The sequence below is a fragment of the Pontivivens ytuae genome (assembly GCF_015679265.1).
GTDB lineage: Bacteria > Pseudomonadota > Alphaproteobacteria > Rhodobacterales > Rhodobacteraceae > Pontivivens > Pontivivens ytuae.
The window spans coordinates 3,670,358-3,778,388 of the sequence record NZ_CP064942.1 but is presented as its reverse complement, the minus strand read 5'-3'; the positions used below and the strand labels follow the sequence as shown (position 1 = coordinate 3,778,388).

At 67.8% G+C, this 108,031-nt stretch carries 123 protein-coding genes (2 of these 123 cut by a window edge); 70 read left to right on the top strand and 53 right to left on the bottom strand.

The window, feature by feature from the left end; all coding sequences use genetic code 11:
* The 8 genes from purL to I0K15_RS18780 all read left to right on the top strand — a co-directional run.
* Positions 1-1,890 carry the 3' portion of a phosphoribosylformylglycinamidine synthase subunit PurL gene (purL, locus tag I0K15_RS18815; protein WP_196105531.1) on the top strand. It extends 285 nt beyond the left edge of the window, so only the last 1,890 of its 2,175 coding nucleotides appear in the window; its start codon lies beyond the left edge, outside the window; it ends in the stop codon at positions 1,888-1,890.
* Positions 1,891-1,956: 66 nt separating this feature from the next.
* On the top strand, positions 1,957-2,448 hold the full coding sequence (locus tag I0K15_RS18810; protein WP_196103011.1) for a GNAT family N-acetyltransferase: 492 nt from the start codon (positions 1,957-1,959) through the stop codon (positions 2,446-2,448).
* A 28-nt stretch (positions 2,449-2,476) separates the two neighbouring features.
* A complete protein-coding gene (locus I0K15_RS18805; RefSeq protein ID WP_196103010.1) occupies positions 2,477-2,719 on the top strand; it encodes a BolA family protein in 243 nt (80 codons plus the stop codon).
* Positions 2,719-2,931, top strand: a complete 213-nt coding sequence (locus I0K15_RS18800) for a hypothetical protein (RefSeq protein WP_196103009.1) — start codon at positions 2,719-2,721, stop codon at positions 2,929-2,931. Before I0K15_RS18805 ends, I0K15_RS18800 begins: the two co-directional genes overlap by 1 nt.
* A 40-nt stretch (positions 2,932-2,971) precedes the next feature.
* Positions 2,972-3,358: a hypothetical protein gene (locus I0K15_RS18795; protein WP_196103008.1), complete on the top strand. Its 387-nt coding sequence runs from the start codon at positions 2,972-2,974 to the stop codon at positions 3,356-3,358.
* 2 nt (positions 3,359-3,360) lie between these two features.
* On the top strand, positions 3,361-3,639 hold the full coding sequence (locus I0K15_RS18790) for a hypothetical protein (protein WP_196103007.1): 279 nt from the start codon (positions 3,361-3,363) through the stop codon (positions 3,637-3,639).
* Entirely contained in the window at positions 3,636-4,007 is a 372-nt protein-coding gene (grxD, locus tag I0K15_RS18785; RefSeq protein ID WP_196103006.1) for a Grx4 family monothiol glutaredoxin, read from the top strand. The genes I0K15_RS18790 and grxD overlap by 4 nt, the downstream gene beginning before the upstream one ends.
* Before the next feature lie 162 nt (positions 4,008-4,169).
* A complete protein-coding gene (locus I0K15_RS18780; RefSeq protein WP_196103005.1) occupies positions 4,170-4,901 on the top strand; it encodes a class I SAM-dependent DNA methyltransferase in 732 nt (243 codons plus the stop codon).
* 27 nt (positions 4,902-4,928) lie between these two features.
* Here the strand turns inward: I0K15_RS18780 and I0K15_RS18775 are convergent, their stop codons facing one another.
* The 5 genes from I0K15_RS18775 to I0K15_RS18755 form a co-directional block, all read right to left on the bottom strand.
* Complete coding sequence (locus tag I0K15_RS18775) at positions 4,929-5,354, bottom strand: ClpX C4-type zinc finger protein (protein WP_196103004.1); 426 nt, start codon at positions 5,352-5,354, stop codon at positions 4,929-4,931.
* Positions 5,355-5,435: 81 nt separating this feature from the next.
* Positions 5,436-6,266 carry a patatin-like phospholipase family protein gene (locus I0K15_RS18770; RefSeq protein WP_196103003.1) on the bottom strand — a complete coding sequence of 277 codons (831 nt, stop codon included), beginning with the start codon at positions 6,264-6,266 and terminating at the stop codon, positions 5,436-5,438.
* Positions 6,267-6,378: 112 nt separating this feature from the next.
* A complete protein-coding gene (locus I0K15_RS18765; RefSeq protein ID WP_196103002.1) occupies positions 6,379-6,732 on the bottom strand; it encodes an ArsC/Spx/MgsR family protein in 354 nt (117 codons plus the stop codon).
* Positions 6,729-7,136: a cell division protein ZapA gene (locus I0K15_RS18760; RefSeq protein WP_196103001.1), complete on the bottom strand. Its 408-nt coding sequence runs from the start codon at positions 7,134-7,136 to the stop codon at positions 6,729-6,731. The genes I0K15_RS18765 and I0K15_RS18760 overlap by 4 nt, the downstream gene beginning before the upstream one ends.
* On the bottom strand, positions 7,129-7,374 hold the full coding sequence (locus I0K15_RS18755; RefSeq protein WP_196103000.1) for a hypothetical protein: 246 nt from the start codon (positions 7,372-7,374) through the stop codon (positions 7,129-7,131). The genes I0K15_RS18760 and I0K15_RS18755 overlap by 8 nt, the downstream gene beginning before the upstream one ends.
* Positions 7,375-7,585: 211 nt before the next feature.
* Here I0K15_RS18755 and tkt point away from each other — a divergent pair, with 211 nt between their 5' ends.
* The 8 genes from tkt to I0K15_RS18715 all read left to right on the top strand — a co-directional run bounded on the left by tkt (position 7,586) and on the right by I0K15_RS18715 (position 14,403).
* Positions 7,586-9,598 carry a transketolase gene (tkt, locus tag I0K15_RS18750; protein ID WP_196102999.1) on the top strand — a complete coding sequence of 671 codons (2,013 nt, stop codon included), beginning with the start codon at positions 7,586-7,588 and terminating at the stop codon, positions 9,596-9,598.
* A 4-nt stretch (positions 9,599-9,602) separates the two neighbouring features.
* A complete protein-coding gene (locus I0K15_RS18745) occupies positions 9,603-9,995 on the top strand; it encodes a RidA family protein (RefSeq protein ID WP_196102998.1) in 393 nt (130 codons plus the stop codon).
* Between the two features lie 60 nt (positions 9,996-10,055).
* A complete protein-coding gene (locus tag I0K15_RS18740; protein WP_196102997.1) occupies positions 10,056-10,631 on the top strand; it encodes a YceI family protein in 576 nt (191 codons plus the stop codon).
* Between the two features lie 65 nt (positions 10,632-10,696).
* Positions 10,697-10,840 carry a hypothetical protein gene (locus I0K15_RS18735; protein WP_196102996.1) on the top strand — a complete coding sequence of 48 codons (144 nt, stop codon included), beginning with the start codon at positions 10,697-10,699 and terminating at the stop codon, positions 10,838-10,840.
* Between the two features lie 18 nt (positions 10,841-10,858).
* Positions 10,859-12,052 carry a phosphoglycerate kinase gene (locus I0K15_RS18730; RefSeq protein ID WP_196102995.1) on the top strand — a complete coding sequence of 398 codons (1,194 nt, stop codon included), beginning with the start codon at positions 10,859-10,861 and terminating at the stop codon, positions 12,050-12,052.
* A 116-nt stretch (positions 12,053-12,168) separates the two neighbouring features.
* Positions 12,169-12,948, top strand: a complete 780-nt coding sequence (locus I0K15_RS18725) for an SDR family NAD(P)-dependent oxidoreductase (RefSeq protein ID WP_196102994.1) — start codon at positions 12,169-12,171, stop codon at positions 12,946-12,948.
* Between the two features lie 97 nt (positions 12,949-13,045).
* Entirely contained in the window at positions 13,046-13,975 is a 930-nt protein-coding gene (locus I0K15_RS18720) for a class I fructose-bisphosphate aldolase (RefSeq protein WP_196102993.1), read from the top strand.
* A 2-nt stretch (positions 13,976-13,977) separates the two neighbouring features.
* Positions 13,978-14,403 (top strand): PPC domain-containing DNA-binding protein, encoded by a 426-nt coding sequence (locus tag I0K15_RS18715; protein WP_230374185.1) that lies wholly within the window; start codon positions 13,978-13,980, stop codon positions 14,401-14,403.
* Here I0K15_RS18715 and I0K15_RS18710 read toward each other — a convergent pair.
* Positions 14,387-15,289: a LysR family transcriptional regulator gene (locus tag I0K15_RS18710; RefSeq protein WP_196102992.1), complete on the bottom strand. Its 903-nt coding sequence runs from the start codon at positions 15,287-15,289 to the stop codon at positions 14,387-14,389. The two genes, I0K15_RS18715 and I0K15_RS18710, sit on opposite strands and share 17 nt — an antisense overlap.
* A gap of 105 nt (positions 15,290-15,394) precedes the next feature.
* On the opposite strand from I0K15_RS18710, the gene I0K15_RS18705 reads away from it, so the two are divergent.
* From I0K15_RS18705 to I0K15_RS18680, 6 genes are all read left to right on the top strand, one after another.
* On the top strand, positions 15,395-16,171 hold the full coding sequence (locus I0K15_RS18705; RefSeq protein ID WP_230374184.1) for an aldo/keto reductase: 777 nt from the start codon (positions 15,395-15,397) through the stop codon (positions 16,169-16,171).
* 128 nt (positions 16,172-16,299) lie between these two features.
* On the top strand, positions 16,300-16,620 hold the full coding sequence (locus I0K15_RS18700) for an FtsB family cell division protein (protein WP_196102991.1): 321 nt from the start codon (positions 16,300-16,302) through the stop codon (positions 16,618-16,620).
* Positions 16,621-16,747: 127 nt separating this feature from the next.
* A complete protein-coding gene (gene pdhA / locus I0K15_RS18695) occupies positions 16,748-17,767 on the top strand; it encodes a pyruvate dehydrogenase (acetyl-transferring) E1 component subunit alpha (protein WP_196102990.1) in 1,020 nt (339 codons plus the stop codon).
* Between the two features lie 108 nt (positions 17,768-17,875).
* Complete coding sequence (locus I0K15_RS18690; RefSeq protein WP_196102989.1) at positions 17,876-19,264, top strand: pyruvate dehydrogenase complex E1 component subunit beta; 1,389 nt, start codon at positions 17,876-17,878, stop codon at positions 19,262-19,264.
* 53 nt (positions 19,265-19,317) lie between these two features.
* A complete protein-coding gene (locus I0K15_RS18685; RefSeq protein ID WP_230374183.1) occupies positions 19,318-19,872 on the top strand; it encodes a hypothetical protein in 555 nt (184 codons plus the stop codon).
* 12 nt (positions 19,873-19,884) lie between these two features.
* Positions 19,885-21,240: a pyruvate dehydrogenase complex dihydrolipoamide acetyltransferase gene (locus tag I0K15_RS18680; RefSeq protein ID WP_196102987.1), complete on the top strand. Its 1,356-nt coding sequence runs from the start codon at positions 19,885-19,887 to the stop codon at positions 21,238-21,240.
* 51 nt (positions 21,241-21,291) lie between these two features.
* On the opposite strand, the gene I0K15_RS18675 is transcribed toward I0K15_RS18680, so the two are convergent.
* The 10 genes from I0K15_RS18675 to fabD all read right to left on the bottom strand — a co-directional run bounded on the left by I0K15_RS18675 (position 21,292) and on the right by fabD (position 32,511).
* The gene (locus I0K15_RS18675) at positions 21,292-22,743 is read right to left on the bottom strand and encodes a DUF2125 domain-containing protein (RefSeq protein ID WP_196102986.1); all 1,452 of its coding nucleotides are present in this window, start codon (positions 22,741-22,743) and stop codon (positions 21,292-21,294) included.
* A gap of 78 nt (positions 22,744-22,821) precedes the next feature.
* Entirely contained in the window at positions 22,822-23,637 is an 816-nt protein-coding gene (cysE, locus tag I0K15_RS18670) for a serine O-acetyltransferase (protein WP_196102985.1), read from the bottom strand.
* An 86-nt stretch (positions 23,638-23,723) separates the two neighbouring features.
* Positions 23,724-24,446 (bottom strand): DUF2793 domain-containing protein, encoded by a 723-nt coding sequence (locus tag I0K15_RS18665; protein ID WP_196102984.1) that lies wholly within the window; start codon positions 24,444-24,446, stop codon positions 23,724-23,726.
* Positions 24,439-26,679 (bottom strand): phage tail protein, encoded by a 2,241-nt coding sequence (locus I0K15_RS18660; RefSeq protein WP_230374416.1) that lies wholly within the window; start codon positions 26,677-26,679, stop codon positions 24,439-24,441. Before I0K15_RS18660 ends, I0K15_RS18665 begins: the two co-directional genes overlap by 8 nt.
* A gap of 94 nt (positions 26,680-26,773) precedes the next feature.
* On the bottom strand, positions 26,774-27,115 hold the full coding sequence (locus tag I0K15_RS21125; protein ID WP_230374182.1) for a hypothetical protein: 342 nt from the start codon (positions 27,113-27,115) through the stop codon (positions 26,774-26,776).
* A 130-nt stretch (positions 27,116-27,245) separates the two neighbouring features.
* Positions 27,246-28,235: an endolytic transglycosylase MltG gene (gene mltG / locus I0K15_RS18655; protein WP_196102982.1), complete on the bottom strand. Its 990-nt coding sequence runs from the start codon at positions 28,233-28,235 to the stop codon at positions 27,246-27,248.
* Between the two features lie 3 nt (positions 28,236-28,238).
* A complete protein-coding gene (gene fabF / locus I0K15_RS18650; RefSeq protein WP_196102981.1) occupies positions 28,239-29,492 on the bottom strand; it encodes a beta-ketoacyl-ACP synthase II in 1,254 nt (417 codons plus the stop codon).
* 910 nt (positions 29,493-30,402) lie between these two features.
* Positions 30,403-30,636, bottom strand: a complete 234-nt coding sequence (locus I0K15_RS18645; protein WP_196102980.1) for an acyl carrier protein — start codon at positions 30,634-30,636, stop codon at positions 30,403-30,405.
* A gap of 193 nt (positions 30,637-30,829) precedes the next feature.
* Positions 30,830-31,567, bottom strand: coding sequence for a 3-oxoacyl-[acyl-carrier-protein] reductase (gene fabG, locus I0K15_RS18640; protein ID WP_196102979.1), 738 nt, complete (start codon positions 31,565-31,567; stop codon positions 30,830-30,832).
* A complete protein-coding gene (fabD, locus tag I0K15_RS18635) occupies positions 31,567-32,511 on the bottom strand; it encodes an ACP S-malonyltransferase (protein ID WP_196102978.1) in 945 nt (314 codons plus the stop codon). The genes fabG and fabD overlap by 1 nt, the downstream gene beginning before the upstream one ends.
* A gap of 212 nt (positions 32,512-32,723) precedes the next feature.
* On the opposite strand from fabD, the gene I0K15_RS18630 reads away from it, so the two are divergent.
* The 5 genes from I0K15_RS18630 (at position 32,724) to rplI (ending at position 35,197) form a co-directional block, all read left to right on the top strand.
* Complete coding sequence (locus I0K15_RS18630; RefSeq protein WP_196102977.1) at positions 32,724-33,047, top strand: hypothetical protein; 324 nt, start codon at positions 32,724-32,726, stop codon at positions 33,045-33,047.
* Between the two features lie 157 nt (positions 33,048-33,204).
* The gene (locus tag I0K15_RS18625) at positions 33,205-33,528 is read left to right on the top strand and encodes a hypothetical protein (protein ID WP_196102976.1); all 324 of its coding nucleotides are present in this window, start codon (positions 33,205-33,207) and stop codon (positions 33,526-33,528) included.
* Positions 33,529-33,936: 408 nt separating this feature from the next.
* A complete protein-coding gene (rpsF, locus tag I0K15_RS18620; protein WP_196102975.1) occupies positions 33,937-34,311 on the top strand; it encodes a 30S ribosomal protein S6 in 375 nt (124 codons plus the stop codon).
* An 18-nt stretch (positions 34,312-34,329) separates the two neighbouring features.
* On the top strand, positions 34,330-34,557 hold the full coding sequence (gene rpsR / locus I0K15_RS18615) for a 30S ribosomal protein S18 (protein WP_196102974.1): 228 nt from the start codon (positions 34,330-34,332) through the stop codon (positions 34,555-34,557).
* 10 nt (positions 34,558-34,567) lie between these two features.
* Positions 34,568-35,197: a 50S ribosomal protein L9 gene (gene rplI, locus I0K15_RS18610; protein ID WP_196102973.1), complete on the top strand. Its 630-nt coding sequence runs from the start codon at positions 34,568-34,570 to the stop codon at positions 35,195-35,197.
* Between the two features lie 357 nt (positions 35,198-35,554).
* On the opposite strand, the gene I0K15_RS18605 is transcribed toward rplI, so the two are convergent.
* Complete coding sequence (locus I0K15_RS18605) at positions 35,555-36,139, bottom strand: AAA family ATPase (RefSeq protein ID WP_230374181.1); 585 nt, start codon at positions 36,137-36,139, stop codon at positions 35,555-35,557.
* Positions 36,140-36,748: 609 nt separating this feature from the next.
* On the opposite strand from I0K15_RS18605, the gene I0K15_RS18600 reads away from it, so the two are divergent.
* The gene (locus tag I0K15_RS18600; protein WP_196102972.1) at positions 36,749-37,252 is read left to right on the top strand and encodes a hypothetical protein; all 504 of its coding nucleotides are present in this window, start codon (positions 36,749-36,751) and stop codon (positions 37,250-37,252) included.
* A 290-nt stretch (positions 37,253-37,542) separates the two neighbouring features.
* Positions 37,543-39,081 carry an autotransporter outer membrane beta-barrel domain-containing protein gene (locus I0K15_RS18595; RefSeq protein WP_196102971.1) on the top strand — a complete coding sequence of 513 codons (1,539 nt, stop codon included), beginning with the start codon at positions 37,543-37,545 and terminating at the stop codon, positions 39,079-39,081.
* A gap of 12 nt (positions 39,082-39,093) precedes the next feature.
* Here the strand turns inward: I0K15_RS18595 and I0K15_RS18590 are convergent, their stop codons facing one another.
* Positions 39,094-39,462: a hypothetical protein gene (locus I0K15_RS18590; RefSeq protein ID WP_196102970.1), complete on the bottom strand. Its 369-nt coding sequence runs from the start codon at positions 39,460-39,462 to the stop codon at positions 39,094-39,096.
* A 72-nt stretch (positions 39,463-39,534) separates the two neighbouring features.
* Between I0K15_RS18590 and I0K15_RS18585 the strand changes: the two genes are divergently transcribed.
* The 3 genes from I0K15_RS18585 (at position 39,535) to I0K15_RS18575 (ending at position 41,749) form a co-directional block, all read left to right on the top strand.
* The gene (locus I0K15_RS18585) at positions 39,535-40,170 is read left to right on the top strand and encodes a TetR/AcrR family transcriptional regulator (RefSeq protein ID WP_196102969.1); all 636 of its coding nucleotides are present in this window, start codon (positions 39,535-39,537) and stop codon (positions 40,168-40,170) included.
* Between the two features lie 77 nt (positions 40,171-40,247).
* The gene (locus I0K15_RS18580) at positions 40,248-40,829 is read left to right on the top strand and encodes a hypothetical protein (RefSeq protein WP_196102968.1); all 582 of its coding nucleotides are present in this window, start codon (positions 40,248-40,250) and stop codon (positions 40,827-40,829) included.
* Positions 40,823-41,749, top strand: coding sequence for a M48 family metalloprotease (locus I0K15_RS18575; RefSeq protein ID WP_196102967.1), 927 nt, complete (start codon positions 40,823-40,825; stop codon positions 41,747-41,749). Before I0K15_RS18580 ends, I0K15_RS18575 begins: the two co-directional genes overlap by 7 nt.
* Here I0K15_RS18575 and I0K15_RS18570 read toward each other — a convergent pair.
* Positions 41,746-42,057 carry a hypothetical protein gene (locus I0K15_RS18570; protein ID WP_196102966.1) on the bottom strand — a complete coding sequence of 104 codons (312 nt, stop codon included), beginning with the start codon at positions 42,055-42,057 and terminating at the stop codon, positions 41,746-41,748. The genes I0K15_RS18575 and I0K15_RS18570 overlap by 4 nt on opposite strands.
* A gap of 115 nt (positions 42,058-42,172) precedes the next feature.
* On the opposite strand from I0K15_RS18570, the gene I0K15_RS18565 reads away from it, so the two are divergent.
* From I0K15_RS18565 to I0K15_RS18520, 10 genes are all read left to right on the top strand, one after another.
* Positions 42,173-43,663, top strand: a complete 1,491-nt coding sequence (locus tag I0K15_RS18565) for a replicative DNA helicase (RefSeq protein WP_196102965.1) — start codon at positions 42,173-42,175, stop codon at positions 43,661-43,663.
* Positions 43,664-43,873: 210 nt separating this feature from the next.
* Complete coding sequence (gene alr / locus I0K15_RS18560; RefSeq protein ID WP_196102964.1) at positions 43,874-44,887, top strand: alanine racemase; 1,014 nt, start codon at positions 43,874-43,876, stop codon at positions 44,885-44,887.
* 109 nt (positions 44,888-44,996) lie between these two features.
* The gene (locus I0K15_RS18555) at positions 44,997-45,791 is read left to right on the top strand and encodes an MlaE family ABC transporter permease (RefSeq protein ID WP_196102963.1); all 795 of its coding nucleotides are present in this window, start codon (positions 44,997-44,999) and stop codon (positions 45,789-45,791) included.
* A complete protein-coding gene (locus tag I0K15_RS18550) occupies positions 45,788-46,540 on the top strand; it encodes an ABC transporter ATP-binding protein (RefSeq protein WP_196102962.1) in 753 nt (250 codons plus the stop codon). The genes I0K15_RS18555 and I0K15_RS18550 overlap by 4 nt, the downstream gene beginning before the upstream one ends.
* A 442-nt stretch (positions 46,541-46,982) precedes the next feature.
* Complete coding sequence (locus I0K15_RS18545) at positions 46,983-47,408, top strand: paraquat-inducible protein A (protein WP_196102961.1); 426 nt, start codon at positions 46,983-46,985, stop codon at positions 47,406-47,408.
* Positions 47,405-47,713, top strand: a complete 309-nt coding sequence (locus I0K15_RS18540; protein WP_196102960.1) for a hypothetical protein — start codon at positions 47,405-47,407, stop codon at positions 47,711-47,713. The genes I0K15_RS18545 and I0K15_RS18540 overlap by 4 nt, the downstream gene beginning before the upstream one ends.
* Before the next feature lie 123 nt (positions 47,714-47,836).
* Positions 47,837-49,201: a DNA repair protein RadA gene (gene radA / locus I0K15_RS18535; protein WP_196102959.1), complete on the top strand. Its 1,365-nt coding sequence runs from the start codon at positions 47,837-47,839 to the stop codon at positions 49,199-49,201.
* A 23-nt stretch (positions 49,202-49,224) separates the two neighbouring features.
* Positions 49,225-49,782 carry a CvpA family protein gene (locus I0K15_RS18530; protein WP_196102958.1) on the top strand — a complete coding sequence of 186 codons (558 nt, stop codon included), beginning with the start codon at positions 49,225-49,227 and terminating at the stop codon, positions 49,780-49,782.
* A 643-nt stretch (positions 49,783-50,425) separates the two neighbouring features.
* Positions 50,426-51,889: an amidophosphoribosyltransferase gene (purF, locus tag I0K15_RS18525; protein WP_196102957.1), complete on the top strand. Its 1,464-nt coding sequence runs from the start codon at positions 50,426-50,428 to the stop codon at positions 51,887-51,889.
* Positions 51,882-52,322: a DUF1284 domain-containing protein gene (locus I0K15_RS18520; protein ID WP_196102956.1), complete on the top strand. Its 441-nt coding sequence runs from the start codon at positions 51,882-51,884 to the stop codon at positions 52,320-52,322. The genes purF and I0K15_RS18520 overlap by 8 nt, the downstream gene beginning before the upstream one ends.
* Positions 52,323-52,384: 62 nt before the next feature.
* Here I0K15_RS18520 and I0K15_RS18515 read toward each other — a convergent pair whose 3' ends face one another.
* The 5 genes from I0K15_RS18515 to I0K15_RS18495 form a co-directional block, all read right to left on the bottom strand.
* Positions 52,385-52,981, bottom strand: coding sequence for a biotin transporter BioY (locus tag I0K15_RS18515; RefSeq protein ID WP_196102955.1), 597 nt, complete (start codon positions 52,979-52,981; stop codon positions 52,385-52,387).
* Between the two features lie 73 nt (positions 52,982-53,054).
* Positions 53,055-53,717, bottom strand: coding sequence for a hypothetical protein (locus I0K15_RS18510; protein ID WP_196102954.1), 663 nt, complete (start codon positions 53,715-53,717; stop codon positions 53,055-53,057).
* A 33-nt stretch (positions 53,718-53,750) separates the two neighbouring features.
* Positions 53,751-54,413, bottom strand: a complete 663-nt coding sequence (locus I0K15_RS18505) for a hypothetical protein (RefSeq protein ID WP_196102953.1) — start codon at positions 54,411-54,413, stop codon at positions 53,751-53,753.
* 38 nt (positions 54,414-54,451) lie between these two features.
* Entirely contained in the window at positions 54,452-55,117 is a 666-nt protein-coding gene (locus tag I0K15_RS18500; RefSeq protein ID WP_196102952.1) for a hypothetical protein, read from the bottom strand.
* 1 nt (position 55,118) lies between these two features.
* A complete protein-coding gene (locus I0K15_RS18495; protein ID WP_196102951.1) occupies positions 55,119-55,757 on the bottom strand; it encodes a hypothetical protein in 639 nt (212 codons plus the stop codon).
* A gap of 100 nt (positions 55,758-55,857) precedes the next feature.
* On the opposite strand from I0K15_RS18495, the gene I0K15_RS18490 reads away from it, so the two are divergent.
* The 3 genes from I0K15_RS18490 to I0K15_RS18480 all read left to right on the top strand — a co-directional run bounded on the left by I0K15_RS18490 (position 55,858) and on the right by I0K15_RS18480 (position 57,615).
* Positions 55,858-56,517 (top strand): SDR family NAD(P)-dependent oxidoreductase, encoded by a 660-nt coding sequence (locus I0K15_RS18490; RefSeq protein ID WP_196102950.1) that lies wholly within the window; start codon positions 55,858-55,860, stop codon positions 56,515-56,517.
* 59 nt (positions 56,518-56,576) lie between these two features.
* Positions 56,577-57,083 (top strand): hypothetical protein, encoded by a 507-nt coding sequence (locus I0K15_RS18485; protein WP_196102949.1) that lies wholly within the window; start codon positions 56,577-56,579, stop codon positions 57,081-57,083.
* Positions 57,084-57,192: 109 nt separating this feature from the next.
* The gene (locus I0K15_RS18480; protein WP_196102948.1) at positions 57,193-57,615 is read left to right on the top strand and encodes a hypothetical protein; all 423 of its coding nucleotides are present in this window, start codon (positions 57,193-57,195) and stop codon (positions 57,613-57,615) included.
* A 90-nt stretch (positions 57,616-57,705) separates the two neighbouring features.
* Here I0K15_RS18480 and der read toward each other — a convergent pair whose 3' ends face one another.
* The 3 genes from der to I0K15_RS18465 form a co-directional block, all read right to left on the bottom strand.
* Positions 57,706-59,121, bottom strand: a complete 1,416-nt coding sequence (gene der / locus I0K15_RS18475) for a ribosome biogenesis GTPase Der (protein ID WP_196102947.1) — start codon at positions 59,119-59,121, stop codon at positions 57,706-57,708.
* A 171-nt stretch (positions 59,122-59,292) separates the two neighbouring features.
* On the bottom strand, positions 59,293-60,591 hold the full coding sequence (locus I0K15_RS18470) for a PQQ-like beta-propeller repeat protein (RefSeq protein ID WP_196102946.1): 1,299 nt from the start codon (positions 60,589-60,591) through the stop codon (positions 59,293-59,295).
* A gap of 4 nt (positions 60,592-60,595) precedes the next feature.
* On the bottom strand, positions 60,596-61,282 hold the full coding sequence (locus I0K15_RS18465; protein ID WP_196102945.1) for a tetratricopeptide repeat protein: 687 nt from the start codon (positions 61,280-61,282) through the stop codon (positions 60,596-60,598).
* A 222-nt stretch (positions 61,283-61,504) separates the two neighbouring features.
* On the opposite strand from I0K15_RS18465, the gene I0K15_RS18460 reads away from it, so the two are divergent.
* The 4 genes from I0K15_RS18460 to I0K15_RS18445 all read left to right on the top strand — a co-directional run bounded on the left by I0K15_RS18460 (position 61,505) and on the right by I0K15_RS18445 (position 67,336).
* The gene (locus I0K15_RS18460) at positions 61,505-62,866 is read left to right on the top strand and encodes an efflux RND transporter periplasmic adaptor subunit (protein WP_196102944.1); all 1,362 of its coding nucleotides are present in this window, start codon (positions 61,505-61,507) and stop codon (positions 62,864-62,866) included.
* On the top strand, positions 62,863-66,465 hold the full coding sequence (locus I0K15_RS18455; RefSeq protein WP_196102943.1) for an efflux RND transporter permease subunit: 3,603 nt from the start codon (positions 62,863-62,865) through the stop codon (positions 66,463-66,465). Before I0K15_RS18460 ends, I0K15_RS18455 begins: the two co-directional genes overlap by 4 nt.
* Before the next feature lie 269 nt (positions 66,466-66,734).
* Positions 66,735-66,896, top strand: coding sequence for a hypothetical protein (locus I0K15_RS18450; RefSeq protein WP_196102942.1), 162 nt, complete (start codon positions 66,735-66,737; stop codon positions 66,894-66,896).
* A 233-nt stretch (positions 66,897-67,129) separates the two neighbouring features.
* Positions 67,130-67,336, top strand: a complete 207-nt coding sequence (locus tag I0K15_RS18445) for a hypothetical protein (RefSeq protein ID WP_196102941.1) — start codon at positions 67,130-67,132, stop codon at positions 67,334-67,336.
* 49 nt (positions 67,337-67,385) lie between these two features.
* Here the strand turns inward: I0K15_RS18445 and I0K15_RS18440 are convergent, their stop codons facing one another.
* From I0K15_RS18440 to I0K15_RS18430, 3 genes are all read right to left on the bottom strand, one after another.
* On the bottom strand, positions 67,386-69,044 hold the full coding sequence (locus tag I0K15_RS18440; RefSeq protein ID WP_196105527.1) for a flotillin family protein: 1,659 nt from the start codon (positions 69,042-69,044) through the stop codon (positions 67,386-67,388).
* Positions 69,045-69,080: 36 nt separating this feature from the next.
* On the bottom strand, positions 69,081-69,779 hold the full coding sequence (locus I0K15_RS18435; RefSeq protein ID WP_230374180.1) for an OB-fold-containig protein: 699 nt from the start codon (positions 69,777-69,779) through the stop codon (positions 69,081-69,083).
* Between the two features lie 75 nt (positions 69,780-69,854).
* Positions 69,855-70,733 (bottom strand): NAD(P)-dependent oxidoreductase, encoded by an 879-nt coding sequence (locus I0K15_RS18430; RefSeq protein ID WP_196102940.1) that lies wholly within the window; start codon positions 70,731-70,733, stop codon positions 69,855-69,857.
* A 112-nt stretch (positions 70,734-70,845) separates the two neighbouring features.
* On the opposite strand from I0K15_RS18430, the gene I0K15_RS18425 reads away from it, so the two are divergent.
* Positions 70,846-73,314 carry a penicillin acylase family protein gene (locus I0K15_RS18425; protein WP_196102939.1) on the top strand — a complete coding sequence of 823 codons (2,469 nt, stop codon included), beginning with the start codon at positions 70,846-70,848 and terminating at the stop codon, positions 73,312-73,314.
* A 7-nt stretch (positions 73,315-73,321) separates the two neighbouring features.
* Here I0K15_RS18425 and I0K15_RS18420 read toward each other — a convergent pair whose 3' ends face one another.
* The 14 genes from I0K15_RS18420 to iscR form a co-directional block, all read right to left on the bottom strand.
* Positions 73,322-73,624 (bottom strand): hypothetical protein, encoded by a 303-nt coding sequence (locus I0K15_RS18420; protein ID WP_196102938.1) that lies wholly within the window; start codon positions 73,622-73,624, stop codon positions 73,322-73,324.
* A gap of 58 nt (positions 73,625-73,682) precedes the next feature.
* Complete coding sequence (locus tag I0K15_RS18415; RefSeq protein ID WP_196102937.1) at positions 73,683-74,264, bottom strand: ATP-dependent Clp protease proteolytic subunit; 582 nt, start codon at positions 74,262-74,264, stop codon at positions 73,683-73,685.
* A gap of 332 nt (positions 74,265-74,596) precedes the next feature.
* Positions 74,597-75,817: a cysteine desulfurase gene (locus I0K15_RS18410; protein WP_196102936.1), complete on the bottom strand. Its 1,221-nt coding sequence runs from the start codon at positions 75,815-75,817 to the stop codon at positions 74,597-74,599.
* 93 nt (positions 75,818-75,910) lie between these two features.
* On the bottom strand, positions 75,911-76,573 hold the full coding sequence (locus I0K15_RS18405; protein WP_196102935.1) for a Yip1 family protein: 663 nt from the start codon (positions 76,571-76,573) through the stop codon (positions 75,911-75,913).
* 65 nt (positions 76,574-76,638) lie between these two features.
* Positions 76,639-77,259: a YIP1 family protein gene (locus I0K15_RS18400; protein ID WP_196102934.1), complete on the bottom strand. Its 621-nt coding sequence runs from the start codon at positions 77,257-77,259 to the stop codon at positions 76,639-76,641.
* Positions 77,252-78,532 (bottom strand): SufB/SufD family protein, encoded by a 1,281-nt coding sequence (locus I0K15_RS18395; RefSeq protein WP_196102933.1) that lies wholly within the window; start codon positions 78,530-78,532, stop codon positions 77,252-77,254. The genes I0K15_RS18400 and I0K15_RS18395 overlap by 8 nt, the downstream gene beginning before the upstream one ends.
* Entirely contained in the window at positions 78,533-79,288 is a 756-nt protein-coding gene (gene sufC, locus I0K15_RS18390) for a Fe-S cluster assembly ATPase SufC (protein ID WP_196102932.1), read from the bottom strand. It lies immediately after the preceding gene.
* A gap of 9 nt (positions 79,289-79,297) precedes the next feature.
* Positions 79,298-79,612 carry a heavy metal-binding domain-containing protein gene (locus I0K15_RS18385; RefSeq protein WP_196102931.1) on the bottom strand — a complete coding sequence of 105 codons (315 nt, stop codon included), beginning with the start codon at positions 79,610-79,612 and terminating at the stop codon, positions 79,298-79,300.
* Complete coding sequence (locus tag I0K15_RS18380) at positions 79,609-79,863, bottom strand: hypothetical protein (protein ID WP_196102930.1); 255 nt, start codon at positions 79,861-79,863, stop codon at positions 79,609-79,611. Before I0K15_RS18380 ends, I0K15_RS18385 begins: the two co-directional genes overlap by 4 nt.
* 1 nt (position 79,864) lies before the next feature.
* The gene (locus I0K15_RS18375; protein WP_196102929.1) at positions 79,865-80,245 is read right to left on the bottom strand and encodes a hypothetical protein; all 381 of its coding nucleotides are present in this window, start codon (positions 80,243-80,245) and stop codon (positions 79,865-79,867) included.
* 69 nt (positions 80,246-80,314) lie between these two features.
* Entirely contained in the window at positions 80,315-80,536 is a 222-nt protein-coding gene (locus I0K15_RS18370; RefSeq protein WP_196102928.1) for a hypothetical protein, read from the bottom strand.
* A gap of 2 nt (positions 80,537-80,538) precedes the next feature.
* Positions 80,539-82,062 (bottom strand): Fe-S cluster assembly protein SufB, encoded by a 1,524-nt coding sequence (gene sufB, locus I0K15_RS18365; protein ID WP_196105525.1) that lies wholly within the window; start codon positions 82,060-82,062, stop codon positions 80,539-80,541.
* 20 nt (positions 82,063-82,082) lie between these two features.
* Positions 82,083-83,126: a cysteine desulfurase family protein gene (locus I0K15_RS18360; RefSeq protein ID WP_196102927.1), complete on the bottom strand. Its 1,044-nt coding sequence runs from the start codon at positions 83,124-83,126 to the stop codon at positions 82,083-82,085.
* Between the two features lie 106 nt (positions 83,127-83,232).
* On the bottom strand, positions 83,233-83,691 hold the full coding sequence (iscR, locus tag I0K15_RS18355) for a Fe-S cluster assembly transcriptional regulator IscR (RefSeq protein WP_196102926.1): 459 nt from the start codon (positions 83,689-83,691) through the stop codon (positions 83,233-83,235).
* A gap of 164 nt (positions 83,692-83,855) precedes the next feature.
* On the opposite strand from iscR, the gene I0K15_RS18350 reads away from it, so the two are divergent.
* Positions 83,856-84,509 carry an alpha/beta hydrolase gene (locus I0K15_RS18350; RefSeq protein WP_196102925.1) on the top strand — a complete coding sequence of 218 codons (654 nt, stop codon included), beginning with the start codon at positions 83,856-83,858 and terminating at the stop codon, positions 84,507-84,509.
* A gap of 158 nt (positions 84,510-84,667) precedes the next feature.
* Here I0K15_RS18350 and I0K15_RS18345 read toward each other — a convergent pair whose 3' ends face one another.
* Both I0K15_RS18345 and I0K15_RS18340 read right to left on the bottom strand, forming a co-directional pair.
* Positions 84,668-85,708, bottom strand: coding sequence for a sensor histidine kinase (locus I0K15_RS18345; RefSeq protein WP_196102924.1), 1,041 nt, complete (start codon positions 85,706-85,708; stop codon positions 84,668-84,670).
* A 75-nt stretch (positions 85,709-85,783) separates the two neighbouring features.
* Positions 85,784-86,947 carry a M20 aminoacylase family protein gene (locus tag I0K15_RS18340; RefSeq protein ID WP_196102923.1) on the bottom strand — a complete coding sequence of 388 codons (1,164 nt, stop codon included), beginning with the start codon at positions 86,945-86,947 and terminating at the stop codon, positions 85,784-85,786.
* A 161-nt stretch (positions 86,948-87,108) separates the two neighbouring features.
* Between I0K15_RS18340 and I0K15_RS18335 the strand changes: the two genes are divergently transcribed.
* Entirely contained in the window at positions 87,109-87,714 is a 606-nt protein-coding gene (locus I0K15_RS18335) for a hypothetical protein (protein WP_196102922.1), read from the top strand.
* A 20-nt stretch (positions 87,715-87,734) separates the two neighbouring features.
* Positions 87,735-88,577, top strand: a complete 843-nt coding sequence (gene mazG / locus I0K15_RS18330) for a nucleoside triphosphate pyrophosphohydrolase (protein ID WP_196102921.1) — start codon at positions 87,735-87,737, stop codon at positions 88,575-88,577.
* Here the strand turns inward: mazG and I0K15_RS18325 are convergent.
* Both I0K15_RS18325 and I0K15_RS18320 read right to left on the bottom strand, forming a co-directional pair.
* The gene (locus I0K15_RS18325) at positions 88,508-88,894 is read right to left on the bottom strand and encodes a hypothetical protein (protein ID WP_196102920.1); all 387 of its coding nucleotides are present in this window, start codon (positions 88,892-88,894) and stop codon (positions 88,508-88,510) included. The genes mazG and I0K15_RS18325 overlap by 70 nt on opposite strands.
* Positions 88,895-88,990: 96 nt before the next feature.
* Complete coding sequence (locus I0K15_RS18320) at positions 88,991-89,236, bottom strand: hypothetical protein (RefSeq protein WP_196102919.1); 246 nt, start codon at positions 89,234-89,236, stop codon at positions 88,991-88,993.
* Between the two features lie 179 nt (positions 89,237-89,415).
* Between I0K15_RS18320 and eno the strand changes: the two genes are divergently transcribed.
* Positions 89,416-90,693 carry a phosphopyruvate hydratase gene (gene eno, locus I0K15_RS18315; RefSeq protein ID WP_196102918.1) on the top strand — a complete coding sequence of 426 codons (1,278 nt, stop codon included), beginning with the start codon at positions 89,416-89,418 and terminating at the stop codon, positions 90,691-90,693.
* Positions 90,694-90,785: 92 nt separating this feature from the next.
* On the opposite strand, the gene I0K15_RS18310 is transcribed toward eno, so the two are convergent.
* Complete coding sequence (locus tag I0K15_RS18310; RefSeq protein WP_196102917.1) at positions 90,786-91,208, bottom strand: DUF6314 family protein; 423 nt, start codon at positions 91,206-91,208, stop codon at positions 90,786-90,788.
* 72 nt (positions 91,209-91,280) lie between these two features.
* Between I0K15_RS18310 and purB the strand changes: the two genes are divergently transcribed.
* From purB to I0K15_RS18295, 3 genes are all read left to right on the top strand, one after another.
* Positions 91,281-92,585, top strand: coding sequence for an adenylosuccinate lyase (purB, locus tag I0K15_RS18305; RefSeq protein WP_196102916.1), 1,305 nt, complete (start codon positions 91,281-91,283; stop codon positions 92,583-92,585).
* Positions 92,586-92,854: 269 nt separating this feature from the next.
* Positions 92,855-93,373, top strand: coding sequence for a glutathione peroxidase (locus tag I0K15_RS18300; protein WP_196102915.1), 519 nt, complete (start codon positions 92,855-92,857; stop codon positions 93,371-93,373).
* A 51-nt stretch (positions 93,374-93,424) separates the two neighbouring features.
* A complete protein-coding gene (locus I0K15_RS18295; RefSeq protein WP_196102914.1) occupies positions 93,425-93,730 on the top strand; it encodes a hypothetical protein in 306 nt (101 codons plus the stop codon).
* Between the two features lie 139 nt (positions 93,731-93,869).
* On the opposite strand, the gene I0K15_RS18290 is transcribed toward I0K15_RS18295, so the two are convergent.
* Together I0K15_RS18290 and I0K15_RS18285 are read right to left on the bottom strand one after the other, a co-directional pair.
* Complete coding sequence (locus I0K15_RS18290) at positions 93,870-94,844, bottom strand: thermonuclease family protein (RefSeq protein ID WP_230374179.1); 975 nt, start codon at positions 94,842-94,844, stop codon at positions 93,870-93,872.
* A 114-nt stretch (positions 94,845-94,958) separates the two neighbouring features.
* Entirely contained in the window at positions 94,959-95,273 is a 315-nt protein-coding gene (locus tag I0K15_RS18285; protein WP_196102912.1) for a DUF1476 domain-containing protein, read from the bottom strand.
* A gap of 167 nt (positions 95,274-95,440) precedes the next feature.
* On the opposite strand from I0K15_RS18285, the gene purC reads away from it, so the two are divergent.
* Genes purC through I0K15_RS18255 form a run of 6 tightly spaced genes read left to right on the top strand, consistent with a single transcriptional unit; the run spans position 95,441 to position 98,787 of the window.
* On the top strand, positions 95,441-96,202 hold the full coding sequence (purC, locus tag I0K15_RS18280) for a phosphoribosylaminoimidazolesuccinocarboxamide synthase (protein WP_196102911.1): 762 nt from the start codon (positions 95,441-95,443) through the stop codon (positions 96,200-96,202).
* A complete protein-coding gene (locus I0K15_RS18275; RefSeq protein WP_196102910.1) occupies positions 96,202-96,399 on the top strand; it encodes a hypothetical protein in 198 nt (65 codons plus the stop codon). The genes purC and I0K15_RS18275 overlap by 1 nt, the downstream gene beginning before the upstream one ends.
* On the top strand, positions 96,396-96,635 hold the full coding sequence (purS, locus tag I0K15_RS18270) for a phosphoribosylformylglycinamidine synthase subunit PurS (protein ID WP_196102909.1): 240 nt from the start codon (positions 96,396-96,398) through the stop codon (positions 96,633-96,635). Before I0K15_RS18275 ends, purS begins: the two co-directional genes overlap by 4 nt.
* A 4-nt stretch (positions 96,636-96,639) precedes the next feature.
* Entirely contained in the window at positions 96,640-97,668 is a 1,029-nt protein-coding gene (locus I0K15_RS18265) for a zinc-dependent alcohol dehydrogenase family protein (RefSeq protein ID WP_196102908.1), read from the top strand.
* A gap of 10 nt (positions 97,669-97,678) precedes the next feature.
* Positions 97,679-98,344 carry a phosphoribosylformylglycinamidine synthase subunit PurQ gene (gene purQ / locus I0K15_RS18260; protein ID WP_196102907.1) on the top strand — a complete coding sequence of 222 codons (666 nt, stop codon included), beginning with the start codon at positions 97,679-97,681 and terminating at the stop codon, positions 98,342-98,344.
* Complete coding sequence (locus I0K15_RS18255) at positions 98,341-98,787, top strand: GNAT family N-acetyltransferase (protein WP_196102906.1); 447 nt, start codon at positions 98,341-98,343, stop codon at positions 98,785-98,787. Before purQ ends, I0K15_RS18255 begins: the two co-directional genes overlap by 4 nt.
* Positions 98,788-99,007: 220 nt before the next feature.
* Here I0K15_RS18255 and dusA read toward each other — a convergent pair whose 3' ends face one another.
* Positions 99,008-99,997 (bottom strand): tRNA dihydrouridine(20/20a) synthase DusA, encoded by a 990-nt coding sequence (dusA, locus tag I0K15_RS18250; RefSeq protein WP_196102905.1) that lies wholly within the window; start codon positions 99,995-99,997, stop codon positions 99,008-99,010.
* A gap of 487 nt (positions 99,998-100,484) precedes the next feature.
* Positions 100,485-101,339 carry a LuxR C-terminal-related transcriptional regulator gene (locus tag I0K15_RS18245; protein WP_196102904.1) on the bottom strand — a complete coding sequence of 285 codons (855 nt, stop codon included), beginning with the start codon at positions 101,337-101,339 and terminating at the stop codon, positions 100,485-100,487.
* A gap of 131 nt (positions 101,340-101,470) precedes the next feature.
* Here I0K15_RS18245 and I0K15_RS18240 point away from each other — a divergent pair, with 131 nt between their 5' ends.
* The 7 genes in view from I0K15_RS18240 to I0K15_RS18210 are tightly spaced (at most 55 nt apart) and all read left to right on the top strand, a layout consistent with a single transcriptional unit that may run on beyond the window.
* Entirely contained in the window at positions 101,471-102,370 is a 900-nt protein-coding gene (locus I0K15_RS18240) for a beta-keto acid cleavage family enzyme (protein WP_196102903.1), read from the top strand.
* Positions 102,371-102,409: 39 nt separating this feature from the next.
* Positions 102,410-103,414 (top strand): TRAP transporter substrate-binding protein DctP, encoded by a 1,005-nt coding sequence (gene dctP, locus I0K15_RS18235; RefSeq protein WP_196102902.1) that lies wholly within the window; start codon positions 102,410-102,412, stop codon positions 103,412-103,414.
* Positions 103,415-103,469: 55 nt separating this feature from the next.
* Complete coding sequence (locus I0K15_RS18230; RefSeq protein ID WP_196102901.1) at positions 103,470-103,961, top strand: TRAP transporter small permease subunit; 492 nt, start codon at positions 103,470-103,472, stop codon at positions 103,959-103,961.
* 3 nt (positions 103,962-103,964) lie between these two features.
* Complete coding sequence (locus tag I0K15_RS18225) at positions 103,965-105,281, top strand: TRAP transporter large permease (RefSeq protein WP_196102900.1); 1,317 nt, start codon at positions 103,965-103,967, stop codon at positions 105,279-105,281.
* Between the two features lie 3 nt (positions 105,282-105,284).
* Complete coding sequence (locus tag I0K15_RS18220) at positions 105,285-107,312, top strand: alpha-ketoacid dehydrogenase subunit alpha/beta (protein ID WP_196102899.1); 2,028 nt, start codon at positions 105,285-105,287, stop codon at positions 107,310-107,312.
* 3 nt (positions 107,313-107,315) lie between these two features.
* The gene (locus I0K15_RS18215) at positions 107,316-107,720 is read left to right on the top strand and encodes a RidA family protein (RefSeq protein WP_196102898.1); all 405 of its coding nucleotides are present in this window, start codon (positions 107,316-107,318) and stop codon (positions 107,718-107,720) included.
* A protein-coding gene (locus I0K15_RS18210) for an HpcH/HpaI aldolase family protein (protein ID WP_196102897.1) crosses the window boundary here: on the top strand, positions 107,717-108,031 show its start. The gene runs 468 nt beyond the window's last position; 315 of the gene's 783 nt are visible here — the first part of the coding sequence; its start codon is at positions 107,717-107,719; its stop codon lies off the right edge, out of view. Before I0K15_RS18215 ends, I0K15_RS18210 begins: the two co-directional genes overlap by 4 nt.

The following is a 108,031-nucleotide window of genomic DNA, read 5'->3' as shown; positions in this document are numbered from 1 at the left end:
GAGAGCCACAACCACCCCTCCTATATCGAGCCCTACCAGGGGGCCGCGACCGGCGTGGGCGGTATCCTGCGTGACGTCTTCACCATGGGCGCGCGGCCCATCGCGGCAATGAATGCGCTCAGCTTCGGGCGGGTGGATCATCCGAAGACGAAAAGCCTCGTGAACGGCGTGGTCGAGGGGATCGGTGGCTACGGCAACGCGTTCGGCGTACCGACGGTGGGCGGCGAGCTGCGATTTCACACGGCATATGACGGGAACTGCCTGGTGAACGCCTTCGCAGCGGGGCTCGCGGAGGCGGACGGGATCTTCTACTCCGCGGCCTCCGGCGTCGGCATGCCGGTGGTCTATCTCGGCGCGAAGACGGGGCGCGACGGTGTGGGCGGGGCCACCATGGCCTCCGCCGAGTTCGACGAGAGCATCGAGGAAAAGCGCCCCACCGTGCAGGTGGGCGATCCCTTCACCGAGAAGCGGCTGATGGAGGCGTGCCTGGAACTGATGGCGACGGGTGCGGTCATTTCCATCCAGGATATGGGCGCCGCGGGCCTCACCTGCTCCGCCGTGGAGATGGGCGACAAGGGCGATCTGGGCGTGCGGCTGGACCTCGAAAAGGTGCCGGTCCGCGAAGAGAACATGAGCGCCTACGAGATGATGCTGAGCGAGAGCCAGGAGCGGATGCTCATGGTGCTGCGGCCCGAGAAGGAAGCCGAGGCGAAGGCGGTGTTCGACAAGTGGGACCTTGACTTCGCCATCGTGGGCGAGACCATTGCCGAGGACCGGTTTCTGATCCTGCTGAACGGCGAGGTGAAGGCGGACCTGCCGCTGAAGGCGCTGTCCGGCGAGGCCCCGGAGTACGATCGCCCCTGGGTCGAGACACCCGCAGCGGCGGAGCTGGGTGAGGTGCCGGAGGTGGACGTGGCGGACGCTCTGCTGAAGCTGGTCGGCTCGCCCAACTACGGCTCCCGCGCCTGGGTCTGGGAGCAATACGACACGACCGTGATGGCCGATACGGTCCGGGTGCCGGGCTCCGACGCCGGGATCGTGCGAGTGCACGGCACCGACAAGGCGCTCGCCTTCACCGCCGACGTGACCCCGCGCTATTGCCGCGCGAACCCCGAGCGGGGCGGCGCGCAGGCGGTGGCCGAGGCCTATCGCAACCTGTCGGCCACGGGCGCGAAGCCATTGGCCACGACGGACAATCTCAACTTCGGCAACCCGGAGAAGCCGGAGATCATGGGCCAGTTCGTCGGCTGCATCCGGGGGATCGGGCTGGCGTGCAAGGCGCTCGACATGCCGATCGTGAGCGGAAACGTGAGCCTCTATAACGAGACGGACGGGGCGGCGATCCTGCCGACGCCGACGATCGGCGCGGTGGGGCTGCTCGCAAGCCTCGACGAGGTGATCCCGACCGCGCCGCGGGCCGGGGACGCGCTGGTGCTGATCGGCGCGACCGGCGGGCATCTGGGGCAATCGGCGGTCCTCGCCGAGCTCTTCGGACGGGAGGACGGCGATGCCCCCTCCGTCGATCTGATGGACGAACAGGCGCATGGCGAGCTGGTGCGCGCAGCCCATCGCGAGGGGCTGGTGACGGCGGCGCACGACCTGTCGGACGGAGGCCTCGCGCTCGCGGCGGCGGAGATGGCGCTGGCGGGCGGCAGCGGGCTGGTGCTGGAGGGCTCTGGCACCGAGTGGTGGTTCGGCGAGGACCAGGCGCGCTACCTTCTGGCGACCACGGATGCGGGCGTGCTGATCGCGATGGCGCAGGCGGCCGGCATTCCGGCGGTCGAGGTCGGCCGCGCGGGCGGCGACGCGCTGGTGCTGGGCACGGCGGAGGTGCCGCTCACCGCACTTCGGGAGGCAAGCGAGGGCGCCCTGCCCCGGCTCTTCGGCTGAGGGGCGCCCGCTCCTCCTGCCCCGGCCGGACCAGTTCACCCCGTGGATATTTGGACAGAGAAGACGATGCTCAGGACGGCGACCGCAGCGGATTTCCCCTTCATCCAGGACCAGCAGGCCCGGCCGGAGCTGGAGGCTCTCGTCGCCGCCGACACGATCGAGGCGCTGCGCGGCTATATCGCGGGGGCCGACACGGAGCTCCTGATCTGGGAGGAGGACGGGCCCGCGGCCTTCATCCTGCTTGCCGGCTTGCGCTCCGGCTCCCGCAATACGGAGCTGCGGCGGATCGTGGTGGCTGAGGTCGGGCGCGGCACCGGGCAGAAGGTGCTTTCGGCCCTGATGGAGCGAGTCTTCGAGCGCGGCACGCACCGGCTGTGGCTCGATGTCGCGGCGGACAATCCGCGGGCGCGGGCGGCCTATGCCAAGGCGGGGTTCCGCGAGGAGGGTCTGCTCAAGGAGGCCTGGGCGCGGCGCACCGGCGACCGGGCGGATCTCGTCATCATGGCGATCCTCGCCAGCGAGTGGCGCGCCCTTGCGACCCCGGCCCCGCCTGCCTAGACTCGAATACAAGATAGGGAGACACGCCATGGCCATGGAAGCGCACGAGATCGAGAAGATGATCCGCGAGGCCTTTCCCACCGCCGAGGTCGAGATCAAGGATCTCGCCGGGGACGGCAATCACTACGCCGCCACCGTGGTCGCCGAGGAGTTCCGCGGGCTCACTCGCGTGAAGCAGCACCAGGCGGTCTATGCGGCACTCAAGGGCAAGATGGACGGCTCGCATGGCGAGCTGCACGCGCTGGCGCTGACCACCAAGGTGCCCGCCTGATGTCGGTGACGGTGTTTCTGGTGGCCATCCCCGTCATCGCGCTGACGCTGCTGGTGCTGAACCTGTGGCTGCTCTTCAGGACACCGAGGCGAGATCGCGCGCTGGGTCTCGAAGCGATCGATATGGAGATCGTGGAGGAGACGAACCGGGTGAATGCGCGTGCACAGCGGCTCAACGGTGCGATGAGCCGCTCGTGGACCGGGAGGCTGTGATGCGGATCGCGGTCGTGATGCCGCGCAGGAGGGCTGTCGCATGACCCCCCTCGGGTTCTGGATCGGTATCGTTCTTGCCGCCCTCTTCTTCATCGGCGTGGTGGGGATCATGCTCTACGAGGCCATCACCCGGCCGCCACGGCGGCGCAGCCTCGCGAACCGCTTCGACAGCAGGCCGGACGGGACGCCTTCGCAGCCCGAGCGGGCCGAGGAGGCGTTTCGCGAAACCCGGGGGCGGCACGAGTTCAGCGGCCCGAGCGGAGGCCTCGGACAGCGCGGCCATGTGGAGCGGGCGATCGAGACGGCGGCGCACCGGCTTTTGCGCCGGAAGAAACCGGGCAATTACCGCTGGTCGCCCGATGTGAACCGACCGAGTGTCCAGGCGCATCGCCGTCGGAATGACGACACCTACGGTCCGGGGAACTGACGATGAGCGAGGGCACCCTCTACCTTCTTGCGGCAATCGGCGGGGTCATCTGCCTCGTCGTGGTGGCCGCGATCGTCGAGACGCTGATCCGCAAGCCCAAGCGCCGGTCGCTCGCCGAGACCTTCGACATGAACGAGGGGGATTTCCGCGACGTGCACACGAGCTTCGGCAATCCGCTGGGACATGGTGACATCGAGCGGGCCAGCGACTACATGCGGCGGCAGATCGAACAGAAACAGCGGGCCGAGGGCACGCGGAGCGAGAAGGAGTCCGGGACATGAGCAATCCGGCACATGACATCATCGACGCCGACGTGAAGGGCAACGACGTGGTGCTGTTCATGAAGGGCACGAGCCAGATGCCGCAATGCGGCTTCTCCTCCCGCGTGGCGGGCGTGCTCAACTACATGGGCATCGACTACAAGGACGTGAACGTGCTGGCCGACGAGAGCGTGCGGCAGGGGATCAAGGACTACTCCGACTGGCCGACGATCCCGCAGCTCTACGTGAAGGGCGAGTTCGTGGGCGGCTGCGATATCGTGACCGAGATGGTGCTGTCCGGCGAGCTCGACACGCTGCTGGAGGAGAACGGCGTTTCCTTCGACAAGGAAGCGGCCGAGCGGGTGCGCGAGGCGAACAAGACGGCCTGAGGGCGCGTCCGGCCCGTCCGGACCACGCTACTTTCCGACGGCTCCGCTTCCATGAGGCGGAGCCGTTTGGCGTCCTGGGGACCGTGGACGTCATGGAAGTCTCACACACCTGCCGCCCGGTCTGCGCTACTGCATGGGGCGATCGGGGCTGGAGGCGGAGCGATGCCGGGCGACAGTTTGTTCGATGAGGGCGTGGCCGCGCGCTACGACGCGGAGCACCCCGGCGATGCGGCCGAGGTCGAGGCGGCGGTCGCCCTGCTGGCCGAACTTGCGGGCAGCGGACCGGCGCTGGAATTCGCGATCGGGACCGGGCGGCTCGCCCTGCCGCTCGCCCGAACCGGGGTCGCGGTCGAGGGGATCGAGCTGTCGCGGGCCATGGTCGCACGGCTGCGGGCAAAGCCCGGCGGCGCGTCGATCCCTGTCGCGATCGGCGACATGACGACGGTGCGGATCGAGGGGCGGTTCGCGCTGGTCTACCTCGCCTTCAACACCATCAACAACCTGACGACGCAGGCGGCACAGGTCGCGTGCTTCCGCAACGCTGCGGCGCATCTCGAGCCGGGCGGGTGCTTCGTGGTGGAGGTCGGCGTGCCGCCGCTCCAGCACCTGCCGCCGGGCGAGACGCGGCTGGCCTTCGCGCGGAGCGACGCGCATTGGGGCATCGACGAGATCGACGTGGTGAGCCAGAACTTCGTGTCGCATCACGTCTTCCTGCGCGATGGCGGGGTCGAGCGCCGCGCGCTGCCCATGCGCTATGTCTGGCCCGCCGAGCTCGACCTGATGGCAGAGCTCGCGGGATTACGGCCGAAGGCGCGATGGGCCGATTGGAGCCGCGCGCCCTTCACCGCCACCAGCCGCAGCCATGTCTCGGTCTGGGATAAGCCGGACGGCTGATATGGACTGGAGCCGAAGAGCGGCCCCTCAGGATCGGTCCGTCCTGCTCGATGCGAACCGCTCGTGCGCAGACTGGCGGCTGATGCCGAGCTCCCGGCCGATATCGCTCCAACTGACGCCGCGGTCCCGCAGAACGGCGACCTGGTCTCGCAGGATGGACCGGATGGAATGGATCATCCGGTCGGTCCGGCGCACGGTTGAGAGCAGGACGTCATCCGGCAGCCTGGACCAGGCGCCGAAGGGCGCGCTCTCCGCCTCGTCTCCCCTCTCGGATGGTGCGTCGGAGCCGGGATTTCGCGCGATGATGGCGTTGCACGCATCGACGCACCGGTCGCAGATCGCCACGCCGGGACCGGCGATCATCTTGCCGACCGACGTATTGTCGAGGCCGCAAAAGGCGCAATGGAACCCGTCGTCCGCGTGGGCGCCTCCTCTCCCTTTCGATCTTGGCATTGTTTCGCCTCCCATCTGTCAGGATAATCCTGACTTGGGTCGCCCGCATGTCAAGTCAACCCTGACGGCAGGCTGATAGGCTCATGCGCGGCCGGCCACATGCAGGTCATCAAGCCAGGCTCGGCCGTCTTCTTCCCCGAGCGACCAGGCGGCGGCGATGCCGTCGGCGTCGGTGAAGTCGAGCTTGAAGGTCTCGATCTTGCGGGACGGCGCGGCGTAGGTGCGGCCCGCCACGGTCGGCAGGTTGCGGTAGGGCCGCGTGACGAGGACGAGCTGCGGGCCGCGGTCGGCGCAGGGCGCGTTGTCGAGGACGCCGCCATCCATGACCACGGCGCCATCCCACTGCTGTGCCGCGAAGACCGGGCGGCTGGAGGCGGCAGCAACCGTCAGATCCACGATCCGCCCGTCGCGCGCCGCCTGCCTGGCGTCCACGGCGAGCGGCCTCGCGCCGAGGGCGGAGGCGAAGCGGACATGAGGCGTGCCGCGCAAGGGAACCTCGATAGCGTAGGCGAGCATGGTCGGCACGATGCCGAGCAGGCCGGGGCGGGCGAGATGGACAGTGAAAGCAGGCCCCTCGGCCACGGCCGCGACGGCGGATGGGGCGGACATCAGGTCCATGACGACCGCGCGGTAGAGGTCCTGGTGGACCAGAAGGTCGCCGTCGGACAGCCAGCGCTGGAGGCTGATGTTGCCGCCGTTGCGCTTGGCCTCGCGAAAGGCGCGGGACATAAGGGCGAGCAACCGCTCCTCCTGCCCCGTGACATGGGCGAGGGCCGAGAGCGCGCCGCCCGACACGGCGGAGATCGCCTCGGTCGGCGGGAGAGACGGCGCGATGGTCGTCAGGAACCCGCCATGCCAGAAGCACCGCGTGCCGCCGCCGCCGAAAACGAGATGGGGATAGCTTGGCTTCATGACCCCTCGTTGGACGTCGAAGGGCCGCGACCGCCCCCCCCCCCCCGACACCGGCATTTAGGGCGAAGCGTGGCGTTGTGACGGTTGCACTGCGATCGGCATCCTGCCCGCGTCAGGCGAGGGCCGCGCGCCAGTCGGGTTCCTTGAAGCCGGTGAGCACGGTGCCGCCGGCCTCAAGCACCGGGCGTTTGATGAGGCGCGGGTCTTCGGCCATGCGGGTGATGGCCACGTCCACATCGGCCTGCATCGCGGCCTGATCCGCCTCGGGCAGTGCGCGGAAGGTGGCGGCGCGGGCGTTCATCACGGTGTCCTTGCCCGCCGCGTCCATCCAGCGCCGGATGGCGGCGGGCAGGTCCTCGACCTGGGCGAAGGGGACGAAATCGTGGGCGATCCCCTCCCCTTCCAGCCATTTCAGGGACTTGCGGACCGTCGTGCAGGAGGGCAGCCCGTAGACGGTGACGCTCATTGCGCCTGAGCCTCCAGCACGTCGGCCAGCGCTTCGAGCTGATCGGCGGTGCGGGCCAGCGCCTCGATCGCCGGGGCGGGATCGGGGGCGAAGAGGCCGGGCTGCGGGTCGGTGGGCTCGGCCGGGCGCACGGCCTCGGCCTCCGCCCGTTCGGCGCGGGCTTCCAATGCGCGGATCTTCTCCTGCGCGGCCCGCAGCTCGCCCTCCAGCGCGATGTGGCGGTCGCCGAGCATCAGGGAGGACATCAGGAGCATCCGGCTTTCGGGCACCTGGCCGATGGCGGCCTGCAGGTTGTTCGCCTCGCGGCCGATCAGGGCGGCGGCGGCCTCGAGCTGACGCTCCTCACCGTCGGCGCAGGCGACGCGGAAGATGCGGCCGCCGATGTTCAGGTCGAGCTCAGCCATGCTCCGCCTCCTCCACCAGGGGCCGCAGCTCGGCGATCAGGCCGTCGAGCTGGGCGATGTCGGCCTCGCGCTTCAGTTCCATGTCCTTGAGCTGGCCGCGCAGGGCGACGTTCACGCGCTCCAACCGGCGCAGGGCGACGGGATCGGCGCCCTCGGCGGGTTTCTGGGCAGCCAACGCCGCCTCGATCCGGCCCATCGCGCGGGCGATGCGGCCTTCCAGGTCTTCTATCTCGCTCATCTGCCTCGATGCTCCTGCATGTGCCTACAGTTCGCTTCGTTTTTTTATGATGCGATTCTAACGAGAGGACCGCGGCGGCGCCAGTGGTGAGATTGCAGGTGTTCCGAAGCGTTTTCGGACGTATCGGGCGCGGCCGGCGCCCCAGATCGCTTGACCCGGCAAGAAGCGGTGTTATCAGGGCGCAACCGTTTTCCAGCCTTGCGAGATCCCCGTGACCATCGACGACCTGCGCGCCCGCCATCCCGACCACTGGAACCGTGCCACCGCGATCCGCGTGCTGGCGCTCGACGCGGTCAAGGCCGCAAACTCGGGGCATTCGGGGATGCCCATGGGCATGGCCGATGTCGCGACCGTGTTGTTCGAGAAGCATCTGAAGTTCGATGCGAGCGCGCCGGATTGGGCCGACCGCGACCGGTTCATCCTGTCGGCGGGCCACGGCTCGATGCTGCTCTACGCGCTGATGTACCTGACGGGCTATGCCGATATCTCGCTGGAGGAGATCCGGAACTTTCGCCAGCTCGGTGCGCGCACGGCGGGGCATCCGGAGTTCGGGCACGCGAAGGGGATCGAGACGACGACCGGGCCGCTCGGCCAGGGCATCGCGAACTCGGTGGGCTTCGCGATTGCCGAGGAGTCCCTGCGCGCCCGCTACGGCAAGAAGGTGGTGGATCACCACACCTACGTGATCGCCGGCGACGGCTGCCTGATGGAGGGTGTCAGCCAGGAGGCGATCGGGCTGGCGGGCAAGCAGAAGCTCGGCAAGCTGATCGTGCTGTGGGACGACAACGGCATCACCATCGACGGCAAGGTCTCGATTTCCGACGTGACCGACCAGATGGCGCGGTTCGAGGCGTCGGGCTGGTCCGTCTTCTCCTGCGACGGGCATGATCCGGAAGCGATCGACGAGGCGATCCGGCAGGCGAAGCAAAGCCCCCTGCCCTCGATGATCGCGTGCAAGACGCATATCGCCATCGGCTCCGCCGCGCAGGACACGGCGAAGGGGCACGGCGCGCTGACCGACGACCAGCTCATCGCCGATACGCGCAAGGCCTATGACTGGCCGCACGCGCCGTTCGAGATCCCGGCCGACCTGCTGGCCGAGTGGCGCTCCATCGGCAATCGCGGTGCGGTCGAGCGGCAGGAATGGGAGGCGCGTTTCGCCACCCTCTCCGACAGCCGCCAGCGCGAGTTCACCCGCCAGATGACCGGCGAGGTCCCGAAGAAGCTATCGGCCGCGATCAAGCGCTTCAAGCAGACCGCGACCGAAGAGGCGAAGAAGGTCGCGACGCGAAAGAGCTCCGAGATGGTGCTGGGCGTCATAAACGACGTGCTGCCCGAGACGATCGGCGGCTCGGCGGACCTGACCGGCTCCAACAACACGCTGACGGCGGATCTGGGCGCCTTCGACGAGGACAACCGCAAGGGTCGGCACGTGAGCTACGGCATCCGGGAGCACGGAATGGCTGCCGCGATGAACGGCATGGCGCTGCATGGCGGCGTGCTGCCGTACGGCGGGACGTTCCTCGTCTTCTCCGACTACGCGCGGCCGGCGATGCGGCTCTCGGCCCTGATGGGCCAGCGGGTGGTCTATGTGATGACGCACGATTCCATCGGGCTGGGCGAGGATGGCCCGACGCACCAGCCGGTGGAGCATGTGGCGAGCCTGCGCGCGATGCCCGGCATGACAGTGTTCCGCCCCGCCGACACGGTTGAGACGGCGGAGGCGTGGGAACTTGCGGTGCAGGCCGACGGCCCCTCGACGCTGGCGCTGACCCGGCAGGGCCTGCCGCTGGTGCGCACGGAGCACAAGACGAAGAACCTGACGGCCCAGGGCGCCTACGTGCTGGCCGAGGCGCAGGGCAAGCGGATGGCGATCCTGCTCGCCTCCGGCTCCGAAGTGCATGTGGCGCTGGAGGCGCGGCGGATCCTGGAGAACGAGGGGATCGGCGTGCGCGTCGTCTCCATGCCGTCCTGGGAGCTCTTCGCCCAGCAGGACGAGGCCTATCGCAAGCGCGTGCTGCCCGCGGGCCCGGTGCGTGTCGTGGTCGAGGCGGGCGTGCGGCAGGGCTGGGACCAGTGGCTCTGCGGTGAGCGCGGGCGCTGGAACAAGGCGGGCTTTGTCGGCATGCAGGGCTTCGGCGCTTCGGCCCCGGCGGGCGATCTATTCCAGCATTTCGGCATCACGCCGGAGGCCGTGGCCCAGCAGGTCCGCGACCTGCTCTGATCCCATGCGTGTCGTCGTGCCCCCCGCCATGCGGCCGCTCTACGAGAGCTGGCGCATGGCGCCGGGCGTCATCGACGGCGGCCGCCTCGTGATGACCGGCTTCAGCGGGGTGGCGCTCGACGGCAGCATGTCGCCGGATCCGGAGACGCAGATGCGCACCGCCTTCGATCAGGTGGGGCTGGTGCTCGCGGAGGCGAGCTGCATCTGGGCCGATCTCATCGAGATGACGAGCTACCACGTCGACATCGCGGCGCAGATCGACCTGTTTCGCCGGGTCCGAAACGAGTATGTGGCACCGCCTTATCCTGCGTGGACGGCGCTGGGGGTGGCGGGCCTTGCATCTGCCGGGGCGGTCGTCGAGATCCGGGCCGTGGCGCGGGTCCGCTCACCGAGCTGAGCGGAGCGATCACGCCCGCGCGACCGGCGATGACGGCGGGGCGCTGGCGCTTACATGCGCATGATGCGCCACGCCACCATCGCCGCCCTCGCCCTGATCGCCGCCCTGCCCGTTCGGGCGGACACCTGGTTGCTGCTCGAAGGGCCCAGCGAGATCGGGTTCACCTATTTCGAGAATGAGGAGCCCTATCGCGGGCGCTTCCCGGCCTTTGCGGGCACGGCGGAGTTCGACGCGGCCCGCCCGGCGGAGACGCAGGTCGAGGTGACCGTCACGACCTCGGAGGTCGAACTCGCCGATTTCGTGCGCACGGCCTTTGCCAAGACCGAGGGCTGGTTCGACACGGTCGGCCACCCGCAGGCCTTCCTCACCCTCGACCGGCTGATCCCCGTGACCCGGACGGAGTGGGAGGGCGTGGCTCAGCTCACTGTGAAGGGCATCACGCGGGAGATCCGGCCGCGCTTCGTCCTCACCCGGCCCGGAAACTGCCTGCGCGCCCGCGGCGAGGTGGAGATCCCGATGGCGGATTTCGAGATCGGCCAAGGCCGGATCAGCCGCTTCATCAGGGTGGGCGAGAGCGTGATCCTCGACTTCAACCTGCTCGGCCATCCGGAGGGCATCGCCCCCGACTGCATCTGACGGCTTTTGGTGACAGGCGCGTCCCGCTGCCCTAGGAAGGCATTCGCGAGGGACGGAGGAGGCGCATGAACACCACCATCGCGCTGTGGATCGGCGGGATCATCCTCGCCGTGTTTCTCGCGGATTATCTCTATTTCGGCTGGGACCTCTGGGTCGAGGCGATGCGCCTGTTGTGGCGCATCATGACCTGGATGGCGTTCTGGCGCTGACATGGAAAGGCCCTCGGCATGAGCTGGAAGACCCTCGACGACATGGACCTTGGCGGCAAGGTCGTGCTGACCCGCGTGGACCTCAACGTGCCGATGCAGGACGGCCGCGTGACCGACGCGACGCGGATCGAGCGGATCGTGCCGACGGTGCGGGACATGCTGGCCAAGGGCGGTCGTCCGGTGCTGCTGGCGCATTTCGGCCGGCCCAAGGGCAAGCGCGTGGCGGAGATGAGCCTGGAGCCGCTGGTCGGGCCGCTGGCTGAGGCGCTGGGCGCAGAGGTGCGCTACGCCTCGGATTGCGTTGGCGCGCCGGTGAGCGAGGCGCTGGCGGAGTTGCCGGAGGGCGCGGTGCTGCTCTGCGAGAACACCCGCTACCATCCGGAGGAGGAGGCGAACGATGCGGAGTTCGCGAAGCGGATGGCCGCGGCGGGCGACGTCTACTGCAACGACGCGTTCTCGGCCGCGCACCGGGCGCACGCTTCGACCGAGGGGTTGGCGCATCACCTGCCCGCCTGCGCCGGGCGGCTGATGGAGGAGGAACTCAGGGCACTCGAAGGCGTGCTCGCCGATCCGCCGCGCCCGGTGGTGGCGGTGGTGGGCGGCGCCAAGGTCTCCACCAAGCTCGACCTTCTGGGCAACCTGATCGGGCGGATGGATCACATCGTGATCGGCGGCGGCATGGCGAACACGTTCCTGGCCGCCCAAGGCATCGACGTGGGCAAGTCGCTCTGCGAGCACGAGATGACCGGCACGGCCAAAGAGATCATGGCGAAGGCCGAGGGCTCGGGCTGCACCCTCCACCTGCCGACCGACGTCGTGGTCGCGCGCGAGTTCAAGGCAGGCGCGGCGAGCGAGACGGTCGCTGCCGATGCCTGCCCGCCCGATGCGATGATCCTCGATGCGGGGCCGGACACGACGCGGGCCGTGGCCGAGCTCTTCGGTCAGGCGAAGGCGCTGGTCTGGAACGGGCCCCTCGGCGCGTTCGAGATCGAGCCGTTCCACGCGGCGACCAAGGCGGCCGCCCTTGCCGCGGCGGAACTGACGCGGGCCGGGCGCCTCGTCTCCGTCGCGGGGGGCGGTGACACCGTGGCGGCCCTTAATACGGCCGGGGCCGCGGATCACTTTACCTATGTCTCCTCGGCCGGGGGTGCGTTCCTCGAATGGCTGGAGGGCAAGACCCTGCCCGGCGTCGCGGCGTTGCACAGCGCCTGATCCATGCCATATGACAGCCCTGCGACCGTGGCGGAACGTCGCGGGTCGCAGGGCCCCTATGCGCCTGCGGGGCCTTTTCATAAGCGACACACGTCTCTTAAGGGAAGGAACACCCCATGACCGACACCACCTGGACTCTCGTCACCGGCGCCTCCGAAGGCATCGGCAAGGAGCTTGCCCGCTGTGCTGCAAAGTCCCGGCGCAACGTGATCGTCGCCGCCCGCTCGAAGGAGAAGCTCGACGCGCTGGCCGATGAGCTGACGCAGCAATACGGGGTGCAGGCGGTGGCGATCGAGGCGGATCTCGCCGCGCGCGACGGGGCGGCGAAGCTGTGGGAGGCGGCGACGGCGGGCCGGACCGTCGACATTCTTGTGAATAATGCGGGACTGGGGCGCAACGGACCCTTCGCCGACGGGGAATGGCCGCGCGAGCTCACCTCGATCGATGTGAACGTGACGGCGCTCACCGAACTGATGAAGCTCGCGATACCGGGCATGGTCGAGCGCGGCGACGGGCGGATCCTCAACGTCGCCTCGGTCGCGGCCTTCACCCCTGGCCCCGGCATGGCCGTCTACCACGCGACGAAGTCCTACGTGCTGAGCCTGAGCCACGCGGTGGATGCGGAGCTAGACAAGACCGGTGTCTCGATCACCGCACTCTGCCCCGGCGCGACGGAGTCCAACTTCTTCAACGACGCTGACATGGGCGACGCCACCATCGTCAAAATGCGCAAGCTGCCGAGTGCGAAATCGGTCGCCGAAGCGGGCTGGTCCGGGGCCATCACCCGCAAGACCGTCGTGGTGCCCGGTGCGGACAACAAGATCACGGTCGCCTTCTCGAAACTGGTCCCGGCGCGGGTAAGTGCGGCGATCGCACAACGCCTTCTCTCGCGTTAAGGTTGATTCAAACCGGTTGCACTGAGGCGAAAGGTTGACCGGCTTTGTTGCGGCGCGGTAAGCCCTTGGCATCCTTCTCATGCCAGAGGACATTTCCATGAAAGCGACCCGCACCGTCCGCAACATCCTTGCGAACTACGAAGGCGAGACACCCGGCGTGAAGGCACAGCTGTGCCGCATGCTCATGCAGGGCAAGCTCGGCGGCACCGGCAAGATGATCATCCTGCCGGTGGACCAGGGCTTCGAGCACGGTCCGGCGCGGTCCTTCGCCCCGAACCCGGACGCCTATGACCCGCACTACCACTACCAGCTCGCCATCGATGCGGGGCTGAGCGCCTATGCCGCGCCGCTCGGGCCGCTGGAGGCCGGGGCCGATACCTTTGCGGGCCAGGTCCCGACGATCCTCAAGGTGAACTCCGCCAACTCGCTGATGAGCGATACGGCCGGAAAGAACCAGGCGGTGACGGCGAGCGTGGACGATGCGCTGCGCCTCGGCTGCTCGGCCATCGGCTTCACGATCTATCCAGGCTCCGACGCGGCGCTCGACATGTTCGAGGAGATCGTGGAGATGCGGCGCGAGGCGGCGGCCTGCGGCCTCGCCACCGTGATCTGGTCCTACCCGCGCGGCGAGGCGATCACCAAGGACGGCGAGACGGCGATCGACATTGCGGCCTATGCCGCCCACATCGCCGCCCTGCTCGGCGCGCATATCATCAAGGTGAAGCTCTCGACCGACCACCTGATGCTGCCCGAGGCGAAAAAGGTCTACGAGGCCGAGGGGATCGACATCTCCACCCAGGCGGCGCGCGTGGCGGACTGCGTGAAGTCCTCCTTCAACGGGCGGCGGCTGATCGTCTTCTCCGGCGGATCGAAGAAGGGCGCGGACAGCGTCTACGACGACGCGCGTGCGATCCGCGACGGCGGCGGCAACGGCTCGATCATCGGGCGCAACACGTTCCAGCGCGAGCGGGGCGAGGCGCTGGATATGCTCGGCAAGCTGATCGACATCTACAAGGGCAAGGCCTGATCTTGCAGCGGGCCGAGGCTCCGGCCGGGGCGGTGCGGCATCTTGCGCTGCGCCTCTCGCCTGGGACGGAGCTACGGTCCGCGCTGTGTGAGGCCTTTGACGAGAGCGGCGCGGCGGCGGGTTTCGTCGCCGCGTGCGTAGGCAGCCTGACGGTGGCGCCGTTGCGCTTCGCCGATCGGGACGATGCGGTCGAGGTGCCCGGGCCGCTGGAGATCGTGGCGCTGTCGGGCACGCTAAGCACCGACGGCCCCCACCTGCACCTGACCGTGGCGGATGCGGAGGGCCGTGTGACCGGCGGCCATCTGATGCCCGGCGCTTTGGTCCGCACGACGGCGGAGGCGGTGCTGGGGCTGACGGACGCCTTCGCCTTCTCCCGCGCTCTGGATCCCGCGACGGGTTATGCGGAGTTGTTCATCCGGGCGCGCTGATCCCCGGCGTTTTCGGCAGACCTGCCTCCACCGCATCTAGAAAGACGGCGAGACGGCGGAGCCGTTGGGCGCCCGGTGGGAATGCCACGTTGACCGTGAGCTCCGCCGCGCGCCAGTCGGGCAGCAGGTCGATGAGGCGGCCGGCCTGAAGGTCATCGGCCACGTACCAATAGGGCAGCACCGCGATGCCCGCGCCGCTGAGCGCGACGCGGTGCAGGGCGGCGATATTGTTGGTGGAGAAGGTGACGGGCGGCGCGATCTCCTGCCTTTGCGCGCCGTTCATGAGGGCGATGCGGCCCCCTTCGAAGGGATCGAGGGCGAGGAGCGGCAGGGTTTCCGCTGCCTTTGGGTGCTGTAGGGGTCCGGATAGGTCGGGGGCGGCGACCAGCAGCCGTTCGACCTGCCCCAGCGAGCGCACGACGAGGGTGTCGTCGGGAACCGGGCCGACGCGGATCCAGCAATCGCTGCCGAGCTCAGCGAGGCGGACCGGCGCGTCCTCCAGCCGCCAGTCGATGCGCAGGGCCGGGTGAGTTCGCGCCAACTCCACCGCGATATCAGTGAGCACGGTCTGGCCGAGCGCGACCGGGGCGACGACCGAGAGGCGGCCGCGTATCTCATCCTGGGCGTGGCGCTCGACCAGCGCCTCCCACCCCGCCAGCAGAGCGCGCGCCTCGGCCAGCACCGCCTCCCCCTCCCCGGTCAGGGCGAGGGAATGGGTTGTGCGACGGGCGAGCGGCGTGCCGAGCCGTGCCTCTAGATCCTGCAGGTGGCGCGAGGCCGTGGCCTGCGTGATGCCGAGATCGCGCGCAGCGGCGGAGATCGAGCCCCGCTCCGCGATGCGGGCGAAGGTGGCAAGCAGGGTGAGGCGGTCGGTGGGCTGGCTCATACGTCAGACGTATAGCAGAATGGCTACAACACGCACTACAGAAGGAACCGCTCGGCCCGCATATCTCCTCCAACGGCGATGATGCCGGATGAGAGGAGAAAGACCATGGACCGGACCTTCAAGCTTGGCGGCGACCTGACCATCGACCGGATCGGCTTCGGCGCGATGCGCCTGACGGGCCAGCCGGGCAATTTCGGCCCTTATCCCGATTGGGAGGGCGGCAAGGCGCTCCTGACCCGCGCGGCGGATCTGGGCGTGAATTTCTTCGACAGTGCAAGGGCCTATGGACCGCAACATGCCGACCGGCTGCTGGGCGAGGCGCTGGCGGAGCGTGACGTGGTGCTCGCCACCAAGGGCGGGATCGACAAGTTCGCGCCCGACCGCATGAAACGCGACGCCTCGCCCGCCACACTGCGCCAGCAGATCGAGGACGCGCGGGTGAACCTGCGCCGGGACGTGATCGACCTGTTCCAGCTTCACTGGATCGACCCGGAGGTGCCCGTCGAGACCTCGATGGAGGCGCTGGTGCAGGCGCGCGACGACGGGCTGATCCGCCATATCGGCCTGTCCAACGTGGATCGCGAGACGCTCGACCGCGCGCTCGCCGTCGGGCCGGTGGCGAGCGTACAGAATCGGCTCAACAGTGCGGAGCGGGCGCATGAGGCGCTGGTGGACTACACCGCCGAGCGCGGCATCGCCTTCATCCCCTATGGCCCGCTCGGCGCGCATCCGATGAAGCACGGCGCGGCGCTGGAGCCGGTGGCGGCCCTCGCCTGGCTGCTGGAGCGCGCACCCAACATCGTGGTCATCCCCGGCACGACCAGCCTGGCGCATCTGGAGCAGAATGCGAGTGCCTGGTCACAAGTGCAGGGCGCGGTGTGACAATTCGGGGCCGGGTTGCACGCCCGGCCCTATTTTCGCCATTGAGGGGATTCACAGGGCGAATCACTTCTGGCATAGTCATGTCACTGGCCCGGAGAGGCCGGATGAGCAGCAGAGTTGAGCCCCCGATGACCTTGCTTCGCACGATCACCGCCCGGTTTCCGGCGCGCGCCCTGGGCGACGCGGTGCTCTCCTTCGCGGTGCTCACGCTGATCGTCTATTTCGCCTATGCGGCGCTCCAGGGAAATCACGGCATGGGCCGTCTGATCGAGGTGGAGCAGGAGGCGCGCGACCTCGAAGTGACGCTTGCCCGCCTGCAGGATGAGGCGGCGGGGCTCACCAACCGCACGCGCCGCCTGTCGGACGATTTCCTCGACCTCGACCTGCTCGACGAGCGGGCGCGGCACGTCCTGGGCTATGCCCGCCCGGACGAAATCGTCATTCGATAGCCTTACAAAACGCTCTACCTGCCTTGCACAGGGCGAATGCCGCTCCGTCATTTGCGGGGGTGCAATCGTCGTGACGCGGCGTTAGACTGCGGATAGTTTGATATTGAACGACCTGGGGAGGTACGGAATGGCGACCCGCAAGACTGCGGCGAAGAAGCCGAATGCGTCGAAGGAAGACCTGCTTCAATATTACCGCGACATGCTCCTGATCCGCCGGTTCGAGGAGAAGGCCGGCCAGCTCTACGGCATGGGCCTGATCGGCGGGTTCTGCCACCTCTACATCGGACAGGAAGCCGTGGTGGTGGGCCTGGAAGCGGCGGCGAAGGAGGGCGACAGCCGTGTCACCTCCTACCGCGACCACGGGCACATGCTCGCCTGCGGTATGGATCCCAAGGGCGTGATGGCCGAGCTCACGGGCCGCGAGGGCGGCTACTCCAAGGGCAAGGGCGGCTCGATGCACATGTTCTCGGAAGAGAAGAAGTTCTACGGCGGCCACGGCATCGTCGGCGCGCAGGTGCCGATCGGCGCGGGCCTCGCCTTCGCCAACAAGTACCGGGGCGAGGACACGGTCTGCTTCACCTATTTCGGGGACGGTGCGGCCAACCAGGGCCAGGTCTACGAGACCTACAACATGGCCGCCCTCTGGGAGCTGCCCTGCATCTTCGTCATCGAGAACAACCAGTACGCCATGGGCACGTCCGTGAAGCGCGGCACCAAGTCCGCGAGCTACTGGGAGCGGGGTGCCGCCTTCGGCATCGCGGGCGAGGAAGTGGATGGCATGGACGTGCTCGCGGTGAAGGAGGCGGGCGAGAAGGCCGTGTCCCACTGCCGCGCGGGCAAGGGCCCCTACATCCTGGAGATCAAGACCTACCGCTACCGCGGCCACTCCATGTCGGACCCGGCGAAGTACCGCACCCGCGAGGAGGTGCAGAAGATGCGGGAGGAGCGCGACGCGATCGAGCACGTCAAGCAGCTCCTGCTGACCGGCAAGCACGCCACGGAGGACGAGCTCAAGGACGTCGACAAGGAGATCAAGGGCATCGTCAACGAGGCGGCGCAGTTCTCCCAGGACAGCCCGGAGCCCGCGCTCGAAGAGCTCTACACCGACATCTACGCCGAAACGATCCCGCAGGACGAGCCGGCCTGATGACCGGCTCCCTCTGCGTGCGCCGCACAGGCTGCGGCGGTATTCCCCTTTTTCCGGGTGCCGGCCCGTCCGCCCGCCGCACCCGTCCGACCATGGGAGCAATCTGACATGGCAACCGAAATCCTGATGCCCGCCCTTTCCCCGACGATGGAGGAAGGCACGCTGGCAAAGTGGAACGTGAAGGAAGGCGACGAGGTCTCCTCCGGCGACGTGATCGCGGAGATCGAGACCGACAAGGCCACCATGGAGTTCGAGGCCGTCGACGAGGGCGTCGTCGGCAAGATCCTCGTGGCCGAGGGCAGTGAGGGCGTGAAGGTGAACACGCCGATCGCCGTGCTGCTGGAGGACGGCGAGAGCGCCGATGACATCAAGGCGAACGGTGCCGCCCCGGCGGAAGCCCCTGCCCCGCAGGCCGATGCGCCGGCAGAGGTCGAGCATGCGAGCGTTCCTGCTTCCGCGGTGCCCGCCGCCGATGTGCCCCCGACGCCCGAACCGGATGTGCCCGAGGGCACCAGCTTCAAGTCGCAGACCGTGCGCGAGGCGCTGCGCGACGCGATGGCCGAGGAGATGCGCCGCGACGAGACGGTGTTCCTGATGGGTGAGGAAGTGGCCGAGTACCAGGGCGCCTACAAGATCAGCCAGGGCCTGCTCGACGAGTTCGGCGCGAAGCGCGTCATCGACACCCCGATCACCGAGCACGGCTTCACCGGCGTCGGCGTGGGGGCTGCCTTTGGCGGGCTGAACCCGATCGTGGAGTTCATGACCTTCAACTTCGCCATGCAGGCGATCGACCAGATCATCAACTCCGCCGCCAAGACGCTCTACATGTCCGGCGGCCAGATGGGCTGCCCGATCACCTTCCGCGGCCCCAACGGTGCGGCGGCGCGGGTGGCAGCCCAGCACAGCCAGGACTACGCGGCGTGGTATGCGTCCATTCCGGGCCTCAAGGTCGTCCAGCCCTACTCGGCGGCCGATGCGAAGGGCCTGCTGAAATCGGCGATCCGCGATCCGAACCCGGTGGTCTTCTTGGAAAACGAGATCCTCTACGGCAAGACCTTCGACGTGCCGGAGCTCGACGACTTCACCATCCCGCTCGGCAAGGCGAAGATCTGGCGCGAGGGCACCGACGTGACCCTCGTGAGCTGGGGCATCGGCATGACCTACGTGATGGAGGCGGCGGATGCGCTGAAGGAGATGGGGATCTCGGCGGAGGTCATCGACCTGCGCAGCTTGCGCCCCCTCGACATGGCGACGGTCATCGGCTCGGTGAAGAAGACCAACCGCTGCGTGACGGTGGAGGAAGGCTTCCCGGTCGCGTCCATGTCCAACCACATCGCGGCGACGATCATGGCCGAGGCGTTCGACTATCTCGACGCGCCGGTGCTGAGCTGCACCGGCAAGGACGTTCCGATGCCCTATGCCGCCAATCTCGAAAAGCTCGCGCTCACGACCACCCAGGAGGTGATCGATGCCGTGCGTGCCGTGACCTACAAGTAGAGTGCCCGATGTATAGCCGGCTGAAGAAGAGTTTTCCGCGTTCGCCTTACATCATGCTGTTCTATGGCATGAGCGTACTTTTCTTCTTCCTGATCTGGCTTTTCGTTGAGTTTGCGGGCTGGATCCAATCTGCTCCGGTAGACTCGAACGATACAACGGGCATGCGCCTCGTGAGTTATGTGGAGGACACGCTGTTCGCGATCATGCTCACCTACATCGTAGGATCTCTTGGCGCGTTGGCGCGGGTCACATTCGACGACACGATAAATGCGGAAGAACAGGAAAACGAGAAGCTCCAAGCGATCTACGGTCGCTTGGGCACGGGCGGTATGTTCGGCATCTTCGGCTTTTTTCTTGTAGAACTCGGTCTGCTAGAGCTGCTGATCTTCGGCAACGACGCTTCGCTGGCGGACCTGTCTCCATCACCTGCCGGCATCATCATCGTGTCTTTTCTGTCAGGCCTCTTCACTTCGGAGGTGTTCACGGGCCTGCACCGACGCGTTCAACGCGGCAACGAAACACAATCAAGCACTTCGACCACAAGCAACCCGGCCACACGTCCCGGCAGCGACACTGCTGCCGGAAGTGGCGACGACACAAAAGACTAGCGGGGAAAAGCTATGCCGATCAACATCCTGATGCCCGCCCTCTCCCCCACGATGGAGGAGGGCACACTCGCGAAATGGAACGTGAAGGAGGGGGACGAGGTCTCCTCCGGCGACGTGATCGCGGAGATCGAGACCGACAAGGCGACGATGGAGTTCGAGGCGGTCGACGAAGGCAAGATCGGCAAGATCATCGTGCCCGAGGGAACCGAAGGCGTGAAGGTCAACGACCCGATCGCCGTGCTGCTGGAGGACGGGGAAAGCGCCGACGATATCGGCAGTGCGCCGGCTCCGGCCGAGCCGACGCCGTCCAGCAATGTGGCCCCGGCCGAGGCGTCGGAGGCGACCGAACCCGCCAAGGGCCATGGCCGCGGCAACGGCCTCGACCACGCCGCTCCGGCTGATGCGGGCGGTGCGGCTCCGGCGCCCAGCCGCGCGGATGGCGAGCGTGTCTTCGCCTCGCCGCTCGCGCGCCGGATCGCGAAGGACAAGGGCCTCGACCTCGCGCAGATCAAGGGCTCCGGTCCCAAGGGACGCGTCGTGAAGGCGGATGTGGAGAATGCGCAGCCGCAGGCCGCCGCCCCGGCGAAGGCCGACGCCCCTGCCCCGCAGGCGGCCGCAGCCGCTGCACCGGCGCAGGGCATGGCCTACGACACGGTCGCCAAGATGTATGCCGACCGCGAAGTGGAGGAGATGAAGCTCGACGGGATGCGCAAGACCATCGCCGCCCGCCTCTCCGAAGCCAAGCAGACGGTCCCGCATTTCTACCTGCGCCGCGACATCCATCTCGACGCGCTGCTGAAATTCCGCTCCCAGCTCAACAAGGGGCTGGAGGCGAAGGGCGTGAAGCTCTCGGTCAACGACTTCATCATCAAGGCCTGCGCGAATGCCCTGCAGGAGGTTCCGGACTGCAACGCGGTCTGGGCCGGCGACCGGATCCTAAAGCTGAAGCCGTCCGACGTCGCGGTGGCCGTCGCCATCGAGGGTGGCCTCTTCACCCCGGTGCTGCGCGACGCGGACACCAAGACGCTGAGCACATTGTCGACGGAGATGAAGGACCTTGCCACCCGCGCCCGCGACCGCAAGCTCGCACCTCACGAATACCAGGGCGGCAGCTTCGCGATCTCCAATCTCGGCATGATGGGGATCGAGAACTTCGACGCCGTCATCAACCCGCCGCACGCCTCGATCCTCGCGGTCGGTGCGGGGCTGAAGAAACCGATCGTCGGGGAGGATGGCGAGCTGACAACGGCGACCGTGATGAGCGTGACGCTCAGCGTCGATCACCGGGTCATCGATGGCGCGCTGGGGGCTGAGTTCTTGGCTGCGATCAAGGCGAACCTCGAAGATCCGATCGGCATGCTTGCCTGACAAACCCCTGAAAAGCAAGAAAGGCCGGGCGTTTGCCCGGCCTTTTTCATGTCACTCGAGCGGCATGCCGTTCGCGAGAACCCGGCCGTCCTCCAGCGCCTCGATCCGCGAGGTGTAGGTATCCGGCGCATTGCCCGGCACTGCGAAGAGACCCAGCATCATCCGCGCGGGCATCACCTGATCCGGGCCGAGCAGCCCGATCTGGGTGAGGTTCTCCAGAAGCGTGTTGATCCCGATCGCCTCGACATCCAGCGAACCGACGGGCACCTGCGTGACGGGATCGAAGCGGAAGTCTCCCGCCGCCTCCACCGCGGCCCCGGCCAGGGTGAGCCGCAACTCGTTGACCGACGCACTCTCCATCTGCGGCGGCTCGGCCATGTCCATCTGCTCGGGATCGAACATGTTGGCCGTCATGGTGAGCTTGCTGTCCACATCAACGACGAAGCTCAGCGGCTCCCGGGCAATCACGCCCTGCGGATCGAAGAGATCCCAGAGGTGCCCGGCCACATCGAGCTCATCAAGCCGAAGCCGCAGCCCGGCATCCGACGCGGTCTCACCTTCGATGAAGGGAAACACCATCTCCGCTTCGACAGACGACAGCGTCGCGTCGATCGGCGGCACCGGCAGCCCGCGGGACGCAAACTTCATCCGGGTGTCGTCGGACCGGCCACCATAGGAAAACATGCCCTCACTGATTGCCACCGCGAGTTCCGTCGCACCGCCCGACATGTCGAGCCGCCACTCGGTCCCGTCCATCGCCCCGTTGACGAGCGTGCGCGAGCCCTCGGCGGTCATATCGAGCTGAAGCTCATCGTCCCCGGTCAGCGTCTGGCTGGTGGCGAGCAGCATCGGCCCACCGACCACACCGGTCGCCGACGCGCCGGTGTAGTTGAGATCGAAGCTCACCGTATCTTCGCCGCCCGACATGTTCTGCTTCATACCGATCTGACCGGCACTGAACTCGAAATCGTGCGGCCCCAGAACGCCGCCATACGCCGTCAGCGACCGCATTTCGTTGATGGAGAAGGTGACCGCGATACTCTCGAGATCCGCATCGAACTCATCTTCGAACACGAAGGACAGATCGACACCATCCGCCTCGGCCAGCGCCACGATGGCCTCCGGCTCCCCGCCGAAGACCTGGCGCAGGCCGCGGGTCAGCATCGTCATCTCGAGCGGCGTGTCGTAGTCCGGAACGGAAATGGTGAAGGTCGTCGCCTCCGGGATCAGGACCTCGACATCGTAGTCGGGGTCATCGATCGGCATGATCTCGAAGACGAGGCCCGGCATCTCCATCGACACGTCAGCCTCGGCCACGTCGATCGACAAGCCCGACAGCGTGATGCCACCGTCCGCCCGCTCCACCGTGTCGTAGCTCGCCTCGCCGGCCGTCTCGAACTGGAGAAGGAGGTGCGCTAGCACGTCCTGCGGCGTTACCTCCGCCGCGGCCGGAGCGGCCAGCAGGAGCGGAGCAAGGCAAAGCGTCGGGGAAAGGCGTGTCATCTGTGTCTCGCAATCGATTGAGGGGCCGGGCCAGTGTTCACCGACCCGCGCCCAACATCAATCACGAAACCGTGACGATCACGCGTCGTATTCCAGAAGGTGGTTCATCGACTGCGCCGGCTGATCGCATCCGGCCTCGCCCACGATCCGCGCCGGAACGCCGGCAACCGTCTTGCAGGGCGGCACCGGCTCCAGCACGACGGAGCCCGCCGCGATCCGGCTGCAATGGCCCACGGTGATGTTGCCGAGCACCGCGGCCCCGGCCCCGATCAGCACACCGTCGCCGATCTTGGGATGGCGGTCGCCATCCTCCTTGCCGGTCCCGCCCAGCGTCACCGAATGCAGCATGGAGACGTTGTCGCCCACCACCGCCGTTTCGCCGATCACCACAGAATGGGCGTGGTCGATCATGATCCCCTGCCCGACGCGCGCACCCGGATGGATGTCGACGCCGAAGACCTCGGACGTGCGCATCTGCAGGAAGTACGCCATGTCGCAGCGCCCCTGCTCCCAGAGCCGCCGGGCGATGCGGTAGGCCTGCAACGCCTGGAACCCCTTGAAGAACATCAGCGGCTGGATCAACCGGTGGCAGGCCGGATCGCGCTCGTAGACCGCCACCGCATCTGCCCGCGCCGCGCGACCCAGCTTCGGATCGGCGGCATGCGCCTCGGCAAAGATCTCCCGCACCAGCCCTTCGGTCATCTCACCGGAGGCGAGCTTCTGGCCCAGCCGGTAGGACAGCGCATCCTCGAAGTTGCGGCGCGTCAGCACGCTGGCATGGACGAGGCCGGCCAGGCGCGGCTCGTCCACGCACATCTTGTGCGCTTCCTCGGTGATCTGGGACCAGACCGGATCGATGCCGGTGACGGATGCAGAAACGGATGGCTGCGCCATGGCGACGATCTCCTTTCGCAGGGCAGTCCATCTGACATCGACCCTTCGCGCGCGGAAATCAAGCGGCGTCTGCCATGGCGCCGCCCTCAGACGGCAGCGGGCGGCAACAGTTCCGTTAGGTGAACCGCCAGCCGCACCGTGCCGCCGTCGAAGCTCGCGCCCCCCTCCGGTGTCAGGATCAGGTCCGTCGCCGACCAGTAGGTGATCGGCTGCCCGGTGAAGCCGAGAGCGTAGGAGTTCAGCCCCAACCCGAGCGACGAGCCATAGCGGTTGTCGGAGCCGGAGACGCCCAGCCGCCAACCTGTCAGACCCGCCCCGCTGATGGGGGAGATCACGCGTCCGGTGACACCCACCACCTGCGACGGACCGGGGATAATACCCGCAACGGTGCTCACCGCCTCGCCCGCGCCGATCACGTGATCGACCTCGACCACGCGCAGCAGCGTTGCGGCACCACCCGCTGACACCGCGGCCTCGTCACGTCGCCAATCCACCCCGTCATGGGTAAGCGCCGCCTGCCCCGCGACATCCCAGGCGCGCCAGCCCATCTGCGGCGTCACGAAGGACCAGAGGCCCGCGCTCGCCACCGCGACACGCCCGTCCTCGCCGGCCCAATCGCCGGTCGCCCCGGCGGGCACCGCGTGGCAATCGCCATCCGCGGGCGCCACCGGCGGCGTCGGGCGCATAACGGTCACGAGCCGAAGCTGGGTCATCGCATCGACCCGGGCCAGCGCCTCGTTCACCGTGACGTGCTTTTGTGCCTGTGCGGCCTGAACGAGCGGCAGGCCGAGTTTCGCGGTCTCAGTCATTCCAGGTCATCCTTTGCTGGGCTCCAGGCCCGAACCGGGCCGAGATCTGGGAAACGGTGATGTCGAAGGGAGCGGACGGCAGATCCGCCGCTGCGAGTACGGTCAAGGGCGCGACGACCTCACGCGACAGCACCACCGCGCCGTCCTTCACGAGCTCCAGGAGATACGCCTCCCGCTCTTCGGAGAGGGGCACGTCGCCCGCCGTCCAGAGGTCGCCGTCGACCCGGGTCCGCCGGATCCAGCGCACCTCCAGGTCGCCCCCCGTCCGGCGCGCCCGCAGATGCACCGGCGCGTAGGGTCGCAGGCCCACACCCTCGAAGACCTCCGTCACCGCGGCATAGCTCTCATCATCGACGGGACGCGAGGCGGGACCGACGCGAAGCTGACGCTCCAGCCCGCGCGCAGACAGCGGCAGGTCGATCTGCTCCGCCGCGTCGTCGAGCAGGACGAAGCGCGTGCCCACCTCCCAATTCGGCGGGATCACGAACTCCGTCCCCGCCTGCCCGCGCAGCAGCCCGCCAATCCGCCAGCGATCCGGCCCGACCAGCGTCGCGTCGCGGAACTGGATCACCTCCCAGTCCCCCGCCCCGTTGCGCAGCGCCGCCGCATTGGCTCCGTCGAGCACATCCGCACCCGACCGCGCCTCCAGCTCGCCGGTGACGAGCTCGATCTCGCAGCCCGCACTCCACCGCGCCGCAGGAGCAGCCGCGAGCGGCGTGACCAGCGTGCCCATCACCGCAGGCCGCGTCACCTGAGCCGCCAGCTCGAACCCGCTGGAACTCGACGAGATGTAGACCGCCGCAGCCCCCGGCCACGGCTCCGACGTCGCGGCAAGGTAAGGCGCATGCTCCACCTCGTCGCCGTTGAGCAAGGGCAGGTCCATCAGCTCGAACAGCACCGGCCCGATCTCATGCGGTCCAGGCCCGTCGAACAGGTGCCCCGGATGGTAGGCCGGCACGTAGACCGCCGGGTCGACCCGCGTCGCCTCCAGCCCCCTTGCCCCCGCCTCCTCGATCCGATCGAGGCGGAAGAGCCCAGCATCGAGCCGCACCACGTCCCCCGGCTCCAGCCCGATCTGCGAGGGCGGCAGCGACAGCTTCGCCCCGTCCCGCGCGATCCGGCCCTCGTCGAGGAGCCGCTCCGCGATGCCCTGTGCCTGCCCGGTATGGAGCGCCAGCGGCACCTCGGAGGTCTCGGCCCGCATCGGCGGCGCGAAACTGTCGAGCGCCTCGGCCGCCCCGCGCTGGTAATCGTGGTCCATCTGGATGTAGCGCAGGCGCACGCGGTCGGGCTGCTCGCCCTCGGCCCCGCGGCTCAGCACCGGCCCGGCGCCCTCCTCGTCGACCAGCGCGAGATCCGCCGACCGCAGATCCGCCGTCTCATGCCCTGTGCGCGTAATGAAGACGAGCTCTCCGTCCCGCTCCACCGCGTCGAACCCGAAAGCCAGCATCAGCGGCTGAAGCCCCGAGCGGGCCGACTGCCCATCCCGCATCTCCATGCCCCCGACTCCGCCATGCAGGCCTGACACGTCGACCTCCGTCACGCCGGAGCGCGCGCAGACCTCCTCGGTGACATCGGCGAGCGTCGCCATCTCCAACCGGCCGGAGATCCAGTGCCCCCGCCCGTAATTCACCCCATCCGACCACAGGCTCAGCCGGTTCGGAGATTCCGGCCACGGCCGCGTGTCCCAGGCCCAGACATGGCAGCGATCCAGCCGCAGCATCGGCCCGTCATAGATCTCGGAAATCGGATTGCGCCCGTCATCGGCCCAGTAGCTCAGGACGGCATCGAGATAGCGATACTGGATGAAATCATCCCGCGCCCCGGTCGAGAAATGGGGTAGCGCATTCTCGCTCGACTTCTCGTCGAGGAACACGTTCGGCTGGTTCGTCCCCTTGTCGATGGCCGGGCAGCCGAACTCGTCGCACCAGGCCGCGTCAAACTGCGGCCCGCGCAGCGCCTGCGGGTCGGAGGCCGAGAACACCTGCGCCTCCGCCCCGTTCGGCCAGACCAGCGTCCGGCGCGAGGAGATCCACTTGGGCTTCCGGTCCGGCGGCGAGCACGCGATGATCCCGCTCTCGCCCAGCACCATGACGTCGCGCGCCTGATCGTAGGTCTCGCCCACCAGCGCGATGCGCCGGTACGCGCCCTCGGCCTCGGGCGTCGCCCCCTCGACTAGCGTGCGGATCCATTCGGAGCCCGCCCGCGTCTTGCCCGCGCCGCGGCCGCCCATGCAGACCCAGGTCGACCAGTCGCCTTCTGGGGCGAGCTGATGTCCCTCCAGCGCCCAGAGCTCGAACAGGTAGCTCAGCGAACGCACCGCGTTGTCACTGAGCCCCGCCAGCAGCTCCTCGATCTCCGCGTCGGTTGCGGAGCTTAAGAATTCGCGCACGAAGTTCATCCCGTGCGGCATCGAGATCGAGAGGCGCTGCTGCGCCGTCTGCTGGGCTTCCATCGAGTTTCACCTCGTTTTCGATCAGGGCGAGCAGCGCCTTGCGGTGCTGGGTCAGCTCGGACGCGACATCCTTGGCCTGGGCGCTGTCCACCGTTCCGCCTTCGAGGAACTGGATGCGCCCGGTCAGGGCCCGCGTCAGGCTGTCGTACAGAACGCGCGCGGCTTCGGCGCGCGCGGCGAGCCTCACCCGTGCGGCGTCGGTATCGTCAGACATGAATGAAAGGTTTCCGTATCGCTGGAGAGAAATAAAAAAAGCGGCCCGGGTTTCCCCTGCCGCTTGCACACTTCTATCAGCTTGAATGTTTTGTGCCGAAGACCGTTCGCAAAGTCAAGCGGAAAATCGCCTACTGGCTCTCCGACCGCTGCCGCTCGATGGCCCGCCAGCGCGCCACATTGCGGTTATGCTCTTCATAAGTCACGGAAAATGCGTGCCCGCCTGTCCCGTCCGCGACGAAGAAGAAGTAGTCGGTCTCCGCCGGGTTCGCCGTCGCCTCGATGGAGGCACGGCCCGGATTCGCGATCGGCGTCGGAGGCAGCCCGGGAATCACATAGGTGTTGTAGGGCGTCTCGGCATCGAGCTCGCTACGCCGCAGCCCGCGCCCCAGCGTCCCCTCGCCCAGCGTGATGCCGTAGATCACCGTCGGGTCCGTCTGCAGCCGCATGCCGCGGTTGATCCGGTTGACGAAGACGCTCGCCACCTGCTCCCGCTCCGCCGAAACGCCGGTTTCCTTCTCCACGATGGAGGCGAGGATCAGGAGCTCCTCGGGGCTTTCCAGCGGCAGACCCTCGGCCCGGTTCTCCCACGCCTCGGCCACGATCTCGGCCTGCGCCTCCATCATCAGGTCGACCAGCGCCTGCCGCTCCATCCCCCGCTCGATCGAGTAGGTGTTGGGCGCGAGCGAGCCCTCCGGCGGCATCTCCGTGATCTCACCGACCAGGAGCTCGTTCTCGTTGATCCGCTGCACCGCCTGCCAACTCGTCCAGCCCTCGGGGATCGTGACCTGGTAGAGGATCGAACGGCCGGAGTTCAGCAGCTCCAGGATCTCCTCCATCGAGGCACCCGCCGGGATCTCGTACTCGCCGAAGCGCAGACCGCGATCCGTCTCCGTATACCGCGCGCCCAGCCGGAACACGTCGGTGTTGGAGATCGCCCCGGCGTCCTCCAGCACCCGCGCGACCCCGTTCAGCGTCGCGCCCCGTTCCACCGTGATGACGGTCGCCTGCGTCAGCGGTCCGGGTTGCGTGAACTCCCGTTGGCCCCAGAACACGGCCCCGGCCAGAATGCAGAGCCCCACGATCATCAGCGTGAGCAGGTTGGAAAGGATCGAGCGCATGGATCAGACCTTCTGGAAGATCACCGAAGCATTGGTGCCGCCGAAGCCGAAGCTGTTGGAGAGGGCCACGTTGATCTCCCGCTCCCGCTTCGCGTTCGGCGCGAGGTCCAGCGGCGTCTCCACCGCCGGGTTGTCGAGGTTGATCGTCGGCGGGGCCACCTGATCGCGGATCGCGAGGATGGAGAAGATCGCCTCCACCGCCCCCGCAGCCCCCAGCAGGTGCCCGACGGAGGATTTGGTCGACGACATCGTCGCCTTCCCCGCCGCGTTGCCCATCAACCGCTCCACGGCGCCCAGCTCGATCGTGTCGGCCATGGTCGAGGTGCCGTGCGCGTTGATGTAATCCACGTCACCGGGCTCCAGCCCCGCCCGCTTCAGCGCGGCACTCATCGAGCGGAAGGCCCCGTCGCCATCCTCGGAGGGCGCGGTGATGTGGTAGGCATCGCCCGACAGGCCATAGCCCACCAGCTCGGCATAGATCTTCGCACCGCGCGCCTTGGCGTGCTCGTACTCCTCCAGCACCACGACGCCCGCGCCTTCGCCCATCACGAAGCCGTCGCGCTCCGCATCGTAGGGGCGCGAGGCTTTCTCAGGCTCGTCGTTGCGCGTCGAGAGCGCCTTGCACGCGTTGAAGCCGACGATGCCGAGCTCGCAGATGGCACTCTCCGCCCCGCCCGCGACCATCACCTCCGCATCGCCGAGCGCGATGAGACGGCCCGCATCGCCAATGGCATGCGCCCCTGTCGAACAGGCCGTCACGATCGAGTGGTTCGGCCCCTTGAACCCGAACCGGATCGAGACCTGGCCCGAGGTCAGGTTGATCAGCGAGCCCGGAATGAAGAAGGGCGACACCCGGCGCGGTCCCTTGTCCCGCAGCACGTAGGAGGTCTGCTGGATCGAGTCGATGCCCCCGATGCCGGAGCCGATCATCACCCCGGTCCGGATCCGGTCCTCCTCCTTCTCGGGCAGCCAGTCGGCGTCCCTGCACGCCATCTCGGCGGCCGCGATGGAGTAGATGATGAAGTCGTCGATCTTGCGCTGTTCCTTCACCTCCAGCCAGTCATCGGGGTTGAAGGTCCCGTCCGAGCCGTCGCCGCGCGGCACTTCGCAGGCGATGCGGGTCGCGAGATGCTCCGCATCGAACCGCGTGATCGGCCCGGCCCCGGACCGGCCATCGAGGATGCGCGCCCACGTTTCCTCCACGCCGGAGGCGAGCGGAGACACCATCCCCAGCCCGGTCACAACCACACGCCGCATACTGCTCTCCTCGCATCGTTTCTTGGCACGGCATATAGCGGCACCCGGCGGGGGGCGGCAAGGGCGGGCCCGCATGCGAGCATCGCGGAACGGTCATCACCCTGCACCACCTCGCCCGGAATCAAGCCGAAGGCGCCGGGCGAGCGCCGGCCCGTCCCGCCGGGCTGGCGCATTGCGAGGTTGGGAGAAGATCGACGGTCCAGCGGGTCTTGCCGGGATAAATCAAACCGCTCTGACGAAAGAGCGCCTCCCCACGGACCGGCGCACGCCCGGCTTACGGGAGTTCGCACAGCTTGGCGTCGGGGGCACCGCGTCTTGCCATCGCGACCGCCCGCGCGCGCAGCAATTCGGGACAATGCACCTCGCAGGCGACGATCTTTCGAACGTTCTCAAGGCCATCAATACAAGTTAACTTCAACGCACGCGAATAAAGAATGCTTAATACGCGTCATAATAGAATTTCAAAGCCAACGCCCTGTTTTCCCAAGAGGCCGAAAAATTTATTTTGAAGACCGAGGTTAATCGCTTAGCTCACGACTCACCCATAACTGAGCAGAAGACAGTATGCCTTATCATCGAGTTCCGACTTTAGCTGATTGCAACTTCACCGAGCGGGAGAGCACGTGGCGTTGGCTCGTGTCCCGCAGCTTCGGCGCCGGCGCGGTGCCGGATGCCGCAACGACCCTGGTACCATCGGATCGGCCCGACACGGGGTACCTCACGGGGCCGCATCCCGCCGCGCCGGGCGTCAGATGAGGCGCGACCACCACACCTGAACGGGCGACCTGCGCCCGCCACCGCCCTCGCCAGTCCAATGCGAATGCGCAGGCCCGCCCCGCGCACCAAGGCCGAAACGAAAAAGGGCGGCCCCTAGGGACCGCCCTTTGAAAACCGCAGTGAGCGCAGGCGCTTACTGGTTTTCCTTGATGAACTTCACCGCGTCGCCGACGGTCTGGATGTTCTCGGCAGCGTCGTCCGGGATCTCGATGCCGAACTCTTCCTCGAAGGCCATGACCAGCTCGACGGTGTCGAGGCTGTCCGCCCCCAGGTCGTCGATGAAGGAGGCGTTCTCGCTCACCTTCTCCTCTTCGACGCTCAGATGCTCGACGACGATCTTCTTCACGCGATCCGCGATGTCGCTCATATGTCTCTTCCTCGTTTCGATGTGGCCGGGGGCGTGCGCCCCGTCCTGTCAGGCCCGGAGAGCCCGGACGCGTTTCTCATTATGCCCTAGCGGCAATTTGACCTCTCGGCAATGCCACCGGCCCGTTCGTGCGGCGCGCTATAGCACACCGGTCCGCGGGCGCAAACGCTTTCGGCGCCTGCGCCCGAAGCGCTTAGATCATGGCCATTCCGCCGTTCACATGCAGGGTTTGCCCGGTGATGTAGCCGGCCTCCGCACTCGCGAGATAGAGCACGGCGGAGGCGATCTCCTCGCCCGAGCCCATGCGCCCTGCGGGAATCGCGCCGAGGATCCCCTCCTTCTGCTTGTCGTTGAGCTTGTCGGTCATCGCCGTCTCGATGAAGCCCGGGGCGACGCAGTTCGCGGTGATGCCGCGGCTCGCGACCTCGGCGGCCACGGACTTGGTGAAACCGATCATCCCGGCCTTGGAGGCCGCGTAGTTCGCCTGCCCCGGATTGCCGGTGACACCCACCACGGAGGTGATGTTGACGATGCGGCCCCAGCGCGCCTTCATCATCGGCCGCATCACCGCACGGCACAGGCGCATTGTGGCGGTGAGGTTGATGTCGAGTACCTTCTGCCATTCCTCGTCGGACATGCGCATGAAGATGTTGTCGGCCGTGATCCCGGCATTGTTGACGAGGATGTCGAGGCCGCCCATCGCCTCCGCCGCCTGCTTGGGCAGCGCCTCGACCGCCTCGGGGTCGGAGAGGTTGCAGGGCAGCACATGCGCCCGCTCGCCGAGCGTCCCGGCGAGCTCCTTGAGCGGCGCTTCGCGCGTGCCGCTGAGCCCCACCGTCGCGCCCGCGCCGTGCAGTGCGGTGGCGATCGCCCCGCCGATGCCGCCCGATGCGCCGGTGATCAGCGCGGTCTTGCCTGTCAGATCGAACATCATGCCTCTCCCTTGATCTTCTGTGCGGCGGCCACGGCCTCCTCCGGCGTGCCGACGGGCGTGCAGGCGATGGAGCGCTCGATGCGCCGGATCATGCCCGACAGCGCCTTGCCCGCGCCGACCTCGTAGACCTCCGTCACGCCCTCCTTCGCCATGTATTCCACGCTCTCGCGCCAGCGGACCGAGCCCGTGACCTGGTCGACCAGCAGCGAGCGGATCTGGTGCGGCTGGGTCTCGCAGCGGGCGATCACGTTGGCCACGACCTTCACCTCGGGCGGCTCGATGTCGACATGGCTGAGCGCCTCGGCCATCGCATCGGCCGCGGGTTGCATCAGCGCGCAGTGGAAAGGGGCGGAAACGGGGAGCATCACGGCACGCTTCGCGCCCTTCTCCTTCGCGATCTCGACGGCCCGCTCGACGGCGCCCTTGTGGCCGGAGACGACGACCTGCGTCGGATCGTTGTCGTTGGCGGCCTGGCAGACCTCGCCCTCGGCCGCTTCCTTGGCAACGGCCTGCGCCGTCTCGAAATCGAGACCCAGCAGGGCCGCCATCGCGCCGACGCCCACCGGGACGGCGGATTGCATCGCCTCGCCCCGCGTGCGCAGCAACCGCGCGGTGTCGGACAGGCTCAACGCCCCCGCGGCGCAGAGTGCCGAGTACTCGCCCAGCGAGTGGCCCGCCACGAACTCCGCATCGGTGATCGCGACGCCCTCGGCCTCCAGCGCGCGCATCGCCGCGATGGACGTCGCCATCAGCGCGGGCTGCGCGTTCGCGGTGAGCGTCAGGTCCTCGATCGGGCCGTCCCAGATGAGGGCGGAGAGCTTCTCGCCCAGGGCCTCGTCCACCTCGTCGAAGACCGCCTGTGCTGCCGGATAGGCGTCGGCCAGCGCCTTGCCCATGCCCACGGTCTGGGCGCCCTGGCCCGGAAACACGAATGCCCTCATGCGCTTCTCCCTTGTCGCGGCTCGGTTCCGTCTACCGATGCGCGCGCGGCGATACAAGGCGCGCCGGGGGGCGGAGCCCTCCGCGCGACCGGGCCACGTTCATCTGCCGTTCATTTTTCGGGGTCTTGCGAGGCGCCCGATCGGCCACCACGTCATCAGGGTGCGTCGCACAGGTAATCGTTTCGCGAAATCAGATTGTTAGGAGTCCCTCCATGCGTCTTGCCCTCGTCCTTGCCGGCCTCGTCGCGGCCGCGCCCGCCTTTGCCAACATCACCCCCATCGCCGACGTGGAGCGCGGGAGCATGACGACCGTGAGCGGCGTCGTCGAACGTCTCCTCGACGAGGACGAGTTCCGCCTGAGCGACGAGACCGGCAACATCCGCGTCTATGTCGGTCCCAACTGGGTGCCGGCGGATGTGGGCGAGATGGTCACCGTCAGCGGCTTCGTGGACAACGACGTGTTCAAGGAGATCTATGCGCGCGAGATCACCCGCGCCGACGGCACCGTGGTCACGCTCGACCGCCGCTACGAATAACCTCCCCCCGGAGAGCGCCCCGGACCGGGGCCGGACCAACGCCACTGCGGTCCGGGGCGCAATTTACGCACATGGCGTGGGCAGGTTCGTCTTGAACCGCCACTTTGCCGCACCCATCTCCAAAAGCAGTGCAGTCCCATCGACTTAGGAGATATCCATGCGTGCCGCGCTGGCCCTGTTGGCGATCCTGTTCGCCTCCCCCGCCCTCGCCCAGATCATCACGATCGCGGAGATCCAGCGCGGCACGATGGTCACCATCTCGGGCACGGTCGACAAGGTGATGGACGACGACGAGTTCATCCTCGCCGACGAGACCGGCAACATTCCCGTCTATTTCAGTTCGAGCACGCCGCCGGTGGAGCTCGGCGAGCCCGTGACGGTGCATGGCTATGTCGACGACGAACTGGTGCTGGAGCTCTACGCCCACGAGATCACCCGCGCCGACGGCACCGTGCTGCAGGTGGGCCAGCGGTATCATTGAGGGTGGTTGACGAGCCACCGTCCCGGCCGCAGTGCCGGAACCGCTCAACCATCGCCCGCTGTCACTCTTGGGCTCGCCCCGAGGGTCTCCGGGATCACGAGATGGCCGGGTCAAGCCCGACCATGACACTAAGCCCTACCGTCCCGGCCGCAGCGCCGGGACCGCTCCCCAGCGAAGCGCCCCTCATCGAAAGACCCCGGATCAAGTCCGGGGTGGTAGCTCTCCGAAGCACCCTCCGGGCCAGGCGCACCCCTCCGCACCAAAGAGCCCAGACCCCTTGCATCCCTGCGCCGCACGCGTATAAGGCCGCATTCCCGGCGCAGTTCGATGAACCGCGTCGCCTCTCGTATGGCCCCGCGCCGGGATACCGGGGTCCATTTTGAAGCGCGCCCGACAGATGGTGAACCCATGGCTCTCTACGAGCATACCTTCATCGCGCGGCAGGACCTGTCCACCGCCCAGGCCGAGGGCCTGATCGAGCACTTCCAGCAGGTGCTCACCGACAATGGCGGCTCCGTCTCGGACACCGAGTACTGGGGTCTGAAGACCATGGCCTACAAGATCAACAAGAACCGCAAGGGGCACTACGCCTACATGCGGTCCGACGCCCCCTCCGCCGCCGTGCAGGAGATGGAGCGCCTGATGCGGCTCCATGACGACGTGATGCGCGTCCTCACCGTCCGCGTGGACGAGCACGAGGAAGGCCCGTCGGCCGTCATCCAGGCGAAGAATGCCCGCGACGAGCGTGGCCCCCGCCGCGACCGCGGCCCGCGCCGCGACTGATCGAAGGAGTAGGACCACATGGCACGCAAACCGTTTTTCCGCCGACGCAAGTCCTGCCCGTTCTCGGGCGAGAACGCGCCGAAGATCGACTACAAGGACGTCAAACTGCTCCAGCGCTACATCTCCGAGCGCGGCAAGATCGTCCCGTCCCGCATCACCGCAGTGTCCGCGAAGAAGCAGCGCGAGCTGGCCAAGGCCATCAAGCGCGCCCGCTTCCTCGCGCTGCTGCCCTACGCCGTGAAGTGAGGGTAGATCCATGGACGTGATTCTTCTGGAACGTGTCGCGAAGCTCGGCCAGATGGGCGAGATCGTGAGCGTCAAGCCGGGCTACGCCCGCAACTTCCTGCTGCCCCAGGGCAAGGCGCTGCGCGCGAACGACGCCAACAAGGCGAAGTTCGAGGCGCAGAAGGCACAGCTCGAAGCGCGCAACCTCGAAACCAAGAAGGAAGCCGAGAGCCTCGCCGAGAAGCTCGACGGCCAGACCTTCGTGGTGATCCGCTCTGCGTCGGATGCGGGCTCGCTCTACGGCTCCGTCACCACCCGTGACGCGGCCGATGCGGCGACCGAGAACGGCTTCACCGTCGAGCGCCGGCAGATCGTGCTCGACCAGCCGATCAAGGAACTGGGCCTGCACGAGATGGAAGTGGTGCTGCACCCCGAGGTGTCGGCGACCATCACCGTCAACGTCGCCCGTTCGACCGAAGAGGCCGAGATCCAGGCGCAGGGCAAGTCGATCGCCGACATCCGCGCAGAGGAAGACGCCGAGGCCGAGTTCGACATCGCCGAGCTCTTCGACGATGTGGGTGCAGCCGCCCGCGACGACGACGACCTCGCGGCGCCCATCGAGGACGCCCCGGCCGAGGACGACGAGCAGCCCGAGGTCTGATCCTCACCGGCTGCTGCGAGACAGACCCCGCACGGAGCGATCCGGGCGGGGTTTTTCGTTTGGGTTTCCCAAAGAGCACCGTCCCGGCCGCAGCGCCGGGACCGTCCGGACCGACGCGCTCCGTTCCCAAAGACCCCGGATCAAGTCCGGGGTGGTGTCTAAGTTTTTTCAAACTGGCGCCACAAAAGCCGGCCGCGCGCCTGCCCGTGGGATGGCGCTGCACACCTCTGAGCGGCATGCTTTATCCCGGCAAGGTCATTGCTTCGTTGCAGCAACGCACTCCACTGCAAAGCGCCAGCCCGCCGGGACGGGCAGGCGCTCGCCCGGCGCCTTCGGCTTGATTCCGGGCGGGGTGCGCTAACTGCACCTCCGCAGGATCTCGTCAACGACCTGCTCAAGTGGTGCGGTTGCGTCGATAGCAACGGCATTCTGCGGAACATCCTCGCGCGTCGTGTGCAGCCTGAGGATCAGCGCGCGCTCCTCGGGCCGTCCTCCGAACTCGTCGTCCGGCCGCTGGTCGAGGCGGCGCTCCAGCGTCTCGCGGTCGATCTCCAGCACGAAGACGTCGTCGAACCAATCGACGAACTGCGCGAAGTTCCGCGAGCCGCCGCACAGGAAGGACATCGCTTGGCTTCGGTCGGCGACGATGGACCGGACTTTCCGGATGTCCCAGATCTGATGCGCGTGAACCCAGGCGACGCGATCCACGTCCGAAGCGTCTACGGGTGCCTGCACAGGCGCTCCGGTTACCGGATCGCCTTTGTAGGCCAGATCCCGATCTCCGTTCAGCGCGCGATGGCCGCGGCGGCGGAGTTCGTGGCAGACCGAGGTCTTGCCGGTGCCCGAGACGCCTTCGATCAGGTAGTTGCGGATGCCCATGTGCTCCTCGCCGGAAAGCGCTGCGGTCAGGTCTGAAACCTCGCGGAACAGCCAGTAGCCCACTCGGACGTCTCTAGCCCCTCGGCATGACAAGGCGACGACGCCGCACCTCTGCACATGCGCATCGCAAGCCGGGCGCGCGCCTGCTCGTGGGATGGCGCTCCCTACCTCTGAACGGCGTGCTTTATCCCGGCAAGGTCATTGCTCGGTTGCCCCAGCGCGCTCCACTGCAAAGCGCCAGCCCGCCTGAACGGGCAGGCGCTCGCCCGGCGCCTTCGGCTTGTTCCGGGCGGGGTGGTGCTTGGTCAGGCGCCAAGCGGGCTGGGACTTCGTTGAGGGCGCTACGAAGCACCATCCCGGTCGCAGCGCCGAGACCGGCGCGCTATGCGGCACGAGACCCCGGATCAAGTCCGGGGTGGTACATCCGATAACCGGCGCAGGCGCTCGCCCGGCGCCTTCGGCTTGATTCCGGGCGGAGTAGTGTTGGTTGATAGCGCGGCGGGTCGATCGATCGGGGGCCGTCATCGTCGGGCTCGCCCCGGGGATCTCCCACCGAAAGCCCCCAGACCGCCCTTTGACGCCCGTCAACACCGCCCGGCCCGGCTGCTCCTACGATCTATCCACAGGCCGCCCCGAATGCGGCCCACCCAACAAGAACAGGAGGAAACGCTCATGTCGCGCATTGCGACTCTCACCGCCGTGCTGGCTCTCGCCGTGGTCCTTCCCCTCTCCGCGCAGGAGCCGGAGACCGGGCACGAAGAGCTGGCGCTCGAGCTCGGTGTCGATCCCGATGCCTTCAGCGCCTCGGAACTCGCGCAGATGAAGGCCATCATGGAAGCCGACATCAGCACGCAGGACATGAACCGCCGCCTGCAGGCGCTGTTCAGCGATCCGCCCGATACCTCCCATGCGGCGACGGGCCAGCTCGCAGGCTCGCTCGGCGTCGATCCGGAGGACTACACGCTGAGCGAGCTCGTCATGCTCAAGCGCCTCAGCGAGGACGATCCGGACTGCGTCAACCGCGACCCGCTGGAGATTGTCCACGCGGAGGAGAGCCTCAACGTCGCGACGCGCGAGTCCAAGGAACAGCTCGGCTGTTCGCTCGACGTCGATCCGACGCAGTACACCCTCAGCGAGCTTGTCCAGATGCTGAACGAGGCAGAGGACAACGACTGATCGCACGCGCTCGCGTGCCAGGAGCACGTGCGATCGCCGGGGCCTCACGCTCGGACAGTCCCCGTCCTGGCCCCGGCACCCCCTAACGATGCATCTTCGCCACGTGGCATGGGAGCCACGAATTCGGCCCTTGGGTCAGATCAGCCCTTGGTTGACACGAAGTTGCCCAATTCTCCCGTATAGCTTGTCTCCATAAGAAGTGCGCCGGACCGGGTGCACGGGGCCGTTACGGACGCGAAGAGCCGGACGACCTCACGCGTTTGGGACAGTAGGTCATGTGTGAGTTGGCGTTGTTCGCTGGGGCCCGGCAGATGTGCCGGGCCGGTCTTTTGCTGGCAGCGGCGACGGGTGCCGCGGTCGCACAGGACGCGGCGCAGCATGTCTCCCTTTCCGTTGCCGAGGTCACGGGGCCGAGCGGCATCCCGATCTCGGCCACCGTCACGCTGGGCATGGAGCGGCGCTCCTCCGGTCCCGCGCTGGAGCGCGACGAGATCGCCCTGCCCGCCACCGTGCAGCACCGTGCCGAGGACGGGGAGGTGCTGCGCGTCGCCTACACGATCGCCTCGGTCGAGGCCTTCGGCGATACCGGCGGCAACTGGGTCCTGACCGCGGCGGACTGCGCCAACGATACCGGGCAGGACACCTATACCTTCACGTTTGACGGCGACGCGCTGGTGATCACGGGCAGCGAGCCGCAGGTGCCCGGCGCCGTGCTCCCCGCCGAGTGCGCGCTGCATGTGCAGGAGGAGCTTCCGGCCGCCCCCGCCGTGATCCTTGCCGATGATGGCAGCCAGCTCCGCTCCGTCACGCGGATCGCGGTGCGCCATCACCGCGACGCGATGCGCGCCGAGCCGGGTATGAGCTACATCAACCAGCGCCTCTCCGGCCGGGTCCGCGGTGCGGTGCGGCGGCCGAGCATGACGAGCCTGCTGCGCTTCACCCCCGGCCGCGATCCGGTCTGCGACGGCCGCAGCTACGGTTGTGAGGAGCGGATGGCGCCGCTCAGCTTTTCGAGCAGCGCGATGACGGTGGATATCGACGGGATGGTCACCGACGACCTGATGAAGATCGAGGCCCGGCGCGCCGCGCCCTTCGCCCGCGGGGCCGGGGCGGCGTGGTTCGACCTCGCCGCGCGGTTCAGCGAATACGACTACATGAAGACCGACACGACCAGCATGACGCTGAGCACCGGGGTCGACGGCATGATCGGCGGCGACATGCTGGTGGGCGTCATGGCGGTCTTCGACCACGCCGCGACCGGGGGCGAGGCGGAGGTGGACGGGCAGAGCTCCGGCTTTCTCGCCGGGCCCTATTTCGCGAGCCGCCTGCCCCATCGCGCCGTGCTCGAAGGGCGGGTGCTGCATGGCCAGGCCTCCGGCGAGGTGATGTCGGAGACGAGCGGGTCCGGGCATTACGACACCGACCGGATGTATGCGGCGCTCGAACTGACGGCGGCGCGCATCTCCGTCGGGCCGTTCGCGCTGATGCCTTCGGGGCAGATCGACTACCAGGACACCTTCACCAGCGGCTACGAGACCGAGGGCGGCAGCGAGGTCAGCGCCTCGGAGGACGAGCGCCTGACCGGCCGCGTCGCCCTGCGCGCCGAATACCGCCACCCGCGGCATGCGGGCACGCCGTTCCTCGGCTTCGACATGGATTTCGAGGAGAACCAGACGACCTCCTACGAGAGTGCGACGGGCCGGATGCGCGCGGGCTACGAGCGGCGCCAGGGCGCGGGCAGCTTCCGAATGGAGGCCGACTATGGCGGCATCGGCGATCCACAGGTGGTCAGCTACGGCGGGCGGCTCAGCTTCAGCATGGACTTCTGAGCCGCCCGGGGCTCAGCGCCGCAGCGACATCACGGCGGCTGCGATGAAGGCGAGCTCCAGCGCGAAGCCGGTCAGCGCCACCGGTGCGATCACGCCGCCATCCTGCAGGAACAGCTTGTGCGGCCCCATCCCGATCATCGCGGCGGCGCAGAAGACGATCCCGACATAGGCCCCGGCCCGGCGGCCCGCCCGCACCAGCGGCAGCGCGAAGAGGCCGAGCGCCGCGGTGGCGGCGATGATCGGCAGGACCGCAGACGCGGGATGCGGCGGTACCTGCGCGAGCCCGGCCGCGAGCTGGACGAGTTGCAGCAGGATCAGGGCGTAGAGCGCGCCAGTCATCAGGTCGCGCAGCGGCAGGTCGGTGCGGGGGGCGGTGGTCATCGCAGGCTCCTATTGATACCCTTCGGTACGCATATTAATCGTACTGACAGGTACGAATGTCAAGGAGCAACCATGAGCGCCGATCCCGCCCCCCGCGGCCGCCTGCCCGCCGCCGCCCGCGCCGACCGGCGCGATGCGATCCTCGACGCGGCCGAGGCGCTGCTGGCCGAGGCCGGCTACGCCCAGACCACGATGGCGGAGATCGCGCGGCGGGCCGGCGCCTCGAAGGGCACGCTCAACGGCTGGTTCGGCGGGCGCGAGGGGCTGTTGGCCGCGGTTATGGAGCGCAATGCCGACCGCGCCGCCATTCGTGTGACCAAGGCGCTGGAGGCCGGCGGGCCGCCGCGCACGGTGCTGACGGGCTTCGCGGAAGGCTTGCTGGGACTGCTGACCGGCCCCTCATCCGTTGCACTGAACCGCGCGGCGATGGGCACGCCGGAGCTTGCGGCGCTGCTGCTCGCCTCCGGCCGCCACCGGATCGGGCCGCTGGTGGAGGGCTACCTCGCGCGGCTGGCCGGGGACGGCGTGCTGGCGCTCGACGATGCGGGCGAGGCCTTCACCATGCTCTACGGCCTCGTGATCCGCGACACCCAGATCCGCGTGCTGCTCGGCGAGCCACAGCTCGGGCCTGCTGCGCGCAAACGGCAGGCCGCGACGGCGGTGGAGGCGTTCCTGACGCTCTACAGAAGCAAGACGACCGCGCGCTGACGCGGAAATCACGGCGAAATACTTCGCGCGCGCCCACCCGCTTTGTTACGATTTTACTCGAAGAGCGAGGTGTTGGCGTGTTCGAACAGTCCGATCCCGTTGTCGCATTCCGCATGGCCGAGCGGCTGACGCTGACGGCCGCGGTGCTCCTGATCGCCCTCATCGTGATGATCGGCTTCTGGCGCTCGGTCCAGAAGCTCGACGTGGATCCCAGCAAGGGGCTCGGCATCGGCGGGTCGGTGGTGCTGTCCACGCCGGTCTTCGTCCTGCTGACGCTGGTCGCCTACGCCTATGTCAGCCTGTCGAACCCGATCAGCGTGGATCCTCATGCCGCGGAGGCGCCGGACCAGGTGGCGTCGCGCGATCAGCCGGCGTTTCTCGGCGCCAGCCGCGACGCCGCCCCTGTGGAGGACGACGCCTATGACCGGACCATCGCGCAACGGCGGGTGAGGAGCCTGAATTGCCTGGCCGAGGGCGGCTCGCTGTCGCCGCGGCTGGAGGACGATCTGGCCGACGCCAAGCTGATGCTGATGCGCCCGGTCTGGGCCGGGGACTGGGGCGCGCCCGACACCTTCGCCGCCTGGGCCCGCGGCCAGAGCACCGACGCCCCGAACGCCGCAGCCCGCGCGTTCTACGAGGAAAGGCACGTCGTATGCTGATCCGCGCCCTGATCCTGATGCTGCTGCCGACGCTCTGCGCTGCGCAGGTCCGCTACGGCCCCGCCGACCTGCGGCGGGTCGAAGAGCGGGCGGTGCCCACCATCATCGCGGTGTTCGACGAGGATATCCTCGGCAACCTGCCGCGGGAGATGCGCCCGCGTGCGGCGGGTGTGACCCTCGATTTCCCGCTCGAGGGGCCGAGCCCCCTCTCCTTCTACGCGGCACCCGCGACGCAGACGATCAGCATGCCGCTGACCTCGATCCGCTTCTTCGACGACGTGGCCACGCTCTTTGCCTGGTTCGAGGCGCGCGGCTGCGAGCCGGGTTTCATCCAGTCCTATCTGTGGGGTCTGCTGCGCGAAGGGCGCCCCTACCCCGCGCCCTTGGAGGCGTTTGCCATCGACCGGGAGACGGCGCTCGCCGATCCCTTCGCCGGTGACGTGTCGGGCAAGATCCTGAGCTCCGGCATCCAGTTCATCCTGGCCCACGAGCTCGGCCACCTGCTGCTCGATCACGAAGCGGGGATGGAGGGCGCGGCCTCCCAGGCGCAGGAGCGGGAGGCGGATGCCTTCGCGCTCGACCACTTCGCCCGGCTCGGCGGGGCGCCGATGGGGGTGTTCTGGTACTACATGGCCGCCTGGTGGCAGGACCCGGTGACGGAGGGACGGGCGGCGAGCACGCATCCCGTCTCCCCTGAGCGGATCGACGCGCTGGCCTGGCGGCTCGGCAAATCCCCGATGGACTTCGCCCATGGCGAGGCGGACCCGGCGCGCGAGGCCGCCTTCGTGCGGGAGATCGCAGGGATGCTCGATGAGCTCTCGGGCCTGATCGACGATGACGGGATGCTGACGCTGATGCCGCTGACCCTCGACCGCGACTTTCCGTCCTCCCGCTTCGCGACGGCCTGCCCCAGCGGTTAAGCGCGCGCCGCCCACCAGTCGGCGTAGCTGGAGTTCCAGGGCGCCTTGCCGGTCTCATCCGGTGCGCCGTCCTCCCACCACACCGGGCCGCGCTCGCCCAGGCGCTCCTTCGCCGCCTGCACCGCGTCGCGGGCGGCGCGTTCCTCGGCCTCGTCGGCGGCATCGCGGACGGCGCGGCGGGCTTTCATCAGGGCCTTCACCGCGGCGCGCCGTTCGGTGTCGCTCAGCCGCGGGTCGGTCTTGCGCCAGAGCCGGTCCTTCGCGACGAAGTAGCGGCCGTCGGGTGTTTCGGGGTAGTCTTTCGCCACGGCACGGCTCCGGCATTCGCACTTATCCCCATCCTTAACACTCTGGGGATGGGGGTTTGTCGGGATATAAGGCTGGCCAACCCTGGGCACAGGGACGAGCAGATGAGGCGTATGGATGGCTGATGGTGGATACGCTCCCGGCAGTGGAGCGGCGGAGGAGGAGCAGCCGCTCCCCCACAATATCGAGGCGGAACAGGCGCTCTTAGGCGCGCTCCTCGTCAACAACGAAGTCTACGACAAGGTCGCGGCAATCGTGGAGCCCGCGCATTTCTACGACCCGGTGCACCGGCGAATCTACGAGACCGCGGCGCGGCGCATCCAGAAGAACGCGCTCGCCTCGCCGGTGACGCTGAAGGCGTTCCTGGCCGAGGATGCCGGTCTGGCGGAGCTCGGCGGACCTGCATATCTCGCGCGGCTCGCGGGTGCTGCGATCTCGATCTTCGCGGCGCGCGACTACGCGCAGATGATCTATGACCTCGCGATCCGGCGGAACCTGATCGAGATCGGGGAGGAGATCTCGGGCAAGGCGAAGTCGGTCACGGTCGAAAGCGAGCCCAAGGACCAGATCGTCGAGGCGGAGGCGAAGCTCTACCAGCTCGCCGAACAGGGGCGTGTGGAGGGCGGCTTCCAGTCGTTCCTCGCGGCCCTGACCACGGCGGTGAACGTCGCGAACTCCGCCTATCAGCGGGAGGGGCGGCTTGCCGGGATCTCCACGGGCCTGCGCGACCTCGACGACAAGCTCGGCGGGCTGCACAAGTCGGACCTTTTGATCCTTGCCGGGCGGCCGTCGATGGGGAAAACGGCGCTGTCCACCAACATCGCCTTCAACATCGCGAAGGCGCACAAGACGGGGATGCGCACGGACGGGACCGAAGGCACGGTGGATGGCGGCGTCGTGGGGTTCTTCTCGCTGGAGATGAGCTCCGACCAGCTCGCCGCGCGGATCCTTGCGGAGCAGGCGGAGGTGGACAGCCACAAGATCCGCGACGGCTCGCTCGATCCGGACGAGTTCCGGCGCTTCATCGAGGCGGCGAAGACGCTGGAGCGCATTCCGCTCTTCATCGACGATACGCCCGCCCTGCCGATCTCGACCGTGGCGGCGCGCGCGCGACGACTGAAGCGGCAGCACGGGCTCGACGTGCTCTTCGTCGACTACCTCCAGCTTCTGAAAGGGACCGGCAGCCGCGCGGCAGAGAGCCGGGTGAACGAGGTCTCCGAGATCACGCAAGGGCTGAAGGCGATCGCGAAGGAGCTGGAGATCCCGGTGATCGCGCTGTCGCAGCTCTCGCGTCAGGTGGAGAATCGCGACGACAAGCGGCCGCAGCTCTCGGACCTTCGAGAATCGGGCTCGATCGAGCAGGACGCGGACGCCGTGATGTTCGTCTACCGCGAGGAATACTATCGCGAGCGCGAGCAGCCGTCGGAGACCGACCTGGAGGCGACCCGCAAATGGCAGGAGCTGATGGAGCAGGTCTCCGGCAAGGCGGAGGTCATCATCGGCAAGCAGCGGCACGGCCCCATCGGCTCGGTCCCGCTCGCCTTCGAAGGGCGCTTCACGCGGTTCTCGGATCTGGTGCAGAGCTGGCAGGCGGGGGCCGCCTATTGAGGCCTTCGCCTCCGGCGGGCGTATTGGTCGAGAGTGATGAAGACACGGCCCGCCCGGGCTGCCCGGCACCCCACTATCCCGGAAGCCGGGATTGCCGGACGGCCGGGCGGGCCGCCCTCACCAACTGCGGTTGTCGGCTCCCCCAAGCCGTCCCCGTGATTCAACTCTAGGCGGTAAATCCTTTCCGGTTCGTTAACGCTGAAGGGCAGAATGCAGGCGGAGCTGACAATCGATCTGGGCGCGATCCGCGCGAACTGGCGGGCGCTCCACCGGGGTGCCGAGACCGGCGCGGTGGTGAAGGCCGATGCCTACGGGCTGGGCCTCGCGCCGGTCGCCCGGGCGCTGGCCGAGGACGGCGCGCGCAGCTTCTTCGTCGCACAGGTCGAGGAAGGGGTGGCGCTGCGCGAGGTGCTGGGGCCCGGGCCGGAGATCTACGTGTTTTCGGGGCTGATGGCGGCCGGGGATGCGGGGTTTTATCGCGATAATGACTTGATACCGTGTCTGAATTCGATCGAGCAGGTATCTGATTTTGCTTCGCATCTGGCGGAGCACACTTTCGCTCTCCAGCTCGATACCGGCATGAACCGGCTGGGGCTGGAGGCGGCGGATCTCGCCCATCTGCCAACGCTCGGGGAGCCGCGTCTGATCCTGTCCCACCTCGCCTGTGCCGACACGCCGGAGCATCCGCAGAACGCCACTCAGCTCGCCGCCTTTCACGAGATGGCGCCGGCAGGACGGCGTTCGCTCGCCGCGACCGGAGGCACGCTGATGGGGGCGAATTATGCCTTCGACCTCACGCGGCCGGGCATCGGGCTCTATGGCGGGCTGCCCTTCGCCGCGGCGCAACCGGTGGTTAAGCTTTCGCTGCCGGTCATTCAGGTCCGGGACGTGGCCGTCGGCGAGAGCGTGGGCTACGGCGCGGACTGGATCGCGCAGCGGCCGAGCCGGATCGCGACGCTGTCCGCGGGTTATGCCGACGGGCTCTTCCGCGCGCTGGGGGCCGGGCTGACGCTGTGGTCCGGGGACACGCCCTGCCCCGCGGTCGGGCGTCTCTCCATGGACCTGATCACGGTGGACGTGACCGACCTCGCCGACGCACCCGCGACGCTCGACCTCCTGGGGCCACATCAGGGCATCGACGCGGTGGCCGCGGCAGCCGGGACCATCGGCTACGAAGTGCTGACGGCCCTTGGCGCGCGCTATGCGCGTCGATATGTCGGTTGAAGGCGACGATTGGTAAAAACCATCGTCAACGGGCGGATCAGGCCAAAAAGCCCCCTTGGCGGGTCTGATCGAGCCCGTTACATGACCCGGAGCCAAAGAAGAGGCGTCCATGCCGGTCCTCATCAGTCTGCAGAATTTCGTCGCCGGGATCGGAGCCGGGGTGATCGGCCTGTGCACCGCCACCGGCGCGCTGGTGCTGTTCACGCTGAATGCGGTGAGCCACGTGCTGCGCCCACCCTTCTATCCCAAGGAGATCGGGCGGCAGTTCATGCGCATCGGCTACTACTCGCTGCCGGTGGTGGGCCTCACGACGCTGTTTACCGGGGGCGCGCTGGCGCTGCAGATCTTCGCCGGGGGCTCGCGCTTCAACGCCGAAAGCGTGGTGCCCTCGATCGTGGCCATCGGCATGGTGCGCGAGCTGGGTCCGGTGCTCGCGGGGCTGATGGTAGCGGGCCGCGTCTCGGCCTCGATCGCGGCGGAGATCGGGACCATGCGCGTGACCGAGCAGATCGACGCGCTGGAGACGCTCTCGACCAATCCCGTGAAGTATCTCGTGGTCCCGCGCCTGATCGCGGCGACCATCGCGCTGCCGCTGCTGACCTTCGTGGGCGACATCATCGGCATCATGGGCGGCTGGGCGGTCGGTGTCGGACGTCTCGATTTCAATCCGGCGACCTATATCAATACTACGGCCGATTTCCTGACCGTGGGCGACGTGGTTTCGGGCCTCGCCAAGGCGGCGGTCTTCGGCTTCATCGTGGCGCTGATGGGCTGCTATCAGGGCTACAATTCGGGCCGCGGCGCGCAGGGCGTGGGCCGGGCGACGACCAATGCGGTGGTCTCGGCCTCCGTCCTGATCTTCGCCGCGAACTACCTGCTGACGGAGTTGTTCTTCTCCACATGAGTACGCGGATCGAGATCGAGGGGCTGCGCAAGAGTTTCGGGCGCAAGCACGTGTTGCGGGAGATCGACCTGATCGCCCCGCGCGGCCAGAACACCGTCATCATCGGCGGATCGGGCACCGGCAAGTCGGTGCTGCTGAAATGCATCCTGGGCCTCGTGCGCCCCGACGGCGGCACGGTGCGGCTGAACGGCGAGGCGGTGGAGGACGCGGAGGACCGTGACGCCTTCCTCGCCCGGTTCGGGATGCTGTTCCAGGGCGGCGCACTCTTCGACAGCCTGCCGGTGTGGGAGAACGTGGCCTTCCGCGCACGCCGCGGCGGGATGAAGTGGCAGGACGCGCGCGATCTCGCGGTGGAAAAGCTTCGCCGCGTGGGCCTGCAGGCGGAGGTCGCGGACCAGCTTCCGGCGGAGCTGTCGGGCGGGATGCAGAAGCGGGTGAGCCTCGCCCGCGCGATCGCCGCGGATCCGGAGATCATCTTCTTCGACGAGCCGACGACGGGCCTCGACCCGATCATGTCGGGCGTCATCAACGACCTGATCCGCGAGATCACGGCCGAGATGGGTGCCACCGGCATGACGATCACCCACGACATGACCAGCGTGCGCGCCATCGCCGACCGGGTCGCGATGCTGCACGATGGTCGCATCCGCTGGTGCGGCACGGTGGCGGAGATGGACGGCTGCGCCGACCCTTACGTGCACCAGTTCGTCGGCGGCCTCGCCGAGGGCCCGATCGAGACGGTGCGCTGAGGCGGTATGATCGGGTGAGCGCTGTGCGGGTTCTCAAGGGCACGAACCATCCCGGCCATCGCGCCGGGACAGCACGCCTTCCGTCGTGGCGTCATCCTCGGGCTCGACCCGAGGATCCCCTGATGCAGCAGATGGCCGGATCGGGCCCGACCATGACGGTGAGATGCGACCGTCGCGCCACGAGCTACAGCCAACCCGTAACGGAGTCGCCCCGAAAGGCCCCGGATCACGTCCGGGGTGGTACTGCTTCTTGCCACCGCCCCGGCCCCCGCGCCGGGGCCGCTCGATCTCGTCGCACCACCCTGCATCCGGCGGCCCCGGATCAGGTCCGGGGTGGTTGTTCACCTTGCAACCGTTCCGGCCGTAGAGCCGGAACCCCTTGGATCTCCGCCGCGCCTCGGACCTCTGCGGCCTCGGCGCAGGGGCCGGGGCGGTGGCCCGAATGACCCGCGACGCCCTCATCAACGCCGCCCTGCTGCTTCTCTACCCCGTCGCGTGGGCCGCACCGCTGATGGAGGCGCGGGTGATGTGGATCTTCGGCGGCGAGGGCGTCTCGATCCTGTCGGGCGTCGTCAAGCTGTGGTCGAGCGACGCCGCGCTGTCGGTGCTCGTCGCCCTTCTCGCCATCGTCTTTCCCTATGCCAAGGTCGTCGCCACGCAAGCGCTGCTGATGGGCCGGCTGCCCGAAGGCTGGGGCCGCGCCCTGCCCTTCATCGCGCGGCTCTCCTTCGCGGACATCTTCCTCGTCGCGCTCTACGTGGTCGTAGCGAAGGGCATGACGGGGGCGAGCGTCGAGCCGCGCTGGGGCCTCTGGCTCTTCACCGCCTGCGTGGGCGCGTCGCTGTGGCTGAGCTGGAGGAAGCCGTGACGATCTTCGAACTGCTGGGCGGCATCCTCCTCGGCTTCGGCGCCTTCGCGGCGATGTTTTGGGCGCTCTGGCAGGCATTCGTGACGAACGGCCTGCGCCGCTGGCTGCATGCGGGCGCGGGGCTCGGCACGCTGGCGGGCATGGCCACGATCTCCCTCGTCTCGCCGATCCTGGCGCTGATCGCCGGGGCGGTCACGGTGGCCTGCGCCCTCGCGCTCACCTTCGTCACCCCGGGCTGGACCCGGCTGCTGCCGCTGGCCCTTGCCCTCTTCGGCACGGCGCTGGTGCTGGGCCTGCCCTTCTAAGCTTCATCTGTCCGAAAAATATCCCCGCCGGAGGCCCCCGGCCGCCACGGGAGGGCCATGGATATTTGAACGAATCCGAAGGCGGATGTTGCGGTTTCGTTCCGGCCGGGCTAGGCGGGACGGATGGCGAAGAACACGACCTCCTATATCTGCACCTCTTGTGGGACAGTTCACAAGAAATGGGCCGGGCGCTGCGAGAATTGCGGCGAGTGGAACACGATTACCGAGGATGCGGGCACCGGCTCGGCCGCGCCCAAGGCGCTGGGCAAGAGCCGCGGGCGCACGGTGGAGCTGACCGATCTGAGTGCCGAAGAGGCGCCGCTGCCGCGCCAGCTCTCGGGGCTCGACGAGCTCGACCGGGTGCTAGGTGGCGGGCTCGTCCCGGCCTCGGCCACCTTGGTCGGCGGCGATCCGGGGATCGGGAAATCGACGCTGCTGTTGCAGGCTGCGGGCGCCTATGCGCGGTCCGGTGCGGGCGTGGTCTATGTCTCGGGCGAAGAGGCGGCCGCACAGGTCCGGATGCGCGGCCAGCGTCTCGGCCTCGCGGATGCGCCGGTGAAGCTCGCGGCCGAGACCAACCTGCGCGACATCCTCACGACGCTGGAGGCCGAGCGGCCGCGCCTCGCCATCATCGACTCGATCCAGACCATGTGGGCCGATCACGTGGACTCGGCCCCCGGCTCGGTCAGCCAGGTGCGGGCGGCCGCCCATGAGCTCGTCAGTTTCGCCAAGCGGCGCGGGGTGAGCGTGATGCTCGTGGGTCATGTCACCAAGGAGGGACAGATCGCGGGACCGCGTGTCGTGGAGCACATGGTCGACACCGTGCTCTATTTCGAGGGCGAGCGCGGGCACCCGTTCCGCATCCTGCGCGCGGTGAAGAACCGCTTCGGTCCCGCCGACGAGATCGGGGTGTTCGAGATGACCGGCGCGGGCCTCGCCGAGGTCGCGAACCCCTCCGCCCTGTTCCTGAGCGAGCGCGGGCAGGCCTCGGGCTCCGTCGTCTTCGCCGGGATCGAGGGGACGCGGCCGGTGCTCTGCGAGATCCAGGCGCTGGTGGCCCCCTCGCCGCTGGCCACGCCGCGGCGCACGGTGGTGGGCTGGGACAGCGGGCGGCTCGCCATGATCCTCGCGGTGCTGGAGGCGCGGGCCGGGATCGGGTTCGGGGGCATGGATGTCTATCTCAACGTGGCCGGCGGCCTGCGGGTCGGCGAGCCCGCGGCGGACCTTGCCGTGGCGACCGCACTGGTGAGCGCCCGGCAGGACCACGCCTTGCCCGAAGGCACCGTCGTCTTCGGCGAGATCAGCCTCTCCGGCGCGCTCCGCCCCGTGCCGCAGGCCGAGGCGCGGCTGCGGGAGGCGGCGAAGCTCGGGTTCAACCGGGCGTTGATGCCGGGTGGCACACGGCGCACAGGTCCCGACCCGATCGCCGTGGACACCCTTGACGATCTGCCGGGCTTCGTGGAAAGCGTTTTCGGGGGCATCGACTGAAATAGAAGAGCGGTGAGGGACTTATGGAGCAGTTCAACCTTGTGGACGGGGGCGTCGCGGCCGTCGTCCTGATCTCCGCCCTGCTCGCCTATTCGCGCGGGCTGGTGCGGGAGGTGCTCTCCATCGCCGGTTGGATCATCGCCGCGATCGCCGCGTTCTTCTTTGCGCCCACGGTGGAGCCGATCATTTCGGAGCTGCCGGTGCTGCGCGATATCATCGGCGACAGCTGCCAGCTCGCGATCCTGTCGGCCTTTGCCGCGGTCTTCGTGGTCGCGCTGGTGATCGTGTCGCTGTTCTCGCCGCTCCTGTCGGGCTCCGTGCAGAACTCGGCGCTGGGGCCGGTGGACAGCGGGCTGGGCTTGTTGTTCGGAGTGGCGCGTGGCCTGCTGCTAGTGGCGGTCGCGTTTATCATCCTGGAGCAGGTGCCGGTGGGCGCCGACATCCAGACCATGGTGGCCGAAGCGGCGAGCCAGGGGCTGCTGGCATCGATCCAGGACGCGCTGGTCGCGGCCCTGCCCACGGAGATGCCGCCGCAGATCACCCAGAGCTACGAGCAACTGCTGGGGCGTTGCGGGGAGTAAGTGGGGTTTGGGACGCAGTTCCCACCTGAGCTCAGAGAACTGAGGGCCGCGCCCGACCTGGAGGGCGCTGGCGGAACAGTCTTGAGATGTTCACGCCCTCAAGCATCGGCGTCATACATTCTGGGAGCGACATCGCCAACGCGCCCTTCCGAGGGGAGGGTGAACGCCGTCTTGCAAACGCTCCTGTGGAGCGTTTGAGGCGTGAACGGGCGGAGGTCCGGGCGGGCGCGGCCCGGCGGTGCCGCCGGGCGGTGGGGTGCTTCGCCGTGCAACCACCCCGGACCTGATCCGGGTCTTTCGATGAAGGGCGCTTCGTTTGCGAGCGGTCCCGGCGCGGGGCCGGGACCGTGGAAGAGGTGTGGACGGCCCCGGCGCGGAGGCCGGGGCGGTGAGGAAGGACGTCATGGTCGGGCTTGACCCGGCCATCTGCTGCATCGGGGAGATCCTCGGGTCGGGCCCGAGGATGACGGCGCGACGGTAAGCAGGCGGTCCTGGCGCTGCGGCCGGGACGGTTGCAAGGGGCAGCCGATGTGCGGCCTCGGCGCCACCCGGAGAAACCGCGCCGAAAGGCCCGCGTGACATCCTCGTGACGGGCCGCTAGAAGGCGCGCAAAGATCGGTCGTGCATGAGGGGTGAGCCGCACATGACCTTCCCGAGACATCCGTTCGACAGCGCCTGGAACGGCGACAAGCTGCGCGAGGAATGCGGTATCTTCGGCGCCATCGGCGTGCCGGATGCGGCGACCTTCGTGGCCCTCGGCCTCCACGCCCTGCAGCACCGGGGGCAGGAGGCGGGCGGGATCGTCAGCTTCGCGCCCGGTGTCGGGTTCAACTCGGTCCGGCGCTTCGGCTATGTGCGGGACAACTTCACCTCCTCGGACGTGATGCAGCAATTGCCCGGGCAGATCGCCTGCGGGCATGTGCGCTACTCCACCTCTGGCTCCAAGGGGGCGGCGATCCGCGACGTGCAGCCGCTCTTTGCCGAGTTCGCCATGGGGGGCTGCGCGATCGCGCATAACGGCAACCTCACCAATGCCGAGCAGCTGCGGGCGGAGCTGATCGACCGCGGCTCGATCTTCCAGAGCTCCAGCGACACCGAATGCATCATCCACCTCATGGCCCGCTCGATCCAGCGGAGCATTCCGGAGCGGATGAAAGATGCGCTGCGCCGGGTGGAGGGCGCGTTCTCCGTCATCGCGATGACGCGCACCAAGCTCATTGGCGTGCGCGACCCGCGCGGCGTGCGGCCGCTAATGCTCGGCCGCCTCGGCGAGGGCTGGGTGATGGCGTCCGAGACCTGCGCGCTCGACATCATCGGGGCGGAGTTCGTGCGGGAGATCGCGCCGGGCGAGATGGTCATCGCGACGCCGGACGGGATCGAGAGCTCTTTCCCCTTCGATGCGAAGCCCAAGAAGTTCTGCATCTTCGAGCATGTCTACTTCTCCCGCCCCGACAGCGTGATCGGCGGGCAGTCGGTCTACGAGACGCGGCGGAAGATCGGCGTGGAACTCGCCAAGGAAGCGCCGGTTGAGGCGGATCTGGTCTGCCCCGTGCCGGACAGCGGCACGCCCGCCGCGATCGGCTATTCGCAGGAGAGCGGCATCCCCTACGCCATGGGCATCATCCGCAACCAGTACATGGGCCGCACCTTCATCGAGCCGACGGCGGAGATCCGCAACATGGGCGTGCGCCTGAAGCTCAACGTGAACCGGGCGCTGATCCGGGGCAAGCGGGTGGTGCTGGTGGACGACTCGGTGGTGCGCGGCACGACCTCCCGCAAGATCAAGGAGATGATCCTCGATGCAGGGGCGGCCGAGGTCCATTTCCGCATCGCCTCCCCGCCCACGCAGTGGCCCTGCTTCTACGGGGTCGACACGCCGGAGCGGGAGAAGCTGCTCGCCGCCCAGATGAGCGTCGAGGAGATGCGGGAGCATCTGGACGTGGATAGCCTCGCTTTCGTCTCCCTCGACGGGCTCTACCGGGCCGCGGGGGAGAAGGGGCGCGCGGCCGAGCCGCAGTTCTGCGACGCCTGCTTCTCGGGCGACTACCCGGTGGAACCGACCGACCAGATCGCCGCGGGGCGCGTGCGGCTGAAGGCGGATGCCTGACGGCCCGGCGGCGCCGGTCCGCTTTCGCCCCCACCATTTTCTCTGCGCCCTCGGCTTCGAGGGGAAGGGCTATTCGGGCCGCTTCGTCGCCAACATGGCCGGGATCGTGGAGGGGCTGCGGGATGCGCCCGACACCGCCATCGAGGTGGTGGCGGAGAGCGACGACATCTGTACTCCCTGCCCCAAGCGGCGCGAGACCGCCTGCCTCAACGAAATGCGGATCGCGGCACTCGACCGGCGGCATGCGCGGGCGCTCGCGCTGGAACCCGGCGAGGTGCTGAGCTGGGAGGAGGCGCAGGCGCGGATGCGCGCGCGGGTGTCGCCGGGCGATCTGGCGGTGCTCTGCGTCGGGTGCTCCTGGCTGGCGCAGGGGATGTGCGAGGGGGCGCTCGCCCGGTTGCACGGGGCCGAGGCCTCCGGCGGGGATACTTGACGAAGAGAGAATGAAAAACGCCGCCCCGGTGTGGAGCGGCGTTTCCTTTGGTTTGGAGAGATTCAGCCGCGGCGGCGGATCAGGCTCCAGCCGCCGGAGACGATGAGCGCGGCCAGCACGGCCTTGATCGCGTCGCCGAGCAGGAAGGGGGCAACGAAGCCCGCCCAGATGCGGTCGGCGGAGAGACCGACCCAGCCCGCCTCGATGCCCATGGCACCTGCGACACCCATCGGCCAGGCGACGCCAGGCACGTAGAGCAGTGCGGAGATGATCAGTGCCGCGATGGCCGTGCCGAAGAAGCCGCGCGCGATGCCGCGCTCCGCCGCCCAGCCCGCGGCCCAGGCCATGCCGACGAAGCCGACGAGGAAGCCCGCGGTCGGGCCGACGAAGGCCACACCGTTCATGCCGTTGGCAAAGACCGGCAGGCCGGCCGCACCGTAGCCGAGATAGAGCATCAGGGCCGCCGCACCGCGGTTGGCACCGAGCGAGAAGCCCACGATCAGGATCGCCAGCGTCTGCAGGCTGATCGGCACGGGCTGGCCGATGCTGACCTGCGCCGCGATCGCCACGAGGATCGAGGCGCCGACGATGAGCACGCCGTCGCGCGCCAGGGTTTGGGACGGCCAGAGCGCCTTGGTCATGGTGGTGTCGCGGTTCATGAGCGGGTCCTCGCTTCAACAAAGTGTCGCATCGGATGTGCCCCCGCGGCGCCCGGCTTGTCAACCGGAGCGGTCATGGCGCGACGGTGGAGATCGACTGCGGCTCGTAGATGATCGGGTCGTATCGGGGGAACCAGTCGCTCTGCCGCAGGGCGATGCCGAGCTCCGGCAGGTAGGTCAGATAGCTCGTGATCTCGGGCTCTTCGCTGTCCGGTCCGGAGAAGCGGACCTCGACCGTCAGGCTGGAATAACGGCACGTCCCGATCGTCGCGATCTGCTTGGGGCCGGTGCTGACGCGCAGCGTGGCCGGCCGCCATTGCTCGATCGCCTCACGCATCTCGCGCGCGCTCGCATCCGGTGGCGTGAACCGGTAGACCCCGGCCTCGACGCTCAGGCGCTGGTGCGGGGTGAGCGGCAGGAGCGGCGACAGGTCCGTCTCGACGAGGAGGAGCGTGTGGGGGTGGCGGTCGCCGTCCAGCAGGGAGATCTGGTGGTCGATCACTCCGGCGAGGCGCACGATCTCGACGTCTCCGGCCGTGTCGCCTTGCGGGGCGAGGCGCACGACCCGGCTCTCCATCCGGCCCTGCGGCGGTGTGAAACGCTCGTCCGGAGCGGTCTCATAGGTCACGAGGATATCGGTGGTGGTCGTCGCGGTCGGGCACGCCTGCGCGGCGGCGGGCGCGGCGATCAGCAGGGCTGCGAGGGTGGCGAAACGGGGCCGAGGAAGGTGGGGCATGAACGCTCCTTTCGGGTCGGCGCGGGCGGCGTCTCAGCCCGCGTCGTCGGAGATCGAGACCGGATCAAATGTGGTGATCGGCGGATCGAAGGCCGGACGCTCAAGCTTGCGGATGATGGCGATGCCCAGTTGCGGGAGGTAGTCGAGGGCTTCGATCCGCGCGACCTCCTCCACCCCCTCCTCGAAGTGATGGACCTCGACGGGAAGGCTGGCATAGGAGCACGCGCCGATCGTCAGCACCTGCTCGACCCCCACGTCCACGCGCAGCCGGCGCGGTTCGGGGTTCCGGAACGTGTAGGCCAGATCGGACCAGCGCACCGCCAGCCCGCTGTTGAGGAAGGTGTAGCGGAGCCCGTCGACCTCGACACTGCGGGAGGCCTGCAACGGGAAGATCTCCGCGATGCCGGCGTCGTAGTCGTCGTGGTAGACGGGCAGCCGGATGCCGTCCACGAGGCCGAAGCTCTGATAGTCGATCAACCCACCATGCCGGACGGCCTGCCAAGCGATGCCGGAGGGCGCGGTGCTGCTCACGAGGCGGCCCGGCGCTCCGGCCTGGGGGATGAACCGCTGCGCGACCCCGTTGTCATAGGTCACGCGGATCTCCCGGTCCGAGGGCGCGGCAGGACAGTCCTGCGCCGGATCCTGCGCCGCCGCCGGAGCCGCGATCAGCGCGGCGACGAAGGCGGGGCCACGCATCATGCCTCCACGACGCGAGGCCGCGCTCCACCACCGGCTCATAGCGGAGCCTCGTGGGAGATCGAGAGCGGCACGACCTCCATCAGGTCCGCACCGGGATCGAGATACTGGTAGGCGATCAGGATCTCGACCCGCATCGCGGGGATGTAGAACGTGTGGCTGACGAAGGGGATTTCCTCCTCCACCACGGGATCGTATGTCACCGTGACGTCGAAGCCCTCATAGCGGCACCCGGCGACATCGCGTTCGCGCTCCGGCCCGGTCTCGATGGTGACCACCTCCTTGTGGGAAGGACCGCGCGTCGGTGAAGTCAGCACCTCGAGAAGCGTGTTGTTGCCGGTGAAATCCTCGATGCGCGAGGTGAGTTCGTGCCGCTCCCCGGGTCCCAGCGGGAACAGCGTGGCCGGGTCCATATCGAAGCCGTTGGCCCAGACGAGTCGGCGCGCGTCGCCGGTGCCCTCGAAGCTCTGAAGCGTCAGGAGGCCGCCGATCACCACGTATTCCCGGGGCGGCTCGCTCCCATCCAAGGGGCCGCTGACGATGCGGCTCCACAGCGGATGCGTGTCGGGCTGGAGCTGGGTGAAGTGACCATCGTCGTAGGCGACGAAAACGTCCCGCTCCAGCGGCGCCTGCGCCGGACACTCCGCGACGGCCGGGGCGGCGAGGAGACAGGCGACAGCTGCCGTGAGCGCCGTGCGGCGCATCTCAGCGCGCGCCGGACCAGCCGGCGGGCGCCGACAGCGAAATGGACAGAGTCTCGACATCGACCCGGCCCAAGTCTCCACGGAACTCGGAGAAGCCCCGATAGATCTCGATCCCGATGCCGGGCAGATAGCTGCCGTGATAGGCGTGTTCGTCTTCGCCGTTGCGCAGGAACGTCACCGTGAAGGGAAACGCCGCATAGGTGCAGGCGCCGATCTCCAGCGTGCCGGACGCGCCGGTGGTCAGGCGCAGCGCCTCCTCCACGGTCACGACATCCTTGGGATCGTCGGGCGTTTCCGATTCGTAGGTGACGACCGCCTCGACCTCGAACTCCGTCTCGGGCACGAGCGGCAACAGCTCGGACAGCGCCGTGCGGTAGCGTGTGCGGGCATCCGGCACGCCCTCCTCGCTCCACAGTACTTCGAACACGCCACCCGCAAGCAGGCGCTCGGCCGGGCTGGCCCCGCTTTCCAGATCGAAGATCAAGGCGGAGACGATGCCCTCGCCTGCCGGGCGATACCGCGTGTAGTCGCCGTCCTCATGCAGGACGTAGATATCGGCGGAGAGCGGGGCGTCGGGCGGGCAGTCCGCAGCGAGGGGTCCCGCCGACAGAAGCAGGGCGAGCGGCAGAAAGGTTTTCATCGGGCGTCCAGATGGCATGGCGTGCAACCACGGGTTTAGCCAAGCAGACGAGTCGCGCAAGGGTCTTGCAAGCCGCCACCGCTGCGGGCAGAAGGCGCGGATGGAACAGAGCCTTGAAAACAAGATCGTTCTGGTCACCGGCGCCTCTCGCGGGCTGGGGCGGGCCGTGGCCGTAGCCGCTGCCACGCGCGGGGCGCACGTGGTGGCCGTCGCGCGCACCGTCGGCGGGCTCGAGGAGCTGGCGGACGTGATCGACACGCTACCCGGCGGCGTGACGCTGGTGCCACTCGATCTCTCCGACGATCCGGGGGTGCAGCGCATGTGCCTCGCCGTGCATGAACGCTGGGGCCGGGTCGATGCCTGGGTGCATACGGCGATCTATGCCGCTCCCCTGTCGCCCGCGAGCCACGTGGCGGAGAAGGAGCTCGACAAGTCGATCGCCGTCAACTGGCGCGTGACGCAGCGGCTGGTGACGCTGGTCGAGCCCTTGCTGAAGGCCGCTCCGGCGGGCCATGCGGTGATGATGGATGATCCCGTCGCGGGCCAGCCGCATTACGGCGCTTACGGGGCGTCGAAGGCCGCTCAACGCGCGCTGGTGCAGAGCTGGCAGGCGGAGACGCGGCAGACCGGGCCGCGGGTCACGCTCCACACCCCAGCCCCGATGCCCACGGCGGTCCGCGCGCGCTTCCATCCCGGTGAGAACCGCGACACGCTGGCGGAGGTGGCGGCCGAGGGCGAGAAGGTGGCCGCCCTCCTCTGAGACTTGCGACGTAACGTCAACTGCTGCACCATACCCGGGCTTCGTGGGGAGCCAACGGGATGGAACAGAACGACTTTCAGGCGCGGGTGAGCCGCCTCGCCGCGGAAGGCGAGCGCCGCCGGGCCGAGGCGAAAGCCGAGCGGATCGCGCGGGAACGCGCCCGGCGTGGGCTGCGGACGCTGTTCGATCAGCGTTGGTTGCCGGGGCGGCTGATCGTCTTTGCCGGAGCGCTGCTGGTCGGGCTGATCGGCGGCCTTTTCCTGCCGAAATATGCCGGACCGTCCTTCGATGCGTGGCTCCAGGGCGCCAGCGGCTCGCTCTTCGGCATCCGCGCGCTGACCTTTCTGGTGATCGCCCTGGCGGGTCTCGCGATGCGGCTGACGCAGCACCCGGCGCTGATGGCGATCTGCGCGCTGACGGTCGGGGGAACGCTGTCGACGGCCGTAGTCGCCACCTATCCCAAGCAAGTCGCGGCGGTGGAGGCCCGGCTTGGCCATCCCGGCCTGCTGACCGAGGAGACGCCGGAACAAAAGGCGCATGCGGGGCCGGTGGTCAAGCGCTACTGACCTCTCCTTTCGCGAGAGGACATTGCGCCCCGCATGCCCTGCGACCGACCTTCTTCCCGCCGTATTTCCCGCGGAGGCTCCACGCGCGGCAACAGGGGAGGCTTCGCGCATGTCGACGGTTCTTTGGGCGAACGTGCTCCATGACGGGACGTTGAGCTGCAACGAGGAGGACCTGCTGTGGCTCCTCAAATTCTCCAAGGATCTCGACAAGATCAGCGCGAAACTCGGCCAGCCGCCGTTCTCGGAGCTCTTCGATCACACCGACATGCAGGTGAACATGGACGTGACCGAGCTGCCCGACGGGATGGAGGACACGCGCGAGCTCATGATCCGGGATGGCGTGTGGGTTCCGCTGGAGGCGGCGGCGGACCGGCTCCGGGCACTGCTCGACCACCTGCGCTCCGCGCAGCCGCGCCTCGGCACACTGCGCGACCGACGCGCGGATGTGGAGGAGGAGCTGGATATGGCCCTCCGTTTCGTCGAGCAGTACCGGCGGGGCGGCGCGCGCTTCAACTTCGCGGTGGTTGGGTGAGCGCTTCCTATTAGGAAAGGCCCCCTCCTTCTGCCTTGTAAAAGTATCCCGGGGTTCGGGGCAGCGCCCCGAGACGTCGCCTCCAGCGCCCTACCGGTCGTCCTTGTAGCCCGGACGCTTGCGCAGCTTGGTCGCGCGGTGGGTCTTGCGGTCGGCATAGGGGTTGTCGCGCTTGCGGAATTCCAGCCGGATCGGCGTGCCGGGCAGATCAAAGTCGCGCCGCAACCCGTTGACGAGGAAGCGTTTGTAGGAGGCGGGCAGATCCTCGGGAAGCGAGGCGAAGACGATGAAGGTCGGGGGCCGGGTCTTGGCCTGCGTCATGTAGCGCAGGCGGATGCGGCGGCCGCCGGGTGCCGGCGGCGGATGGGATGAGGTCTGGTCGGCGAGCCACTGGTTGAGGCGCCCCGTCGGCACGCGACGGTTCCACACGTCGTGGGCGGAGGTGATCGCCTCACGCAGCCGGTCGAGGCCGCGGCCCGTCAGCGCCGACACCGTCACGAGCGGCGCGCCGGAGAGCTGTGGCAAAAGGCGCGCAAGCTGCTCCTTCATGCTGGCGAGGCGCTCGGCGCGGTGCTCCTCCGCGTCCCACTTGTTGGCGGCGAAGACGACGGCGCGGCCCTCGCGCTCGGCTAGGTCGGCGATGCGCAGGTCCTGGCTCTCGAACGGGATGGAGGTGTCGAGGACGACGACGACGACCTCCGCGAACTTCACCGCGCGCAGGCCGTCGGAGACGGAGAGCTTTTCGAGCTTTTCCTGCACCTTGGCGCGCTTGCGCATACCGGCGGTGTCGAAGATGCGGAAATCACGCTCGCCCCAGCGAACGGGCACGGCGATGGAGTCGCGAGTGATCCCGGCCTCGGGACCCGTCAGCAGACGGTCCTCGCCGAGGATCTTGTTGATGAGGGTGGATTTTCCGGCGTTGGGGCGGCCGACCACGGCGATCTGGAGCGGGCGGTCGGGGGCCTCTTCGCCCTCCTCGAGCTCGGTGACGGCCTCGCGGGCGTCGAACTGCTCGGCCCAGGGCTCGAGAGCCGCGCGCAGGTCGTCCATCCCCTCGCCATGCTCGGCGGAGATCGGGATCGGCTCGCCGAGACCGAGCGTGTAGGCCTCGTAGTAGCCCGCATCGCCGGCGTTGCCCTCGGCCTTGTTCGCGGCGAGGATCACGCGGCCGTCGGCGCGCTTGCGTAGGATATCGGCGAAGACCATGTCGGGCTGGGTCACGCCGGTGCGCGCGTCGATGACGAAGAGGCAGAGATCAGCCTCCGCCACCGCGCGTTCGGTGAGCGCGCGCATCCGGCCCGGCAGGCTCTCATCCGTCGCCTCCTCCAGCCCCGCGGTGTCGATCACCGTGAAGCGGAGCTGGCCGAGGCGCGCGGCCCCCTCGCGCAGGTCGCGGGTGACGCCGGGCTGGTCGTCCACCAGCGCCAGCCGCTTGCCCACCAGCCGGTTGAACAGCGTGGACTTGCCGACATTGGGACGGCCGACGATGGCGAGGGTGAAGGACATGGGCTGCTACCTGAGGCGGAAAACGCCGCCGTCTAGCGCCTTTTGCCGGCGTTGGAAAGGGGGATCGAACCGGCGGAGCGCCCGGTGGTGGGCCGCAGCGTCGTGCGTATTTGGGGAAAGATGAAAGCGGCGGTCCGGCTCCGCGTCGGGCGGAGCCGGCTGAGGCGCGTGTCAGCGGAAGGCGATGAGGCGCGCGTCGTTGGAGAGGACGTAGAGCGTCTCGTTGGCGACGGCGGGGGCCGCGGCCGCCCCGCCGGACACGTCGAGGCGGCCGAGTTCGTCCCCGCTTGCCGGGTCGAAGATCAGCACGCCGTCATGGCCGTTCGCGATGAAGAGCCGTCCGCCCGCGAGCACCGGTCCTGTATAGCGGGCGGCTAGGTCGCGGTCGCGCGGGTTGCGCTCGGGCAGTTGGACGCGCCAGACGACGCCGCCGCTCTCCGCATCGAGGCGGATGAGCTCGGCGCGGTCGGAGACGAACCAGAGCGCGCCGCCGACGGCGAGGACCGCATCCTGCGCGCCCTCGCTCTGGGTCCAGTTGCGGATGCCGGTGCGCGCGTCGATGGAGACGAGGCTGCCCGACTGGTTGCCCGCAATCACGTCGGTGCCCGAGAACACCGGGTCGCCGGTGACGTCCGCGATGGAGGCCCGCGCAAGGCCGCGGCGGCCGGAGCCGAGGGCGTTCGCCCAGGCGCGGCGGCCGTTGCGGTCGAAGACGGCGAGCACCTCGCCCGAGGAGAAGGGCAGCACCGCGAGCCCGTCGAAGGCCGTGGGCTGCGCCCCGCCGAGGACGCCCGCCGTGCCGCGCGCGCCGCTGACGCGCCAGGCGATGGCGCCGGTCTCGACGTCGAAGGCGGTGGCGACGTCGTTGCGCGACACCGCGATGACCCGGCGCCCGCTGACGACGGAGGCCGCGCGGAACGGCGCGCCCACGTTCTGCTGCCAGACGATCGCGCCCGTCGACGCCTCCAGTGCGTAGATGTCGCCGAAGCCGGTGGTGACGAAGAGGACGCCCTGCCCCAGCGTGACGCCGCCGCCGAAGCCGTCCTCGCGCGGCTGGCCGTCGGGGACCAGCGAGCGCGACCAGAGGCGGGAGCCGTCGGGGGCGGTCGCCACCACGCCGGCCGTGGCGTCGAGGGTGTAGATCGCGTCGGCGCTCACCACGGGGCCGGAGGTCAGGCGCACCTCGCCGCTGCTTCCGGCCCCCACATCGGAGCTGAAGGCCCGGGCAAGCTCGGCACCGAGGGCCGGATGCGCGATGGTGTGGCTCGGCGTGCCGCCCTCATGGGTCCAGCGGGTGTTGACCTGCGGCGCGCCAAGGGCCACCGGCTGCGGTGCGCCGCGCACCGTTTCCTCGACGGCGGCGGGGCGAACGGGGATGCGCTCCCCCGGCAACGGCGGCTCCTCACCGGAGAAGATACCGCAGCCCGACAGGGCGACCCCGGCGGAGGCGAGAAGCAGGAGAGGCCGCATGTGTTCAGTTTCCTTGGGAGGGCGTGACGAGGGTGGGCTCCACGGGCGCGTCGCCCCCGGTGGCGATCAGCATCTGCAGCGTCCGGTCGCGCAGGGCGCGGGTGGCCAGCGGATCGTTGAGAATGGTCTCGAAATCCGCGTGGGCGGCCGGGATGTCGCCCTCCTCGATCAAAGCGAGGGCCCGCTGCTCCATGGCGAGAAGGGAGAAAGGCGCGTCCTCCAGCAGCAGATCGGTCATCGCATCGATGCGCTCCTGCGGGGTGGGCAGCGCGCCGGGCACGCTGTTGGCGCGCAGGGTGGCGAGCGAGGTGTAGAGCGGATCGGCGTCGGAGGCGGCGATCTCGGCGAACGCGGCGGCGGCCTCTTCGGGCCGGTCCGCGGCGACGAGGGCCTGGGCGCGGGCGAAGGCGGCGAGGTGAGCGGCATCGCCCTCGGCCCCGGCGGTGAGCTCCTCGAGGCTCGCGATGCGGGTGTCGAGATCGCCGGCGGTCAGTGCGCCCGCAAGCGCGCCGCCGAAGGTTTCGGCCCCGGCCCGGGCCTGCGCCTGGCGCCATTCGTTGAAGGCCGCGCCGCCCACGATCAGCAGCACCAGCACGATGGCGATCCAGCCATAGCGCCGCAGGTAGCGGTAAAGCCGGTCGCGGCGGACCTCTTCGCTGACTTCGTCGATGAATGAGTCGGTGTCGCTCACCGCAATTCCCCTGCAAATCCGGTTCGCGCGGGACACTAGCGGACCGGTTCGCAAGGTGCAAAGCGAAAGCATCTGCCTGCTTTTGAGGCATCCGCGACGTTGCGGAACCTGATTGTTCCCGAAAAGAGACCCGCGTTCACATAAATTGCCGCAGCGCACTTGTTGCGCTAGTGTGGCCTCGCTATCTCGCACCAAGTGCAACCGGTGTCTCGGAGCCTAGACATGAAGATCCTGCCGATTTTGTCCGCTATCCTGGTCATCGGAGCACTATATATGGTGGTTCTGGAGCGGGAGCGCCTGATGGCGTGGCTGCCCGCCCCCGCCGAGACCGAGGAGACCGCCGAGGCCGTCGCCGAAGAGGAAACGGTCGCGGTCATCGAGGAAACCGACGTCACCCAGCCCATCGCGGTCGTCGCCCTGCGCTCCGAAGCGCGCGAGGTGCAGAGCGGTATCATCCTGCGCGGCCGCACCGAGGCGGCGCGCAACGTGGATGTGGCCGCCGAGACGACGGGCCAGGTGATCTCCCCGCCGCTGCGCAAGGGGCGCCAGGTGCAGGAGGGCGACCTGCTGTGCCGCCTCGACGCGCAGACGCGGCAGGCGGAGCTGGCGCAGGCCCGCGCGGCATTGGCCGAGGCGCAGGCCAACGAGGTTGCCGCGAGCCAGCTCTCCCAGCGCGGCATCACGTCCGAGAACCAGGCGATTTCACGCCGCGCACAGCTCGAAGCGGCGATCGCCTCGGTCGAGGCGGCGGAGCGGGAGATCGAGCGGCTGGAGATCCGCGCGCCCTTTGCCGGTGTGCTGGAGACCGATACGGCCGAGCTCGGCTCGCTGCTGACCTCCGGCACAGTGTGCGCGACGATCCTCGATCTCAGCGAGATCCGCCTCGTGGGTTTTGCCGCCGAGCGCGACGTGAACAAGATCCAGGTGGGTGCCCAGGCGGGCGCGCGGCTGATCTCCGGTGAGGAGGTCACGGGCCAGGTCGTCTTCGTCGGCCGCTCCGCCGATCCGCTGACCCGCACCTTCCGCGTGGAGGTCGTGGTGCCGAATGCCGACGGCGCGCTGCGCGACGGCTCGACGGCGGAGATCGTGATCGCCCTCGCCGGTGTGACGGCGCACCTGCTGCCGCAAGCCTCCCTGACGCTCGATGATACCGGCGCGCTCGGCGTGCGGGTGGTCGAGGAGGGTGTGGCGATGTTCAAGCCGGTGGAGATCATCCGTGACGGCGCGGACGGCGTATGGGTGTCAGGTCTCGACACGCAGGAGGATGTCATCGTCGTCGGCCAGGAATTCGTGAATGACGGCCGCAGCGTCGCGCCGACCTTCCGCGAGGCCGGTGCGGACGAGACTGATCACACCTTCCTGATCCCGGGCCTGCCGCTGGACGGGCCCGCGCCGCAGCTGACCACGCTTGCCGACATGATGCCGTCGGAATCTGAAGGTGACGAGGCGGCGCTGAGTGCCAGCGACGTGCTCGCCGACGCCCCGGCCCAGGCGGTTCAGGCCGAGATCGGCATGGCGCCGCCGCGCGCCCGGCCCGGCAATCTGCGCGTTCCGGACGCGGCAGCAGAGGACATCGCGCAATGACGGGTATCGTCGACTGGGCCGCCTCGCGCGCCCGCATGGTCTTTGCCTTCATCGTCCTGTCGCTCGCGGCAGGGTGGCTCGCCTATACCGGCCTTCCGAAGGAGGGCGAGCCCGATATCGACGTCCCCGTCCTCGTCGTCACAGCCCCCCTGCCCGGCGTCAGCGCCGAGGATGCGGAGGATCTGCTGGTCCGCCCGCTGGAGACGGAGCTGCGCGACCTCGAAGGGCTCGATTCCATGACCTCCACCGCGGCGGAGGGCGTGGGCATCGTCGTGCTGGAGTTCGAGTTCGGCTGGGACAAGTCGGCGACCATCGCCGATGTGCGCGACAAGGTGGACCAGGCGCAGGCGGACTTTCCCGAAGACGCCGAAGAGCCGACGATCAGCGAGATCAACTTCTCCGAATTCCCGATCCTCGTCGTGTCCCTGTCGGGGAACGTGCCCGAGCGGACGCTGCTGAGGATCGTCAAGGACCTGCAGGACGAGGTCGAATCCCTGCCCGAGGTGCTGGAGGCGGGCCTCGCCGGGCATCGCGATGAGATGCTCGAGGTCATCATCGATCCGCTGCTGCTGGAGGCCTACAACGTCACCGCCGGCGAGCTGCTGGCGGCCGTGCAGAACAACAACCAGCTCGTCGCGGCGGGCGAGGTCGAGAACGGCTCCGGCGCTTATGCGGTCAAGATCCCGTCGAGCTTCGACGAGCCGCAGGATGTCTACGACCTGCCGGTGAAGGTGAACGGCGACCGGGTGATCACGCTGGGCGACCTCGCAAGCATCCGCCTCACCTTCGAGGATGCGCAAGGGACCGCCCGCTACAATGGCGAGACGACGGTCGCGCTACAGATCGTCAAGCGCAAGGGCGTGAACCTGATCGACACGGTCGCCCTGCTGCGCCAGACAGTGGCCGAGCAGGTGGCGATGTGGCCGCCGGAGCTGCAGGACGCGGTGCGCGTCGACTTCTCGATGGACGAGTCGACGAACGTGCGCGACATGGTCAGCCAGCTCGAAGCCTCGGTCCTCACCGCGATCGCGCTGGTGATGATCGTGATGCTGGGGGCACTTGGGATGCGCTCCGCACTGCTTGTGGGCTTCGCGATCCCGACCTCGTTCCTGTTGTGCTTCGCGCTCCTCTCCATCCTCGGCATGACGGTGTCCAACATCGTGATGTTCGGCCTGATCCTCGCGGTGGGGATGCTCGTCGACGGCGCGATCGTGGTGGTGGAATACGCGGACAAGCGGATCCAGAACGGCGAGGGGCCGATGCGCGCCTATGCGGCGTCGGCCAAGCGCATGTTCTGGCCGATCATCTCGTCCACGGCGACGACGCTCTGCGCCTTCCTGCCGATGCTGTTCTGGCCCGGCATTCCCGGCGAGTTCATGGGGATGCTGCCCGTCACGCTGATCTTCGTCCTCTCCGCCTCGCTCGTGGTGGCACTGGTCTACCTGCCGGTGGTCGGCGGCGTGGCCGGGCGGATCACGCGGGCGCTGGAGAACGGCTCGAAGGGGCTCCAGCGGCGGTTGCACTGGGCGCTGCGCATCGTGCTCTTCCTCGCGGTGGGCGCGGTGCTCGTTGGTGTGGTGATGGCGTTCCTGACGCTGCCGGCGGCGCGGCTGCCGCTCGCGGCGGGCATCGTGCTGATGTTCATGGCGCTGTCGATGGTCGGGGGCTCGTTCAAGCGCAGCCCGCGGGAGGCATCGCCGCGCGCGGGCTACCGGCACAACCTCTTCGGCTGGCTCACGAAGATGAACGTGTCCAACCCGATCACGCCGTTGCTTACCATCGCGGCGGTGGCGGGCTTCGTCGTCTTCACGTTCGGCTATTTCGGCCAGAACAACAACGGCGTGGAGTTCTTCGTCGAGCAGGAGCCCGAGCGCGCCATCGCCTATGTGCGCGCCCGCGGCAACCTCAGCCTCGATGAAAAGGACCGGCTGGTGCGCGAGGTCGAGGACGTGATCCTCGGCACCGACGGGGTGGAGTCGATCTTCGCCTTCGCGGGCTCCGGCGGGCTCAACCAGAATACGGGTGGGGACAGCGCGCCGAAGGATGCGATCGGCCAGGTGCAGATCGAGCTGGAGCCCTGGGGCACGCGCCGCGACGGCAACGAGATCCTCGACGAGATCAACGAACGCCTCGCCGCCCTGCCCGGCATCCGGGCCGAGATCAGCGAGGCGGCGCAAGGCCCTGCCCAGGGCAAGCCCGTCCACCTGCGGCTGACCGGCACGGATTGGGAGGACCTGCTGGCCGCCTCCACCAGCGCGCGGATGCAGTTCGACGAGACGCCGGGCCTGATCGACGTGGACGACACGCGGCCCCTGCCCGGCATCGACTGGCAGATCGACGTGGATGTGGAGGCCGCGGGCCGCTACGGCGCGGACGTCGCCATCGTCGGCGGCATGGTCCAGCTCGTCACCCGCGGTATCCTGCTCGACACCATGCGGACCGAGACCTCGGACGAGGAGATCGACATCCGCGTCCGCTTCCCGGAGGAGGACCGGATCCTCGCCACCCTCGACGGCCTGCGGGTGCGCACGAATGATGGCCTCGTGCCACTCTCCAACTTCGTGACGCGCCAGCCGGTGCCGAAGCTGGCCGAGATCAACCGCTACAACTCGCAGCGCTATTTCGACGTGCGCGCCAACGTGGCGGACGGTCTGATGACGGTGACGCGTGCCGAGGACGGCTCCATCGTCGATGTCGTCTCCCCGGCGGAGGCGGGTGAGTATGCGGGCGACAAATACGTCGTCGCCCCTGTCACGCCCACCGAGCGGATCGAGGCGCTGACCACCTGGATCGAGACCGAGGCCCCCTTCCCCGCCACCGTCGGCTGGGAGTGGACCGGCGATCAGGAGGAACAGGCGGAGAGCCAGGCCTTCCTGATGTCGGCCTTCGCAGGTGCGCTCGGTCTGATGTTCGTGATCCTGCTCGCGCAGTTCAACTCGTTCTACAACGCCGTCGTCGTGCTGATGGCGGTGGTGATGAGCGTGGCGGGGGCGCTCTGGGGCATGATCATCATGAACCAGCCCTTCTCGATCATCATGACCGGCACGGGGATCGTGGCGCTCGCGGGGATCGTGGTGAACAACAACATCGTTCTGATCGACACCTATCAGGAGTACAGCCGCTACATGTCGCGGCTCGAGGCGATCTCGCGCACAGCGCAGGACCGCCTGCGGCCGGTGCTGTTGACCACGATCACCACGATGGCAGGCCTGGCGCCGATGGCTTGGGGCGTGTCGCTGAACTTCGCCCAGGGCGGCTATGCGGTCGACGCACCAACCGCGCTGTGGTGGAAGCAGCTCGCGACGGCGGTGGTCTTCGGCCTCGGCATCGCGACGGTGCTGACGCTGGTCTTCACCCCGTCGATGCTGGCGCTGCGGGTCTGGGCGATGACGATCCTCGGCTGGCTGGGCCGCGGCCTCGGCGGGCTGATGAGCGGGCGCAATGCGAAGGTGAACCGCGACGGTGCCCTGCGCCAGCGGGCGCGCCGGGCGCGTCGTCCGGGCGAGATCGACTGGACCGACGACGCCGCGTGGCCCGAGGCCGCACCCGATGCGCCGGAATACCAGCCGCCGGGCCAGCGCCCGCTCGCGGCGGAGTGATCTGCAGCGTCTCTGCTTCCGTCTCAGACGGGGCGGTGTGGGCTCAAGCGCCCGCACCGCCGCCTGAACGAAGTTGAAGAGCGGGCCGTCCGCAGAACATGCCCATTGAAATCATAGGAAACCATGACAGCGGGCGCGGCCATTGGCGGCTTGTCGAATTGGTGATTTCCGGGAGCAGCAGAGACTTCGATTTCGGAGAGATCGTGCTACCCGCAACCGGCGAGCCGGTCTCCAACTAGCAGATCGCGTGGGACGAACGGATCCTTTCGGTGGACGGCGAGGAGCCAGGTCGTCAGATCATCCGCGCGTGCTTTTTCATCTACAAGGCGACCGACGGCCCGATCCGGACGTCGATAGGGAATATTCCGCTGCCTGCGGAGACGCCGTTGCCCGATCGGCTCGAGAACATCGAATTCGAAGATCCAGGCTAGCTGATTGGCGACATATGCCCGAACAGCCGGCAGGCGCGCAGACAGATATGGAGGGTCGCGGGCCCGACGGGTTCGATCGAGGGCGTCGCGGTCGCGCTTGTGACCCTGTTTAGGACGATCTCCGTCCGTGCAGGCATCTTATCCGTTCAATATAGTGCTCCATGCGACTGCACCCGCCCCCGGTTGGGCAGAGTTAAGCTATTCGAAATCAATAGCTTGAGAGGGAGATCGCCATGATGCTCTATCCCGCTCTCATCCTGACCCTGACCGTCAGTGCTGCCATCAACATGATGGCCGAGAGCCTGACGAGAGAGACTGCGCCACACGGCTCGCAGCGGCCGCGAAATGAGAAACGCCCTGCCGGACGGGCGAGGCGTTTCGGGCGGCTCACGGGCATGAGCCCGAGTGCCTGGGTGGCGCAGAACAAGGCGGGCGCCTGAACGCAAGGCGCCCCGCACGGGATGCGGGGCGCCAAGGGGTCTGAGGGACTTATTCGGCCGCGAGGGGCGGCTTCGGCTCCTGCTCGTCGGTCGCCGGCTCCTCCTTCGGGGCCTCCAGCGCGCCGGAGGCGACGGCGGCGAGGCCGTCTTCCATCGAGAGGCCCAGCTCGTCGCCGAGCTTCTTCATCGCCGGGAGCTGGAGCGCCATGCCGAGGATCGAGTCCATGGCCTGGTTGACGGGCGTGCCGCCGGAGCCGTCGCCCGCGGCACCGCCGCCGTTCATGCCGGTGACCTGGTGGATCTTGATCGAGTCGATCTTCTCCGCCGGCTTCACCATCTCGGCCACGATCTGCGGCATCGCCTCCAGCCGCGCGAGGGCGACCTTCATGTCGATGATCGCGGACGATAGTGCGTTCTCGGCTTCGGTGATCGCGCGCTGACCCTCGGCCTGGGCGAGCAGGTCCTTCTTCTTCGCCTCGGCGCGGATCGAGACCGCGTCGGCGTCGGCCTGCGCCTCCTCGCGACGGGCATCGGCGCGATCCTGGGCGGCGTCCTTCTCCGCCGTCGCCTCGACCCGCAGGCGCGTGGCCTGACGCTCGGCCTCGCGGGCCGCCTCGATCAGGGCGATCTGCTTGGAACGCTCGGCCTCCGCGACCGCGCGGGCGGTCTCGATCGCCTCGGCGGCCTTCTTCGCCTCGGCGCGGGCGGTGTCGGCGCTGGCGCGCGCGCGGCTCTCCTCCTCCGACTTGGTGGCGATGATGATCTGGCGCTCCTGATCGGCGACCTCGACCTCGCGCTCCTTCGCGATCTCGGCCGCGCGGATGGCCTGCTCACGGGCGATCTCGGCGGCGCGCACAGCACGCTCACGGGTGATGCGGGCCTCCTCGCGCTCCTTCTCCGCGTCCTCCCGTCGGCGGGCGATCTCGGCCTCCTGCGCGGCGCGGAGCGTCTCGAGCTCCTGGACCTGGGCGATCTTCGCCTGCTCCTCATCGCGCTCGATATTGTACTTCTCGCGCTCGGCGACCATGGCCGCCCGGCGCACCTCGACCTCGGCCTCCGCTTCGATGCTTGCGCGCTGTTTCTTGGACTCCGCGATCACCTCGGCGAGTTTGCGCATACCCACGGCGTTGAAGGCATTGTTTTCGTCGAGCGCATCGAAGGGCGTCTGGTCGAGCGCGGTGAGCGAGACGGACTCCAACTCCAGACCGTTCTTCAAGAGGTCCTCGGAGACGGTGTTCTGCACCTCCTGCACGAACTCGGCACGGTTCTCGTGCAGCTCGTCCATGGTCATGCGGGCGGCCACGGCGCGCAGGCCGTCGATCAGCTTGCCCTCGATCATCTCGCGGAGCTGGTCCACGTCGAAGGTCCGGTCGCCGAGGGTCTGGGCCGCGCGGCTGACCCCGTCATCGGTGGCATTGACCGAGACGTAGAACTCCACGCCCACGTCCACGCGCATCCGGTCGCGGGTGATGAGCGCGCCGTCGCCGTTGCGCGCGACCTCCAGGCGGAGCGTCTTCATGTTGACGTACTTGATCTCATGCAGCAGCGGGATGGCGATGGTACCGCCGTCCATGATGACCTTCTTGCCGCCGGAGCCGGTCTTGACGATCGAGACCTCACGGGTCGTGCGGCGGTACAGCCGTGCCATGACGAGGCCGATGAATACGACGAGGGCGAGAATCACGCCGACGAGAAATGCAATCTCCATCATGAAGAAACTCCTTTGTCCGATGGTCTGCGGCCGTTAGTCGGCCAGGGGCGTGGCAGTGAAGCTGCCATCTCTTTGTCTCAGGATGAGGACATCGCTGCCCTGTTCGATCGCCTCGACCCCGTCTGCGGGGACGACGCGGAGGTATTGCAGGTTGCCGTAGGCGTCGCGCACGCGCGCCTCCGCCGGGTTGCCGGGGCGAGCGGTGCCCTGCGTGATCGTGCCCACCCGGCCGCCGAGGCGGCGGCGGGAGACCGCCGAGCTCTCCGTCTTCGGCATGATGCGGGCCACGAGGGTCGAGACCTCGCGGGCGAAGAGGAGGCCCGGCGGCAGGGCGATGAGGGCGGCGAGCAGCACAGGAAGCGGGCCGATCAGGGCCGTGGCCGCCGATTGCAGGAAGACGCCGGTGAGGCCGAAGCCCGCCAGCAGGCTCGCGACCCAGATCAGGAAGGGAACGCGGCCGAGGCCGAGCCAGGAGAGGAGGCCACCGCCGGCGGAGAGGCCAGTCTCGACCTCCGCCTCGACGGCCTCGACCCCGGCTTCGATGCCCGCCTCAAGGTTGAAATCGGCGCCCGCGTCCGTGTCGAAATCCACATCCGCGTCGATGTCGCTGTCCGCGCCCAGCAGCGAGCCGCCAAGCATCAATGCGAACAGTTCCAGCAGGATCAGCCCCGCCAGCAGTCCAAGCGAAATCGCAAACGGACGCACTGCGCCCGAAGCAAGAAGCTCCAGCACCCGACACCTCCCTCTTGTTCGGTATACTTATGTATATCGGGTCACGAGGTCGTGAGCGCAAGGGGCTGTACTGGTTTATTCGCCGTCGAGCCTGCGCAGGCGCCGAATGAGACTTGATGTGTCCCATCTGCCACCCCCCATGTTCTGCACGTCCTGATAGAACTGATCGACTGTGGCGGTTATGGGGACGGAGGCACCGATATTGCGCGCTTCGTCCAGCACAATGCCCAGATCCTTGCGCATCCAGTCGACGGCGAAGCCGAAGTCGAACTTGTCGTCGAGCATGGTCGGCCCGCGGTTCTCCATCTGCCAGGAGCCCGCCGCACCCTTGGAGATCACGTCAACGACCGCGTGGCCGTCGAGCCCGGCCTTCTGCGCGAAGTTCAGCCCCTCGCTGAGCGCCTGCACCAGCCCCGCGATGCAGATCTGGTTGACCATCTTGGTGATCTGACCGGCCCCGCTGTCACCCATCAGGCGGCAGGACTTCGCGAAGGCGGCGATCACCGGCTCCGCGCGGTCGTAGGCCGCCTGCCCGCCGCCGCACATCACGGTGAGCACGCCGTTCTCGGCCCCCGCCTGCCCGCCGCTGACCGGCGCGTCGATGAAGTGGAAGCCGTGTTCGCCGGCGGCGGCGGCAAGCTCCCGCGCCACATCGGCGGAGGCGGTGGTGTGATCGACGAAGACGGCGTCCGTGCCGACCGCGGCGAACGCGCCGTCCTGCCCGGTCGTGACCGAGCGCAGGTCGTCGTCGTTGCCCACGCAAGCGAACACGAACTCGGCGCCGTCCGCGGCCGCGGCAGGCGTCGGAGCAGCCGTGCCGCCATGCTCCTTGGCCCACGCCTCGGCCTTCGCGGCGGTGCGGTTGTAGACCGTGACCTCGTGGCCCTTCGCCGCGAGGTGCCCGGCCATGGGATAGCCCATCACGCCCAGCCCGATGAATGCGCATTTCGCCATGTCGGCGTCCTCCCTATGCTTTGATCGCGCGCAGCGTCGGGGGCCGATTGCACCCTGTCAAGCGCACTGGTAGTGCTTGGGAAATCCCGGAAACCGATGAGAGGATGCCGGCGTGGTCACGCTGTTCAGATGGCTGGTTCGGATCGTGCTGGGCCTCGGCCTGCTCGCCGCGGGTCTGCTGGTGCTCGCCTGGTATCTCGCCAGCGGATCGCTGCCCGATTACGAGAGCCGGGTGGAGGTCGAGGGGATCACCGCACCGGTGGAAATCGTGCGCGACCGCCACGCCGTCCCCCACATCTTCGGCGAGACGGAGGAGGACGTCTATTTCGGCCTCGGCTACGCCCACGCGCAGGACCGCCTGTGGCAGATGACCATCCTGCGGCGCACCGCGCAGGGGCGGCTGAGCGAGCTTTTCGGCGAGGCGACGTTCGAGATCGACCACCTGTTGCGCGCGCTCGACATCTACGGCGTCGCGCGCGCCATGGTGCCCAACCAGTCGGAGCGCACGCAGGCCGCGATGCGCGCCTATGCGGACGGGGTGAACGCGCGGCTCGCGGAAGTGCAGGTCGAGGCGCTGGGGCGCGGCTCGCCGGAATTCTTCATCTTTTCCCGCGCGATAGCACCCTGGACCCCGACGGATTCGATTGCCGTGAACCGCATCATGGCGTTGCAGCTCACCGGTCACGCAGGGCTGGAGGTGCGGCGGGCGGAGCTTTCGCTGCTGCTGCAGCCCGAGCGGCTGCGCGACCTGATGCCCGACGCGCCGGAGGTGGCGATGATGGGTGGCAGCCCGGAATTTGCGGAGCTGTTCCCCGAGATGGACTTCGCCGCGCTGCCCGAGATGCCGCGCCATCCGCTGGACCCGGTGGCGCCCTTGGGCTTTGCCGGGGCTTCGAACGCCTGGGCGGTGGACGGCTCGCGCTCGGCCTCCGGAGCGACGCTCATGGCCTCGGACCCGCATCTGGGGCTGTCCGCCCCTTCGATCTGGATGCTGGCGCGGCTGGAGTTCCCGCAAGGCGGTGTGATCGGTGGCACGATCCCGGGGCTGCCGGGCGTCATCATCGGGCGCAATGACGACTTCGCGTGGGGGCTGACGACCACGGGAACGGATGATCAGGACATCTATATCGAGCGGATCGATCCCGCCGATCCCGACCGGTACCTGACGCCCGATGGCTCGCAGCCCTTCCGCACGCGCGACATCCTGATCGGGGTGGGAGATGAGCCTGCGCGGACCGTCACGCTGCGCTGGACCCGGCACGGCCCGGTGATCCCGCCGCACCGCTACGGCGTGGCTGCGATCACGCCGCCGGGCCATGTGGCGGCGCTGGCATGGACCGCGCTCGACCCCACGGACCGCTCGATGGACAGCCTGATCGAGATGCCTTTCGCCCGCTCCGTCGAGGAGGGGCGGCGCGCGCTCGAAGGGCTCATCGCGCCCAGCCAGAACTTCACCATGGCTGACCGGGAGCAGGTGGCGATCCAGGTCGGCGGCCGTGCGCCCCTGCGCCGTGAGACCCACCAGGGTGAGGGCCGGATCCCCGTGCCCGGCTGGGTGGAGGAAAACGACTGGCTCGGCCTCGTCCCGTTCGAGGAGATGCCGGGGACATACAATCCCCGCTCCGGCCTCGTGCTCAACACCAACAACCGGGTCACGGTGCGCGACTTCCCCTACCATGTCAGCCACGACTGGGGCGACACGCAGCGGATCCAGCGCGCCCGCCGCCTGCTGGCCGAGCGGGAGTTCCACACCGTCGACAGCTTCATCGAGGCGCAGACCGACACGGTGAGCCAGACCGCGCGCATCCTGCTGTCCCTCGTGGCGCGGGACCTGTTCTGGACCGGCAACCCGGTGTCGGAGGATGCCCTCTCCCCCATCCGCAACGTCGCCCTCGACCGCCTCGCCGACTGGAACGGGGAGATGAGCGAGCACGGGCCCGAGGGGCTGATCTATGCCGCCTGGATGCGCCACCTGCAACACCGCCTGATCCGTGACGAGCTTGGCGGACCGATGGCCGAGCGCATCACCCGGCTGGAGCCGCTCTTCATCGAGCGGGTGTTCCGCGACATCGACGGCGCGGGCGTCTGGTGCGACGTACGGACATCGGCGCCGGTGGAGACCTGCCTGGAGATGGCGCGCCTGTCGCTCGACGATGCGCTCCTGGACTTGCGGGAGCGCTATGGCAGCCGGGTCGAGGGCTGGCGCTGGGGCGACGCGCATCTGGCGATGCAGGAGCACGAGGTGCTGAGCCGCGTACCGGGCCTCTCGCTGATCGCCTCGATCATCCAGCCGACCTCCGGCGGGGACAATACGCTGATGCGCGGGCTGACGGCGGGCGACGGGCCGAACCCGTTCGCGAATGTCCACGCCTCGGGCCTGCGCATGGTGGTCGATTTCGGTGATCCGGAGAGCTCGCGCTACATCATCTCCACGGGCCAGTCGGGGCACCTCCTGTCCCGGCACTACGATGATCTGTCGGTGCTGTGGCGGCGCGGCGACTACATCCCGATGAGCCTGAGCGAAGACCGCGCCCGCGCCGATGCGATCGGCGTGACGGAGCTGGTGCCGCGCGGGGAGTGAGGGAGGCTCACCCGCGCGCGGTCTTCCTGCGCAGAAGGCTCAGAACGATCGCTGCGACCGCATGATATGCGAGGACCGCGATCGCTGGTGCAAAGATGACGATGGCTAGTGCCGGTGCGTCCGTGAGCTGCGAGGCGATCGGCAGCCACAACAGCACCAGAACCAGCGGCAATCCGCAGAAATGCATCACCACCGCGATCGGCCGAAGCCTGGGACGCGACGCGAGCTTTCGATCCTGTCGGCGATAGAGCAGATGGAGCGCGAGGAAGGCTCTCAGAGGCCGGGATATCTCGGGACGCCGCTCGCTCACCCCGTCCTCCCGCGCCCATGCGAAGAAGGGACCCTACCAGAGGGTCCCTTCCGATGCCTCAGCCCAGCTCGTCCACGGTGACGATGACGCGGTCGAGGATGCCGTACTCCTTCGCCTCGTCCGTGGTCATCCAGCGGTCGCGGTCGATGTCCTCGAGCACCTTCTCGACCGGCTGGCCGGTCGCGTCGGAGATGGTCTTGGCGAGGCGTTTGCGCATGATCTCGATCTGCTCGGCCTGGATCGCGATGTCCGTCACCTGACCGCCGACGCCGCCCGAGGGCTGGTGGATCAGGAAGCGGGTGTTGGGCAGACAGACCCGATCCTCCTTCGGCACGGCGAGGAAGATGTGCGTGCCGGCACTCGCCACCCAGCCGGTGCCGACGATCTTCACCCGCGGCTTGATGAACTTGATGATGTCGTGGATCGAGTCGCCCGCCTCCACATGCCCGCCCTGGGAGTTGAGGAAGAGTGTGATGTCCTCGTCGCTGTCCTGCGCGAGGGCGAGCAGGTGGTTGATGACGCGGCTCGCCATCTTCTGGTTGATCTCCTCGCAGATCAGCACCTGGCGCGCCTTCATCAGGCGGTCGGTCATCGGGTCCGCGCCGGATTTCTTCTCGTCGGTCTTGTCGTCGTCGCTCATGGCGTGCCTCTTCCGGTTGGTCGGGGGACAGTTAGTCATCGGGGGCCGGGAACCACAATGGCTCCCTTGAGAAAATCGGGCGGCGGCGGGATGCCTCCGGCGGGCGTATTGGGGGAAAGATGAAGACGGCCGCTCCTTCATCTTTCCCCCAATACGCCGGGGGTCCGGGGGCCGCGCCCCCGGGGTCGGCTAAAACGGGCGCCGCTCGGTCCGGGGCTCCGCCCGTTCGGCGCTGAAAACGCTCCACTGGAGCGTTTCCGGGACGCCGCTCCCCCGGGGCTCCGCCCGTTCGGCGCTGAAAACGCTCCACAGGAGCGTTTTCCGGGCGCGCCTCACCCAAACAGCCGGTGGCAGGTCTCCAGGGCGTCGACCAGAACGTCCACCTCTTGGGTTGTGTTGTAGAGGCCGAAGCTGGCGCGGCAGGTGGCCGTCGTGCCCATGTGCTGCATCAGCGGCTGGCAGCAGTGGTGACCGGCGCGCACGGCAACGCCCTTCTGGTCCACGACGGTGGAGATGTCGTGGGGGTGCGCGCCGCCGGCCATGGTGAAGGAGAAGATGGCGCCCTTGCTCGGCGCCTCGCCTTGCACGTTGATCCAGTTCAGGCCCGCGAGCCGTTCCTGCGCGTAGTCGCGCAGCCCCGCCTCATGCTTGGCGATCGCCTCCATGCCGAGGCCCTGCATGTAGTCGAGGGCGGCGCCGAGGCCGATCATCTGGACGATGCCGGGCGTGCCCGCCTCGAACTTGTGGGGCGGGTCGTTATAGGTGACCTCGTCGCGGGTGACCGTACGGATCATGTCGCCGCCGCCCATGAAGGGACCCATCTCCGCCATCCGCTCGGACGCGATCCACACCGCGCCGGAGGCCGAGGGGCCGTAGAGCTTGTGGCCCGTGATGCAGTAGAAGTCGCAGCCGAGCGCCTGCATGTCGACCGGCATGTGCACGGCGGCCTGCGAGCCGTCTACCGCCAGCGGGATGCCGCGGGGCTTCAGGATCTCCGCCACCGCGGCGATGTCGACCACGGTGCCGAGCACGTTGGACATGTGGGTGAGCGTCACGAGCTTCGTCCGCTCGGTCAGCGCCTCGGCCACGCGGGCGGGATCGAAGCTGCCGTCCGCCTCGGGCTCGACCCACACGAGCTTCACGCCGCGCCGCTCGCGCAGGAAATGCCAGGGCACGATATTGGCGTGGTGCTCCATGACGCTGAGGATGATCTCGTCGCCTTCGGAGAGGTTCTCCATCCCCCAGCCATAGGCGATCAGGTTGAAGCCCATGGTGGAGCCGGTGGTGAAGATCACCTCCTCCTCCCGCGGGGCGTTCAGGAACCGGGCGATCTTGCCGCGCACCGCCTCGTAGTTCTCCGTCGCGATGGTGGAGAGGGTGTGGAGGCCGCGATGCACGTTGGCGTATTCGTGGCCATACGCCTTCGACACCGCGTCGATCACCGCCTGCGGCTTCTGCGCGCTGGCGCCGTTGTCGAGGTAGACCAGCGGCTTGCCGTTCACCTCGCGGCTCAGAATCGGAAAGTCGCGGCGGACCGCGTGCACGTCATACATGACAGCCTCCTTCGCGCGGGGTGTCCCGCGCCGTCAGGGCTACAGAGATAGGGAGATGCGCGCCCTGCGAAAGGGCGCGCGGGGTCGCAGGGCTCAGTAGGCCGAGAGGTCCGGCGAGATGGCGAGCCCGATGAAGACCGCGAGCGTGGCGAGGATCGACATCACCATGAAGATCGGCGGCGCCTTCATCTGATGCGCCTCGGCCAGTCCATGCGAGATGAAGAACACGAAGGGGATGAGGCTGCCCCAGTAGAGCGGGACCACGTACCACGGCTCGCCACCGCCCGACACGCCCCAGATCGCAAGTGCAACCGTGATGAGCGAGGCGAGCAGGCTGAACGGCGCCGCGACCAGCGCGCCCCAGAACACGCCCGCGCGGGTGTCGCGCCAGCTTCCCTTGCCGCCGAAGAGCTTCAGCGTGAAGCCGCAGCCCGCCGCCAGCACGTACATCAGCGCCGTGCGCATCATCAGCGTGCCGATCAGCACGAGGCTGGTCACCGCAGGCACCGGGATGTCGGGCATCGGCATGACGATGGTCTTGAGCGTCCAGCTCAGGAAGACCACGATATCGGCCATCAGCACGTAGAAGAGCAGCCGCCCCTCGGCCGGATCCTCGCGGATCAGACGCCGGGTCGATGTGCCCATGTCCCGCCAGGCGTCGAGCACACGCCAGGCCAGGTTCGCATGTTTCTCTTCGAAATGTCCGTGCGTGACTTCGAATTCGTCCGAGACGCTGTTCGAGTAATCGTCCGACAAAGCCCTGCTCCCCGTCCCCACGATTCAGGTATGCGACGACATTTCGGCGAGAATGGGGCACGTAATCAACCCTGTGCGAGCAGAAGGCCGAAACCGATCCAGGCGCCACCCACCAGCAGGGCGAAGGTCAGGACCACCGGCCAGGTGCGGGTGAAGCCCTCCGCCTCGGCCAACGAGGCGGACCAGACGTAGAGCAGGACGAGCTGTGCCATCAGCGTGGCAAGGCCCGCCGCCTCGGTCAGGAAGGGTGTTCCGATGCCGAGGGCGGCCGCGGTGACGACGGCCGCGAGCAGGGCCAGCGGCGCGCAAGCGAGGAACGACCAGCCGAGGGCGAGGCGCGCGCTCGACCAGCTGCCCTGCCCGCCGAAGAGACGCGCGACGAGCCGCGTGAATGCGGCAACGAGCAACAGAACGAGCGTGGTCATCAGAACACCGATGGCGATCTGGAAGACGCGCGCGGCGATGAGCACGCCAAGGCTGTTGCCCGCCGCGTCGTCGGACAGGCCGCCCCGCGCATTGGCCACCGGCAGGTTGGCGAGCGACCAGAGCACCGCGCCGATCAGGAGGTAGGTGAGCGCCCTGCCCTCCCAATCGCCGATGCTCATCTGCCGCCGCATTGCCGCGCGCGGGTTGCCCCAGGCGCGCGGGATCTCACCGGCGACGCTGGTGGGCGCCGTCTCAGCCACGGCGCGCCAGCCAGCCGCCGATGCGCTCGCGGATCGTCTCGGCCAGCGCCTCGTCCTCGATCTCCTGCACCGCTTCGTCGAGGAAGGCGATGACCAGCATGTTGGTCGCGTCCTTCCGCGGCACGCCGCGGGAGAGCAGGTAGAAGAGCCCGGTCTCATCGAGCCCGCCACAGGTCGAGCCGTGGGAGCACGCGACGTCGTCGGCGTAGATCTCCAGTTCGGGCTTGGCGAGGAACTGGCTGTCATCGTCGAGCAGCAGGCCCTGGCTGATCTGGTAGCCATCGGTCTTCTGCGCGCCTTCCTTCACGAGGATCTTGCCCTGGAAGACGCCGGTGGCACCCGATTTCAGCACCTTCTTAAAAACCTGGCGGCTTTCGCAGTTCACCCCGTCATGGGTGACGAAGACGGTGTCGTCGTGGTGGAAATCGCCCTCGCCGATGGAGGCACCGGCCACATGCGCAACAGCGTCGTCGCCGGTGAACTCAACCACCTGCTCGTTGCGGGTGAGCACGCCGTTCACGGTGAGGGTGAAGGACTTGTAGGTCGCTTCCGCCGCCAGCCGGGTGAACATCGCGGTAAACGCCTGCCGCTCGTGGTCTCTACCTTGCGCGCGCACGTGATGCAGCGCGCCGCCCTCGGCGATGTCGATCTCGAACATCTTGTTGAAGCGGGCAGCGGCCGGGCCGTTCTCCAGCACCGTCAGCTCCGCGCCTGCATCGACGCGGACGAGGTTGTGCAGGACGGCGTCCGAACTCTCATCGCTGTGGATGTAGTTGAAGCGGACGGGGCGCGCGACATTGCCGGTGGCGCGGATGACCATGCCCTCGGAGGCGACGGCCGTGTTGAGCGTCGCAAGCTCGCGCGGCACCGGGGTCTGGCCGCGCTCTTCCAGCTTGCCGAAAAGCTCGCCGGCCCAGTGGATGTCGCTCTCCAGCGCCTCGGTCAGCGGCTGGATCTCCAGGTTCTCACCCTCCAGCGCGTCGGAGTGCGCCGGGTCGAAGACACCGTCGACGAAGGTGAGGACTAGCGCGTCGATGCCCTCGAAGACCGGGTCGGCCTCCATCACGCCGGCGCGCGCCGTGTCGGCCACCAGCTTCGCGGGGTTGGTGAAGCGCCAGTACTCGTCGCGCCGCTGGGGCGCGCCGACCGCCATCAGCCGCTCGCGCGCCGACTGGCGCACGGCCTCCGCCCATTTCGCGCCGGGCTTGCCGAGCGTATGACGGGCGATCAGGCCTGCGGCATCGACCGGGTTTTTCGCCTTGACCGCAACCATTTACGCCACCTCGCCGAGGATGTCGGCATAGCCGTTGTTCTCGACCTCGAGGGCGAGCTCCGGCCCGCCGGTCTTCACGATCTTGCCGTCGGCCATGATGTGCACGACGTCCGGTTTGATGTGGTCAAGCAGCCGCTGGTAGTGCGTGATGACGAGGAAGGCGCGGCCTTCGCTGCGCAGCGCGTTCACGCCGTCGGCGACCAGCTTCATCGCGTCCACGTCGAGTCCGCTATCGGTCTCGTCGAGGATGCACATCTTGGGCTCCAGCATCGCCATCTGCAGGATCTCGTTGCGCTTCTTCTCGCCACCCGAGAAGCCGACATTGACCGGGCGCTTGAGCATATCGGCGTCGATCTTGAGGCTCTTCGCCTTCTCGCGGATCACCTTGAGGAATTCGGCGGCGCTCAGCTCCTCCTCACCACGGGCCTTGCGCTGAGCATTCACGGCCGTGCGCAGGAAGGTCATGTTGCCCACGCCGGGGATCTCAACCGGGTACTGGAAGGCGAGGAAGAGACCCTCGGCCGCGCGCTCCTCCGGCTCCAGGTCGAGCAGATCGGTGCCGTCGAGCTCCGCCGACCCGTCCGTCACTTCGTAGCCGTCGCGGCCCGCGAGGACGTAGCTCAGCGTCGACTTGCCCGAGCCGTTCGGACCCATGATCGCATGGACCTTGCCCGCCTCGACGGTGAGGTCCACGCCCTTGAGGATCTGCTTGTCCTCTTCCTCAAGCTTCACGTGCAGGTTCTTGATCTCAAGCATGATTTTCCCTCATTCGTCGAGCGTCACGGAGGTGCCGGAGGCCGACACCATCAGCATGTTGTTGATAACTTCGTAGTCGAGATCGACGCCGACGACAGCATTGCCGCCCGCCTGCGTCGCGCGTTGTTCAAGCTCAGCGAGCGCCGTCTCGCGCGCCTCCATCAGCGATGCCTCGTAGGCGCCGGACCGGCCGCCGACGATATCGGTGATCGAGGCGAAGACGTCGCGGAAGACGTTGGCGCCCAGGATAGCCTCGCCCACGACCACACCGTGATAGGCGACGATGCGGCGCCCTTCGACCGTTGGTGTGGTGGTGACGATCATTCGGCCGCCTCCTCCTCACGTTCCCGCTTCGGCGCATCGAGCTCCGGGTCCGTCTCGTAGAGGCCGAAGAAGCCGGCGATGAAGCCGTGCACGTAGTGGAAGATCACGGCGAAGATCCCCGCCTTCACCCCCGCGGTGAGCAGGAGTGCGAGGTTGGTGCTCGTCGTCCGGGTGAACCAGACGTCGGAGAGGAACGAGAGGATGAAGTAGATGACCGCCGCGATGATCGTGGCGCCCCAGTAGTGTCTCATGTCAACGTCCCCCATTCGGACCGAAGCGGTCGAATGCGCCGGTTGCCTTCGCCTCGGCGATCCTCGCCTGCACATCGCGCTCCCGGTCCCGGTGCCATTCCGCGCGCGCCTCGGTCTGCTGCGCGATCTGCCGTCGGACCGACCGCCTCAGCAACAGCATGTAGACGACCATGGCGATGGCAGAACCGGTGATGCCGCCCACCAGCAGATCGGTCGAGCCGAGTGCGATCGTCACGCCCATACCGGCCAGAAATGCCGTCATCATGAAGGCCGAGACGGCGACGAAGCGGACCCACTCTCCGATCAGAGTGAAGCGGTTCAGCGCGTAGCGGCGATTGGTGGCGTCGGAGGTCGAACCGCCCGTATAGGTTTCCCATTCCATGACGTTACCCGCGTCCGTTTACGGACCGAGGCGCGGCTCCGGAAGGGCAAGCCATGCTCCGCCCGTCCCTCATCGACGGCCCCGCGCCAGCGCTGCGCGCGTCGCCCGCGACCACAGGAGGCCGAGGCCTGCTCCGGCCACGCCGCCGATCACCGCGGCGAGGCCCGGTGCGCCGACGACGGCCCAGCCCATCAGGGCGCCGAGCTTGATGCCCAGCACGCCGCAGATGAGGAGCGTGGCGATCTCCGCCCCGCTCAAGCCGCCGCTGCTCTGCTCCGAGCGCTCGGTCACGTTTACCCCACCGAACCTTCCAGCGAGATGGCGACGAGGCTTTGGGCTTCCATGGCGAACTCCATGGGCAGGGCCTGCAGGACCTCCTTGCAGAAGCCGTTGACGACGAGGGCCACGGCCTCTTCCTCGTCCATGCCGCGCTGGCGGCAGTAGAAGAGCTGGTCGTCGTCCACCTTGGAGGTCGTCGCCTCGTGCTCCACGCGGGAGGAGTTGTTCTTCACCTCGATGTAAGGAACCGTATGCGCCCCGCAGGTGTCGCCGATCAGCAAGCTGTCGCACTGGGTGTAGTTGCGGCTGTCCTTGGCGCGGGGATGCATCGACACGAGCCCGCGATAGGTGTTCTGCGCCTTGCCCGCGGAGATGCCCTTCGAGACGATCCGCGACTTCGTGCGCTTGCCGAGATGGACCATCTTGGTGCCCGTGTCGGCCTGCTGGAAGTTGTTGGCGATGGCGATGGAGTAGAACTCGCCCTGGCTGTCGTCGCCCCGCAGGATGCAGGACGGGTACTTCCAGGTGACGGCGGAGCCGGTTTCGACCTGGGTCCACATCACCTTCGACCGGTCACCGCGGCAGTCGGCGCGCTTGGTGACGAAGTTGTAGATGCCGCCCTTGCCCTCCTCGTCGCCGGGGAACCAGTTCTGGACGGTGGAGTACTTGATCTCCGCATCCTCGAGCGCGACCAGTTCGACGCAGGCGGCGTGGAGCTGCGCGGTGTCGCGCTGCGGCGCGGTACAGCCTTCGAGATAGGACACGTAGCTGCCCTTGTCGGCGATGATCAGCGTCCGCTCGAACTGGCCCGTGTTCTCGGCATTGATCCGGAAGTAGGTGCTGAGCTCCATCGGGCAGCGCACGCCCTCGGGCACGTAGACGAACGACCCGTCGGAGAAGACGGCGGCGTTCAGCGTCGCGAAGTAGTTGTCCGAGGACGGGATGACCGAGCCCAGATACTTCTTCACCAGCTCCGGATGCTCCTGGATCGCCTCGGAGATCGAGCAGAAGATGACGCCCGCCTTGGCGAGCTCCTCCTGGAAGGTCGTGCCGACCGAAACGGAGTCGAAGACCGCGTCGACGGCGACCTTGCGACCCTCTGCCGGGATGCTTTCGGCGCCCTCGACACCGGCGAGGATCATCTGCTCCTTCAGCGGGATGCCGAGCTTCTGGTAGGTCTCCAGCAGCTTCGGATCGACCTCGTCGAGCGATTTCGGCTTCTCCGCCATGCTCTTGGGCCGGGCGTAGAAATACTGGTTCTGGTAGTCGACCGGCGGGTAGTTCACCATCGCCCAGTCGGGCTCGTCCATCTGGAGCCAGCGGCGATACGCTTCCAGCCGCCATTCGAGCATCCATTCGGGCTCGTTGTTCTTCTCGGAGATCAGGCGGACGATGTCCTCGTTCAGGCCCTTTGGCGCGAACTCCATCTCGATTTCCGTGTCCCAGCCGTGCTTGTACTTGCCGGCGAGGGATTGGACGGCGGCGACGGTCTCTTCCTCGACACCTTCCTTGACGCGGACATCATCCATGGCGTTCATCTCGCTGATCCTCTTCTTACTCACGCCGCCCGGGCGCGGAATTTCTCGTATTGCCTGAGCCAGGCATCGCAGAAGGCGCGCACCTCGGCTTCGGTATTGGTCGGGCCGAGCGACACGCGGATCGTGCTGCTTGCCACGTTTTCGTCGTGACCCATGGCGCGGATCACCTTGGAGGCCTTTACCTTGCCCGAGGAGCAGGCCGATCCGGCGGAGATCGCGAACCTCGCGAGGTCCATCTGCATCACCTGCGTCTCCCCCCGCCATCCGGGGACGGCGAAGCAGGAGGTGTTGGGCAGGCGCGGCCCCTCCGCCCCCATCAAGATAAGGTCGGGGCAGCCGTCCGCTAGGGTGGTTTCTAGAATATTTCTAAGTTCGGCGACGCGGTCCCAAGCCCCTGCCTCGAGCTCGCGCTGCGCGGCCTCGGCGGCGGCGCCCATCCCGGCGATGCCGATGACGTTCTCGGTGCCCGCACGGCGGCCCATCTCCTGCCCGCCGCCCTTCGTTTGCGGCTCGACGTCGAAGCCCTGCTTGAGGATCAACGCGCCGACGCCCTTCGGCCCGCCGAACTTGTGGGCCGAGACGATGGCCATGTCCGCGCCGGACCAGGAGAAGGCGAAGGGCACCTTGCCGATCGCCTGCACCGCATCGGTGAAGGCGAGGCCGTCCGGCAGCGTCTGGAGCACGCCGGTTTCGGAGTTCGCGGCCTGCAGTGCCGTTGCCGCGGGGTTGTCGGCGGTCACGCGGCCGCTCGCGTCGGCGACCAGATCACCACTGGTCCACGCCCCGACGCAATCATGCTCGACTGCGGAACTGGCGAGGGCGCGTCCGTGCAGCGCCAAGGCCGCCGCCTCGGTCGCCCCGGCCGTGAAGACGATGTCGGCGTTGGAGGCACCCGCGGCCTCCGCCACCTGCGCCCGCGCGCGCTCGACAATGGCCTTCGCGGCGCGGCCCTCGGCGTGGACAGAAGACGGGTTGCCGACGACATCCATGGCGGCGCGCATCGCGTCCCGCGCCTCGGGGCGCAGGGGGGCTGTCGCGTTCCAGTCGAGATAGGCGCGGGTCATCGCGCCCGCTCCGCACAGCCCCGGATCGGGTCCGGGGCGGTTGCGCAGGACGCCACCGTCCCGGCCTCCGCGCCGGGACCTTTCACTGACATGGCGAGCTGATCGCTCATTCGTCCACCATCTCGAGCAGCGCCGGCACGGCCGGGCACGGGGCGAGCTGGTCGCTGGTGATGTCGCTCAGCCGGGTCTGGTGCAGGAAGACGTAGACATGGGCCGAGAGCTGCTCCCACAGCTTGTCCGTCAGCTTCTGCGCATCCGTGTCGCCCTGCCCGCCCGACGCACCGGCCCCGCGGGTCATCGCGTTCATCGTCTCGTCGACGGCGGCGAGGATCTCGCTCACCCGAATCTGCGCGGGGTCCCGCGCCAGCCGGTAGCCGCCGCCGGGCCCGCGCACCGAATCCACCAGTCCGGCCCGGCGCAGCTTCACGAAGAGCTGTTCGAGATAGGCGAGGCTGATGTCCTGCCGCCCGCTGATCTCCGACAACGTGACCAGCGTCTCGGAGCCCTGCGCCGCAAGGTCGGCGAGGGCGATCATCGCGTAGCGTCCCTTGGTGCTGAGCTTCATCGGGCGGCCTCCGGCCAGGATCGGTTGACGCAAGCGGGCGCAGCGACTACTTCCGACGCCTCAGGAGGGGTCGCACCACGCCTCTCTTTAGAATTGTTCTAGAATAGCCGACCGGAACCGTCAAGCATAGGGCGTCCGGCGACGACAGACAGAGGGCGCCGCCGATGCCAGAGGTGATTTTCCCGGGACCCGAGGGTCGTCTCGAAGGACGCTATCACCCGCAGAAGGCCAAGGACGCGCCGATCGCCATCATCCTGCACCCCCATCCGAAGTTCGGGGGCACGATGAACAACAAGGTGGTCTACAACCTCCACTACGCCTTCCACGATCTCGGCTTCACCGTGCTGCGCTTCAACTTCCGCGGCGTGGGCCGCAGCCAGGGCGAGTACGACCAGGGGATCGGGGAGCTGTCCGACGCGGCCTCCGCCCTCGACTATTTGCAGTCGATGGCGCCGAACTCGCGCCAGTGCTGGGTCGCGGGCTTTTCGTTCGGCGCGTGGATCGGCATGCAGCTCCTGATGCGGCGGCCGGAGGTGGCGGGCTTCATCTCGGTCGCACCGCCCGCGAACATGTACGACTTCACCTTCCTCGCGCCCTGCCCCTCCTCGGGCCTCATCATCAACGGCGAGGCGGACCGCGTGGTGCCGCCGGCGGACGTGACGGGGCTGGCGGACAAGCTCAAGCAGCAGAAGGGCATCACCATCACGCATGAGACGGTGCCGGGTGCGGGCCATTTCTTCGAGAACGGGATGGACGAGATGATCGGCCGGGTGAAGGGCTACGTCACCCAGCGGATGGCCGAGCCGGGCGTGCGCTGAGGCGCGCCGTTCCCGGGCCGGCGCTCGGCCCGCTCTCGCAGGATCCGCCTCCGGCGGGCGTATTGGGCGAGAGTGATGACGCCGGGCGCGCGCCCTTTGCCCATCACTCTCTTCAAATACGCAAAGGTCCTCGGCCCGAAACGTGCGGGCGGCTCCGATCAGACCGCGGCGGGCAGCCGGATCTCGAACCGGGCGCCGGGTCCGGCGTCGCCGACGATCAGCTCGGCGTGGAGCTGTCGGGTCAGCGTCGTGATGATCGTGGTGCCCACGCCCGAGCCGCGGGCCGCGGAGGCGAGATCGTAGTTCTCCGGCAGGCCCACCCCGTTGTCGCTGTAGACCAGCCGCTCGACGGTGCGCTCGCCGTCGATCTCGATCGTGATCCGCCCCTCGGGCCGTCCTTCGAACGCGTATTTCAGCGAGTTGGTCATCATCTCGTTGACCATGAGCGCGATCGGGATCGCGATGTTGAGCGGGAGGGTGCAGCCCTCCGGCGCCTCGCAGCTCACCTCCACCGCCGCATCGCAGGAGAAGGCGCGCAGCACGTCGTCGGCCATGCTGCGGAAGTAGCTGCCCGCCTCGACCGTCGCATCCTCGCTGTTGCGGTAGAGCGCGGTGTGGATCGTGGCCATGACCCGGATCCGCCCTTCGACCTGGGCGAGCGCGCGGCGCGCGGCCTCATCCTGCACGGTGCGGGCCTGGAAGCGGACGAGGCTGATCAGGAGGCCGAGGCTGTTGGCGACCCGGTGGTTCACCTCGTGCAGCAGGATCTGCTGCGTCTCCATCGCCTGATCCAGAGCGGCGCGCTGGCGCTGCGCTTCGGTCTCGTCCCGCAGGGTGAGGACGGAGCCGAGGCGCGTGTCGTCCGCGGCCACCACGGGCTTGCTGGTGCCGACGGCGGCGACCTCGCTCCCGTCGGGGCGGTGGATCAGCCAGCGCGTATCCTCGATGACGGCACCGGTGTGGACCGTGCGGGCGAGCGGCAGCTCCTCGGAGGGATACGGCGTGCCGTCCTCGCGAAACAGGCTGTAGGTCTCGCTGTAATCCGCCGTCCCGACGCCGAGCTCGGCCACGCCGTGGATCCGGTGCGCGGCCTCGTTCACGTAGAGGATCTCGCCGTCGGGCGCCGTGATGATGACGCCCTCCGCCAATTGGGCGAGGGCGGCGAGCAGGAGTTCGCTGGCGCCGTCGGTCTGATCCATGGACCCCATCGGAACGGATAAAGGTTCCGAAAGGCTTAGCGCCCGCGACCTGCGATCTCAATTGCCGTTATGCAACTATGCGGCGGGCTGCGCCGTCTCCACCACCTTCACGAACCACGAGGCGCCGATCGGGCTGATCTCGTCGTTGAAGTCATATTCCGGGTGGTGCAGCCCTGCGCCGCCGCCCGCGCCGAGGAAGACGTAAGCCCCCGGCCGACGCTCCAGCATGTAGGAGAAGTCCTCGGCCCCCATCATCGGGGCGACGTCGGTGTCGACCTTGTCCTCGCCGGAGATCGTGCGCGCGACGCCCGCCGCGAAGTCGGTCTCGGCCGGGTGGTTCACGGTCACGGGGTAGCCGCGCTCGTACTTCACTTCGGCCTTCGCGCCATGGGCCTTCGCGATGTTCTCTGCCACTTCGGCCATGCGGGCGATCACCATCTCGCGCACCTCCTCGTCGAGGGTGCGGACGGTGCCGCCGAGCTTCGCCGTCTCGGGGATGACGTTGTGGGCGGTGCCGGAATGGATCGTGGTGATCGAGAGCACGCAGGACTTCAGCGGATCGACATTGCGCCCGGTGATCATCTGCAGGCCTTGCGCGATCTGGCAGGCGACGAGCACGCTGTCCACGCCCTTGTGCGGCATGGCGGCGTGGGCGCCGAGGCCGGTGACGTCGATCTCGAACGTATCGGCCGCGGCCATCAGGGGGCCGGCACGCATGTGGAAGGTGCCGAACGCCTCGCCAGGGTGGTTGTGGATGCCGTAGACCTGGTCGATGCCGAAGGTCTCCATCATCCCGTCCTCGCACATCGCGAGACCGCCGCCGCCGCCCTCCTCCGCCGGTTGGAAGATCAGGGCGACCTTTCCTGTGAAGTTGCGGGTTTCTGCGAGGTAGCGCGCGGCACCGAGCAGCATCGTGGTGTGCCCGTCATGGCCGCAGGCGTGCATCTTGCCCTCGACCTTGGACTTGTAGGGCAGATCGCGGACCTCCTGGATGGGGAGCGCATCCATGTCCGCGCGCAGGCCGATGGTCGGCCCGTCGCCCTGCCCCTCGATGATCGCCACCACGCCGGTCTTGCCGATGCCGGTCTCGATCCGGTCGACGCCGAACGACTTCAGCTTCTCCACCACGAAGGCCGCCGTCTCGTGGCAGTCATAACCGAGCTCGGGGTTCATGTGGATGTGCTGGCGCCACTCCTTCATGTCGTCGTGGAATTCGGCGATGCGGTTGATGATCGGCATGAAGCGGCTCCCGGTTGGATGCCGTTAATGAAGGGGCTGGACGGAGTGGCGTCAAGCAACTGCGGTGTCGCGGTGGGAGAGCGGGTGGCGGCAAGCTGCATCTGTGCAAGCCCGGTCAGGCCGTTAGGCTCTCGCTGCGGGAATCACGTCGGGGGGCGCGTATGAAAATCAGCCAGGTGATCGCTGCAATGCTTCTGGCAACGGGAGCCTCGGCGGAGGAGGTTGCGCTCGACCGGGTGCTGTCCGTTCTGACCGGCCCCGAGATCGACGTGCTCGACTGGAACGGCGATGGCTATCCCGATCGCGCGCTGCTGGTACTCCGCAAGGACGAGGCCGCGGCGGACCTCGTGCTGCTCACCACCGATCCCGCGAGCGGGCGCGCTGCCGTCAGTGACCGGTTCGAGCGCTTCCTGCCGCTCGACGCGAGCCCACCCGGCATGGCGTTCGGCACGGTAAGCCTCGGCCTCAATGTCGTCAGCGACATCTCGGACGTGGATCTGATCTACCTGCCGGTGCTGGGCCGGTCCGGGCTGCAGTTCCTCGGCGTGGAATTCGCCGTGTTGCGCGAGGGCTGGACGATCAGCAATGTCAGGGTCCAGTTTCAGCCGGGCTCTCCCGTGCAGAGCTGCGACCTCGTCTTCGCGATGGGTGAAGGCCGGATCTTGACCGATGAGGGATTGCAGGAGATCGCACTGGACGCGGAGCCCAAGGTGGCCGATTGGGGCTTCGACCAACTGCCCGAACCGTGCCGTTTCACCGCCGACTGAATCCTTGCTGGAGACCCGCCATGACCAAGCCGCTCGACCGTTCCGCCTCCGACGCGCTGGTGCATGATGGGGGGGCCGGGCTGGAGCGGCTGGTGGAGATCATGGCGCGGCTCCGCGCCCCCGATGGCTGCCCCTGGGACCGCGAACAGGATTTCGCCTCGATTGCCCCCTATACGATCGAGGAGGCCTACGAAGTCGCCGATGCGATCGCGCGACAGGACATGGCCGATTTGCGTGACGAATTGGGGGATCTTCTCCTCCAGGTTGTCTATCACGCGCAGATGGCGGGCGAATCAGGCGACTTCGCGCTGGCGGACGTGATCCGGTCGATCTCCGACAAGATGGTGCGGCGCCACCCCCACGTCTTTGGCAGCGCCGCGGGGCGCACGGCCGACGAGCAGATCGTGGACTGGGAGCGGATCAAGGCGGAGGAGCGGGCGGCCAAGGGCAAGACGCGGGAGCGGGTGCTCGACGGTGTCGCGATGGGCCTGCCGGCGCTGACCCGCGCGGTCAAACTGCAGAACCGCGCGGCCCGCGTCGGCTTTGACTGGCCGCAGACCGAACAGGTGCTCGACAAGATCGTGGAGGAGAGCCGCGAGCTCGTCGAAGCGCGGGAGACGCTGCCCCACGCCAAGCAGGTCGAGGAGTTCGGCGACCTGATGTTCGTGATGGCCAACCTCGCCCGCCATCTCGGCATCGATCCCGAGGAAGCGCTGCGAGACGCCAACGCCAAATTCACCCGCCGTTTCAACGCGGTGGAGGACGCTCTTGCTACAAAGGGCAAGCGGCCCGATCAGTCGGATCTGTCGGAGATGGATGCGCTCTGGGACGCGGCCAAGGCGTCGGAGTCCGCCTCGGGCTGACCCATGCGGCTTTCGCGCAACGCGTGGTAGTCGACCTCGGTCTTCTTCACCCGGCGCCAGCGCACGGCGCGCTGCCGGCCGCGATGGGACTGGACGCGCTCGACCGCACCACCGCGGGCGCCGTCACGCCCCTGCCGGGCGGCGAAGATGAAGACGATGAGGACGAGGAAGATGGCGAGGATGAGGTAGGGCGACAGGCCCTGGGACTGTAGCGCCTCGAAGAAACCCTCGCGCTGGACGACGGCGATGAAGGTGCCGCCAGGCCCCTCGCCGGGGACGACGACATGTCGTGTGCCGATATCTGACAGACCGGCCATGAAGAACTCCTGAACACATTCAAACTGTGCTCAGTATAGCTCAAATTGTTCGCGTTTTCCGCTTACTTCTTGATTCTAGGGTTAATTGTGCGGCGCTCAGCGCTGGTCGTGCGGCATCCGCATCTGGCGGAGCGTCTTCAGGCTGGCCACGTCGCGCGGTGTAAGCACCGAGCGCTTGCGCCGCCGGACACCGGGTGTGAGCCGGGCGAGGATCGCCCCCGCGATGATCGCCGCCGAGAGGGCGAGTATGAATTCGGTTTCCGCAACGGAAAGGCCGAGCGCCTGACGGACACCGTCCAGATGCGCCAGCAGCCAGTCGCGACCCAAGTCGATGTAGTTCATGACGTTTCATCCCCACGATGTTGTCTGCGTTAAGAGTTGCACCACCTGTTGTAAAAATCAACCTTTGCGTGTGTAACGCGCCTCACCCCTCCTGTGGGGTTGTTCGGCCTGCGGGCTTTGACGCCGCGGCGCTTTCCTGTAGGGACTTGCGCGACCGAATGCCCCAGCAGGAGACTTCCATGAGCATGATCGTCGACATCACCGCCCGCGAGATCCTCGACAGCCGCGGAAACCCGACCGTCGAGGTGGAGGTGCTGCTCGACGACGGCTCAGAAGGCCGCGCCGCGGTGCCCTCGGGCGCCTCCACCGGCGCGCATGAGGCGGTGGAGCTGCGCGACGGCGATCCGGCCCGCTACAAGGGCAAAGGCGTGCAGAAGGCGGTGGAGTTCGTGAACACCGAGATCTGCCAGGAAATCCTCGGCATGGACGCGACCGAGCAGGTGATGATCGACGAGGTTCTGATCCGCCTCGATGGGACGGAGAACAAGGGCCGCCTGGGTGCCAACGCCATCCTCGGCGTGAGCCTCGCGGTGGCGAAGGCCGCGGCGGCCGCGGTCGGCCTGCCCCTCTACCGCTATGTCGGCGGCACCTCGGCGCGCGTCCTGCCGGTGCCGATGATGAACATCATCAATGGCGGCGAGCATGCGGACAACCCGATCGACATCCAGGAATTCATGATCATGCCCGTGGGCGCCTCCTCGCTCGCCGAGGCGGTGCGGATCGGGGCAGAGATCTTCCACACGCTCAAGAAGGAGCTGTCGAGCGCCGGCCACAACACGGGCATCGGCGACGAGGGCGGCTTCGCCCCGGGCCTGTCGAGCACGCGCGAGGCGCTCGACTTCATCATGACCTCGATCGAGAAGGCGGGCTACAAGGCGGGCGAGGACGTCTACCTCGCCCTCGACTGCGCCTCGACCGAGTACTACGAGAACGGCACCTACGAGATGAAGGGCGAGGGCAAGTCGCTTACCTCCGCCGAGAATGCCGACTACCTCGCCGAGCTCGTGGACGCCTACCCCATCATCTCCATCGAGGACGGCATGGCAGAGGATGACTGGGAGGGTTGGACGCTGCTCACCTCCAAGATCGGCGACCGGGTGCAGCTCGTCGGCGACGATCTTTTCGTCACCAATTCCAAGCGGTTGGCCGAGGGGATCGAGAAGGGGGCCGGCAACTCCATCCTCGTGAAGGTGAACCAGATCGGCTCCCTCACCGAGACGATCGAGGCGGTGGACATGGCGCATCGCGCGCGCATGACCTCCGTCATGTCGCACCGCTCGGGCGAGACCGAGGACGCGACCATCGCCGACCTCTCCGTCGCGCTGAACTGCGGGCAGATCAAGACGGGCTCGCTCAGCCGCTCCGACCGGCTGGCGAAGTACAACCAGCTCATCCGCATCGAGCAGGATCTGGGGACCACGGCGCGCTATGCCGGGCGGTCCATCCTGAAGGGCTGAGGCCGGATTTGCGTATTTGAAGAGAGTGATGAACGGGGTGCCGCGCCCCTCATCACTCTCGACAAATACGCCCGCCGGAGGCGGATCGCGCGTCAGCGCTTGTAGATCGTGACCATCCGGTAGTCCTTGCGCGGCCCCTCGACGCGCCACTCGGCCCGCCATTCGGACGGCAGATCGAAGAGGTAGCGCACCTCGTAGAGGTCCGGATCGCAGAAATGCGCGGCCTCCGCTCCGCTCTCCAACGGGTCGAAGCGGTGGAAGAAGCGGCCGTCGTCGAACTCCACGAGGATGTCGGCGTCGCCCGCCTCCCACCGATAGCGCCGGGTCGCGGAAAAGGGTGGCAGGCCGGCGAAGCGCAGCTCCCCTTCCTCCAGATAGTCGAGGCCCGCGGCGCGCGGCACGAAATCGCCCTGCCCCTTGAACTGCCCGGTCCACTGGGAATCGAGATCGAAGATGTCGCGCCGGATCGACCAGCGGCCCGCGAAGGGGCGCAGAAGGGCCGGCAGCTCGTCCATGGCGCTCCCCTTGTTTGCGGCGGCCCCCGCGTCTATCACCCGCGCGACACCACCGACAAGAAGGGCCCGCCGATGATCCCCCGCTACTCCCGCCCCGAGATGGTCGCCATCTGGTCGCCCGAGACGAAGTTCCGCATCTGGTACGAGATCGAGGCGCATGCCTGCGATGCACAGGCCAAGCTCGGCGTGATCCCCAAGGAGAACGCGGCCGCCGTCTGGAAGGCCCGCGACGTGGAGTTCGACATCGCGCGCATCGACGAGATCGAGCGGGAGACGAAGCACGACGTTATCGCCTTCCTCACCCACCTGGCGGAGATCGTGGGGGCGGACGAAGCGCGCTTCGTGCACCAGGGGATGACGAGCTCCGACGTGCTCGACACCACCTTCAACGTCCAGCTCGTGCGGGCGGCGGACATCCTGATCGCGGACATGGACGCGCTGCTGGAGGCGCTGAAGCGCCGCGCCTACGAGCACAAGGACACGGTGCGCATCGGCCGCTCCCACGGGATCCATGCGGAGCCGACGACGATGGGCCTCACCTTCGCACGGTTCTACGCGGAGATGGACCGCAACCGCGCGCGCCTTGTGACCGCACGGGAGGAGGTGGCGACGGGCGCGATCTCCGGCGCCGTCGGGACCTTCGCCAATATCGACCCGTTCGTGGAGGAATACGTGACGGAGAAGCTGGGGCTGGTGCCCGAGCCGATCTCCACGCAAGTCATCCCGCGCGACCGGCATGCGGCGTTCTTCGCAGCGCTCGGGGTGGTGGCGAGCTCGATCGAGAACCTCGCGACGGAAATCCGCCACATGCAGCGCACCGAGGTGCTGGAGGCGGAGGAGTTCTTCTCCAAAGGACAGAAGGGCTCGTCCGCGATGCCGCACAAGCGCAACCCGGTGCTGACGGAGAACCTGACCGGCCTCGCGCGGCTGGTGCGCATGGCGGTGATCCCGGCAATGGAGAACGTGGCGCTGTGGCACGAGCGGGACATCTCGCACAGTTCGGTGGAACGCAACATCGGGCCGGACGCCACCGTCACGCTCGACTTCGCGCTGGCGCGGCTGACGCAGGTCGTGGACAAGCTGGTGGTCTACCCCGACAACATGCTGGCCAATATGAACAAGTTCCGCGGTCTGGTGATGAGCCAGCGCGTGCTCCTGGCGCTGACCCAGGCCGGGGTGAGCCGCGAGGACGCCTACAAGCTGGTCCAGCGCAACGCGATGAAGGTGTGGGAAGAAGGCGCGGATTTCAAAGAGGAATTGCTGGGCGACGGCGACGTTCGCGCAGCACTGTCAGAGGCGGAGATCGAGGAGAAGTTCGACCTCGGCTACCACACCAAGCACGTCGACACGATCTTCGCGCGGGTGTTCGGCGACTGACCACGGCGCCACCCGGCGGTGCCGCCGGGCGGAAGCAAGCACCGAAGCACCGTCATGGTCGGGCTTGACCCGGCCATCTCCAAGATGAAGGAGATCCTCGGGTCAGGCCCGAGGATGACGGCGGAGTGGTTGGTGGATGGTCCCGGCGCTGCGGCCGGGACGGTTGCATGGGGCTCGACCGCCCCGGACCTGATCCGGGGCCTTTTGATGCGAACAGGCGATGCTGTCGCAGGGTGAAACCGATTTGGTCGATGCGCCGTATCTACAGCATGAAACCGCTCGTTCTGATCCTCGCCCTCGCTGCCGCACCCGCCGCCGCCGACGGCGCGCATGACTTCACCTTCGATGCACTGGAGGGCGGGACGCTCGATTTGTCGGACTTCGCCGGGCAGACGCTGGTGGTCGCCAACACGGCCTCCTTCTGCGCCTTTACCCCGCAATATGAAGCGCTTCAGGCCCTGCATGAGAGCGATCCAAACGTCACCGTCATCGGCCTTCCGACCGACGATTTCGGGGGGCAGGAGTACGACAGCGCCGACGAGGTCGCGGAATTCTGCGATGTCAACTTCGGCATCACCTTCCCGATGTCGGATATCGTGACCACGCGCGGGCCGCAGGCGCATCCGTTCTTTGCCTGGGCGCGCGCGGAAGGCGGCGCGCGGGCCTTGCCCCGTTGGAATTTCCACAAGTGGGTGATCACGCCCGAGGGCGATCTGGCGGCCGCGCTGCCCTCCTCCGCCGTGCCCGACGGGCCACAGATGCAGGCGGCCATCGCGGCAGCGCGTTAGGTCTTCTAGAGGATTCGAGCTATATTGCACCGCAGCATAAGGAGTGCTGCGATGATGTTACCCAACGACTTTTCGAGCCTGGTGCGGATCTCGCTCGCCTGGCAGCGCATGAACGCCGCCGCCGCGCAGACTATCGTGAGCCGGATGGGGCTATTGGCGCGGGGCACGTTGAGCCCGGCGGAAGCCATGTCGATGTGGGTGGAAAAACCCGTGGCCTTCACCCGCGGCTGGCAGGGCGCCGCCATGGCCTTCGCCCACGGGCGCGGCGTCTCCGCGATAATCGAGGCGGGGCTGGCGCCGGTCGCGGCCCGCGCGGGATCGAATGCACGACGGCTGAACCGGCCGCGGCGGCGCTGAGCGCCGAGAGGCGCGGGATTGAGAGCGGTCCCGGCGCGTTGGCCGGGACGGTGGCAAGAGGGCGTCATGGTCGGGCTTGACCCGGCCATCTCCGGAAACAGCGAGATGCTCGGGTCGAGCCCGAGGATGACACTACGCATCAGGCGTCGGCGACAGGCCCCGTGAGGGTCGAGATGCCGCGCTCGATGCTCGCCGACGGCCAGTCGGTGACCTGGTCGACCCGGGTTACCGTGATCTCCGGATCGCCGGTCTCGGGCGGGAAGAGCTTCAGCGAGCCCGTCACGTAGGCGTAGGAGCGGGCGGGCCGCATCTCGCTTTCCGAAACGTAGCGGGTGAGCAGCAGGTTCATCACCTCCTGCCCCTCGCCCATGTTCGCCTCCGGCACGAAGACGGAGAAGGGCTGTGCCCGGCTGCCGGTGCGGAAGATGATGTGATCGCCGTCATTGGTCGGGCTGAAATCGCGCAGCTCCATGAAGACCGTGGTCTCGCCGCCCGCCTTCGCGATCTCCACCAGCTTGGCGTGGTCGAGGCGGGAGTTGAAGAGGTTCGCCTCCGGCATCCGCCGCTTGATCTCGCGATAACCCTCGATGATGCGCGCACGCAGGTCCCACCAGACGGTCAGGGCGGCGTAGTTGCGCATTTCGGAGCCGTTGTTGGCGATCTGGTCCCAGATGCCAAGCTTGCCCGACTGCGCCGCCCGCTCGGCCGCGACATAGGCGGCGTGCCGGCCCGCGAAATGGGCATAGCCGTATTTCTGGAAGTAGGGGCTGAAGCCCTCGCGGATCATGACCTCCTGAAAATCGGTGCCGTCGGCGAGCTCCACGTAGCAGAGCAGCCGCCCGAAATTGCCGCGGTAGCGTTGCAGGGCGGTCTCCAGCGGATCGTTGCCCGGCAGGATGAGGCGGATGGTGTCGCCGGGCTCCATCAGCTCCTTCGCCCGCTCCGAGGCGCGCCGGCCGAGCTCCGTCACCGGTTTCGTCCCGGCGGAGACCTCCTCGGTGTCGAGGGAGAGGATGCGCACGCTCTCTCCCCGCTCCGCCCCGGGGAGGAAGACGCGCACCGTGTCGCCGTCCACCACCCGCTCGACCTGAACTTCAAGCGTCGTGCCCGTCATCGCAACTTCTCCTCCACCTGGGACGAAGGAAGCGTGCGGGCGCGGCATGACAGGGCGATGACGGATCCGTCAACGCCCTGTCAGTTCTGCGTTAATTCGGTTTGGGACCGCGGCTCAGCCGTCGGCGACGATCTGCGCCTTCGCTTCGGTCATCGCGGCATCCATGCGGCTGCGCAGGTCGATGTCGGAGACGCGCTCGCCCAGATCCGCCTTGAGCTTGTCGAAGACGTCCTGGTCGCCGGGATGGGCGAGATCGGCCTGGATCAGGTCCTTGACGTAGCCCGCCGCGCGGTCCGGCTCGTAGTCCATCAGCCCCGCGGCCCACAGCGCGAGGATCTTGTTCCGGCGCATCGCGGCCTTGAACTGCATCTCCTCGTCATGGGCGAATTTCGCCTCGAAGGCCCGCTCGCGATCGTCGAAAGTGGTCATGAAGTGTCCTCCCGTCTGTCCACTGGTCGGCGTGATATGGATCACATGAGGGTATCACCTTGATCCAGCGCAAGGGTCCCGAATCCTTGCCCCTCCTCCCGTCAAGCGATAAGAGCGCGCCATCGGGCCGCCTCGCCGCGGCCCCGCACGGTATTTCGGAGACATTCATGGCGCGCCGCAGGATGGTGTACGAGGGCAAGGCGAAGATCCTTTACGAAGGCCCCGAACCCGGCACCCTGATCCAGTTCTTCAAGGACGACACCACCGCCGGCAACGGCGAGAAGCACGAGATGATCGACGGCAAGGGTGTGCTCAACAACCGCCTGAGCGAGCATTTCATGTCCGGTCTGAACGCGATCGGCGTGCCCACGCACTTCATCAAGCGGCTCAACATGCGTGAGCAGCTCGTGCGCGCGGTGGAGATCATCCCGCTCGAGGTGGTGGTCAGGAACGTCGCCGCCGGCTCCATGTCCAAGCGGCTCGGCATCGAGGAGGGCTCGCCCCTGCCCCGGCCGATCGTGGAGTTCTACTACAAGAACGACGATCTGGGCGATCCGCTGGTCACCGAGGAGCACATCATCGCCTTCGGCTGGGCCACGCAACAGGACCTCGACGACATGGTGGCGCTGGCGCTGCGCGTGAACGACTTCATGTCGGGCATGATGATGGGCGTCGGCATCAAGCTCGTCGACTTCAAGATCGAGATCGGCCGGGTCTACGAGGGCGATTTCCAGCGCCTGATCGTGGCCGACGAGATCAGCCCGGATTCCTGCCGTCTGTGGGACCTGAAGACGGGCGAGAAGCTCGACAAGGACGTGTTCCGCCGCGACCTCGGCTCCGTCTCCGACGCCTATACCGAGGTGGCCAAGCGGCTGGGCGTGATGCCCCGCCAGAACGGCTCGACCACCGGGCCGAAGCTCGTCCACTGATGCAGAAGCTTCTCGCGTTTCTCGCCCATCCCGCGCTTGCCATCGTGGTGGGCGGCTACCTGATGGGGGTGAGCTTCGCGTGGACGTTCTTCGGCATCTCGGCGGGTCCGGTGGTGCATGCATCGCTCCTCTGGATCGGGGGCGGCATCGTGATCGTCACCGTGAAGAAACTCATGGAAGGCTCTGGAAAGACATGAAGGTTCGCGTCGACGTCACCCTGAAACCCGGTGTTCTCGATCCGCAGGGCGAGGCGGTGCGCCACGCGCTCGGCGCCCTCGGCTTCGACGGGGTGGAGGGCGTGCGCCAGGGCAAGGTCATCGAGCTGGAGCTCGCCACCGACGACGCCGCGCTGGCCGAGGAGCAGGCACGGCAGATGGCCGACAAGCTGCTCGCCAACACGGTGATCGAGAACTTCTCCGTCACGGTTCTCTGACCCGATGCGCGCCGCCGTCCTGACCGCGTGGCGCCGGCTGGAGCTGCGGGACGTCCCGCGCCCGGCCTGCCCGGCGGACGGCGTGGTGCTCGACGTGCTGGCCTGCGGCGTGTGCCGCTCGGACTGGCACGGCTGGGTCGGCGCGGACCCCGACATCGCCCTGCCACACATTCCGGGTCACGAGTTCTGCGGGACCGTCGCGGAGGTCGGAGCGGAGGTGCGCGACTGGCAGGTTGGCGACCGGGTGATCGCGCCCTTCATCCTCGCTTGCGGGCGCTGCGACGACTGCAAGGCGGGGCACCAGACGACCTGTGCGACGCAGGCCGTACCCGGCTTTACCATCCCCGGCGCCTTTGCCGAGGCGGTGGCGGTGCCGCGCGCAGACGCCAACCTCGCCCGCCTGCCGGACGGGATGGACCCGGCGCTGGCCGCCGCGTTGGGCTGCCGGGTGACGACGGTCTGGCACGCGCTGACAGACCGGGCGGCGCTCGCGCCGGGCGAATGGCTGGCGGTGCATGGCATCGGCGGCGTCGGCCTCGCCGCGGTGCTGCTGGGCCGGGCCATGGGCGCGCGGGTGCTGGCGGTGGACGTGGTGCCGGCGAAACTGGCGCAGGCCGAGGCGCTGGGCGCGGTTCCGGTGGCCGCCGAGGGCGCCGCGGATGTGATCCGCGACATCACTGGTGGCGGCGCCCATGTCAGCGTCGAGGCGCTGGGGATCCCGGCCACCACCGAAGCCTCCATCCGCTGCCTGCGCAAACGCGGCCGCCACGTGCAGATCGGCATGCCCGCGGGCGACCATATCCACATGGAACTGCCGATGGACAGCGTCTATTCGGGCCAGCTCGCCCTCTACGGCACGCGCGGGATGCCCGCCTGGAAGTACCCGTCGCTCTTCGCCCTGATCGCGGGCGGCCTCGACCTCTCGCCCCTGATCGCCCGCCGCGTGGCGCTATCGGACGCGCAGGAAGAGCTCGCCGCCTTCGACGCCCCTGCCCCGCCGGGCATCGCCGTCATCACCGATTTCACAGCCTGAGGAGGCCCCCATGAAAGCCGCCGTCATCACCTTCCCCGGCTCCAACTGCGACCGCGACATGGCCGTGGCGCTGGAACGCGCAACGGGCCGCACGCCGGCGGAGGTCTGGCACAAGGACACCGAGTTGCCGGGCGGGCTGGACCTGGTGGCGGTGCCCGGCGGCTTCTCCTTCGGCGACTACCTGCGCTGTGGCGCGATCGCGGCGCGCGCGCCGATCATGAATGCGGTCGTGGACTTCGCCCTGCGCGGCGGCCACGTGCTGGGCGTCTGCAACGGCTTCCAGATCCTGATCGAGGCGGGGCTGCTGCCGGGAGCGCTGATGCGGAACGCCGGGTTGAAATATGTCTGCCGTGCGCAGAGCTTGCGGATCGCCACGCATGACAGCGTCTGGACGCGGGGCCTGGGCGAGAGCGCCACCTACTACATCGCGCATCACGACGGGAACTACGTCGCGGATGAGGAGACACTGGCGCGGCTGACGGCCGAGGACCGGGTGGCGTTCACCTACGAGGGCAATCCCAACGGCTCGATGCACGACATCGCGGGCGTGCTGAGCGAGAACCGCCGCGTGCTCGGCATGATGCCTCATCCCGAACGGCTCAACGACGCAGCACTCGGCGGCACGGACGGCACGCGTTTCTTCGAGGGACTGGCAGGCGCGCTGGTCACCGCATGATCATCCGGGAGGCGGTGGCGGCGGACCTGCCAGCCATCCTGGCGTTACTGGCGGAGGATCGCCGTGGCGCTGTGGAGGACAGCGACCCTGCCGACCCTCAGGTGCTGACCGCGTTCACCACCATCACCGAAGATCCGCGCGAGCGCCTGCTCGTCGTCGAGGAGGACGGCCGCATCGTCGGCACCGCCCAACTCAGCCTGCTGCCCGGCCTGTCCAATGGTGGCCGTCCGCGCGCCCAGATCGAGGCGGTGCGCATCGCCTCCGACCGCCGCGGCGCGGGCCTCGGCGCCGCGCTGATCGCCTTCTGCATCGCCGAGGCGCGGCGGCACGGCTGCTGGGTCGTGCAGCTCACCAGCAACGCCACCCGCACCGACGCGCGCCGCTTCTACGAGCGGCAGGGGTTTTCCGCGAGCCACACCGGCTTCAAGCTGGTCCTCGACTGAGCGCCCGCCGAACCGTCCGGCCATGCGTACTTGCCGGAAAGATGAAAGCACGGCCTGCCCGCTCGGCTCGAACCCTGACGGCCAGATGGCCCGCGGGCAGCAGGCGGAGGGACAGGCCGCCTTCACCTTTCACGGCCATCGGCTCGCCAGCCTGTACCGCACCCCCTGCCTAGCGCGGCAAGTCTTTCATCTTTCCTAAAATACGCCCTGCGCTGCGCCCTCAGGCGGCGCGTCGCTCGACATGGGCGAGCGCGGCCTCCAACAGCTCCGGCCCCGCGCCTGGCAGATGCGCACCCTCGCTGAGCGTGCGCCGCCATTGCCGCGCGCCGGGCCGTCCGGCGAAGGCGCCAAGCATGTGGCGGGTGATCTGGTTGAGGCGGGTGCCCTGCCCAAGCTCCGCCTCGATATGGGGCAGCATCGCGCGCACCGCGTCCTCAGCCGCCACGGGTCCCGTGTTCTCGCCGAAGATCCGGCGGTCGGCATCGGCGAGGATGGCGGCGGGATCGTGGTAGGCCGCGCGCCCGACCATCACACCATCGAGGCCCGCCTCCAGATATGTCTCGACATCGTCGAGCGTCATGATCCCGCCATTGATCGAGATGTGGAGCGCGGGGAACAGCCCTTTCATCTCCAGCACCAGCGGGTGGTCGAGCGGCGGGATGTCCCGGTTCTCCTTGGGGCTGAGGCCCTGCAGCCAGGCCTTGCGGGCGTGGATCGTGATGCGGGAGACCCCGGCGGCGGAGATGCGGGCGAGGAATTCGGGCAGCACCTCGCGCGGCTCCTGCTCGTCAACGCCGATGCGGCATTTGACGGTGATCTCGGCATCGCTGGCGGCGATCATCGCTGAGACACACTCGGCGACGAGGCCCGGATCGCGCATCAAGCAGGCGCCGAAGGCCCCCGATTGCACCCGGTCCGACGGGCAGCCGCAATTGAGGTTGATCTCCGGATAGTCGAAGGGAGCAGCGATCCGGCAGGCCTCGGCCAGAACATCGGGCTCGGACCCGCCGAGCTGCAGCGCGACGAGGCCCTCGGCAGACGATTTGCCGATCAGCCGCTCGGGATCGCCATGCACCAGCGCGCGGGCCGTCACCATCTCGGTATAAAGCAGCGCATGGGCCGAGAACTGCCGGTGGAAAAGCCGGCAGTGGCGGTCCGTCCAGTCCATCATCGGGGCGACGGAGAGCTCAGCGTTCTGATCTAGATTCATTTTCTTTGTATCTTCAAACTGTTGATGGCGACAGCTGCTACACTGTAATACGCTACAGCATCTCCGACTTTGTCCCTCTACGACTCGTTGCACACATAGCGCACACGGAGTTGGCCTTCACCACCAAGCTTCCTTCCGGTGCCTACCGGGTCCGGATCGGACGAAAGGGCTGATACGCAAAAGAGACGCTCTCCCGCTACGAAGACGCCCACTGTCGTGCTCGCCAGATGGAGACCTGGGTCAACGGAGGATGGCGCCGAACTAGTCGTCCGTCGGCCACCTCAAGACCTTTGGCGACCTCATCGACCTGCACGTAGCCGATATGTGCGAGGTAGAGAAACCACGCACGCGCAGCAAGGCCGCGACGCTTGCCCTTCTGCATCGCGATCTGGGTACGCGTCGCTGTAGTTGTTCGTCTCCATGCTCGCTTTCTCGGCTCAAAGTAAGGGGACAAGGCATCTACAAATCCGGGGACACCTCTTAACGGTCATCCTGCCACCGATGCTCTCCAGCGCGACGCCGCCTCGGTTCGGTTCTGGACGCCGAGCCGCTTCAGGATTGCGGACATGTGCAGCTTCACCGTGCCTTCGGAGATGCCCATATCTGCGGCGATCTCCCGGTTGGTCGAGCCGCTCGACACCTGCGCGAGGATTTCCCTCTGCCGTCGGGTGAGGATCGCGTCGAAACGCGCTGGCTGCGCCGCCGGAGCCGCTCCGCCCTCGCCCTTGACGTCCACCAGATCACGGGCGGCCGACAACGTGCGCTCGAAATCGTTGAAAACCGACTGCACCGCGCGGCAGGCCGGATCGTCCGGGTTCAACTGGCCAATGGCGCGGCGCAGTTGCGACAGCCCGTCGAGAACATCCTGTGCGGCGATGTAGGAGAACCGGCCCTCCGAGGTTTCGTTCTGCCGCACCTGCTCCAGCGTCCGTTCCAGCGCCTGGCGGGCCTCCTGCCGGTCCGTCACGTCCAGGGCGACCCCGTCCCAGATCACGGAGCCGTCGCCAAGGCGCCGGGGGCTGCCGATGGAGCGCACCCAGCGGTACCCTCCATCGCTGTGTGCAACCCGAACCTCCTTGTCGAGCCGGCTCAGCGACGCCGCCGACGCCTCAAGCGCCGCGATGAACCCGGCGCGATCGTCGGGATGGACCCAGCGGTGATCCACGCTGTCGAGCTGCATCAGGACGTCGGGATCCAGCCCGAACGCCGCCTTCACGCCTGCGCTGACATAGTTGTAGCGGTACTTCCCGTCCGGCGTCCGGAGCCGTTGCATGGTGTGGCCGACGAAAGCTCCACCAAGCAGATCCGCGACGTCCTGAGGGCCATTCTCGATGTCGTTCATATATCTATAGTTATATAAGCGGCACCTCTCTCACAACAGATATATGACTTAAGTATGGATTTATCGCTCGCGATCCGCCATCGTCGGCAGAACTCGCCCGAATGGGCGGTTGCGTTTGGGAGGGCGCAGCCATGCAGAAGATCATTATCGAAGCGCGTGTGAACGAGCTTGCGACCCGGGTCGGCAATCCTCACGTCCCGTTCCTGCCGTCCGAAATCATCGCGGATGCGAAGGCGTGCCGCGAGGCCGGCGCGTCGATCGTGCACTTCCATGGGAGGACGGCCGACGGCGCGCCGTCCCACGATCCGAACTTCTACCTGGAAACCAATGCGGGCATTCGCGCGCAGTCCGATATCCTGATCCACCCCACCCTCGGCTACGTCGCCAACGACACGGACGCCAGGGGGCGGTTTGCGGCGATAGAGGAGATGATGAAGTCGGCCGATACGGCGCCGGATTTCGCGCCGATGGATACCGGCAGTGTCAACGTCGATTGGTGGAATCCCGACGAGGGGAAGTACGACACCACCGAGCTCATCTACAAGAACTCCACCGCGACGCTGATGTATTTTGCCGAGCGCATCCGGCACCACAACCTGACGCCGTACCTGGTCAGCTGGAACGTCAGCTTCACCCGGCAGATCGAGCAGTTTCTGAAGATGGGCGTGCTGGAGGCCCCGGCATATGTCTGCTTCTGCATGACCGACGAGATCATCTTCGCCGGGCATCCGGGGACGGAAGCGGGGCTCGACGCGCATACCGCCTTCATTCCCTCGGGGTTCGAAACCGTCTGGACCGTCGTGAACTACAAGGGCGACCTGTTCCGCCTGACCGAGAAGATCATCCGCGAGGGCGGGCACATTTCAATCGGTCTGGGCGACTACGCCTACATGGACGGATCCCGTCACCTGACGAATGCCGAGGTCGTTGCAAAGGTCGCCGAACAGGCCCGCAGCCTCGGGCGAGAGCCGGCCAGCGTCGCCGACACCCGGGAAATTCTCAAGATGAAGACCCTTCGCATCGCGGCGTGAGATCGCGGGCGTTTCGAAAAGCTCAGGGAGGATAACGAAATGAAAACGAAAGCTTTGCCCTTGATCGGCGCGCTGGCCGTGCTGTCCGCAGGTACCGCATCGGCCGAGGAAATCCGGATGCAGACATTCCTTGGCGCCACGGCGGCCACCACCGTCGCCTTCGAGGAGATGGCCGCCAACCTGGCCGAGGCCACCGACGGGGCGGTTCAGATAACCGTCCTGCCGGGCGGCGCGGTCGTCGGCGCGACGGAGACCATTGAGGCGATTCAAAATGGCATCCTCGAAGGGCAGTACACCGCCCCCACCTACTTCGCGGGCAGCGACCCGGCCATGGGCATCCTGGGCGATACGATCGGGGCCTATCCCGATAGCGAGACCCGAAACCGCTGGTTCACCGAAGGTGGCGGACTGGAGCTCGCCCGCGCGCTCTATGCGCAATACGACCTGATGTTCATCTGCCCGGTCTACTGGCCGTCCGAGCAGATCCCCTCCACGGTGCCGATCGAGACCGTTGCCGATTTCGAGGGGCTGTCGATGCGCGCGCCCGGCGGCCTCGCGTCGGACCTTCTCAGCCGTGCGGGCGCGTCGCTCGTCACCATGGGCGTCGGCGAAAGCGTGTCGGCGATGGAGACCGGTGTGCTCGACGCGACGGATCTGGCGAACGTGGCGCTCAACGTCGCGCTCGGGATGCACAATCAGGCCCGGTATTCGGTTCTGGCCCGGCATTCCATGGCCGTGACCGAGATGAGCGTCTCCATGGACACCTGGAACGCCCTCTCGCCCGAAAGCCAAGCCGCGTTCGAGGCCGAGTGCAACGCCATGTCCGAGCGGCTGTCCGTCGAACTGCCCGAAGCCGATGCCGAAGCACAGGCCCAGGCGACAGACGAGCTGGGCGTGACCTTCATCGAGTTCGGCGAAGACGAGGCCGCCACATTCCGCGCGCTCACCGACGAAGTCTGGACCGAGTGGGGCAGCCGGAGCCCGAACGCGCAGGCGCTTGTCGACAGCCACCGCGCGTTCCTCGTCGAGCTTGGCCTGAACTGAGGCGATCGGGGAGGGGCTTGGCCCCTTCCCGGCTTCGAAAGCAGAGGCGGCCCGCATGCGATTTCTCGACACATTCGCGCTGTGGCTCGGACGGATCACGGCATGGTTCTTCGGCGCGATCATCCTGGTGATGGTGTTCGAGGTCGTGGCCCGCTACGGCTTCGGCGCGCCGACGGCCTGGGCGCATGAGATCTCGGTCCTGCTGGCAGGCGCTGCCTTCATCTTCGGTGGCGCCTTCTGTATGGCCGAGGGCACCCACATGCGGATCAGCTTCCTCGTCGAGAAGCATCCCCGGCTCGAACGGCTGTCCCACTGGCTGAGCCTCGTTGCGGGGGCGATCTATCTGTCGGGCCTCGCCTATGCCTCCTGGCGCATGGCGGAGCGCGCGATCTGGCGCTTTGCCCTAGACGGGTCGTGGATACCCGAACGGACCGGATCCACCTTCAACTCGCCCCTGCCCTCCTACCTCAAGGCGATGCTCTTTCTGGGCGCGCTGCTCTTCCTTCTGGTCCTGCTGCGGCGCGTGCTGCCCGGGAAGGCGTCCTGAGCGATGGATATCGGCACGCTCACGTTCCTGATCATCGCCGCGATGGCGACGCTCCTGATCATGGGCGTACCGCTCGCGTTCGTGTCGGGGTCCATCGCGGTCGTACTCGCGGTCACGCAGTTCGGAGCGAATTCCCTCTTCATCGTCGCGAGCCGCACCGTTGACTTCATAGACAGCTTCGCGCTCATCGCGGTGCCCATGTTCGTCATCATGGCCAGCTTCATGGAGAAGTCGGGCGTCGCGAGGGACCTTTACCGGGCCTTTCACGTCTGGGCCGGCAACCTGCGGGGCGGCATCGGCGTCGTCACGATCTTCGTGGCCGTCATCCTCGGCGCCACGACCGGCATCATCGGGGGTGAGATCGTGCTGCTGGGCCTGATCGCCCTGCCCCAGATGCTGCGCCTGGGCTACGACAAGAGGCTCGCCATCGGGATCATCACGGCGGGCGGATCGCTCGGCACGATGATCCCGCCCTCCATCATCCTGATCTTCTACGGCCTGACGGCGGAGGTGAACATTTCGCACCTCTTTCTCGCGACGCTGTTGCCCGGCCTGATGCTGGCGAGCTTCTACGCCACCTACGTGCTGGTCCGTTGCGGGCTGAACCCCGCGATGGGCCCGGCGCTCGACCCCGAGGAGGCGGGCATGCCGCTGGGCGAGAAGCTGCGTCTCTTCAAGGGCGTCGCCCTGCCGGTCGCGGTCGCGGGCGGGGTGCTGGTGTCGATCTATGCGGGCCTCGCCTCGATCACCGAGAGTGCGGCACTGGGCGCGTTCGGTGCCGCGGTCGCCGCGTGGGTCCGGGGCACGCTGAGCTATGCGATGGTCCGGGACGTGATGGTCCAGGCGCTGCGGACCTGCGGCATGGTGTTCTGGCTGGTCTTCGGAACCAACGCGCTGATCGGCGTCTACAACCTGATGGGCGGGATCGACTTCGCCTCGACCATGCTGGCGGGCGTATCCGACAACCCGTCGGTCATCCTCGCGGCCATGGTCGGCGTGTTCATCCTCCTGGGGTTCTTCATCGACTGGATCGGCATCCTGTTCCTGACCATGCCGATCTTCCTGCCGGTCCTGACGGAGCTTGGATACGATCCGGTCTGGTTCGGCATCGTCTTCAACCTCTCGATGCAGATCGCCTACCTCACGCCGCCGTTCGGCCCTGCCTGCTTCTACCTCAAGGGAGCGGCGCCCGAGGGGGTGACGCTGCAAGACATCTTCAGCGCGCAGTGGCCCTTCATCGGGTTACAGATCCTCGCACTGCTGATCGTGATCCTCTGGCCCGATCTGTCCCTCTGGCTTCCACGACTGGTCTACGGGTGATCCATGGCTGACCCATCCATCCTGAATGCCCTCGCGAACGGCACGCCGAGCAATACGCTTGGAACACAGGAGCGGGTGGACGCCCTGCGCATGATGCTGCGGATCCGCCGGTTCGAAACCCGGGCGAAGGAGCTGTTCCTGAAGGGCGTCATCAAGGGCACGGCCCATTCGAGCGTCGGGCAGGAGGCGATTGCGGTCGGGGCCTGCGCGGTGCTCGAACCGCGGGACTTCATCCTGACCCATCATCGCGGCCACGGGCATACGATCGCCAAGGGGGCCGACCTCGGCCGGATGTTTGCCGAGCTGATGGGCCGTGAGGCGGGCTACTGTGCCGGGCTCGGCGGCTCCATGCATATCGCCGATTTCGACAACGGCATTCTGGGGGCCAACGGCATCATCGGCGCGGGCATGGGGCTCGGCACCGGCGCGGCCCTGGCCGAACAGCTCAATGGCACGGGCGCCATCGGCATCAGCTTCTTCGGCGATGGCGCCGCGAACGAGGGCATCTTTCATGAGGCGATGAACCTCGCCGCGATCTGGAGGCTGCCCCTGATTTTCTTTTGCGAAAACAACCAGTACGGGCTGTCGACGCCGACCGATGCGGTCACCGCCGGCCCCTCGATTGCCGCACGGGCCGATGCCTACGGAACGCCGAGCGAGCGGATAGACGGCAACGACCTCAGCGCCGTCCATGCCGCCGTATCGCGCGCTGCGTTGCGGGCGCGGGCCGGCAAGGGTCCGACCCTGATCGAGGCGCTGACCTACCGCTGGGACGATCATTCGATGCGCGCCAACCTGCCCGCCTACCGCTCCGAAGCGGAGGAGGACGCATGGCGGGCGAAAGATCCGATCACGCGTCTGAAGGACGACATCACGAGGCGGTCGGAGATCGACGAGGGCGCCTACGAAACACTGGTCGCGGACGCCGAGACGGAGGTCGAAGCCGCGATCGAATGGGCCGAGGCTCAGGCACAACCGTCGATGGCGGGTGCGATGGAACTGGTCGTCCCGCCTCGTCACGCCCTGCCCGCCGCTCCGCCGCCGGGCGAGCGGTCGCTGACCTACGCTCAGGCCATTACCGAGGCCTTCGCGCTCGAAATGGAGCACGATGACGACGTGATCGTGCTGGGCGAGGATGTGGGCCGCATCGGCGGGATCTTCGGCCTGACCCGCGGACTTCACGACCGGTTCGGCGCGGCGCGCGTGCGCGACATGCCGATCTCCGAAGGGGCCATTGCGACCTGCGGCGTCGGAGCGGCGATGCGCGGGAAGCGCGTGATCGTCGAGGCGCAACTCTGGGATTTCGTCACTCTGATGATGGACGCCATCGTCAACCAGGCCGCGAAGGCGCGCTTCATGCTGGGCGGCAAGGCAAGGGTTCCAGTGGTGTTTCGCGGTCCGCAGGGGGCGGGGATCCGGCTGGCGGCCCAGCACTGCCAATCGCTCGAGATGTTCTTTGCCAACATCCCCGGGCTAGAGGTCTACGCGCCCGCCTCCGCCTACGACGCCAAGGGACTGATGGCGGCGGCGATCCGGCACGACGGCCCGGTGGTCTTTCTCGAACACAAGCTGCTCTATCTCGGCCAGGCGCAACCCGTGCCTGAGGACAGGTATGCGATCGAACCCGGACGTGCGCGGATCGTGCGGGAGGGCAGCGACTGCACCGTGATCGCGACGCTCGCCATGGTCGAGCGGGCCGTGCAGGCGGCCGAAAGGCTGGCGGGGGCCGGCATCAGCGTGGAGGTCATCGACCCCCGCACCATCAAGCCGCTCGATATCGACACCATCGCCGCCAGCGTTCGCAAGACCAATCGCGCCGTCGTGGTTCACGAAGCCCCCCTCTTCGGCGGCTTCGGCGGCGAGATCGCCTCGGCCATCACGGAGGCGGCTTTCGACTGGCTCGACGCGCCCGTGGCCCGCATCGGCGCGCCGGAAATGCCGGTGCCCTACAATGACGCGCTCGAACGCCAGTACATGCCCGACGCCCGTCGCATCGCGGACGCCGTGAAATCCGTCTGCTACAGGAGTTGAACCGTGCCCAAGCGCAAGATCATCATCCCGGCGGGGATGGAGAACATCTACGAGACCTATCACTACGCCCCCGGCATTCTGGTGGGCGACACGCTCTACTGTTCGGGACAGGTGGGCCGGGACGAAAACCTCAACGTGGTCCGCGGCGCCGAGGCACAGTTCACGCAAGCCTTCGAGAACGCCGGGAAGGTGCTGAGCGCGGCCGGGGCAACCTTCGACGATGTCGTGGAGCTCGAAAGCTGGTTCGCAGGCTCGATGGACGAGCTGAAGACCTTCACGGCGGTGAAGGACCGCTACTTCACCAACAACTACCCGACATGGACGGGTTTCTCCGTCAGCGGGTTTTCGATGCCCGGTCTCCTGGTGGAGATCAGATGCAGGGCCATCCTCGGCCTGTCGAACGCATGACACGCGATCTGAGCGCCCTTCTGACATCCGAGGGTCCCGTCCTCGGTACGTGGTCGCAGATCGCCGCGCCCGAGATGGTGGACCTGATCGGGCTCAACGGCTTCCGGTTCACGATCATCGACTGCGAACATGGCGTCTTCGGGATAGAAACCGCCGAGAACCTCGCGCGCGCGGCGGATGCCAACGACATCGCCTGCGCCGTGCGCGTGCCGCGCAACGATCCGGTGCTGATCATGAAGGCCCTCGATGCGGGCATCCGCCATGTTGTCATCCCGAACCTGGAGTCCGCGGCGGATGCTGCGCGCGCCGTT

What these genes read in the sequence shown, in the direction of transcription:
- I0K15_RS18810 (WP_196103011.1), top strand. Translation starts at nt 1,957, where the DNA reads ATGCTCAGGACGGCGACCGCAGCGGATTTCCCCTTCATCCAGGACCAG.
- I0K15_RS18805 (WP_196103010.1), top strand. Translation starts at nt 2,477, where the DNA reads ATGGCCATGGAAGCGCACGAGATCGAGAAGATGATCCGCGAGGCCTTT.
- I0K15_RS18800 (WP_196103009.1), top strand. Translation starts at nt 2,719, where the DNA reads ATGTCGGTGACGGTGTTTCTGGTGGCCATCCCCGTCATCGCGCTGACG.
- I0K15_RS18795 (WP_196103008.1), top strand. Translation starts at nt 2,972, where the DNA reads ATGACCCCCCTCGGGTTCTGGATCGGTATCGTTCTTGCCGCCCTCTTC.
- I0K15_RS18790 (WP_196103007.1), top strand. Translation starts at nt 3,361, where the DNA reads ATGAGCGAGGGCACCCTCTACCTTCTTGCGGCAATCGGCGGGGTCATC.
- grxD (WP_196103006.1), top strand. Translation starts at nt 3,636, where the DNA reads ATGAGCAATCCGGCACATGACATCATCGACGCCGACGTGAAGGGCAAC.
- I0K15_RS18780 (WP_196103005.1), top strand. Translation starts at nt 4,170, where the DNA reads ATGCCGGGCGACAGTTTGTTCGATGAGGGCGTGGCCGCGCGCTACGAC.
- I0K15_RS18775 (WP_196103004.1), bottom strand. Translation starts at nt 5,354, where the DNA reads ATGCCAAGATCGAAAGGGAGAGGAGGCGCCCACGCGGACGACGGGTTC.
- I0K15_RS18770 (WP_196103003.1), bottom strand. Translation starts at nt 6,266, where the DNA reads ATGAAGCCAAGCTATCCCCATCTCGTTTTCGGCGGCGGCGGCACGCGG.
- I0K15_RS18765 (WP_196103002.1), bottom strand. Translation starts at nt 6,732, where the DNA reads ATGAGCGTCACCGTCTACGGGCTGCCCTCCTGCACGACGGTCCGCAAG.
- I0K15_RS18760 (WP_196103001.1), bottom strand. Translation starts at nt 7,136, where the DNA reads ATGGCTGAGCTCGACCTGAACATCGGCGGCCGCATCTTCCGCGTCGCC.
- I0K15_RS18755 (WP_196103000.1), bottom strand. Translation starts at nt 7,374, where the DNA reads ATGAGCGAGATAGAAGACCTGGAAGGCCGCATCGCCCGCGCGATGGGC.
- I0K15_RS18745 (WP_196102998.1), top strand. Translation starts at nt 9,603, where the DNA reads ATGCGTGTCGTCGTGCCCCCCGCCATGCGGCCGCTCTACGAGAGCTGG.
- I0K15_RS18740 (WP_196102997.1), top strand. Translation starts at nt 10,056, where the DNA reads ATGATGCGCCACGCCACCATCGCCGCCCTCGCCCTGATCGCCGCCCTG.
- I0K15_RS18735 (WP_196102996.1), top strand. Translation starts at nt 10,697, where the DNA reads ATGAACACCACCATCGCGCTGTGGATCGGCGGGATCATCCTCGCCGTG.
- I0K15_RS18730 (WP_196102995.1), top strand. Translation starts at nt 10,859, where the DNA reads ATGAGCTGGAAGACCCTCGACGACATGGACCTTGGCGGCAAGGTCGTG.
- I0K15_RS18725 (WP_196102994.1), top strand. Translation starts at nt 12,169, where the DNA reads ATGACCGACACCACCTGGACTCTCGTCACCGGCGCCTCCGAAGGCATC.
- I0K15_RS18720 (WP_196102993.1), top strand. Translation starts at nt 13,046, where the DNA reads ATGAAAGCGACCCGCACCGTCCGCAACATCCTTGCGAACTACGAAGGC.
- I0K15_RS18710 (WP_196102992.1), bottom strand. Translation starts at nt 15,289, where the DNA reads ATGAGCCAGCCCACCGACCGCCTCACCCTGCTTGCCACCTTCGCCCGC.
- I0K15_RS18705 (WP_230374184.1), top strand. Translation starts at nt 15,395, where the DNA reads ATGGACCGGACCTTCAAGCTTGGCGGCGACCTGACCATCGACCGGATC.
- I0K15_RS18700 (WP_196102991.1), top strand. Translation starts at nt 16,300, where the DNA reads ATGACCTTGCTTCGCACGATCACCGCCCGGTTTCCGGCGCGCGCCCTG.
- pdhA (WP_196102990.1), top strand. Translation starts at nt 16,748, where the DNA reads ATGGCGACCCGCAAGACTGCGGCGAAGAAGCCGAATGCGTCGAAGGAA.
- I0K15_RS18690 (WP_196102989.1), top strand. Translation starts at nt 17,876, where the DNA reads ATGGCAACCGAAATCCTGATGCCCGCCCTTTCCCCGACGATGGAGGAA.
- I0K15_RS18685 (WP_230374183.1), top strand. Translation starts at nt 19,318, where the DNA reads ATGCTGTTCTATGGCATGAGCGTACTTTTCTTCTTCCTGATCTGGCTT.
- I0K15_RS18680 (WP_196102987.1), top strand. Translation starts at nt 19,885, where the DNA reads ATGCCGATCAACATCCTGATGCCCGCCCTCTCCCCCACGATGGAGGAG.
- I0K15_RS18675 (WP_196102986.1), bottom strand. Translation starts at nt 22,743, where the DNA reads ATGACACGCCTTTCCCCGACGCTTTGCCTTGCTCCGCTCCTGCTGGCC.
- cysE (WP_196102985.1), bottom strand. Translation starts at nt 23,637, where the DNA reads ATGGCGCAGCCATCCGTTTCTGCATCCGTCACCGGCATCGATCCGGTC.
- I0K15_RS18665 (WP_196102984.1), bottom strand. Translation starts at nt 24,446, where the DNA reads ATGACTGAGACCGCGAAACTCGGCCTGCCGCTCGTTCAGGCCGCACAG.
- I0K15_RS18660 (WP_230374416.1), bottom strand. Translation starts at nt 26,679, where the DNA reads ATGGGCGGCCGCGGCGCGGGCAAGACGCGGGCGGGCTCCGAATGGATC.
- I0K15_RS21125 (WP_230374182.1), bottom strand. Translation starts at nt 27,115, where the DNA reads ATGTCTGACGATACCGACGCCGCACGGGTGAGGCTCGCCGCGCGCGCC.
- mltG (WP_196102982.1), bottom strand. Translation starts at nt 28,235, where the DNA reads ATGCGCTCGATCCTTTCCAACCTGCTCACGCTGATGATCGTGGGGCTC.
- fabF (WP_196102981.1), bottom strand. Translation starts at nt 29,492, where the DNA reads ATGCGGCGTGTGGTTGTGACCGGGCTGGGGATGGTGTCTCCGCTCGCC.
- I0K15_RS18645 (WP_196102980.1), bottom strand. Translation starts at nt 30,636, where the DNA reads ATGAGCGACATCGCGGATCGCGTGAAGAAGATCGTCGTCGAGCATCTG.
- fabG (WP_196102979.1), bottom strand. Translation starts at nt 31,567, where the DNA reads ATGTTCGATCTGACAGGCAAGACCGCGCTGATCACCGGCGCATCGGGC.
- fabD (WP_196102978.1), bottom strand. Translation starts at nt 32,511, where the DNA reads ATGAGGGCATTCGTGTTTCCGGGCCAGGGCGCCCAGACCGTGGGCATG.
- I0K15_RS18630 (WP_196102977.1), top strand. Translation starts at nt 32,724, where the DNA reads ATGCGTCTTGCCCTCGTCCTTGCCGGCCTCGTCGCGGCCGCGCCCGCC.
- I0K15_RS18625 (WP_196102976.1), top strand. Translation starts at nt 33,205, where the DNA reads ATGCGTGCCGCGCTGGCCCTGTTGGCGATCCTGTTCGCCTCCCCCGCC.
- rpsF (WP_196102975.1), top strand. Translation starts at nt 33,937, where the DNA reads ATGGCTCTCTACGAGCATACCTTCATCGCGCGGCAGGACCTGTCCACC.
- rpsR (WP_196102974.1), top strand. Translation starts at nt 34,330, where the DNA reads ATGGCACGCAAACCGTTTTTCCGCCGACGCAAGTCCTGCCCGTTCTCG.
- rplI (WP_196102973.1), top strand. Translation starts at nt 34,568, where the DNA reads ATGGACGTGATTCTTCTGGAACGTGTCGCGAAGCTCGGCCAGATGGGC.
- I0K15_RS18600 (WP_196102972.1), top strand. Translation starts at nt 36,749, where the DNA reads ATGTCGCGCATTGCGACTCTCACCGCCGTGCTGGCTCTCGCCGTGGTC.
- I0K15_RS18590 (WP_196102970.1), bottom strand. Translation starts at nt 39,462, where the DNA reads ATGACCACCGCCCCCCGCACCGACCTGCCGCTGCGCGACCTGATGACT.
- I0K15_RS18585 (WP_196102969.1), top strand. Translation starts at nt 39,535, where the DNA reads ATGAGCGCCGATCCCGCCCCCCGCGGCCGCCTGCCCGCCGCCGCCCGC.
- I0K15_RS18575 (WP_196102967.1), top strand. Translation starts at nt 40,823, where the DNA reads ATGCTGATCCGCGCCCTGATCCTGATGCTGCTGCCGACGCTCTGCGCT.
- I0K15_RS18565 (WP_196102965.1), top strand. Translation starts at nt 42,173, where the DNA reads ATGGCTGATGGTGGATACGCTCCCGGCAGTGGAGCGGCGGAGGAGGAG.
- alr (WP_196102964.1), top strand. Translation starts at nt 43,874, where the DNA reads ATGCAGGCGGAGCTGACAATCGATCTGGGCGCGATCCGCGCGAACTGG.
- I0K15_RS18555 (WP_196102963.1), top strand. Translation starts at nt 44,997, where the DNA reads ATGCCGGTCCTCATCAGTCTGCAGAATTTCGTCGCCGGGATCGGAGCC.
- I0K15_RS18550 (WP_196102962.1), top strand. Translation starts at nt 45,788, where the DNA reads ATGAGTACGCGGATCGAGATCGAGGGGCTGCGCAAGAGTTTCGGGCGC.
- I0K15_RS18545 (WP_196102961.1), top strand. Translation starts at nt 46,983, where the DNA reads ATGACCCGCGACGCCCTCATCAACGCCGCCCTGCTGCTTCTCTACCCC.
- radA (WP_196102959.1), top strand. Translation starts at nt 47,837, where the DNA reads ATGGCGAAGAACACGACCTCCTATATCTGCACCTCTTGTGGGACAGTT.
- I0K15_RS18530 (WP_196102958.1), top strand. Translation starts at nt 49,225, where the DNA reads ATGGAGCAGTTCAACCTTGTGGACGGGGGCGTCGCGGCCGTCGTCCTG.
- purF (WP_196102957.1), top strand. Translation starts at nt 50,426, where the DNA reads ATGACCTTCCCGAGACATCCGTTCGACAGCGCCTGGAACGGCGACAAG.
- I0K15_RS18520 (WP_196102956.1), top strand. Translation starts at nt 51,882, where the DNA reads ATGCCTGACGGCCCGGCGGCGCCGGTCCGCTTTCGCCCCCACCATTTT.
- I0K15_RS18515 (WP_196102955.1), bottom strand. Translation starts at nt 52,981, where the DNA reads ATGAACCGCGACACCACCATGACCAAGGCGCTCTGGCCGTCCCAAACC.
- I0K15_RS18510 (WP_196102954.1), bottom strand. Translation starts at nt 53,717, where the DNA reads ATGCCCCACCTTCCTCGGCCCCGTTTCGCCACCCTCGCAGCCCTGCTG.
- I0K15_RS18505 (WP_196102953.1), bottom strand. Translation starts at nt 54,413, where the DNA reads ATGCGTGGCCCCGCCTTCGTCGCCGCGCTGATCGCGGCTCCGGCGGCG.
- I0K15_RS18500 (WP_196102952.1), bottom strand. Translation starts at nt 55,117, where the DNA reads ATGCGCCGCACGGCGCTCACGGCAGCTGTCGCCTGTCTCCTCGCCGCC.
- I0K15_RS18495 (WP_196102951.1), bottom strand. Translation starts at nt 55,757, where the DNA reads ATGAAAACCTTTCTGCCGCTCGCCCTGCTTCTGTCGGCGGGACCCCTC.
- I0K15_RS18490 (WP_196102950.1), top strand. Translation starts at nt 55,858, where the DNA reads ATGGAACAGAGCCTTGAAAACAAGATCGTTCTGGTCACCGGCGCCTCT.
- I0K15_RS18485 (WP_196102949.1), top strand. Translation starts at nt 56,577, where the DNA reads ATGGAACAGAACGACTTTCAGGCGCGGGTGAGCCGCCTCGCCGCGGAA.
- I0K15_RS18480 (WP_196102948.1), top strand. Translation starts at nt 57,193, where the DNA reads ATGTCGACGGTTCTTTGGGCGAACGTGCTCCATGACGGGACGTTGAGC.
- der (WP_196102947.1), bottom strand. Translation starts at nt 59,121, where the DNA reads ATGTCCTTCACCCTCGCCATCGTCGGCCGTCCCAATGTCGGCAAGTCC.
- I0K15_RS18470 (WP_196102946.1), bottom strand. Translation starts at nt 60,591, where the DNA reads ATGCGGCCTCTCCTGCTTCTCGCCTCCGCCGGGGTCGCCCTGTCGGGC.
- I0K15_RS18460 (WP_196102944.1), top strand. Translation starts at nt 61,505, where the DNA reads ATGAAGATCCTGCCGATTTTGTCCGCTATCCTGGTCATCGGAGCACTA.
- I0K15_RS18455 (WP_196102943.1), top strand. Translation starts at nt 62,863, where the DNA reads ATGACGGGTATCGTCGACTGGGCCGCCTCGCGCGCCCGCATGGTCTTT.
- I0K15_RS18445 (WP_196102941.1), top strand. Translation starts at nt 67,130, where the DNA reads ATGATGCTCTATCCCGCTCTCATCCTGACCCTGACCGTCAGTGCTGCC.
- I0K15_RS18440 (WP_196105527.1), bottom strand. Translation starts at nt 69,044, where the DNA reads ATGGAGATTGCATTTCTCGTCGGCGTGATTCTCGCCCTCGTCGTATTC.
- I0K15_RS18430 (WP_196102940.1), bottom strand. Translation starts at nt 70,733, where the DNA reads ATGGCGAAATGCGCATTCATCGGGCTGGGCGTGATGGGCTATCCCATG.
- I0K15_RS18415 (WP_196102937.1), bottom strand. Translation starts at nt 74,264, where the DNA reads ATGAGCGACGACGACAAGACCGACGAGAAGAAATCCGGCGCGGACCCG.
- I0K15_RS18410 (WP_196102936.1), bottom strand. Translation starts at nt 75,817, where the DNA reads ATGTATGACGTGCACGCGGTCCGCCGCGACTTTCCGATTCTGAGCCGC.
- I0K15_RS18395 (WP_196102933.1), bottom strand. Translation starts at nt 78,532, where the DNA reads ATGGTTGCGGTCAAGGCGAAAAACCCGGTCGATGCCGCAGGCCTGATC.
- sufC (WP_196102932.1), bottom strand. Translation starts at nt 79,288, where the DNA reads ATGCTTGAGATCAAGAACCTGCACGTGAAGCTTGAGGAAGAGGACAAG.
- I0K15_RS18385 (WP_196102931.1), bottom strand. Translation starts at nt 79,612, where the DNA reads ATGATCGTCACCACCACACCAACGGTCGAAGGGCGCCGCATCGTCGCC.
- I0K15_RS18380 (WP_196102930.1), bottom strand. Translation starts at nt 79,863, where the DNA reads ATGAGACACTACTGGGGCGCCACGATCATCGCGGCGGTCATCTACTTC.
- I0K15_RS18375 (WP_196102929.1), bottom strand. Translation starts at nt 80,245, where the DNA reads ATGGAATGGGAAACCTATACGGGCGGTTCGACCTCCGACGCCACCAAT.
- sufB (WP_196105525.1), bottom strand. Translation starts at nt 82,062, where the DNA reads ATGAACGCCATGGATGATGTCCGCGTCAAGGAAGGTGTCGAGGAAGAG.
- I0K15_RS18360 (WP_196102927.1), bottom strand. Translation starts at nt 83,126, where the DNA reads ATGACCCGCGCCTATCTCGACTGGAACGCGACAGCCCCCCTGCGCCCC.
- iscR (WP_196102926.1), bottom strand. Translation starts at nt 83,691, where the DNA reads ATGAAGCTCAGCACCAAGGGACGCTACGCGATGATCGCCCTCGCCGAC.
- I0K15_RS18350 (WP_196102925.1), top strand. Translation starts at nt 83,856, where the DNA reads ATGCCAGAGGTGATTTTCCCGGGACCCGAGGGTCGTCTCGAAGGACGC.
- I0K15_RS18345 (WP_196102924.1), bottom strand. Translation starts at nt 85,708, where the DNA reads ATGGATCAGACCGACGGCGCCAGCGAACTCCTGCTCGCCGCCCTCGCC.
- I0K15_RS18340 (WP_196102923.1), bottom strand. Translation starts at nt 86,947, where the DNA reads ATGCCGATCATCAACCGCATCGCCGAATTCCACGACGACATGAAGGAG.
- I0K15_RS18335 (WP_196102922.1), top strand. Translation starts at nt 87,109, where the DNA reads ATGAAAATCAGCCAGGTGATCGCTGCAATGCTTCTGGCAACGGGAGCC.
- mazG (WP_196102921.1), top strand. Translation starts at nt 87,735, where the DNA reads ATGACCAAGCCGCTCGACCGTTCCGCCTCCGACGCGCTGGTGCATGAT.
- I0K15_RS18325 (WP_196102920.1), bottom strand. Translation starts at nt 88,894, where the DNA reads ATGGCCGGTCTGTCAGATATCGGCACACGACATGTCGTCGTCCCCGGC.
- I0K15_RS18320 (WP_196102919.1), bottom strand. Translation starts at nt 89,236, where the DNA reads ATGAACTACATCGACTTGGGTCGCGACTGGCTGCTGGCGCATCTGGAC.
- eno (WP_196102918.1), top strand. Translation starts at nt 89,416, where the DNA reads ATGAGCATGATCGTCGACATCACCGCCCGCGAGATCCTCGACAGCCGC.
- I0K15_RS18310 (WP_196102917.1), bottom strand. Translation starts at nt 91,208, where the DNA reads ATGGACGAGCTGCCGGCCCTTCTGCGCCCCTTCGCGGGCCGCTGGTCG.
- purB (WP_196102916.1), top strand. Translation starts at nt 91,281, where the DNA reads ATGATCCCCCGCTACTCCCGCCCCGAGATGGTCGCCATCTGGTCGCCC.
- I0K15_RS18300 (WP_196102915.1), top strand. Translation starts at nt 92,855, where the DNA reads ATGAAACCGCTCGTTCTGATCCTCGCCCTCGCTGCCGCACCCGCCGCC.
- I0K15_RS18295 (WP_196102914.1), top strand. Translation starts at nt 93,425, where the DNA reads ATGATGTTACCCAACGACTTTTCGAGCCTGGTGCGGATCTCGCTCGCC.
- I0K15_RS18290 (WP_230374179.1), bottom strand. Translation starts at nt 94,844, where the DNA reads ATGACGGGCACGACGCTTGAAGTTCAGGTCGAGCGGGTGGTGGACGGC.
- I0K15_RS18285 (WP_196102912.1), bottom strand. Translation starts at nt 95,273, where the DNA reads ATGACCACTTTCGACGATCGCGAGCGGGCCTTCGAGGCGAAATTCGCC.
- purC (WP_196102911.1), top strand. Translation starts at nt 95,441, where the DNA reads ATGGCGCGCCGCAGGATGGTGTACGAGGGCAAGGCGAAGATCCTTTAC.
- I0K15_RS18275 (WP_196102910.1), top strand. Translation starts at nt 96,202, where the DNA reads ATGCAGAAGCTTCTCGCGTTTCTCGCCCATCCCGCGCTTGCCATCGTG.
- purS (WP_196102909.1), top strand. Translation starts at nt 96,396, where the DNA reads ATGAAGGTTCGCGTCGACGTCACCCTGAAACCCGGTGTTCTCGATCCG.
- I0K15_RS18265 (WP_196102908.1), top strand. Translation starts at nt 96,640, where the DNA reads ATGCGCGCCGCCGTCCTGACCGCGTGGCGCCGGCTGGAGCTGCGGGAC.
- purQ (WP_196102907.1), top strand. Translation starts at nt 97,679, where the DNA reads ATGAAAGCCGCCGTCATCACCTTCCCCGGCTCCAACTGCGACCGCGAC.
- I0K15_RS18255 (WP_196102906.1), top strand. Translation starts at nt 98,341, where the DNA reads ATGATCATCCGGGAGGCGGTGGCGGCGGACCTGCCAGCCATCCTGGCG.
- dusA (WP_196102905.1), bottom strand. Translation starts at nt 99,997, where the DNA reads ATGAATCTAGATCAGAACGCTGAGCTCTCCGTCGCCCCGATGATGGAC.
- I0K15_RS18245 (WP_196102904.1), bottom strand. Translation starts at nt 101,339, where the DNA reads ATGAACGACATCGAGAATGGCCCTCAGGACGTCGCGGATCTGCTTGGT.
- I0K15_RS18240 (WP_196102903.1), top strand. Translation starts at nt 101,471, where the DNA reads ATGCAGAAGATCATTATCGAAGCGCGTGTGAACGAGCTTGCGACCCGG.
- dctP (WP_196102902.1), top strand. Translation starts at nt 102,410, where the DNA reads ATGAAAACGAAAGCTTTGCCCTTGATCGGCGCGCTGGCCGTGCTGTCC.
- I0K15_RS18230 (WP_196102901.1), top strand. Translation starts at nt 103,470, where the DNA reads ATGCGATTTCTCGACACATTCGCGCTGTGGCTCGGACGGATCACGGCA.
- I0K15_RS18225 (WP_196102900.1), top strand. Translation starts at nt 103,965, where the DNA reads ATGGATATCGGCACGCTCACGTTCCTGATCATCGCCGCGATGGCGACG.
- I0K15_RS18220 (WP_196102899.1), top strand. Translation starts at nt 105,285, where the DNA reads ATGGCTGACCCATCCATCCTGAATGCCCTCGCGAACGGCACGCCGAGC.